Source organism: Clostridium sp. DL1XJH146, assembly GCF_054819755.1.
Genome location: NZ_JBTVVN010000015.1, coordinates 1 through 85,994, shown reverse-complemented (window position 1 = coordinate 85,994; position 85,994 = coordinate 1). Strand labels below are relative to the sequence as shown.

Here is an 85,994-nt window from a genome sequence, read left to right as displayed (position 1 = left end):
AGTTCAAAATGAGAACTAGAGAAAACTGAAGATATTTATATTTGTTCTTAGGACATATTCATGAGGACGTGAGTATGAGGAAGGGATAAATAGAAAGCTGAATCACAAGATGTTGCATAGATGAAAAACAGGACATACTTTTTATTGTATAAATGTAAGTTTTTGGTAGTTGGGTTTTCGAGGTGAGTATGGGGAAAGGATGAATACTCTTAGAAGCCAGTGATAGCAAGGGTTTCACAGGTTGGTGCAAAAGGGCTAATGTTACAGAATGGTTACACGTAGCACCATTCAATCAAGAGAGTGGTTTATGCAAGATGTAGTGTTAGAAATAGTGAGAGATACAAAATGTAGATATAGGAATTAAAGCTCATTATGAGCATTTACATAAAAGATTAGGAGACTTTTCAAAATGAATCTTTTGATAATCGGTGCTGGTGGTCATGGAAAAGTGGTTAAAGAAGCTGCTGAGGCACTTAAGATATATAACAGAATAGATTTTTTGGATGATAACTCAGAATTGGCGATAGGTAGAGTTGATGAGTATGAGAAATTTAGCAACGTCTATCAATATGCTTTTGTAGCGATAGGTAATGCAGAGATTAGGAATGAATTAGTACATAAATTATCAGTACTTTACAGCATACCATCAATTATACATCCCACAGCTTATGTATCTACATCAGTTCAATTAGGTACAGGCTGTTATGTAGGAACTAAATCAGTATTAAATACAAACTCTCACATTAAGGATGGCTGCATTATTGGTATAGGAGCTTTGATAGACCATGATTGTGTGGTTGGTGAGTATTCGTATGTTAATGCTGGAGCTATTGTTAAAGCAGGATGTAGAGTTGATAGATTTAGGAAGATAGATACTGGGGTTGTTTACTCTGACCAATAGACCAACTAAGAAAGGGGTGTAGTATGTGTATTTAAAAATCAAAAGATTAATCGATATCATACTTTCATTATTAGGGTTAATTGTGTTATCGCCATTATTTTTAGTATTAATTATAGCTATTAAATTAGATTCAAAGGGTCCAGTACTCTTCAAACAGAAGAGAGTTGGATTACATAAGAGTCATTTTAATATATTGAAGTTTAGAACCATGAGATGTGATACACCAAAAGATATGCCAACTCATATGCTAGAAAATCCAGCTTGCTTTATTACTAAAGTTGGTAGTTTTTTAAGAAAGACAAGTTTAGATGAATTACCTCAAATGATTAATATCCTAAAGGGTGAGATGAGTATCATTGGGCCAAGACCTGCGCTTTGGAATCAGTATCCACTTATTGCAGAGAGAGATAAGTACGGTGCTAACGATGTACCTGTTGGACTTACTGGATGGGCTCAAATTAATGGTAGAGATGAGTTGCCTATTGAAGTTAAGGCTAAGTTGGATGGGGAGTATGTTGAGAAGATAGGTTTTGGGATGGATGTTAAGTGTTTTTTTGGTTCCTTTAGTGTTGTGCTTAAAAAGAATGGTGTTGTTGAAGGTGGGACTGGAGTTATAGAGACTGGTGATGAGGAGACTATTTCAGGATGAAGAATGTACTTATTACAGGGGCTAATAGCTATATAGGAACAAGTGTTGAAAAGTGGTTATTAAAAGAACCAGATAAATATAAAGTAGATACTGTTGATATGAAAGATGGGGAATGGAAAGAGGAAGATTTTAGTCGATATGATGTTGTTTTTCATGTGGCGGGGATTGCGCATGCAGATGTAGGTAACGTATCAGAAGAAACGAAGGCTCTTTATTATAAAGTAAATAGAGACCTAACAATTCAAACTGCTGAGAAGGCCAAGGCAGAAGGGGTAAAGCAGTTTATTTTTATGAGTAGCATTATTGTCTATGGTGATAGTAGCAGTAGTAAGAGAGTTATTGATAGAAATACAGTTCCGACACCAAGTAATTTCTATGGAAATAGTAAGCTTCAGGCAGAGGAAGGTATTAGAGGACTTGAAAGTGATGAGTTTAAAATTGTTGTTGTAAGACCTCCTATGATTTATGGAAGAGGGTCTAGGGGGAATTATCCTAGACTTGCGAAGTTGGCTCAGAAGGTACCTATGTTTCCTGATATAGATAATGAACGTAGTATGCTTCATATTGATAATCTTTGTGAATTCATTAAGGTCATGATTGATAATGAAGAAACTGGATTGTTTTTTCCACAGAATGCTGAGTATGTCAAGACCAGTGAGTTGGTTAGATTGATTGGTGAAGTGCATGGGAAAAAGATTAAGTTGACTAAGGGTTTTAACTGGCTGATTAGATTCATGTATGGAAAAGTTGGAGTAGTTAGAAAGGTATTTGGCAATTTGGTTTATGAAGGAAGCATTTCTGAGTATAAAGTGGATTATAGAATTAGGGATTTGAGAGAATCGATTATAGCAACTGAAGTTGAAGGAATTACTCAGAAAGTGGGTGTTGAGGCATGAAAGTAGTTATTGTTAATTGCTTTGATACTTACGAAGATAGGATAGACTTACTTCATGATTATTTTAGAAATAGTGGTAATGATGTTACAATAGTTCAATCTGATTTCAGACACTTTAAAAAAGTTAAACGAACTGAAAGGAAACGGGATTTTATATTTGTTGAATCAAAACCATACTATAAAAATATGTCTGTGGCAAGAATGACATCACATTATGATTTTGCAAAGAGAGCATTCCAAGTTGTAGAGGACTTGCATCCAGACTTATTATATGTAATGGTGCCACCAAATTCATTAGCAAAATTTGCTGCTCAATATAAAAAAAAACATGATAATGTAAAGTTGATTTTTGATTTAATAGACCTTTGGCCTGAAACTATGCCGGTTGGAAAAGTTGAAGCTTTACCACCATTTTGTTTTTGGGGGGCAATGAGGAATAACGAGTTAAAATATGCTGATTGTGTTATAACAGAATGCGACTTATATCAGGAAGTACTTAAAAAACATTTAAAAGGTATTAAAGCTGAAACAGTATATTTAGCAAAAAGACAAGTGGAGATCCATAGTCGTCCTGTGTTAAATAAAGATGAAATTCACTTATGTTACCTAGGTTCAATAAACAACATAATTGATATTCCTAAAATAAAGAAACTTATAAATGAAATAAATAAAATTAAGCCTGTAACTTTTCATATCATTGGTGATGGGGAGAGCAAGGATATTTTAATTAATGAGGTAAAGAGCGCAGGTGCGATTTTAGAATATCATGGAAAAATATATGATTACAAAAAGAAACAGGATATATTTGATAAATGCCATTTTGGATTAAATATTATGAAAGATACAGTATGTGTTGGGCTTACTATGAAGTCAATTGATTATTTTCAAGCAGGGCTTCCTATTATAAATAGTATACAAGCAGATACTGCTAATATAGTGGACAAGTTTAAGATAGGTATTAATGTTACAAATGAGAACATAGAAGACGTAGCTACTAAAGTGGTTAGTTTTGATATAGGAGAGCTATTGTCTATGCAAGAAAATACAAAAAAGGTACTTAGTAGTTTATTTTCGGTTGAGGCATTTAATAAAAAATTAAAACATGTAATTAAGGAGCTGTAAGTGACTATGAAAAATGGATACGGCTTAGGTGAAATATTTAAGAATGCAATATCACTTGTTTATACGAGAATATTTTATAAAGGCGCACGTTTAATACGTAGACCGATATATGTTAGAGGTAAAAAGTTTTTGCTCTATGGTGAAGGCTTTACTACAGGATATAGTTGTAGGTTAGAAATGTTTGATACAGGGGTTGATGGATCGAAGAAACTCATAATAGGTAAAAACTGTAAAATTGGTGACTGCGTTCATATTGCAGCAGGTGAGAGAGTTACTATAGGAGACAATTGCTTAATGGCATCAAAAATATATATTAGTGATATTAATCATGGAGATTATTCAGGTGTTTTTGAATATTCATCTCCAGATGTTCCTCCTGATAAGAGACCATTATATACAAAGCCTGTTTCAATAGGAAACAATGTTTGGATTGGAGAAAATGTATGTATTTTATCTGGTGTTAATATCGGTAGCGGTTGTATTATTGGAGCGAATTGTGTGGTTAACAGAGATGTTCTTGATAATTGTATTGTTGCAGGAGTACCGGCTAAAGTAATGAAAAGATATAATGAAGAATTAAAAGAATGGGTGAAAATTTAAGTGAAGAGGTGAATACAATGATTGAAAAAGGAAGTGAAGTAGTTGTATCAGTAGTCATTCCAATGTTTAATAGTGAAAATACTATATTAAATACTCTAAACTCTATAAAGAATCAAACAGCTTTACGCCTAGTAAAAGAAATCATTGTTGTCGATGATGGGTCCACAGATAAATCTTTAAGTGTAGTTAAAGAGTATAAAATAGGTAATAGTGAATTACCTATCATTATAATAGATAAAGAAAACGAAGGGGTTTCTTCAGCTAGGAATGCTGGAATGAAAATTGCTAAAGGGGAATGGATTGCTTTATTAGATTCAGATGATAAATGGCTACCTAATAAAATTGAAACTCAAATTAGGATTATTGAAAAAAATCCTAGTATTGATTTTCTTGGTGGAAATTTGGAGGATAAAAATCTAAAGATATTGTGGAGAAAAACGGATACTCTTTTTAAGGCTAAGATTAAAGATATTTGTCTGAAAATGTTTCCACAGACGTCAACAGCGATTTTTAGAAAGACTATTTTTCAAGAAATTGGGGGGTATGATGAAAATCAAAATTATGCTGAAGATGGGAATTTCTTCATGAAGATTTGTTCAAATTATAATTATTATCATTTAAATAAACGGATGGTTTTCTTTGGTGACGGCAAGCCGGAATTTGGGTTTAGTGGTCTTTCGGCTAATTTGAATAACATGCATAAAGGTAATATAAAGAATATTAATGAATTAAAATCAAACTCAATTATTTCAAAAAAATTCTATCTGTTTTTAAGAGCGTTTTACTGGTTAAAATATGTAAGACGAATAATTGTAACTAAAATTCGTGTTTCTAAATCAAACACTAAATTTTTTTGATTTTTAATATTTATATTTAAATGATAAATAATTAATATTGGATTATAAAGGAGAATGTGATTATGGGAAAAACAAAGCTTTTGTTAATTAAAGGAGCACTTACCGCAGGAGGTATTGATAATTTAATTTTGAGTACACTTGATGAGCTAGACTTCAACAAATTTGAAGTTAGCATTTTGACTTATAATGAAGCTCAACATGATTGGGAAAATAAGTTTGAAAAATTTGATTGTACCTTTTATCGAATTCCAAGAGCAAGAAAAGGCTTGATTAGATTTGTATATAATCAATACAGAATTATGAAAAAGGGTAAATTTGATATTATACACGCTCATACATCGCCAACTGGATTTTTATCTGCAATTGCAGCAAATTTAGCAGGAGTAAAAGTGAGCATTTGTCATTCACACTTTGATAATTATCCTCAGTATAAATTTGCATTGCCTATGATGAGATTTATGTTTAATACGGTTTCTTGCAACTTAGCAGCTTGCTCAGATGGTGCAGGAAAAGCTTTGTATGGCAATAAAAATAAGGGATTTACATTTATAAAAAATGGTATTGATACAAAAAAGTATGCATATAACAAAGAAAAGCGGACTGAAGTTAGAAAAAAACTCAATATTGAGAATAAGTTTGTTGTAGGAAATGTAGCAAGGTTATCTTTGCAAAAAAATCATGTTTTTTTATTAGAAACATTTAAAAAGGTTTTAGAGATTAAACCAGATTCGATTTTAATGTTAGTTGGAGATGGAGAGTTAAGAGAAGAAGTAGAACAAAAGATTTTGGAGCTAAATATAAAAGACAGTGTAATGATGTTAGGAAGTAGGAATGATGTACCAGATTTGTTGCAGGCAATGGATATTTTTGTATTACCTACTTTATTTGAAGGATTGAGCTTAGCACTTCTCGAGGTTCAAAGTTCAGGTCTTTACTGCTTAACATCTGATGTAGTTCCAAAAGAAGTAAAAGTAACAGATAATTTTGAATTTGTTTCGCTTGAAAAAGGATATATGTATTGGGCAGATAGGATTGTGAATAAATCTATAGATACTAATAGAGTTGATAAGTCAGAAGTAGTCAGAAAGAGTGGATTTGGTAAAAAAGAGGCAACAAAAGCTCTAGAAGACTATTATTCTGGTTTATTAAAAAAATCAATCTAGTAATTACAGTTTTATAGATTTGTGAGGATAGTATTATTAGTTGACCCTATATGAAATTTCAATACGTAGGAAAGGATATTTTAGATGCAGACATTAAGAATTAGAAAGATATCATTAGTAATATTTCTATTTGTGATAATAACGAGTATTGTAACAGGCATTAGAGTAGCAATTGATGTTAATAAACCTGATTACTATGAAATTTTATCATTATTACCTATAGCTTTTGGATTAACAAGTTTACTGTTCTTTAATATATATAAAATAATACCGTTTAACTTAGGCGCTAGTTTATTAGTTGGGTTATATTTTATTAGAAATGTAGTTACGATATTAATTATGAGTTTTGGCAATTATTATAGTGTTTTTGTAGTTCAATTTGAAAAAAATATCATTTATTCAGTATTATTGATGATTTATGAAACGGTTATAGTATTTGTAGCTATTCAGTATTACTCAAAGAAATATTCCGATAGGAAAAGAGAAAATATAAAATCTGATAAGGATATAAATTTAAATAAAACAGGTAAAAAACATTTAAAAATTTTTGGTAGTACTATGTTATTTTCAATATTACTCATGGTAATTTCATACATGATTATTCCAGAAATAAAATTAACATTTACAAATATATTTGCTTCAGGTTCAATTATTAATAATATTGGAGAATCTGATTCAATTCTATTAGTAAATAGAGGTGGAGTTAGAAGAATTTTATTCACGATTTTTATTTTTTTATTCAATTTCTATAGAATATTTATACCTGCTATATCTATTTATTTTATAAAAGTTAAAGCTAAAAATAGTAGTTTTGCAATATTTTTGAGCTATTTAATAATAATGAGTCAAATTTTTTTTATCTTCGGACAAACTGTTTATGTTTTTATAGTTATGTCGGTTTTAACTATGTTAATGATGAAATTGTATCCAAGTAAGGTTAAATTAATTAGATTTTCATTAGTTTTATTTATGGTAGTTGGCATTATTGTTATTTTTATATCAAAAATGGAAATTGGTTTTAATTCTAGTTCTAAGGCTACATCTATAGCAATGATGATGCAAGCATATTTTCCGGGGATAGCAAATATAGCAGGTATATTTAACATTGATAATCCAAGTAAAATTTCAACTTTGTTTTATGATTTATATTATATGATTCCTTTTAGAAATTCGATTTTTGGTTTTCAAGGTGAAAGGTTAGTGGAGGTATATAATAATAGTAATAATGTCTATGCACAGATTATTCCTTGTATTGGACAAGCATATTATTATCTGGGTGTTTTTTCTCCAATTATTCCAATTTTATTTGTTAAGCTTACGATGAAATATAGTTGTAAGCTTAGAAAAGAAAATAATATACTAAAATATGTAACATATGCCTTATTATTATTATATTCAGCAACAACCCCGATAACATACAACATAACCATTTTTGGTAGTCAATATTTTAGTATAATTTTGCCTATGTTATTATTGTCTAATTATTCAGGTAGTGACTATAATTTTAGTAATGTAATTATAAATAATAAGAGGAGGCATAAATATGAATGTTTTGCTAGTGAAACTTAATAATTTCATAAAATCAACCAAAGGATTGCATTGGTTGCATAAAATTGGTAAAATAGTTTATTTTAGTGGCTATAAAAATTCTGTTTTTTGGACTATGTCTTATTTACGAAGAAGAGGGTTAGGTGAAAAAGAATATATCCAACTCAAAAAATTTAAAAATATCCATGAAGGACGTTGTTTCATAATTGCAACTGGACCAAGTTTAACTATCGAAGATTTAAATAAATTAAAAAATGAATATACATTTGGAATGAATTCTATATGCAAAGTTTTTCCAGAAACAGGATGGGAAACTACATATTATGGGATTCAAGATAGTCATGTTTACAAAAAGGTAAATAATGATATAGCTAAAATGACAAAGTCAATTATTTTTTATGGTAGTGAGCAGTTTTCTAATTTTGACGAAGTTAGATGTATTCATTATAAGTATCCACAGTATATGTTGAACCATGTTTATACTTTTAAGAGATTGACTGCGGGCTTTAGCACTGATATATTTAAGGCGGTTTATGATGGATATTCTATAACCTATTCTTTAATTCAAATTGCTGTATATATGGGTTTTAAGGAGATTTATTTAATTGGAGCAGATAATAATTACTCAGATAATAAGAAAAAACAACACTTTATTGAATCTGGACACTATGATCCTACATATAAAACTGCTGGTCAACGTATGACGTTTGCTTATAAAGCAGCCCAAAATTTTGTTGAATCATCTGATGTGAAAATATTAAATGCAACACGAGGAGGAATGTTAGAAGTATTTCCACGTGTCGATTTAGATGAAGTTCTAGGATTGAAGGATAACAAATGAGCTTACTAGGAAAACTTTTTGAAAATAAAAATACAAAAGCGGGTTCATTTTATTTAATCGGAAATTTGTTTAATAAAGCTATTGCTTTTTTGACAATACCAATATTTACAAGATTAATGTCAACAGCAGATTATGGAATAGTTAATACATACCTATCTTGGGTTTCTATTTTATCAGTAATAGTTGGACTTTCGTTAGGAAGTTCAATACGTAGTGCATATATAGAGTTTGAAGATGATTTAGACAAATATATTTCATCAATTTTCTTTTTATCAGTGATTAATTTTTTAATATCTTCAGTACTAATAGTATTAATTTCATTTTTATTTATTGAGGAACTTGATGTTACATTAGTTATTTTATGCTTAATTCAGTCGTTTATGACTTTTGTAATAAATAGTATTAGCATAATATATATGATGAGCGTAGATTATATTAAAAGAACACTATTGTTGGCTGTTCCAAATATAATTGTAGCAATTTTGTCAGTTGTTTTTTTGATGAATTTGAATAAGCATAAATATTTTGGACGAATTGTCCCTTATGTTATGGTTACATCAGTAGTTGGTATTTTTTATCTTGTGAAGTATTTTATTAAAGGAAAAGAATTTATCAATAAAAAGTATTGGAAATACGCAATTACTTTATCATTGCCACTTGTTTTTCATGGACTTTCAGTAAATATATTGGCAACATCAGATAGAACGATGATAACTGCATTTTTCAGTGCTTCAGAAACAGGCATATATAGTTTAGTATATAGCTTGAGTATGATAGCTACAGTTGTAACAACATCCATGGAAAGTGTTTGGATACCTTGGTTCACAAAAAAAATGCAAAATGAAGAGCGTAATATAATTAATAGAAATGTAAAATTATATATTGAGATTGTAATGATTTTAATGATTGGAATACTTATGATAGGTCCCGAAATTTTAGTTGTAATGGCGCCAGAGGAATATTGGAGTGGAAAAATTATAATTCCACCTGTGTTACTTGCATCATTTTTTATATTTTTGTATTCTATATCAGTCGACATGGAGTATTATTATAAGTCAACAAAAATTATTGCGACAAATACTATTATTGCAGCATCTATAAATCTAGGACTTAATTTTATATTTATACCACTATATGGAGCTATAGCAGCAGCTTTTACAACAGTAATAGCATATGCAGTTTCATTTGGAATACATTATAAAGCTGCAAGAAAATTGGATAATAAACTGTTTCCATTCAAAGTCTATGTTAGACCAATTTTGATAATGGTTATAGCTGTATCTATTTCTTATATATTAATGGAGTATGGACTTATTAGATGGATAATAGTTGTAGTTGGGTTTGGCTTGTATGCATTGATTTCACATAAAAATCATAGATTTTCGGTTTTATTAAAGTAGATTAGAAAGAGAGGTTCATTATGAAGAAGAAAGTTGTAGCGTTTGTACCAATAAAGCTTAATAGTCAAAGGTTACCTAAAAAAAACATTTTACCTGTTGATGACAAACCAATGTGTTGGCATATTGTGAATAGTCTTTTAAACGTAGATGGGATAGATGAAACTTATGTTTATTGTAGTGATGAAACTGTGAAGAAGTATGTACCAGAACAAACTGTTTTTCTTAAAAGAGATGCTAGATTAGATGGAGATTTAGTGAAAGGATTTGAAATCTATGAATCATTTATTAATAAAATAGAAGCTGATATCTATATATTAGCTCATACAACATCTCCTTTCATCAAAAGTGAAACTATTGATAATGCTTTAAATATAATGTTAACTGAAGGATATGATTCTGCTTTTTCAGCAGAAAAAATACAGACTTTTGCATGGTATCAAGGATCTCCTATTAACTATGATTTAAATGATGTGCCAAGAACTCAGGATATGGATCCTATTTATATAGAAACAAGTGCGTTTTTTATGTTTGAAAAAGAGATATTTACAAAGCATCGCAGAAGAATAGGATTTAATCCGTATATACAGGAAGTTGATAGTGTTGAAGCGGTAGATATAGATACAAAAGAGGATTATGATTTTGCGTTAAAATTAATTCAGAATAATAAATAATAATTAGGAAGGTGTAAATTATGTTTACTTTAATTGCAGGCCCTTGTGTAATAGAAAATGAAGAATTGGTTATGCAGGTAGCAAAAGAAATAAAGAATATAACAGATGAGTTAGGTATTGAATATTATTTTAAAGCGTCTTTTGATAAAGCGAATAGAACATCAATCCATTCATACAGAGGTCCAGGCCTTGAGGAAGGATTACGAATACTTAAAAAGGTTAAAGATACATATGGATTAAAAATAGTAACCGATATACACGAACCATATCAAGCTGATCCAGTATCAAAGGTTGCTGATATTATTCAAATTCCAGCTTTTCTTTGCCGTCAGACAGATTTACTTGTTGCAGCTGCTAAAACAGGCAAATTAATCAATGTGAAAAAAGCTCAATTTTTAGCACCTTGGGATATGAAAAACGTTGTTAATAAATTAGAAGAAAGCGGAAATAAAAATATAATGCTTTGTGAGAGGGGTACAACTTTCGGCTATAATACCTTAGTTGTTGACATGACTGCCTTAATAGAAATGAAGAAATTTGGTTATCCTGTAATATTTGATGCTACGCACAGTGTTCAAAAACCAGGAGGAAAAGGAAATACGACTGGTGGAAATAGAGAATATGTTGAATATTTAGCTAAAGCTGCTTTAGCTGTTGGTGCAGATGGTCTTTTTATGGAGGTTCATCCTGATCCTGATAATGCTAAATCTGATGGTCCTAATATGGTTCCACTAAGTGAATTGAAAAATATCTTAGAAAAATTGATTAAGGTTTATAACGCAGTGCAATAAAATGGAGGTGAATGTATTATGGATTATTTAAATGAAGCAAAACGCGTTTTTGATATAGAAATTGATGCTTTGATTAAAGTAAGAGATAATTTAGATGATAATTTTATTCAAATAATAAAAGCAACATCTGAATGTAAAGGAAAGGTCATTATCACTGGTATGGGTAAGCCTGGTCATATAGCTCGTAAAATGGCGGCTACTATGGCAAGTTTAGGAACACCAGCTTTCTTTCTCCATCCAGCAGAAGCTCTTCATGGTGATTTGGGCATGATAGGAAAAAATGATGTTGTGATTGCGATAAGTTTTAGTGGAGAAAGTGAAGAAATAACCCGAATGCTTAGTAATATAAAAGCTATAGGAGCAAAATTGATTGGTATTTCTGGAAATGTAGATTCTACATTAATAAAGCACAGTGATTACACACAGGTTTTCCCAGAGTTTAAAGAAGCATGTTATTTGGGGTTAGCACCTACATCAAGTACTACTGTAGCATTAGTTTATGGAGATGCTTTAGCGGTTGTAGCATCAAAAATTTATGGATTTAATGAAAATAATTATGGGCTATATCATCCTGCAGGTTCTTTAGGTAAAAAATTATTCATTAAAGTTAAGGATGTAATGGCAGCAGGAGAAAATAATGCCGTTATTGATTCAGGAGTAACCTTGAAAAATGCAATTATTGAGATGGGCAAAAAAGGATTAGGAATTATTAATATTATTAACAAAGATAATAGATTACTAGGAGTAGTAACCGATGGTGATTTACGACGTCAACTTGAAAATGGAGTCGATGTATATGGATTAATTGCTGATGAAATAATGACTAAAACCCCTACAATCATAAATGAGGAAAGTATGGCAATTGAAGCTTTACAAATCTTAAAAGAGAAAAATATTTCAAGTGCACCTGTTGTTGATAAAAATGAAAGAATCGTTGGGACAATTAGGTTACGTGATATTTTAAATAAAGGAATAGTTCTATGATGATAAAAATGGTTGTTTTAGATGTTGATGGAACTCTAACTGATGGTAAAATTTATATTGGTTCTCACGGTGAAATAATGAAAGCTTTTAATGTTAAAGACGGGCTAGGTATTAAAAAAATTCAAACTAAAGGAATAGTTCCAGTTATTATAACAGGACGCAATTCAAAGATAGTAACTGAGCGGGCGCAAGAGCTTGACATAAAAGAAGTTCATCAAGGTGTACATGATAAAGTAGAAAAATTGAAACAAATCATTGAGAAATACGGTTGTGAGTTTAATGAAATTGCTTACATTGGTGATGATGAAAATGATTTAGAATGTATGAAATTATGTGGTATCAAGGGGTGCCCAGCTGATGCCGAAGGTGTTGTGAAAAAAAATGCTGATTTTGTATGTAAAAAAGATGGCGGAAATGGAGCAGTTAGGGAGTTTATTGAGTATTTGCTGTTAGATATAACGAAGATAGAGGGTGAATAGAATGAAAGGAATAATATTAGCAGGTGGATCAGGTACACGTCTTTATCCATTAACAATGATAACAAGCAAGCAATTATTACCAGTTTATGATAAGCCAATGATATATTATCCGTTATCTACGCTTATGTTAGCAGGAATTCGAGATATTTTAATTATTTCAACACCACAAGATTTGCCGAATTTTGAAAAGTTATTAGGAGATGGTAATCAATATGGTATGAGATTATCATATAAAGAACAACCATCACCAGATGGACTTGCTCAGGCTTTTATTCTTGGTGAAGATTTTATAGAAGATGATTCGTGTGCAATGGTGTTGGGAGATAATATTTTCTACGGTAATGGTTTTACATCAATGCTAAGAGAAGCAACAGAGAATGCAAAAAACGGTAAAGCAAGTATTTTTGGATATTATGTAAATGATCCAGAAAGATTTGGAATAGTAGAGTTTGATGACAATGGTAAAGTAATATCTGTTGAAGAAAAACCGCAAAATCCAAAATCAAATTATTGCATTACTGGATTATATTTTTATGACAAGCGTGTTGTTGAGTATGCAAAGAAAGTTAAACCTTCAGAAAGAGGAGAACTTGAAATTACAGATTTAAATAGAATGTATCTTGAAGATGAAACTCTTAATGTACAGCTTTTAGGAAGAGGTTATGCTTGGTTAGATACAGGGACTATGGATAGCTTAGTTGAAGCGGCAGATTATGTTCAAATGATAGAGAAAAGACAAGGGATAAAAATTTCGGCTCCAGAAGAGATAGCTTTTATAAATAAATGGATTGATAAAGAAACTATTCTAAAATCAGCTGAACGATATGGAAAGTCTCCTTACGGAGAACACTTGAAAAGGGTTGCTGAAGGCAAAATCAGATATTAATGTTTAAGGAGTAGTGAATATTATGAAAGTTACTAAAACTAAGTTTAAAGGATTATTAGTTATTCAAACAGATGTTTATGGTGACCACAGAGGTTGGTTTACTGAAAGCTATACAAAAAAGAAGTTCGTAAAGAACGGAATAGATATTGATTTTATTCAAGATAATCAATCGTATTCAGCTCAAAAAGGTACATTAAGAGGAATTCACTTTCAGACTAATCCTAAGGCACAAACAAAAATGATTAGATGTACAAGAGGTGCGATTATTGATACGGTAGTAGATTTAAGAAAAGGGTCTGATACATATAAGCAGTGGTTTAGTATTGAGTTGTCAGCAGATAATAAAAAGCAATTATTTATTCCTAAAGGATTTGGACATGCTTTTCTAACAATAACTGATGACGTAGAAGTACAATATAAAGTTGATGAGTATTATTCTAAGGAAAATGATCGTAGTATTAGATTTGATGACCATGAAATTGGGGTTAAATGGCATATAGACAATCCTATTTTATCAGAGAAGGACTTAAATGCACCACTTTTAAAAGATAGTGATGTTGATTTCAGTATCAAAGTATTAGTAACAGGAGTAAAAGGTCAGCTTGGTTATGATGTAGTCAAAAGACTTAATGCGCTTGGTATTGAGAATCTAGGTGTAGACATAGATGATTTTGACATCACCAATAAGGAACAAACTGAAGATTTTATATCAAATTACAACCCTGATGTTGTAGTTCATTGTGCGGCATATACAGCAGTAGACAAAGCAGAAGATGATAAAGAAAAGTGTTATGCAATAAATGTAGATGGAACAAGAAATATTGCAGAAGCTTGTAAAAAGATAGATGCAAAGATGGTATACATAAGTACTGATTATGTTTTTGATGGAGAAGGTGTAGAAGCTCATCTTGAAGACAAGTCAACAAATCCAGTTAACTATTACGGTTATTCCAAAGAACTGGGTGAAAATGCTGTTAGAGAGATTTTAGAAAAACATTTTATTATTAGAACTTCATGGGTTTATGGCAAGAACGGTAATAATTTTGTTAAAACAATGTTAAAATTGGCGCAGACAAGAAATGAATTAAATATTATTGATGATCAGATAGGAGCTCCTACATACACACCAGATTTGGCATTATTAACATGTGATATGATTCAAACTACAAAGTATGGAACGTATCATGGAGTGAATGAGAATTATTGCAGTTGGTATGATTTTGCTATAGATATATTCAAAAAAGCAGGCATTGAGATGAAAGTAAATCCGATAGATACATCTGAGTATCCAACTAAAGCTAAAAGACCGTTGAATTCAAGACTATCAAAAGAGAGACTTGATAAAAATGGATTTAAAAGATTGCCAAAATGGGAAAATGCATTAAGTAGATATTTTATAGAATTACAAGATTAAATGAGAAAGGAAGAAAATATAATGAAAACTATTTTAGTTACAGGTGGTGCTGGATTTATAGGAAGTAACTTTGTTAAGTTAATGTTAGATAGTCACCCTGATTATAAAATTATAAATATTGATGCATTGACTTATGCAGGTAATTTAGAGAATTTAAAAGATATCGATAATAATGAAAATTATACATTTATTAAAGTAGATATTAGAGACAGAGAAAAGATAGAAGAAATATTTGATACATATAAAGTAGATACTGTTGTAAACTTTGCAGCAGAATCACATGTGGATAGAAGTATTGAAGAGCCGGAAGTATTTTTAACGACTAATGTTATAGGAACACAAACGTTACTTGATGTTGCTAAAAAATATTGGAAAGTTAATCCTGATGATAAGTACTGCAAGGAATATAAAGAAGGGGTTAAATTCTTACAAGTTTCTACTGATGAAGTATACGGTGCTTTAGGTGAAACAGGAATGTTTGTTGAAACAATGCCGTTAATGCCAAACAGCCCATATTCGGCTTCGAAAGCAAGTGCTGATATGGTTGTTAGATCATACCATGAAACTTTTGGGATGCCTGTAAATATTACTCGTTGTAGTAATAACTATGGACCATATCAATTCCCAGAAAAACTTATTCCACTTATAATAAATAACTGTTTAAAAGAAAAAGACTTACCTGTTTATGGTGATGGTATGCAGATTAGAGACTGGTTACATGTATCGGATCACTGTTCAGCAATTGATACAGTTCTTCATAAAGGTGAAGTTGGAGAAGTTTATAATATCGGTGGGAATAATGAAAAAGCTAATATTGAAATTGTTAAGTTGATTATTAGTACTTTAGGTAAATCAGAAGATTTAATTAAATATGTTAAAGACAGACCTGGCCATGATAGAAGATATGCTATTGATAATACAAAAATCACAAATCAATTAGGGTGGAAACCAGCCTATACTTTTGAACAAGGAATGAAAGAAACTATCCAGTGGTATTTAGATAATACTGATTGGATTGAAAATATCGTATCAGGTAATTATGCTAAATATTATGAAGAGATGTATTTCAGTTTAGGAGAACTTATAAAATAGGTTTAAATATTAAATAATGCTGATTAGAATAGAAATAGATGGATTTAATAGGAGGACAGAAAATGTCAAAAAAATATGATTACCTAATTGTTGGTGCAGGACTATTTGGAGCAATATTTGCATACGAAGCAACTCGACAAGGCAAAAAATGTTTAGTAGTTGATCGAAGAAATCATATCGGTGGAAATATTTATTGTGAAAGCATAGAGGGAATTAATGTGCATAAGTATGGCGCACATATTTTTCACACAAGTAATAAGAACGTCTGGGAGTACGTAAATCAATTTGCTGAATTTAACAGATATACTAATTCGCCAATTGTAAATTATAACGGTGAAATTTATAATTTACCTTTTAATATGAATACATTTAGTAAGTTGTGGGGAGTATTTACACCACAAGAAGCTAAAAGCAAAATTGAAGAGCAGAAAAAGGAAGCAGGAATTACAGAGTCTAAAAATTTAGAAGAGCAAGCAATATCTTTAGTAGGTACAGATATATATGAGAAATTAATAAAAGGCTATACTGAAAAACAATGGGGTAGAAAGGCAACTGAATTACCAGCTTTTATTATAAAAAGATTACCTGTTAGATTTACATATGACAACAATTATTTTAATGACCGTTACCAAGGTATACCTGAGGGTGGATACAATGAAATTACTGAAAAGATGTTAGATAGTATAGATGTTGAATTAAATACAGATTATTTTACAAATAAAGAAAGATTAGATGAGATTGCAGATAAAGTAGTATTTACAGGGATGATAGACGAATTTTATGATTATAGATTTGGTAAACTAGAATATCGTAGTTTAAAATTCGAAAACGAAGTCTTAGATATTGAAAATTATCAAGGGAATGCAGTAGTAAACTATACAGATGCTGCGACACCATTTACAAGAATTATTGAACATAAACATTTTGAATTTGGAACACAACCTAAGACGGTTATTACAAAGGAATATCCTGTAGAGTGGAAACCTGGAGATGAACCTTATTATCCTGTGAATAATAATAAAAACAATGAATTATTTATAAAGTATAAAGAGTTAGCAGATAAAGAAGAGAATGTTATTTTCGGTGGTAGATTAGCGAATTATAAGTATTATGATATGCATCATGTTATTTACCATGCGTTAGAGACGGTTGAAAGAGAATTTAAATAGAAGCAGTAATAGCAAATGTACTATCTATTAATCCAGATGCAGTAATGGTTATTAAATCAACTGTACCAGTAGGATATGTTGAGAAAGCAAAAGCTATGTTTGAAACAGATAATATTATCTTCTCACCAGAGTTTTTAAGAGAAGGTAAGGCTTTATATGATAATTTATATCCATCTAGAATTATTGTAGGAGAGCAATCAGAAAGGGCTAAGAAGTTTGCTGATTTATTAGTAGAAGGTGCTATCAAAGAAGATATCAATGTGTTATTTACAAATTCTACAGAAGCGGAAGCTGTAAAACTATTTTCAAATACATACCTTGCTATGAGAGTAGCATATTTTAATGAGCTTGATACTTATGCAGAAGTAAGAGGACTAGATACAAAGCAAATAGTAGAAGGTGTATGTTTAGATCCTAGAATAGGAAGTCATTATAACAATCCATCTTTTGGTTATGGAGGATACTGCTTACCTAAAGATACAAAACAATTACTTGCAAACTACTCAGACGTACCTCAAAACATTATGGCAGCTATAGTAGATGCCAATAGAACAAGAAAAGACCATGTAGCTGATATGATTATAGCTAGAGAACCTAAAATCGTAGGGGTATATAGATTAACAATGAAAATGGATTCAGATAACTTTAGACAATCATCTATTCGAGGTGTTATGAAGAGAATTAAGGCTAAAGGTATTGAAGTTGTAGTATTTGAGCCAGCGCTTAAAGAAGATGAGTTCTATAACTCAAGAATAATTAGAGATTTAAATGAATTTAAAGAGATTTGTGATGTTATTGTAGCTAATAGGATGGCTGATGATATTTTTGATGTAGAAGAGAAAGTTTATACTAGGGATTTGTTTAGTAGGGATTAATGAGATTATGGAGGGAAATAAGTGGAGATAGTTTTAGCAACTCTCGGTTCTTCAGTAATAGCAGCAGTGATTACATCTTTTTTTATGATAAAAGCTAAAGATAAGGACCACAGGGCCAAACATATAATTGAAGAAAGACAGAATTGGAGAAAAGATATTAGAGAAAAGTCAGTGAGATTTATAGATGAAACAGATAAAAAGAATAAGAAAAAAATAATGTACGAATTACAGTTAAGATTAAATCCACTTAGCTCAGATGATAATGGCATAATCGAATCTATGAAAAATATTCTTGAAAGTGAAGATCAAAATAATATTGATGAAGAAGAGGAAAAGTTTATTAAAAAAATTGCTTGTCTTTTAAAAGAAGATTGGGAAAGATCTAAGATAGAGGTAAAGACAGGTGTAGGGAATGTATATAAAATAATTTGTATTATCTATATATTGATTATTTACTATATCATCAGGAGAATAGAAATTAATTATTTTAATGATACAATTAATTTAATCATAATTGTGGCTTTATGCTCTCTTATGCTAATATACTTGGGTAGATTTATTACAAATAAGTTTTTGAGTTCTGAATTTGAAAATGAAAAATTAAGAAAATTAAAGGGTTTTATTGTTAATATAACTAATGAGAATTATTACCGAAAAGGGTGACATATTCTAAATTCAAACACTAGTGGAATGACCCCAATAAAGTGTACAACCTTAAATTTGGTATAATTTATTAAACTAAGCAAAATACGTCCCAACTGCTCTACTTCCCAGTTGTATCAAGAAATTAACCAGAAATGCTCCATGCCAATGTGAGGTAGCGGGAAGAAATATAAGAAAAGTACCTGTTAGGCTTAAATAAGCTTGGCAGGTTTACTTACGTTATATCCTTAGACAGCTTCTGCAGGTAATGGATGAGGAGGGATTTGGTTGTATGAGTAGAGATAATATTAAGACCATGTTTGGCAGTTTAGGGCTGCGAGGTATGGCCTTTTTTTTATTTTAAATGTAATTCTTCATAGATATCATTTTTTTGATTATGAAATTTTATAAAAAAAGTTCTGATAATTTTTGGGAAACTCATTAGCAACTACATATATATAAGTGGAGGTGTTAATGATGGATGAAAATTTAAAGAAAACAATAAGGTCAGTAAAGAAATTACAGAAGATGAATTTATTATTTATAGAGGATAGCATAGATTTGAAAGTAGAACCCAATTATCAATTACTGGCATTTATCATTGGAGAGCTTGACTTAATTATGAGTGAAGTAAAATATGATCGAATCAAGGACAATAGAAAACTTTTATTAGAAGAATTAGCTATTTCAAGTTTTGAAGAGAATGAACTAGTTAGTGAAATGGATATTGAATTTAGGAAACAAATTATAGATCGATTTACAGATATTAGAGAGCCTGTTTTAATTGATGACATTTATGTTTTTATTATTGAAGGTGATAGATTAATTAAAGTATATATGAAAGCATTAGAGCAAATAGAAAACGGAAGATTTAAAAACTATATATTCTAAGGTTCTATAATAAAAGAGTTTTGTATAGAAAATAAATTAAGAGCGGTGTAAAATATAGTTTAATTACTGATTGATTACGTTTTGAAGGTAATCTAATAAAGTTAATGACAGAAAGACCATGTTTGGCAGGTAAGCTAGCAAGCCAGGCATGGTCTTCTTTTTATATATAGTAATCGCATAATTTTTCTTCTTGGCTAATTTCACCGCTAGCTACATCAATTAGCATGACGTAAAGATTGCCACGAAGTGATTTTGGTGGTCTTTTTAAAAATAGTTCATAGGTACGTTTACTATTCACAGCAATTGTATATTTATCTTCAGGCCCTAATTCCTGAGTTACTAATTTACCATAAAAATGGTAAGGCATAAATGAACTTACATGTCTTTCGTCAAGATTAACTCTGAATTCTATATACCATTTAGAATATTTTTCGTTTTCATCTTCGATTGAAATAAGCATATCAGGTTTTCTAAATCTTTCTTCAGGCTTTTGTATGTTCCATTTAAAAGGAACTTCATAGAGATATGAAAGAACTATTTGAAAGAATTGTTTTTCTAAATTATCGATCTCTCTTCTATATTCTCTTGGTGATCTGCTCTCAATTGTAGATTTCTTTTCATGAATAGAAGTTGGTTTTGATTCACCATTTTCTAAATTATATAATTCAGCATCATGACCAATAGCAATATGACCGGCAGCAGCCATTAAATCCCTATAAGAAACATCATTATAGGCTTTTGATGAAAGTCTTGATATGGTTTCAGGGGTGGGAGCTGTGTCTATCATCTGCCTTAAAAATCTAGAAATATGTGCAGCACTTACAGCGGATTCTTCAGCGTATTTATTAATAGAACGATCTCCTTTAGCTCTATCTAGTAGTTCAGCAAATTTTTCTTTGTTAAATATATTATTTTTTTTATTCATAGTTTACACCTCCAGCTGCATTTTCTAGTGTAATTATATCATGTCCGTTTACTGTGGTCAATATAAGTATTGAATTAAATTTGATTTAGGTATTGTATTGAAAATAATTCCATGATATACTATTTACATAAAAGTTAGACAAAGTTTGAAATGTTACTACAAGAATTACAGTGCAAGTTGTTTATATTCTGTCGCTACACGGAAAAAGAAAACATAATTTGGTGAAAGGAGTAAATGAGGCTTAGTGGAGATTATTTATAGAATAAAGAGTGGGTAAAAATATTTTTTTTGTCATAAGCATTGATTACAGTAAACAGTATAAACACATTGTTGTCAATGAGATAACTGAATAGCATTTAACTAAAGATTGAAACTGTGGGATATAGGAAACTGGATTGAATCTATTTGTTTATGAAGTAAGTATATTAATGTTTAAGATAAAGGAGGAGGTCTTTATTCACAAAATAGAAAAAATTTTGAAAGATAAGATGGATTCAGAGATGAGTAGCTATGTGAAATCTGCTCAATACAATGAGGAACAAGACAAGATAATAGACTTGATTACAGAATTGAAAAGCGATTTACCAGATGATAAGATCAAAGTGTTAAACAATTTATTGGATGAAATCAATGTTAGTGATAGTGACTATTCTTACAAAGCCTTCCACTCAGGTATTATAAATGGTATGTTATTAATGGAATCTATAGTTAAGTAGGTAGGTGTGAGTATAGACCGTGTTTATAGTTTAGTATAGGGCGGTCTATACTTATACCTAAAATGGGCAATCTTCTTCATTATTTATTTCTATTGTGGCAGCTACTTGATTATTTGCATCTGTTTCAATAATTCCTAATTCAATCATTTCTTCGATTTCCTCTTTTTCATCTTCCCAAGTTTTTAAGAAACCCACCTTAAAAAAGTATGTAGGTTTACCACATGTTTCACAGAACCTAGCATCACCTGGATTGTTATGGTAAATAGTGTTATAAACATTACCATAGTTATCATATTCATCTTCACCTTCACAGTTATTGAATAATTTTGTACCGCAAAGTTTACAATATGTAGCATCTTCAGAAAAGACCTCATTAGAACACTTAGGGCAGCTAAGAACTCGCATATTTTCGTCTACAGGGTAATTTTGTTGATATTTCATTAATGCATCACTCCTCTTATTAAAACTATGGGTATTAACATTCCAATCATCTAAATAACCGTTGTTAAAGAAACTGGTTTTTGCGCCACATTTTTTACAGTAGCGAGCATTACCATCATTAAAGTGGTAATGATAATCGATAACATTATCATAGTAGTCCACTATTGCCTCACCTTCACAAAAGTTATAGAGAGATGTGCCACAAATCTTGCAGTAGTGCGCTTCTTTAGAAAAAACTTCATTTCCACATTTAGGGCATTTTATTACTCTTTTGTTATCATCAGTTTCAATTCCACCATAAAATATTCTGTTACAGGTTTTTTCAAAAGGTATAGACTCTTGTCCACAAATCTTACAGAAACCTTCTGTTGAAATTTCAGCATTCCCACAATTATCACAATAGTAACCATATAGGATAGTATAGTTATTAAAATAGGAATAATAGCTAGAAGTCATTCTATAACTGTCTGCAGAATACAGGTCTCGTCTAGTAGTAGCTGCTAAATATGAAATATCAAACGCTTCTGATAATTCTATAATAGATCTTTGATGACTAAGATTTGTTATTCTATCCACCAAAGGGATAGGTGATAGTACGTTACGAGCAAAACAATTAGCTTCTTTTTCATATTTATCATATTGGCTTTTGGAAATATTCTTTCGAAGAAGAATATCTGTATTTGCATTATGATGATGCTCTAAAAAAATATGGCCCAATTCATGGGCTATAGTAAAACGGTCTAAGTGGTGATTTTGTTTTGTATCATTGTAATATATAACATAATGTTCATCGTTTCTAGAGTAGGTACAAGCCCCTAAGTCACTTTCAAACATATCACATATCTCTTTAATGCTTAAACTAGTCTTGTTTGATAATAGTGAATAGGAGCACACTTTAACAGTTCTTTTTATGGATTTTAGAATAATGTTTAAATCTATAGGTACTTGATTTATTTCGTAAAGCTGTAAAATGTCAATGCTTTCTATTACAGCTCTATTGTAATTTGGTATCATTCAATATCATCGTCCTCTTTGAATAAATCATCAAATGTAAGCTTTAAGATATCGAGCATACGCTTTTTATCTTCTTCCTTCATTTTCTTTGCAGCTCTTTGAATAATTCTAATCTCTGGTTCATCATCGATAGATTTGTTTAATGCAAGTAAATAATTATAATCCAGGTCAAGCCTAGTTGCTAATGCTTTCAGCGTAGCATTATCTGGAGATATGCCGTCATCTTTCTCAATTCTAGAAATTGTGGAATGACTAATTTTGATGTCCTTTGCTAATTCACGCTGACTTAAATTTTCGTCTTTTCTTTTTTGTGCAATGTATTTTCCTAGAGTCATTTCGATTATATCAGGCATTTTAACACCTCCTTTTAAGGTTATTATACTATAAGTGTAACACCGATGCAACAATATTATACAACTTTGCTAAAGGGTGTTGATTTGATGGTACAAGCGTGATATTATATGTGTAACATCAAATCAACACATAATATCAAAAGGAGGACAAACATGAAACACAGCACTAATAAAGTATCAAGTACAATAAGGCTTAATATGAGTAACTTTTTAACACTACAGGGGGATATGACAGAAATTGAAATGGCCCAAAAGTTAACGCTTAGTCGTTCGCAATTATGGAGAATTAAGAAAAAAAGTAGTGCCGTAGGTCAGGAGTTTATTAGTAAATTTAAAATGGCCTATCCAAATGAACCATTTGAGAAATATTTTTTTGTGGAGAGTGTTGAATTAAATCAACATACTGAATAAGAAAAACATAAAAGAAAGGTGAATGAAATGATTATCAAAGTTGATGTGAATGTATCAGCACCAGAGTTAGCTGAATCAATTAGTCAATTAGCAGCAGTTTTCCCAAAGATCATAGTTGAAAATGAAGAACCTAAAAAACAGTGTCTTCCGAACCCAAAAAGGAAGACGAGCCTAAGAAGAAAACAACGAGAAGAGCTTCTTTTAAAAAAGCAGCAGAAAAAGAAGAAACAGCAAAAGAAATCACAGTAGATGAAGTAATGGCAAAATTTGAAGCATTATCTCAAGAAGGTAAACAAGCTCAAGTTAAAAAGCTTAGTACAGATTTAAGTAGTTATTATTCCAGGTGAAAGTGTCGGTAACATTTTTGCTACTGAAATGGAAGATCATGAAGTCAATAGTGAGGTGAAGGTTTAATGGATTTTGTTTTTATCTGTTCACCCTATGCTGGTGATATAGAACATAACACAAGAAGTGCACAGCGTTATTGCCGATTTGTCTACAGCGTTGGTAAAGTTCCTATAGCTCCCCATCTTCTTTATCCACAGTTTCTTGATGAAAATATTAAAGAAGAACGAGAAGCTGGTATCAAAATGGGAATGGAGATTTTAAAGAAGTCCAATGAACTTTGGTGTTTTGGAAATAAGTTGACTGATGGTATGAGAGCAGAGTTAAGATATGCAATTCAAAATGATGTTCCTATTAAGTACTTTACAGCGTTATGTAAAGAGATTAAAGAAGGGAAAATTGAACCCGGTCATTTTTGAGCAAGTTCAAATTTAGGTGGTGGATTCTCAAAAATGAGCAACCAAATCAATAAGAGATAACCAAACAAGAAGGGAGAAACAAAGTATGAGCAAAATTAAACTTGCATTAGACGTAGTTAATGATTTAAGAAGTCTTGCAGATAGTATTGAAACTTTAGCAGGTGTAAAGGACGGTACTGAACCTGAAGAATCTAAAACTGCAGTAACTAAACCAAAGAGAAAAACAAAGAAAACGGATGAACCAAAACAACCTGAGGTAAAACAACCAACATTAGAAGAAGTTAGAGCAGTTATGGCTGAAAAGAATAGAGATGGTTATAGAGAAAAAGTAAAGGCTATTATTGTTAATCATGGTGCCAATAAACTTACTGCTTTGGATCCTAAACAATACGCAGAGGTATTAAAAGAAGTGGGTGAAATTAAATGAGTGGTTCATATAATACACACTCAGATTTATCAGCTTCTGGGGCACATCGTTGGATGGCATGTAGCCCTTCAGCTATGTTAGAAAAGCAGTTTCAGAATGAGACCAGTGTTTTTGCGGAAGAAGGTACAGCAGCCCATGACCTAGCAGAGCATAAATTAAAGAAAGCTTTAAAAATGAGGTCAAGAAAGCCCACTAGCAAGTATCAGGATGACCAAATGGATGAAATGACAGACTTGTATATGGAGTATTGCTTAGGAATTATTGAGAAAGCAAAGGACAGCTGCAAAGATCTACAAATTCTTATTGAGCAGAAACTAGATTTTAGTGATTACGTACCTGGTGGGTTTGGTACGGGTGACCTTGTGATAGTAGGAAATGGAACACTCCATGTTATTGATTTGAAATATGGACGGGGCGTGATTGTATCGGCTGAACGTAATCCTCAAATGATGCTTTATGCATTAGGAGCATTATCACTGTTTGAAATGTTATATGACATTGAAAAAGTATCTATGAGTATTATCCAGCCGCGGGTAGACAAATTCTCAACCTACGAGATAAGTGTAGAGGAACTTCTTAAATGGGCAGAGGAAGAATTAAAGCCAAAGGCCATGCTTGCAAGTAATGGAGAAGGAGAGTTTTGTGCTGGAGAACATTGCCGCTTTTGCAGGGCAAAAAATCAATGCAGGGCCAGAGCATTAAAGAACTTAGAACTTATGAAATATGAATTCGCAGACCCAGCACTTTTAAGTGATGACGAGATAGCAGAAATTATAGGGCTTGCAGATGAACTTTCTAAATGGGCCAGTGATATTTACACATATGCTGCAGCTGTGGCTATTAATGAAGGTAGACAGTGGGATGGATTTAAATTAGTTGAAGGCAGGACTAGAAGGAAATACACAGATGAAGAGGCAGTAGCAGAAACAGCGAAGACAGCTGGCTACAGTGACATTTATAAGAAAAGCTTAATCCCTATTACTGAGATGGAGAAGCTCATGGGCAAGAAAAAGTTTAAAGATATTTTAGGTTCAATGGTTGTAAAGCCTAAGGGCAAACTCACCTTGGTATCTGAATTAGATAAAAGAAGAGCAGTAGATCCAATTGCTGCAGAGTTTCAAGTTGAAGAATAACACACAGCCATTAAGAGCTGAAATTAAAATAACAGGAGGATTTTATTATGAGTAAATTAGCAAAAGTCGTAGTGCAAGGAAGATTGAGTTATACAAACTTATTTGAACCTAAGAGTATTAACGGGAGTGATCCAAAGTATAGTGTTTCAGTAATTATACCTAAAAGTGATAAGAAAACTTTAAAGATGGTACAAAAAGCTGTTGAAGAAGCAAAGAAAGAAGGAATATCTAAATTCGGTGGTAAGATTCCAGGCAACTTAAAAACACCATTACGTGATGGTGATATTGATAGACCTGATGATCCTTCATATGAAAATAGCTATTTTATTAATACCAATTCAAAGGATGCACCCCATATCGTTGATGCAAGAATACAACCTATTCTTGACAGAAGTGAGGTATATAGCGGCTGCTATGGAAAAGTCAGCATCAATTTTTATGCATTCAATGTAAATGGAAATCGCGGAGTGGCTGCAGGACTTGGTAATGTTCAAAAGCTACGTGATGGAGAGCCTTTAGGTGGTCGCAGCAGAGCTGAAGATGATTTTGAGATTGAAGATGATGATGACTTTATGGCATAGAAATGTTGGTGTGTGGAGCCTTTATGGCTCCTTGCCTTTCTTAAAGGAGGTGGCAAGTTAGTGGATACATTAAAGAACAATTCAATAGAAGTAATGTCAATCGACATCGAAACATTTTCTGATATTAATCTTGGTAAATGCGGGGTGTACAGATACGCAGATAGTGAAAAATTTGATATTTTACTGTTTGCTTATAGCATAGATGCAGAAAACGTGGAACTTGTAGATTTAGCTAGTGGAGAAGAATTACCAGCACCTATTATTGATGAACTTCTTGATGATGATGTTATTAAAACAGCTTTTAATGCTCAATTTGAAAGAGTGTGTTTGATGAAATATCTATCAAGATTATTAAAGAAAAGAGTATATCTTAATCCATCTGCTTGGCGATGTTCTGAGGTGCAGGCAGCAAAGTTAGGATTACCTCTTAACTTAGCAGGCGTAGGTAAAGTGTTAAAGCTTGATGATCAGAAGATGGCTGAAGGTAAAGCACTTATACGATATTTCTGTATACCCTGCAAAGCTACTGCAGCTAATGGAGGAAGAACGAGGAATTTACCATCTGATGCACCTGAAAAATGGGAGATTTTCAGAAAATACAATATTAGAGATGTTGAGGTAGAGCTTGCTATTCGCAAGAAACTAGCTGATTACCCTATTCCTGATAGGGAGCAGGATTACTACGTGCTGGACCAGCAAATCAATGACCGAGGATTGTTGGTTGATATGAACCTAGTTGATGAAGCCATTTCATGTGATAGACAGTTTACCGTTGCAGCAACAGAAAGGGCTTATGAACTTACTGGACTTGAAAATCCAAACTCTGTAGCGCAGCTTAAATCTTGGCTAAAAGATCGTGGTGTTGAAGTAGAAAGCCTATCAAAAAAAGCTGTGACAGAGCTTGTAGAAGAAACTGAAGGTGAAGTGGAAGAAGCACTAAAGTTAAGGCTTTTGATGGCAAAGACCAGTGTTAAAAAATATGAAGCTATTGAGAGAGCTGTTTGCTCTGATGGAAGAGTTCATGGTTTGTTTCAATTTTATGGAGCCAATAGAACTGGTAGGTGGTGTCTTGCTGAAGGCACTTTAATAAGAGTAAAAACTCCAGAAGGAGAAATTGTTGATAAGCACATTGAAGAGGTGAAAATAGATGATTTGGTATTTGATGGAGATCAATGGGTGAGTCATGGAGGTGTTGTCTACAGCGGAGACAAAGAAGTTATTACTTGGGATGGAGTAACGGCAACACCTGAACATATAGTGTACATCTCAGATGATGAAAAAATGAGCATTGGTGAAGCAAAAGAAAGGAGGCTCCCGTTATGGAAAGGCAATATAAAATCTACAAAATAACTTGTGACAATGGATGTTATTACATTGGCTATACCATTCAAAGTTTAGAAGAACGATTGAGACAGCATATTATGAGAGCTCTAAATAGAGAAGCGATGGAGCATCCTTTTTATCAAGATATAAGAAAATTTGGGAAAGATGCTTTTAAAATTTCAGTATTAGATAAAACATCAAATAGGCAACAGGCGATGCTTCTGGAGAAAAAATATATTGCTTTAGAGAAAAGTTCAAAACTTTATAATATATCATCTGGTGGATTAGAAGATGCGAGTTGTGGAGGAAAAATATTTTGGCAACGTTTAAATGCTGATCCAGAAGCAAGAAAAGCATATATCAAAAAGCTTTCAGAAATTAAGAAGAGCAGAGACTGGACAAATTATGAACAATTAACACAAAAGGCTTTAGAATGGAGAAAAGAAAATCCTAAAATTGCTTATAAGATGACCTATAGAGCGATTAGGATTGCAAACAAACAAAGAGTGATAGAGCTTCAAAAAGATACAAGACCTAACAAAGAAAAATTAATGTGGAAATATAAAAGGTCAGAAATGACAAGAAAAAATGCCATTAGATTATGGCAATCAAGGTCTGAAGAAGAAAAGTTACAAGTTGGAAGAAAAATATCTATCGCTCAAAAAGAAAGAATGAGAAATATCGCTATTCTACCAGATTTTAAACAGAGCGAATGGCCTTATGCAAAAGCTACAGTTTTAAGGAAAATAAGAATTGGCATGAACCGTGAAGAAATTATTAAAGACGCTATAAAAAATGTAAAAAACAAGGGCTCCCATTGGCGTGAAGTGGAGGGTAAGCTTGAAGAAATGGGGGTGGTTGTATGAGAACCTATGACATTATTAATGCTGGGCCCAATAATCGATTCATGGCTGCGGGGAAAATAGTATCCAATTCAGGGCGCTTGGTACAATTTCAAAATCTTCCTCAAAACCATTTGAAAGATTTAAAACTTGCTAGAGATTTAATCAAAGAAGGTAGATTTGAAGATGTGGAGTTGTTGTTTGGAAACACACCTAGTGTACTGTCGGAGCTTATAAGAACCGCTTTTATTCCAAAAGAAGGTGACAGATTTATTGTAGCTGATTTTTCAGCTATAGAAGCTAGAGTTATTTCTTGGTTAGCAGGGGAAACGTGGAGACTTGAGGTGTTTGCATCTCACGGAAAGATATATGAAGCGTCTGCATCACAGATGTTTCATGTACCAATTGAGGAAATAACTAAAGGTAGCCCACTAAGACAGAAGGGCAAGATATCGGAATTAGCGTGTGGCTACGGTGGTGGTGTTGGTGCATTGAAATCTATGGGTGCTCTTGATATGGGTGTTGAAGAACATGAACTCCAAGGTCTTATTGATACCTGGCGAATGGCCAATCCTCATATCGTAAAGTTCTGGTGGGATGTTGATAAAATGGCCATTAAAGCAGTGAAGGAAAGAATCAGAACTCGTACTCATGGCATTATTTTTACCTATAAAAGTGGGATGCTCTTTGTCACCTTACCATCTAGAAGGAACCTTGTGTATGTCAAACCAAAGCTTATGTTGAACAAATTTGGAAGAGAAGGTTTGACCTATGAAGGGATTGGAGCAACGAAAAAATGGGAGAGATTAGAGACCTATGGACCTAAAATTGTTGAAAATATTGTGCAAGGTTTATCAAGAGATTTGCTAGCAGAATCTATGCTTCGTTTAGATAAAGCAGGATATAAGATTATATCCCATGTCCATGATGAGGCTATTTGTGAAGTGCCTATAGGTCAAGGTTCTGTAGAAGAAATGTGTACCATTATGGCCGAAGCACCTACGTGGGTAAAAGGACTACCTTTAAAAGCTGATGGCTATGAATGTGATTTTTATATGAAAGATTAGGAGAGGAGCAATAGAATTATGGATGACATTTTTGAATCAATTGATAAAACAGTTAAATGTCCAAATTGTAGCAAGGCGGCAAAAATTAATATGCATCTTGAGCAAGGAGAAATTGTTGATTATTTCTACGAATGTGAATGCGGAAAAATTATAGAACAGGAGGAATTACAGCATGAAAAATAATGAAATGAATAGTTTGCAAGTGATAGATAAAAGAGAAGTATTTGGGAAGGATTTTAAAATTTATGGAACACCAGAAGAGCCATTGTTTTTGGCAAAAGATGTAGCACAGTGGATTAATCATTCCAATCCAACAACAATGTTAAATACAGTTGATGCAGAAGAAAAATATGTTATTACCTTACCCACTAAGCATTGTTTAGAGGGTCTACAAGCTAATACTCAATACACATTTTTAACAGAAGATGGGTTATATGAAGTGTTGATGCAATCTAGAAAACCGATGGCAAAGAAATTTAAGAAGAAGGTTAAAGAGATATTAAAGGATATCAGAAAGCATGGCGTGTATGTAGCTGATCAATTATTAAATGATATTCTCACCAATCCAGATCTAGGTATTAAGATTTTCACAGAATATAAAGCAGCCAAGGATAAAGCAAAAAGACTAGAACTTGAAAATGCAAAGCATAAGCAAATCATCGGGGAATTGAAACCAAAGGCTAGTTATTATGATTTGGTACTGCAAAATAAATCAGTTGTACCTATTAGTGTGATTGCTAAAGATTATGGTATGTCAGGAAGGGCCATGAACAAGATGCTTCATGAGTTAGGGGTTCAATATAAAATGGGAAACACATGGCTTCTTTATCAAAATTATGCGGATATGGGCTATACCCAATCAAAGACTCATGCTATTGATGCAGATAGAAATGTTATGCATACCTATTGGACTCAAAAAGGTAGATTGTTTATTTATGATCTTTTGAAGAATGAAAAGAATTTACTTCCTATGATTGAAAGGAAAATGAGTGCTTAAGGAGGAGGTCACCATGAACTTTAAAATATCAACAGGCAATAGCCGCAAAGATAAATTTTGGAAGCAAAAATCAGTATCTTGGGATGAGTTTATAGAAAAGCTCTCCCATACTACTGTGACTAGTGAAACACAGACAGAGTACCTAAAGATGAAAAAATTCCAGCAAGATAATGTAAAAGATGTAGGTGGTTTTGTTGCAGGAGAACTTAAAAATAGTAGACGCAGAAAAGAAAATGTTTTATCTCGCTCTATGCTAACACTAGATATGGATTATGCAGATGATGCGGAAGCTATAGCTGCAAATATAGAAATGTTATATGACTATGGCTGCTGCATTTATTCCACTCATAAACATACCAAGGATAAGCCAAGGCTTAGAATTATTATTCCATTATCAAAACCTGTTACAGCAGATGAATATCAGGCTGTATCAAGAATGTTAGCTAAACAAATCGGTATTGAACTGTTTGATGATACCACTTATGAACCAAACAGACTTATGTACTGGCCCAGCACTTCATCTGATGGAGAGTATTTCTATCAAGTTATTGATGGACCATTATTAAAGCCAGAAGATGTTTTAGCTCTTTATAAGGATTGGAAGGATACATCTACTTGGCCGGTATCTTCAAGGCAAACAGCTATTATAGAAAAAACAATGAAAAAGCAAGAAGATCCTTTAAATAAGAACGGAATTATAGGAGCCTTTTGCAGGAGTTACAGCATAACGGAGGCTATAAAGACATTTCTAAAAGATATTTATGTACCCAGTGTGATGGAAGGAAGATATGACTACGTTCCAGCTGATTCTGCTGCTGGGGTGATTATTTATGATAATAAGTACGCCTATTCTCATCATGCTACGGATCCTGCTTGTAGTAAATTATTAAATGCTTTTGACCTTGTAAGAATTCATAAATTTGGTGAGCTAGATGAAGATGATAAAACATCTTATAAAAAAATGACAGAGTTTTGCACCAAAGATGAAAAGGTAAAAAAGCAACTGGCAGCAGAGCGGGAAAAAGATGTACAGGCGGAATTTAATCCTGTAGTAGATGATGCCAAGACAGATGAAGATTGGCAGTTATCCTTAGAGCTAAATAAGAATGGAACGGTAAAAGATACACCTACCAACATTCTTACCATTATGACACATGACCCAAGGCTTAAGGCTATTGCTTATAATCAGATGACCCATCTTATTGATGTGAAAGGGAAGTTATCGTGGAAGCAGGTTAAGCCGGGGTGGAATGATGCGGATCTTGCCCATCTTAAAATGTACTTTGATAGTCATTACGCCATTTGGTCACCGGTAAAGATTAAGGATGCATTACTGACAGCAGCATCTGAAAAAGCTTTTCATCCTATCAGAGATTATCTAGATTCACTACCAGTTTGGGACGGAACTGAGAGAGTAGATAAACTTCTTATCGACTATCTAGGTGCAGAAGATAACAGCTATACAAGAGCAGTTATGAGAAAAACTTTAGTATCGGCAGTTACTAGAATCTATGAGCCTGGGACAAAGTTTGATTACATCTTGGTGCTAAATGGCCCACAGGGAATTGGTAAATCAACCTTCTTTGCAAAGCTTGGAGGAAAGTGGTTTTCAGACAGTTTAACAGTATCAGATATGAGAGATAAAGCAGGAGCAGAAAAACTACAAGGTTACTGGATATTAGAGCTTGGTGAACTTGCAGGTCTTAGAAAGATTGATGTTGAAACTGTGAAATCTTTTATTACTAGAACAGATGATAAGTTCAGACAAAGCTACGGAGTTAATGTTGAGAACCATCCAAGACAGTGCATTGTTGTTGGTAGTACTAATAGTACGGGTGGGTTTTTAAGAGACGTAACAGGTAATCGTAGGTTCTGGCCGGTTAGAGTAAATGGAGGTAAAAAGAGTGTGTGGGACTTAACGGAAGTAGACCAGATATGGGCGGAAGCTCTCCATAAATATAGAGCTGGAGAAGCGCTTATTCTTTCTGGTGATGAAGAACATATGGCTTACGAAGAACAAAGAGATGCCATGGAAACAGATGATAGAGAAGGATTAGTTGAGCAGTACCTTGAAAAGATGCTTCCTGAAAATTGGAGCAAGATGGATATTTATGAGAGAAGGACTTATTTAGCTGGTGAAAGTGAATTTGGGCAGAGCATTCCTGAAGGAGCAATACGCAGAGAACGAGTTTGTCCACTTGAGATTTGGTGTGAGTGTTTTGGAAAAGAACGCAATAACATCAAAAGAAAAGATTCTTATGAAATAGAAGCAATTCTAATGAGAATTGGTGGTTGGAAAAGATATGAAGGAAACAAACGAGGAAATTTGAAATTTCCTATATATAATTCTCAGAGAACCTTTGTACGGATACCGGCAAATGAATAGTGTTGGTAAATAAATTTTGAACCTGGTTGTATAAGTTGTAGATAAAATCTTAAAAGTTTTGAGAAAATAGAAAATTCACATTCTATTAAATTAGGTTGTCGATAGCTCAATTTAGGTTGTCGAAGACGAAAATCGCTTGAGTTATTTGGTAGGAGATGGTTGTGGAAAAAGACATCTACAACCAGTATCTACAACCGTCTAAAGTCCTTTAAATAAGAGGGTTGCAAAGCTTTAGTTGTAGTAGTAGGAGATAAATATATTGATTAATTAATTTTATATATAAAAGAGTATATACAACCTACATACACGCGTAAGAGTTTTAACGCTATATACAACCACCATCGACAACCACCATAAATAACGATGAAATGCATCAATAAAAATATCATTAAAAATGGTATGCATAATTAAAAGCAAGATACATCAATGTAGTGGTATGAAAAAAACGAGGTGAAATGAAATGACAGAAAAAGAAGTAGAGCAGATGCTTGTGAAAAAAACCAAAGGGAGAGGTGGATGGGCTTTAAAGTTTATATCCCCAGGTATAAATGGAGTGCCTGATAGGTTGGTGCTTATGCCTACCGGCAAAATAGCATTTGTAGAATTAAAAGCACCGGGAAAGAAAATGAGACCTCTTCAGATAAAGAGAAAAAGTCAACTGGAAGCGTTAGGTTTTTTAGTTTATTGCATAGATAACCCAAAGCAGATTGGAGGTGTGCTAGATGAAATTGAAAACGGAGTACCAACCATATGATTATCAAACTTATTCAACGGATTTTATATTAAACCATAAAGAGGCTGGACTTTTTCTCGAGTGTGGACTTGGGAAGAGTGTTATTACGTTAACTGCTATAGTAGAACTTTTATATAACTTATTTGATGTATCAAAAGTTTTAGTTATTGCGCCACTTCGAGTGGCAGATAGTACTTGGCAAGATGAAATAGAAAAATGGAATCACTTAAAACATCTAAAACTTTCTAAGGTGCTAGGAAGTAAGAAAAATAGAACAATGGCTCTTTATAAAAAAGCTGATGTGTACACCATCAACAGAGAGAATGTTCCTTGGCTTGTGGAGTTTTATAAAAATGATTGGCCTTTTGATATGGTTATTATAGACGAGCTTTCAAGTTTTAAATCGCCATCGGCCAAAAGGTTTAGAGCACTTAAAAAGGTTAGACATAAAATCAAAAGAATTGTAGGTCTTACTGGAACACCAGCACCTAATGGACTGCTTAATATTTGGAGTCAGATTTATCTTTTAGATGGTGGAGAGAGACTTGGAAGAACTTTTACAGGTTATAGAGGTAGGTACTTTCATCCTCAAAAATATGTTAATGGTGGCATACCTACTGATTATGCAATCAATGAAGATGCAGAAGAAAAAATCTATAGCAAGATTTCAGATATCTGTATCAGTATGAAGGCTCTTGATTATTTGAAAATGCCAGAGTGTATTTACAATAAAGTTATAGTGGAACTGTCAGAAAAAGAGATGAAGTTATATAGGAAATTAGAAAGAGATTTATTATTACCCTTTGAAGATAGTGATGTAGATGCGGCTAATGCAGCAGTGCTTTCAAATAAACTTCTACAGATGTCAAGTGGTGCTGTTTATGATGAGTTTGGAGATGTGCAGCATATTCAAGATAAGAAACTAGATGCGTTGGAAGATTTAATAGAAGCAGCTAATGGGAAACCAGTGTTAGTATATTATGCTTTCAAACATGACAAAGACAGAATCAAGGAGCGTTTTGATGTAGGTGAGATTAATACTTCTGAGGATATTGCAAAGTGGAATGCAGGAGAAATACAAATAGCACTTTGTCATCCAGCTTCCACAGGACACGGACTAAATCTTCAAGAAGGTGGATGTACGATTATTTGGTTTGCTATGACCTGGAGCCTAGAACTTTATCAACAGGCAAATGCTAGGTTGTGGAGACAAGGGCAGAAAAACACAGTGGTAATTCATCACATAATAACTAAAGATACCGTGGATGAAAGAGTGATGAGAGCTTTAGAAGATAAAGATACAAGCCAAGCTGCGCTTATTGAAGCAGTTAAGGCACAAGTGAAAAAGTATAAGGAAGGTGACTAATTTGGGGGTAAATTTATATAACAAAGAAGGCTATGTTGATTCAACTGCTTACGAGGCTATTAAAAATATAGAAAATGAAAGAAAGAAATCTAAAAAAAATGGGGGTGTTAAAGATGATGGAAAAAGCAGCAAAGACCTGCTTTGCATACAGAAAAGGAAGATGTAATGCGCTTAAATCAATAGAGTGTGAAGGGTGTAGCTTTTTTAAAACAAGGGGTGAATACAGAGAAGGTAAAAAACAAACTTTGAAAAGAATTAGCACCTTAGATAAAGCCACTCAAATGAATATTATGGAAACATATTATGGCGGTAAAATGAATTTGCTTGAGGAGGTACTTTGATGATTGCATTAACTTATATTAATAAAAATTCAGCTACTATTGCTGCTATGAAAGATTACGAAAGTATGAAACAAATTATTGCAACGACGTCACAAGATGTTAAAGATGAATATGATGATATCATCAGTATTAATAGTCCTAGTTTTGATGATATGCCTAAGGCACATAATCCCAAAGCAGGAGAAAATAAATTGGTGAGTAAGTTGGATAAAATCAATATTATGAGAGAAAGGTATAAACAAGCTATAGAATATATGGCTTGGTTTGAACCAGCATGGCAGATGTTAAATGATAATGAAAAATTAATTCTACAAGAGTTCTATATGAATGGTAATCAGAGAAGTGGGGCTAATGCGAGAATTAGTGTTGAATTAGGATATAGTTCACGCCAAATTGAGAGATTTAGGCATAAGGGTATACAGTGTTTAATGTTAAATTTATACGGAAGATAAAAGATGGCTATTTGATGGCGGTTTGTTTGCTTCAAGATGTGTTATTATAGTATTATGAAAAACTGAAAAAATAACAGAGAAGCCTTTGCAGAAGTTACTGCAGGGGCTTTTTATATGGGAAAGGATAAATGATATGAATAGAAAACCAGCAATTAAGAATTTAAGAGATAGATTAAATCATTTGTATAAAATCAACAATGAATACGAAAAAGCTGTAAAAAAGACATTTGATTTATCAAAGGAACAGGTTGAAGATACTTTAAGTGGAGAGAACGTTGAAGAGCAAAAAGATTTAAAATTAATTCTTGAGGTGGTAGGTAAGCAAAGAGGACTTTTACTAAAGAATTATCTATATGAGCTAAAACGTCTTTATAGATATTTAGATAAAATTACAAATGATCAAGAGAAGTTGATATTGATTTTAAGACACGTTCATTTTTTATCATGGAGGCAGATTGCTGTGTGTGTAGGTGAAGGTTTAACAGCAAAGGATGTTAGAAAAATTTATGAGCAGTTTATAATTGAGAATGCTTAAGGATAGTGTATTGAAGCATATTATGTGAGTAGGAGATGATATTTTATGCCTTACCGTCCCAAATCTATATGTAGGTATCCTGGTTGTAATGAACTTTGTTATGACAGGTACTGTGATAAACATAAAAAGCAAGTAGCCAAAGAAAGAAACAGTATCAACTCTAAAATTTACAACAGCAGATGGAGGAGAGCCCGCAAGGTTTATCTAAAAGAACATCCTCTTTGTGTTCAGTGTGAAAAAGAAGGAAGACTAACACCGGCAACTGAGGTGGACCATAGAATTCCTCACCGTGGGAACATGAAACTTTTCTGGAATAAAAACAACTGGCAGGCCCTGTGCAAAAGTTGTCACTCGAAGAAGACTGCTAAAGAAGATAGTGGCTTTGGTAATGTACCTAAACCATAGAGGGTAGGGGGTATGAATCTTATAAAACCTCTCAAACCCGCAACGCGCTAGGGTTGTGTGTGATAATTCGCAAAAATCACAAGGGGGGTATCATTTAATGATTTGCGATACCTTAGATTTCAATTATTGGCTCTGAATCCTTATGAACACTAGCATTGAAGTTAAATTACAAGTTATTACAAATATAAATTCAAACTAAATATAACCTTGAAAACAAACCTATGTAAATAGGATATTCAAGGTGTTTTTTGTAGCTCGGAGACTTGGTTTTCGGGCTTTTGTTATACCCAAAATTATAATTTAGGAGTTGAGAAGATGAATCAAGATATGAATATTAGGAAAATTTTAGTTACAAATATTAATCCTGCTAAATACAATCCTAGAAAAGATTTAAAACCCGGTGACCCTGCTTATGAAAAGCTAAAAAAATCCATCCATGAGTTTGGATATGTTGAACCAATCATCTGGAATGAAGAAACGGGAAACATAGTAGGTGGTCATCAAAGATATAAAATTCTTATAGGTGAAGGTGCAACTGAAGTAGAATGTGTTGTAGTAAAATTATCGCCTGAAAGGGAAAAGGCTCTGAATGTGGCCCTTAATAAAGTAACTGGTGATTGGGAAATTGAAGCGTTAGCAGATTTATTAAAAGATCTAGATGAACAGGATTTTGATGTAACTCTTACAGGATTTGATGCTGCTGAGATTGATGATTTGTTTAGCCAAGTTCATGACAAAGATGTAGAAGAGGATGATTTTGATGTTGAAGAAGAATTAAAGGAACCGGCTATATCAAAACAAGGTGATGTGTGGCTACTTGGAAGACATAGACTTATTTGTGGAGATAGCACCGAAGCTAAAACTTATGAACGTTTAATGGACGGAAAGAAAGCTAACTTAGTGGTTACCGATCCTCCGTATTCAGTAAATTATTCTAGTAAAGCGGGTTCAATACAAAATGACAATTTAAGTAATGAAGATTTTTATAAATTCCTTTTGAAGTTTTATAAAAATACATTTGAAGTAATGGAAAAGGATGCTTCGATATACGTGTTCCATGCCGATACACAAGGACTGAATTTTAGAAGAGCTTTTCAAGAAGCAGGATTTTATTTGTCAGGTGTTTGCCAATGGGTTAAACAATCTTTAGTACTTGGAAGAAGCCCATACCAATGGAAGCACGAACCTATATTATTTGGTTGGAGAAAAGATGGAAAACACAAGTGGTATGCAGATAGACGACAAACATCAGTATGGAATTTCGATAGACCTACAAAATCAGAATTGCATCCAACAATGAAACCTTTAAATTTAATAGCTTATCCTATAAAAAATTCATCTATGACAAATTGCATAGTTCTTGACCCCTTTGGAGGTTCAGGAAGTACCTTGATTTCCTGTGAGCAGACAGATAGGATTTGCTATACTATTGAGTTAGATGAAAAATATGCGGATGTTATAGTAAAGAGATATATTGAGCAGGTTGGTACAGATAAAGAGGTGTATTTATCAAGAAATGGCGAGAAAATCAAATATGCAGATGTAGTTAAAGAACAGTAGCTGTTAATTCAGTTGACTGTTCTTTTTATTTGGGGTGGTGATAATGTGAAGTTTATAGATTTTTGTGCAGGTATAGGTGGTTTTAGATTAGGCCTTGAAATTGCAGGACATGAATGTATTGGATTTTGTGAAAAAAATAAATTTGCAGTTAAATCATATAGAGCAATGTATGATACGGATGGAGAGTGGTATAGAGATGACGTTACAGCAATCAAAGCAGATGAAATCCCCTACGCAGATATCTGGACATTTGGATTCCCTTGTCAAGACATCTCGGTTGCGGGAAAACAAAAAGGACTTAGAGGAAAAAGAAGTGGAATCTATTTCAGCATTATTGACCTCATCAAGGGCAAAGAAGAAAAAGATAAACCCACATACTTACTTATTGAGAACGTTAAGAACTTGTTATCAATTAATGGAGGATTTGATTTTGCCACAGTTCTCTCTGAGCTTTGCGAAGCAGGGTATGACGCAATGTGGCAGGTGCTTAACTCTAAAGATTTCGGAGTTCCCCAAAATAGAGAGCGTGTGTACATTATCGCAAATCTTAGAAGCAGAGGTAGAAGAGAAATATTACCTATCGGAAGAAAAAACACAGCTGCTCTTAAGCAAATTATAGGTGGTGCGCAAGGATACAGAGTGTATGACGTTGATGGGGTATCGTGTACACTGCAAAGTAGTGCAGGTGGTGTTGGTGCAAAGACTGGTCTTTATAAAATTGGTAATATTAATCCAAGTAATAAAGGAGCTAGTGGGAATGTGTATAATCCTGAAGGTATTTCACCTACATTAACTGCAAATGGTGGAGGTACTGGTGCGAAAACAGGTTTATATTTTATCGACCAATCTACTCAAAGAACCAAGATAACTGAAGAATCTAGATGTATAACATCAAGATATACGGCTGGTATCGTTAATAGAACGGCTATGAATAGTGAGGTTCTTGAAGCTTATTCTGTTATGACGCCAGACAGAAAAGAAAAAAGGCAAAATGTTAGAAGAATGAAAAATGCAGATGAGCCGATGTTCACGCTAAATTCTCAGGATAGACAAGGTGTAGCTATCAAAGAAGCTACAAAAAAAGGTTTTGCTGAGGCAGAAATCGGAGATAGTATTAATATTTCTTTTCCTAATAGTAAGACAAGGAGAGGAAGAGTTGGCAAGAAGGTGGCACAAACATTGGATACGTCGTGTATGCAAGGGACACTTTCAAATAATTATAGGATTAGAAGACTCATACCAAAAGAATGCTTTAGGCTACAAGGATTTTCAGATGAGTACTTTGAAAGAGCTAGAGCTGTTAATTCAGATGCCCAGCTTTATAAACAAGCTGGTAATGCAGTAACGGTAAATGTTGCTTTTGCTGTTGCGGTATCCCTTGTAGATTGTAAAGAAGCTATTGAATAGTAGATAAAGTTATGGCAATATGCTACTACCCAAAATAAATGGAGGTGGCGTAATGAATGAAAAACCAAAATGTAAATTACTTGGAGAGGATGGCAACATATTTTTGATCCTGGGTAGGGTTAGTAGAACATTAAAAGATAATGGTGAAGCTGATAAAGCAAAGGAATGTTCTGATAGGGTGATGGCTTCTGGTTCATATGATGAAGCCTTAAGTATCATCATGGAATACGTGGAAGTGGAATAAGATTTTCAATTAAAAGTTTACCTAAAAAACACTGTATTTATTTTAAAAATGACTTGCTATTAATTCCCTTTAGAGTGATATATGTACACAACAAAGAAACACATTAAAACTTGAAAGGGGAAAAAACATGGCAAACACAAATTTTTTAGAAAGCAGATTTGGAATTGAAGTAGAATTTTCAGGCATTACAAGAAACAAAGCAGCAAAGGTTGTCGCTAAACATTTAGGAGGTACCATTGAAAAGCTAGATGATTATTACGGAACTTATAAAATAATAGCACAGGATAATAGGGTTTGGAAATTAATGTATGACGGTAGCATTTACACCCAAAAGAAAGTAAATGGCAGAAAGGTTTCAGCCGGAAGAGAATACAGCGTTGAATTGGTTAGCCCAATCCTTACCTACAAAGAGGATATTGAAACCTTGCAAGAAATGATTAGAAAGCTTAGACAAGCCGGCGGATTCACGAATGCATCAGTAGGAATTCATATACATCTTGACGGGGCAGACCATACACCAAGAAGCATTCGAAACTTTGTGAACATCATTTATTCAAGAAACGACCTACTTTATGAAAGCCTGCAGATTGAACCGGAAAGAATGAGGTATTGCAAAAAGATGGATGAAGATTTGGTTAAAAGAATGAATAAGAAAAAACCAAAAACTATGAAGCAGATTGAAGATATTTGGTACCAAGGCTACAGCGAAAGAAGAGAAAGACATTACCACGAAAGCAGATATCATTTTTTAAACCTGCACAGCCTTTTTCATGGGGCAGGCACCGTAGAACTTAGGGGATTTAATGGAACCTTGCATGCTGGTGTGATTCGCTCAAACATTGTTTTAGCACTGGCCCTTAACAATCAAGCGCTTACTCAGAAATTTGCAACTATTAAAAAGCCACAAATTCAAAACCCTAAATTCTCAATGAGGACTTGGCTTAACCGAATCGGCTTTATCGGGGATGAATTTAAAAACTGCAGAGAGCATCTTTGTAAGCACCTAGCGGGTTCAAGCAGCTGGAGATTTCGAGGAGCCGCATAGATAAGAAAAACTAAAAAGGCGGCTACTTCAAACCATGGGCGGATAACCGCCCTTGAGGTGGTAGAAGGGTTAATGCTTAGGAAGCAGAAAACAAGCCCACAAAAGCCAAAGGGTGTGGTAATAAAGGCCTTTCTAGAAAGGATGAATGATATATGAAAGTAGAAAAAAGATTGAATATCGCTTATGGTTCTAATTTGAATCTAAAGCAAATGGCCTACAGATGTCCAACAGCTAAGGTGTATGGTAAAGGGATATTAAAAGGTTACCGCTTATTGTTTAAAGGGGCACCGGGTAATGCCTATGCAACCATTGAAAAAAGACGTGGGGGGAAGGTACCCGTACTAGTTTGGGAGCTTCAGCCAGATGATGAGTGGGCTCTTGATTTTTACGAAGGATATCCAAGGTTTTATGAAAAGGAAGAGGTAGACATAACCCTTGAGAGTGGAGAAACTGTAACCGCTATGGTATATATTATGACAGATAAGCTTATTGAAAGAATTCATATTAACTTGCCGAGTCATAGGTATTTAAAAATCGTTGAGGCTGGATATGAAATGGCTGGTTTTGATAAAAAAGTGATTGAAAAGGCCCTGGAAATCAGTGAAAAAGAGATTAAAAAGCATCCACCAAAGATATTATAATGGCTGGAATATTAGATGGAAATAACAATTAAAATGAAGGTGGATGCATATGAAAAAGGCATTGTTTGGCAGGAAAATTTATAACATGAAAGAACTAAAGGAGCTTACTCAAGAAGCCATAGAGACTGGCAAAACAGGTCAGACATATATCATTACAAGAGAAGTTATTCTTAATGAGATAGATTTCAAAAGATTTTCTGAGAATTTCTTAAGAGACCAGCCTTGGATAAGTAGTGAAGATGGTGGCATGAATGAGAAAGGTGAAATTCTGTGTATACGAGTAAAGCATATGGCTACTGGTGAAACAGTATTAGTAAATTCAGAAGGATATGATTATCCCCGATATACTGGGCTAGAACTTTAAACCCCAAAATTATAAAGGGTTCTAGTACTCTTTTTAAAGAAATGCACTTAAATACCCGCACTGCGAATTGAATGCGGATAATAAAGTGCATTTTTATTGAAAAATCTCTTGCATATATCTTCCTCTTGAGGGATGTATAGAGTACAAAAACTTTAGGAGGTAAAGCGAATGGATAGAAAAGCAATTGTTAAAGCACTTGGTGAGCATTTTGGTGTAAAATCTAAATACTTAAGTGTTCCAACATTTAACTATGAAGTCAGAACAGCCACAGAAACTTATACCATTGACCGATTCGGAAACATTACAACAAGAGAAGGACAACTCATGACCTTAGAGGATATCTTAAATGCACCTCAGGAAGAGGTAACAGAAGTAGCTGCACCTAATGAAACTGTCAATGCAGTAGCAAATGAAGAGGGAACAGAAGCAACTGAAAATAATGAGCTAGAAGAAACAGTTGAAGGGGCGCCTGAAGCTATTCAAGAGGTAACTGGTCTAGAAATAAAACTTCCTCTAGAGGGACATACAGCTACTGGCATCATAAATATCATCAACATGCTTTATAGCAAACAAAAACTGATTATGCTTTCATTTAAAAGTAATGTTTCTTTTATGGATGCGACTTTTGCTAAAGATTTAAGTAAAGAATCAGTAGAAACTTTAGAAGAATTAAATGGGGTTATCAAAAAACTTGGAGAAGCTAGATGTCCTGGATTAGCATTTAACCTTGAAGAAGAAACGCTAACTTTTAAATTAGATGGTATACAAATGGATGATGAAAAACTGAATGCTTTTAAAGACTTGTGTGTGCTTATAAGTGACACTGCTAAGAAATTAAAAAGAGCTTCCTTTAAGCAGGCCCAGGATGATAATCCAAAGTATGCTTTTAGAACCTGGCTCATTCGCATTGGTATGAAAGGTAATGAGTATAAAGCAACAAGAAAGACACTTCTTAAAAATTTAGAAGGGAGTGGTGCTTTCAGAACGGTAGGTGAAGAGAATCATGGATAAATTCTTTACCCAAAAGACTTGTGATAGATGTGGTGGCAGTTTAGAAAGTGGACGTATCATGTCCATGTTTAATGAGGAATGTTTGTGCATATCATGTAAAGAGAAGGAAATGAATGATCCTGATTATAATAAGGCTGTAAAGGGAGAGCATGAAGCAATTAGAAAAGGAAATTATAATTTTAAAGGAATAAGAAACAAATAACATTAAAACTGATATTGAAAATTACGAGTGAAAGAGTCTTTGAATAGGGCTCTTTTTCTCGTTTAGATAGATTAAAAACAACAAGGAAATGGAGGTGAAAGCGATGGCAGGCAGAGGAAGACCACCAAAACCAACAGCAATAAAAGAATTAGAAGGCAATCCAGGGAAGAGACCACTGAATAAAAATGAGCCAAAACCAAAGAAGGTAGCGCCTAAATGTCCTTCATGGTTATTACCAGATGCTAAAAAAGAATGGAGACGTTTAGCTAAAGAACTAGAAGCTATGGGTTTACTGACCAGAGTAGATATGGCTGCCTTCGCTGGATACTGCCAAGCTTATGCAAGATGGAAAGAAGCAGAAGAGTTCATTACAAAACACGGTTCGATTCTAAAAACGAATTCAGGATATATTCAGCAAATTCCTCAAGTATCTATTGCTCAGCAGAATTTAAAACAAATGAGAAACTTTGCCTCTGAATTAGGACTAACACCATCGGCCAGAAGCAGACTCAATATTACCAATAATAAAGACACTGTTGAAGGTGATGAGATGGAAGCACTCCTTGCTGGAGTTCCTACAGGTGAAGATATCATGAAAGAAAAATAAGGAAGGAGGGAAATTTCATGCCCTACAGTGAAGCACATGCAGATCATGCTATTAATTTTATACAGCAATTAAAACTCACAAAAGGAAAATGGGCAGGGAAGCCCTTTATTCTTTTATCCTGGGAGAAGGAGTTGATTCAAAAGACCTTCGGTACATTGAGGGAAGATGGTACAAGGCAGTATCGAACGGTTTATGTAGAAATAGGAAAGAAAAATGGTAAGTCGGAAATCGGCGCAGCTATTGCATTATATATGTTATGTGCTGATGGAGAAAACAATGCAGAAGTGTATGTTGCAGCTTGTGATAGACAGCAAGCCAGCATTATTTTTAATACCAGTATGAATTTTGTTGAAGGAAATAGAACATTATCAAAGGTTACTAATACAGTAAAATCAACAAAGAGAATAGTGTATTCAAGAACTGGAAGTTTTTATCAGGTTCTAAGTTCTGATGTTAAATCCAAATCAGGACTGAATGCTTCTTGTGTCATACTTGATGAGATATGGACTTATCCTAATCCAGACCTTGCTAAAATGTTAACGACAGGTTCTGGAGATGCAAGAGAACAACCTTTGTTTATTTATCTTACAACTGCGGGGAATAAATTATCGGGTTATGGATTTGAGATGCATCAAAAGGCTAAAGATATTTTAGATGGAAGAAAAGCAGATTCTACATTTTTACCTATAATTTATGGATTAGAAGATGATGCAGACATTGAAGATGAAAAAAACTGGTATAAGGCTAACCCTAGTCTTGGACATACCATTTCTATAGATAGAGTAAGAGAACATTATAATGGGGTAAAAGATGATCCGGCAGACCTTGCAATGTTTAAACAACTAAGATTGAATATGTGGCTTAAACAACAAATCAAGTGGATGCCAATGGAGAAATGGGATTTATGTAACTTCAATGTAGACCCAGAAGAGTTAAAAGGTAGAGTTTGTTACGGTGGGCTAGATTTATCATCGACCTGTGATATTACTGCCTTTGTCTTAGTATTTCCTCCGGAAGATGAAGAAGATAAATATCAGGTACTCCCTTTCTTTTGGCTCCCAGAAGAAACCTTACCCCAAAGGGTGAAAAGAGACTCAGTTCCTTATGATATTTGGAACAGGCAAGGGTTACTTAATCTAACAGAAGGAAATGTGGTCCATTACGGTTTTATTGAGAAATTTATCGAGAAATTAGGAGAGCAATATAACATTAGAGAAATTGTATATGACAGATGGGGAGCTACACAAATGAGTCAAAACCTAGAAGCTATGGGCTTTTCAGTTGTGCCATTTGGCCAGGGATTTAAAGATATGTCCCCACCTACTAAAGAGTTGATGCGACTTATATTAAGTAAACAAATAGCTCATGGTGGACATCCGGTACTACGTTGGATGGCAGACAACCTTGTGGTCCGAACAGATCCTGCTGGAAACATAAAGGTAGATAAAGAAAAATCATCAGAAAAAATAGATGGTATTGTGGCCCTTATTATGGGACTTGCAAGAGCATCAGTTAATCCCACTGATGAAGAAGGTTCCATTTATGACAGAAGAGATATGATTATATTGGGATAGAGAGGAGTGATTAAATTCTATGGCTAACTTTTTACAAAGATTTTTTAAGGCAAGAGATAAACCCAAAGATAGTGTAAGTTCTGCACCATCTTTTCTAATGGGACAAAGTGTATCAGGGAAGATTGTAAATGAGAGAAGTTCCATGCAGACCACTGCAGTATTTGCTTGTGTAAGAATTATTGCAGAAACTGTAGCATCACTTCCACTTCATACTTACAAATATGTAGGTGATGGGAAGGAAAAGGTCTATGATCATCCATTGTATAAATTGCTTCATGATGAGCCAAACCTTGAGATGACTTCCTTTACCCTAAGAGAAACTATGATGACCCATTTGCTTCTTTGGGGGAATGCTTACTGCCAAATTATAAAAAATGGTAAAGGTGAAGTATTAGAACTGTATCCACTCCTTCCCGATAAGATGACGGTGGATAGAGATAAAAATGGGGAGTTATATTATGCTTACTTAAAAGAAGGGCGAACCTATTATCTTAGTACGGATGAAGTTCTTCATATACCGGGACTTGGCTTTGATGGCATTATGGGCTATTCGCCGATTGCACTAGCTAAAAATGCCATTGGCCTTAACATTGCAGCTGAAGAATATGGTGGTAGGTTCTTTGCCAATAATGCTACACCAAGTGGCATATTATCAACCCAGGGAACCATTAAGGATCCTACAAAAGTAAAAGATGCTTGGCAGGCTACCTATGGTGGAACGGGTAACAGTCATAAGGTGGCAGTATTAGAAGATGGTCTTACTTACCAGCAAATTAGTATGCCAAACTCTGATGCCCAGTTTTTAGAAACAAGAAAGTTTCAGATTGAAGAAATCTGTCGTATCTTTCAAGTACCACCCCATATGGTAGCAGATTTGAGTAAAAGTTCATTTAGCAATATTGAAAATCAATCCATTAGCTTTGTGGTTCATACCATAAGACCGTGGTTAGTTCGAATTGAACAGGCAATGGATAGAAGGCTATTTAAGGATAGTGAAAAAGGTCAATACTTTGTATCCTTTAACACATCAGCCTTAATGAGAGGTGACTATAAATCTCGTATGGATGGTTATGCTATTGGCATTCAGAATGGTTTCTTCTCAGTTAATGATGTAAGACGTATGGAAAATATGGACCCAATATCAGCCGAAGATGGAGGAGATTTATATCTCACCAACGGTAACATGTTACCTCTTAATATGGCAGGAGCTTATGCAAAGAAAGCTCTTGAAGAGATTGTGACAGATAGTAAATAAACAAGTTAATAAAAGAAGTTGTTATAAAAAAGTGTATAGATTGTGGATAAGTGTCCACGAGAACCAAGCATCTCTTAATAAGCAGAGGTGTTTTTTTAATGTCAGAAAAGGAGGTCAAATAAATGAACAAGTTTTGGCGTTGGGTGAAGAATGAAGCCGGGGAAAATCCAATAAGAACCCTTTATTTAGAAGGATATATTGCAGAAGATTCTTGGTTTGATGATGAAATCACCCCTAAACAATTTAAAACAGATTTATATGGTGATGGCAGCACATTAGATGATGTTGTTGTGAAAATTCACTCACCGGGAGGAGACTGTTTTGCAGCAGCCCAGATTTACAACATGCTTAAAGAATATCCGGGAAAGGTCAGTGTTCATGTAGATGGGCTTGCAGCAAGTGCCGCATCTGTAATTGCTATGGCAGGAGATGAGGTGTGTGTATCTCCACTTTCTGTGATCATGATTCATAATCCTGCCATGTTAGTAGCTGGTGAAGTATCAGATTTAGAGGCAGGTATTAATCTACTAAGTGAAGTGAAGGAAAGTATTATTAATGCCTATCAGACAAAAAGTGGTTTATCCAGAGCAAAAATTGCTCGCATGATGGATGCAGAAACATGGATGAGTGCTCATAAGGCCATTGATCTTAATTTTGCAGACACAATTCTTTATGAAGAGAAATCGGCTGAAAAAGAACCAGCTGGTTTTATTTTTGACAAGCTCACAGTAACCAATGCTTTGATTAATAAATTGCCGGGAGTGAAGGCAAGTAAGTCAAGAAAGGTTACAGCAAAATTAGGTGAAAAGGAAGAAGAAACACAGGAAATAAAAGAGATAGAAAACCAAATACCAGTGAATCAGCTTCAAAAAAGGCTGGAACTAATTAAAAATTGGAGGTAGAAAGATGAGTAAAATTCAAGAATTAAGAGAAAAAAGAGCAACAGTATGGGAACAAGCTAAGAAGTTTTTAGATGAACATCGTGGTGAAAATGGACTGATTTCACCAGAGGATAATGGAACTTATGAAAAGATGGAAAAAGAAGTTGTTGATCTTGGAAAAGAAGTAGAAAGATTAGAGCGTCAAGAAATGCTTGACAGAGAATTATCAGCAGCAGTATCAACACCTCTTTCTACAAGACCAGAAAAAATGAAAGAGCAAAGAAAAGGAAGAGCATCTGATGATTATAAAGTTGCCTTTTGGGGAGCGATGAGAAACAAAGTAAATCCTTCTGTTCAAAATGCACTTCAGATTGGTACAGATTCAGAAGGTGGTTTCCTTGTACCGGATGAGTATGAAAATCAACTGCTTAAAGCTCTTCAAGAAGCCAATGTTATGAGAAATCTTTGTCATGTCATTACAACTAGTTACGGAGATAGAAAAATTCCTGTTGTAGCTAGTCATGGAAGTGCTGCTTGGATGGATGAAGAATCTGCATTTAGTGAAAGTGATGATACTTTTGGTCAAGTGACACTTTCAGCTTACAAAGTAGGAACGATGCTTAAGGTATCAGATGAACTTTTAAATGATAGTTTCTTTGATTTAGAGAGTTATATAGCTACAGAGTTTGCAAGAAGAATTGGTGCGGCTGAAGAAGAAGCATTCTTAATTGGAAACGGAAGCAGTAAACCAACAGGGCTTTTAAATTCAACAGGTGGTGCAGAAGTTGGTATTACTGCTGCAAGTGCTACAGCTCTTACTTTTGATGAAATAATTGATTTGTACCATAGCTTAAAAGCACCTTACAGAAAGAATGCATCCTTTGTTATTAACGATGATACCATCAAAAAAATTAGAAAGCTAAAAGATGGTCAGGGTCAGTACTTATGGAATCCATCGGTAAAAGCAGGAACACCAGATACAATTCTTAATCGTCCTGTAACTACTTCACAGTATATGCCAACAGCTGCAGCAGGAACAAAAAGTATTCTTTTTGGAGACTTCAATTATTACTGGATTGCAGACCGACAAGGCAGAACATTTAAGAGACTTAATGAGCTTTATGCAGCAAATGGCCAAGTTGGTTTCTTAGCGTCACAAAGACTTGATGGAAAGTTAATTCTTTCAGAAGCCATCAAGGTACTTCAACAAAAGGCTTAATGACATTAGTATTTTTGATTCAACTTTAAGGTGGGTAGTCTTTTTGGTTACCTGCCTATTTTAAATGAAAGGAGCAAAATCGATGAGTTATAATACAAAAAATTATACCGAGCAAGGTGGAGATAAAACTGTTATTGGTGGAGAACTATCTATTGAAGGAGATGGAAAACTTACATTTAATGGAGCAGAACTTAAGCCTGCAGCTATACAAGCAGACAGTGTTGCTGCTGATACAGCTACTCTTGTTGCAGATTTCAATGCCCTAATTACCAAACTAAAGACTGCTGGCCTTATGGAAAGTGAGTGATAAATAATGGCATCACTTGATAAGGTAAAAGCCAATCTAATTATTGAAACAGATGTGGATGATGGGTTAATTGAAGGGTTCATTTCAGCGGCTACAAGTTATGCGGAGAGTTTTCAGCATTTAGGATTTAATTATTACACAGAAAATACAATGTCACCAGCTACCGAGCAAGGTATCATTATGCTGGCATCTCATTTTTATGAGAGTAGAGATGGTTCCACTGGTGGCTTTTTTAATGACAATGTAAAAGCTTCAGAGCAAGTATGGAATACAGTTCATCTTCTTTTAAGGATGGGAAAGGAGTGGCAGGTGTGATAGAAGCAAAGAATAGAAAGCAAAGTAAAGGAAAAAGAAAATATAAGAAGAGACAAAAGTGCTGTTACAAAAAAGGAAGGAAAAAGAATAGACACCCAGAGATTGAAAAAGAGCAATTTAAAGATTATGAGAATAAAACAGGTGATCATATATGAGCTTTGGTAAAATGAACACTCTTATAGATATTATAGAAAGAATAAACACCAAAGATAGTGAAGGATTTAAATCGGAGACAGATAATATTATTGCAAGTGTAAGAGCATACAAAGAAGAAAAACACGGTTCAAGAAAATGGGCCAACATGGCGGCATTTACAAAAGCTGATGCCATTTTCAAGTTTAGAAAAATCTCTGGAATTCAGATTAAAAGTGGCATGATCCTGGTTTGTGATACAGGAAGATACACCATTGAGAGTGCAGAAGTTTTAAACAAGATGTATGTTGAAGCTATAGCTGTGAAGGTAGACCCATCAAAAGGATAGGTGATTGATATGGCAAGAGCATCTTTTAAAATGCCAGAAGAGTTTCTTTTAAAAGTTTCCAAGTTGGAAGATAAAACAGATGAAATTATTCCTAAGATATTAAAAGAGGGTGGGGAAGTAGTCAAAGATAAGGTGAAATCAAACCTTCAGGCAGTGGTTGGGAATAACACTAAATATGATTCTCGTTCTACAGGAGAACTTATAGAAGCTTTAGGTGTATCTCCAGCTGGTATAGACAAAAAAGGGAATTATAATGTAAAGGTAGGATTTGATGAACCAAGAAGTGATGGTGAGTCTAATGCTAAGCTTGCTAATATTATTGAATATGGTAAATCAGGTCAACCTGCAAAACCTTTTTTAAAGCCGGCAAAGAGTGCAAGCAGAAAAGCGTGTATTGAAACAATGAAAAGGAAACTAGATGAAGAAATAGAAAAATTATAGATTGGAAGGGGGCAGATGATGAGTGAGTATAACAGTATTTTAAGGGATTTAAAAGAGACACTTGCTGAAATAGATATTCCTATAGAAACAGGTGTTTTTAGTGAAGAAGCACAGGTTGAATATTTAGTTATTACACCTATGAATGATCTCTTTGATTTTTATGCAGATAATCTGCCTCAAAAAGAAATACAAGAAGCGAGAATTTCCCTATTTGCAAAATGTAATTATATGATAAGAAAAAATGAGATGGTTAATCTTCTTATAGAAGGTGGCTTCACAATAACCGGGAGGCTTTATATCGGTTATGAAGAAGATACAGGTTTTTTTCATTATGCAATAGATGTCCTAAAGGAATATGATTTTTAAAAATATCCTATTTGTGGGTAAAAGAAAGGAGCGATGCGATTATGGCAACCATAGGATTAGATAGTTTGTATTATGCAACAATCACAGAGAATGAAAATGGAGAAGAGACATATGGAGCACCAAAGGTTCTAGCAAAAGCAATGACAGCAGAGCTGAGTGTAGAATTGATTGAAGCCATTCTTTATGCTGATGATGGAGCTTCAGAAGTTGTGAAGGAGTTTAAAAGTGGGGCATTAACTCTAGGTATTGATGATATAGGATCACTTGTGGCCCAGGATTTAACGGGATGCAAAATTGATAGTAACAATGTAGTGGTATCAAGAAGTGAAGATGGAGGAAACCCTGTGGCCATTGGTTTTCGTGCTAAGAAGGCAAATGGAAAGTACAGATATTTTTGGCTATATAGAGTTATCTTTAGTGTTCCTGCTACAAGTCTTGCAACCAAAGGGGATTCTATTACATTTAGTAGTCCTACTATAGAAGGAACAGTATTTAGAAGAAATAAGTTAGATGCAGAAAGTAAGCATCCTTGGAAGGCAGAAGTTACAGAAGGAGATACCGGTGTAGCAGCTGAAACAATCACAGGTTGGTTTGGAACTATTTATGAGCCTGACTTTACACCAGTAACACCCTTAATTACAGTTACAACCCAGCCGATAGCTTTAACTGAAGTAACAGCAGGTAGCATTACTGGAAGTCTTTCTGTTGTTGCAAGCAGCAATACAAGTAATCCAGTAACTTATCAATGGTATGAAAATACAACAGAAAGTAATACAGGTGGAACGATTATTAATGGAGAAACATCTGCAAGCTTTGATATTCCTACGGAGCTCACTGCTGCAAGCTATTACTACTATTGTGTATTAAGTTTAGTTGGTGCAGATGACGTAACAACAGAAGTTGCTACTGTAACTGTATCTTAATGTGTAGCAACCTAATTATAAGAAAGGGTGATGAGTAATGGCAAATGAAAATATAGATAATGAATCAATAGATGTAGATATTGCAGCTGATGAAAGAAGTACATCTATAAATATTGGTGGTGAGGTATACAAACTTATTCTTACCACCAGAGCTACAAAGGAAATAGCAAAAAGATATGGTGGACTTGAAAATCTAGGGAATAAGCTAATGAACACAAAGGATTTTGAGATGGCACTAGATGAAGTAATATGGTTGATTACATTGCTTGCCAACCAATCTATTCTGATTCACAACATCAGAAATAAGACAAATAAGAAGGAACTTTTAAAAGAAGAAGATGTAGAACTACTCACAACACCTTTTGAACTAGCAGAGTATAAAAATGCCATTATGGCCAGTATGCTTAAAGGTACAAAGCGCCATGTGGAGAGTGAAGCATCAAAAAACGAGGAAGTCGGATAAGTGATGAAGAGTTATTTATCCGACTGATTTATTATGGAATAGCACAGCTAAATAAAAGAGAAGAATCAGTGTGGCTGATGCCTATTGGTTATCTGATGGACCTTTGGGAATGTCACAAGCAGTTTATTGGTATCTCAAAACCGAGAAAGGAATATTTTATTGATGATGTGATTCCGGTTGGGATTTAGATGTTTATTTTTTAGCTTATTTTTTTATAAACAATAAAATTTCTATTGAAAAAAGTTATCGTATATGATAACATTTAAGTAAGCTAATGCATATACTTTACTAAGGAGGGAACCGATTGTCTTACGATTTAGAATTTTATCAAAAAGAAAATGGAGATATACCGGTGCAAGATTTTTTATTATCGTTACCTCCTAAATTGAGAGCAAAAACTTTTCGTGAAATTGAATTGCTGAAAAAACATGGGTCTGAGCTTAGAGAACCACATACAAAACCAATTAAGGGAAAGAATAATAAAGGAATATATGAGTTAAGAGTTAAGTTTTCTAGTGATATATCTAGAATATTCTATTTCACTTATACTGGAAACATCTTTGTCCTTTTAAATGGTTTTGTGAAGAAGACTAATAAAACTCCTGAGCGCGAGATTGAAAGAGCAAGAAAATATAAAGAAGATTATGAAAGAAGGTGTAGAGATGAGTAAAGCTGGTGTTAAATTTGATGAAGTCAAAGCTAACTTGGTGAAAGATGAAGAGTTTAAGGAAGAATATGACAAACTTCAACCTAGATATGAAGTGATTTCACAAATTATTACTGCAAGAAAGAAAATGCATATTACTCAAGAAGAATTAGCTTTAAGAGCTGGAACCCAAAAATCTAATATATCTAGGCTGGAAAGCGGTTCTTACAATCCGACATTAGATTTTCTTATAAAAATTGCTAAAAGTTTAGGGAAAAATGTTCATATAGAAATACGCTAAAAGTTATGGGGATTTAACGATTAAGAATGGTTAATTTTTAAGACTATAAACAAAAAAATAAATAATATTTTCATTAGACACTTCAGACGAGGTGTCTTTTTTAATGCCCTAAAAGAGAGGAGGTGGAAGGGTGCCTGATAATTTTGGACTTCATATTGGAGTAGAAGGTGAGAAAGAATTTAAAAATGCCTTAAGGGATATCAACAGAAATTTTAAGGTCTTAGGCAGTGAAATGAAACTCGTTACATCCCAGTTTGACAAGCAAGATAAATCGGTTGAGGCAATGACTGCTAGAAATGAAGTGCTAAATAAAGAAATTGATACACAAAAAAATAAAATTGGCACGCTAGAGCAAGCACTTAAAAATGCATCTGATTCTTTTGGAGAAAATGATAGAAGAACACAAGCTTGGCAGGTTCAACTTAATAATGCAAAGGCGGCTCTAAATGGGATGGAAGGAGAGCTTAAAGATAATAACAAAGCTCTTGAAACTGCAAGTGAAGGCTTTGATGAAGCAAGACGTGAAGCAGATGATTTTGGTGATGAAATCAAAGATACAGCAAAAGTTACAGATGATGCTGGAAATAAGTTTGAGAAGCTAGGCGGAATTGTTAAAGGTGTAGCTGTAGGTATTGGAGCTGCTATGGCTGCAGTAGGAACAGCAGCAGTGACAGCAGGAAAAAAACTTTACGATATGGCAAATGATGCTGCAGCTGCTGGAGATGAAATTGACAAGGCAAGTCAGAGAATAGGTCTATCTAGAGAAGGCTATCAAGAATGGGAGTATGTGTTATCTCAAAATGGCGCTAGTATTGAAAATTTAGAAAATGGAATGAAAAAGCTAAATAATACTGTTGATGATGCCATTAATGGAAGTTCATCGGCTACTGAAAAATTTCAGCGACTTGGCATATCTATGGAAGACCTCCAGGGTAAATCTAGAGGAGAGGTTTTTGATATGACCATAAGTGGTCTTCAAGGAATAGCTGATGAAGGTGAAAAAGCTGCCATTGCAAATGATCTCCTTGGTACTTCTTCAGTAGAACTTGCAGCTTTATTAAATCAAACAGCAGAAGGAACAAATGGACTTAAGCAAAAGGCTCATGACCTTGGAATGGTAATGAGTGATGAAGCAGTAAATGCAGCAGTTAATTATACAGATGCCATGGATAATCTTACTCGTTCTTTTACAGGTGTAAAAAATAATATAACATCAGAGCTTCTACCTGGATTCACAATGATACTTGATGGGCTAACTGGTTTAATCACTGGACAAGAAGGAGCGGCAGAAACTTTGATGGAAGGAGCAAAAGAAACAGTAGGACAGATTACACAGATACTTCCAAGGGTCCTTGATGTAGTTACGGGTTTAATTTCTGCCATAGCAGCTGTAGCACCAGATTTGATTTTAGCTTTAGTAGATGGAATTATAGAAAACCTACCCACTTTAATAGATGCAGCAACTAATATAATAATGACATTAGTAAATGGCTTAATTGAAGCTCTTCCTCAGATAACAGAGGGAGCATTGCAACTGGTTCTAGCTTTAGTAAATGGAATACTAGAAAATTTGCCGGCGATTGTTGAAGCGGCACTTGTGATGATTGTAACTCTTGCGACAGGTATTGGTGAAGCACTTCCAGAGCTTATTCCAGCTATTGTAGATACAGTTATTTTAATTGTAGAAACCATCATAAACAATTTGGACTTAGTTCTTGATGCAGCTTTTCAGATCATAGAAGGACTTGCAGTAGGAATATTAAACGCATTGCCAAGACTTATAGAAGCACTACCTCAAATTATATCAAGTATTATTAATTTTATTACAAATAATCTACCAACTATCATTGAGATGGGGATTCAACTAACGGTTCAGTTAGCAGCAGGACTTATTAGAGCTATTCCTCAATTAGTGGCCCAGTTACCACAAATTGTATCAGCCATTATTAACGGTATAGGACAGGCTACTTATTCTATTGGTAGTATAGGAGTCAATATTGTTCGTGGGCTTTGGGATGGGATTGCATCCATGATTAGTTGGATTAAAAGAAAAGTTAGTAATTTTGTCGGTGGTATTGTCAGCAGTGTAAAAGGTGTCCTTGGTATTCACTCTCCATCGAAAGTCTTTGCGGGTATTGGTGAGAATATGGGGGCCGGTATTGGTGTTGGTTTTACAGATGCTATGGGGGATGTAGAAAAAGACATGGAAGGCGCCATTCCTACAGACTTTGACCTAGATTTAAACAGTCAGGTGACAGCAAGTGCAAAAGGAAGTGAAGGAGCTGTCTTTGATGTGACTATTCCGCTGAGCATTGATGGTACTGTTTTAACGAGAGTGATTGCTCAATTACAGTGGAATCAAAATACAGTAACGGTTAGAAATTTAGGAGTAGCTGGATCATAAAAACACAGAGGAGGGAGAGGCTATGATTGAAATTTATGCAGGCGCAACCTTAATTCAAAGCATCAAAAAAGTCATGAGCGCAAATGTAAGAGAAACTCTTGAAGGCGAATATACGCTATCATTTACAGTTCTTGCAAAATCTGCACTAGCACTGAAAGTTAAACAAATAGCAAAATTAGATAATCAATATTTTGAACTCGTCCAAATAAGTAAATCTCTGCAGGGTAGTCTTCCTATCTGCTCTGTGATGTGTGAGCATGTATCCTATGTATTAAACCATGAGATGTATAATATCGGCGAGTTTGATTTTATAGGAGATCCAGCAGTAGGACTCGCAGAAGTTCTTAGTGGAACACCTTTTACAGCAGGAGAAGTTGATTTCACAGAAAGCGTTACTATGAAAATCAATCAGAATGTTTCAAGACGTGCAGCTCTTATGCAGTATATTGCTATCTTGGGCGCTGAGATAGAATACGATGGGTATAACATTAATATAAGGAGTCATCGAGGAAGCAATACCTATAAACAGGTGATGGATAACAAAAATGTCACCAATGTGGCAGTATCACACGATTCTAGGGAGAATGCATCTTCTTATGATATTTCTTTCTTTAAATTATTGAATCTTGCTGTTGGTGATAATGTACAGATTGTGTTCACGCCTCTTGGCATTAATGTAAAAACCAGAATTATATCGCTTGAGTTTAATCCCTTCTACCGCTATGATATTCGGGTCGAAGTTGGAAATTATAGGCCTAGTATTTCAGATACATTTTATCGTCTGGAAAACTCCATCTCAAGTGTAGGAAGCTCTGTAAGTGATATTCAAACCCAGGTAAATGATTTAGGGGTGTCCTATACCATTGTTTCTAATATTGTGGTAAATGAAAGTACAATTGATGTAACTTATGCTATAGAAAATGGAGCGGCTGAGCAGTATCATGCCAATTATTCGTTTGCAGTAGATGGTAGCGGCAGAATTACAAGTATTACATTGGATAATATTTTTTCAGAACTTCTATTAAAAGAAGTCTCTCAACTAACAGTCAACAGTACAAATTTTGAAATTGTTTATGCAGATTACACCACAGAAACCTATAACTATACAGTGGATGGTAGTGGTAGAATTACTAGCGTCATCAAGGCATAGAAGGAGGCTTTGGTATGAGTTATGATAAAAATTTTAATAATGCTTTAGCCATCTGGGTAGCTCTTGGTGGTAGAGGTAAAGTAGTCTTTGGTATTCCAACTCTTTCATGGTCCAAGATGTATTATAGTGATTTTGGCTATACCCAATATGTCGATGAAACAAGGATTGATATTTATGATAATGGAAATGCTCAAATAGCGGTATATCAAGCAAAAACACCTTATATGTCATATTATAATAACTCCACTAAACAATGGACCGTTATCGATAGTCCATATTGGGGCTACGGTGCACCAGTTATTTTATGGGCTGGAGATGGTGTGTTTATTGCCAAAATAACAGGTATGGCTAATATTATCGCTTCTTTTGATGGAATCACTTGGCATAATGCAGGCTACTGTGCCAGTGCCCATAATGCTATGACCTGTGGCGCTTATGATATATCAAGAAGCAGTGGCGTGGTTAGTTGGTGGTATTATCAATCGCCGGTTTACTACAGTTTTGATTCTTTAACTGAAAGAACAGCCTGGACTTTGGTAGGCGCTGACGGAGTATCTGTTCCAATCTTTAAGTATTTAACCACCCATAAAGGGTTATTTATTGGTGTTGTAGGAAGCGATACAGAAATAGCTACTGCCAGTACAGCAAATCCTAGTATATGGACAACAACAATTCCAGAAGATACGAATGAGACAAGCTACATGTATATTCGTTCTGTTCACGATGTATTATTTGTTATGAAATATACCTATATTAACGTAGGTGGCGATTACGCCTACTATGTGAAGCTATGTGTTTTAAATGATACCGCAACAGAAGTGACAGAAACTAATCTTAACAGAGTTGGAGACCTTGCAGATAATGATAATCCAAATCCTCAAAACATTATTTGGATGGAAGATTGGGGCAAGTTTGCGCTCTTTACAGAAGGGATGCTTTGTGTGTCTGATGACGGACTTACTTGGGAAGGTGCAGAGCAACCAGGATTTACGGTTAGTGAGTATGATACTTTTGGTGGAGCTATTTATGTTCCAGGAGATGGATTTTATGTGAAAGCCAGCGGTTATGTGTATTATGCACCTTATTAAATAGAAGGAAATTTAAAGACGGTTATGACTAAACATCATAGTCGTCTTTTTTATATAGATCAATAAGTAAAGAAAGAGAGGTAGAAAAATGACGATAAAAACGATTTGGAATTATGTTCAGATGTTTTTGACAGCAATAGGTGGATGGCTGGGGTGGTTTCTTGGAGGGAATGATGGTTTCTTATATGCACTTATTGCCTTTGTGGTAGTAGATTATTTGACAGGTATTATGTGTGGAATTTTAGAAAAAAAGCTTTCAAGTGAGGTTGGTTCTAGAGGAATTTTCAAAAAGGTACTTACTTTTACACTGGTAGGTGTGGCCCATATTATAGATAGCCAGATTATTGGTGATGGCAGTGCTATTCGTACAGCGGTCATCTTCTTTTATATTTCTAATGAAGGTATTAGTATTATTGAAAATGCCAGTAAGATTGGACTACCTGTGCCAGAAAAATTAAAAGATGTATTAGCACAATTAAGTCAACAAGATAAGGGGGAAAAGTAGATGAAACTTATATCAAAATATATGACAAGAAATGATTGTTATACAGTAGGAAAAAAGATTAATCCTAAAGGCATTATGGTACATTCCACCGCAACACCGGGTGTGATGGCAGCAGATTGGTTTAGCAGGTGGAATAAGTCTTATAAAAAAAGAGAGATTAACCGTCAGGCCTGTGTACATGCCTTTTTAGATGATAAAGAAGTTGTTCAGTATCTGCCTTGGAACCACAGAGGATGGCATGCAGGAGGAAAAGCTAACGATACCCACATCGGTTTTGAAATTTGTGAACCAGGTGGGTTTTCTTATTCTGGTGGGTCAACACTGGCGGGGTATGATGTTCAAAAGAATGAAGCTTATTTCAGAGCAGTATGGCAAAATGCTGTAGAGCTTTGTGTGTTTCTTTGTAAGAAATATGATCTTACAGAACAAGATATCATCTGTCACAGTGAAGGCCATAGACTTGGAATTGCAAGTAACCATGCAGATGTGATGCACTGGTTTCCAAAGCATGGAGAGTCTATGGATACTTTTAGAGCTGCGGTAAAGGTTGCATTAGAAATACCAGAAGCGCAAAAGAAATATTATAGAGTGCAGGTGGGCGCCTATTCAGTAAAAGAAAACGCGGAAGCAATGATAAAAAAACTAAAAACAGATGGCTATGATGCCATCATCAAACACTATTGAAAATCGGAAATAGGGCTGATGTGAACTTAAGCATTGGCTCTTTTTTTATCCCTTTTATCCAATAATCCTCTTGCTATTTATGTTCTTTAGAGTGATATATGTAATAACCTGAAATGCTCTAAAGGCTTTAGAACAGGGCGTTTTGGGAAAATTTTTTTATATTTAGGATTGGATTATTGCTAACCATGATACAGAAAAGAGAATAAAAATGAAAGGAGCAAATTAAAGTTGAGCTATAGGAATGTTTATGATTTTAGAGAACTTACCCAAAGTGATGCACCAATTCAGCTTATGAGTGTTGCAACAAAACTTGCATTAAATACTGAAGAAAAGGTAAAAAAACTAAGGGTAGCTTCTTATTGTCGAGTAAGCACAGAAGAAGAAATGCAGCAAGGTTCATTAGAAAATCAAATTATTCATTACACTAATCTTATTCGTTCTAATCCTGAATGGCGATATGCAGGGGTTTTTTCGGATTTAGGGAAAAGCGGAACTAGAATAGAACACCGTATAGGTTTTAATAAGATGATTCGAAGCGCTATCAATGGTGAAATTGATCTGATTATTTGTAAATCACTATCCCGTTTTGCAAGAAACGTAGCAGATACTTTAAGTGTTATTAAAGAATTAGATAAGGTTGGGGTTAGAGTTCTATTTGAAAAAGAAAACATTGGAACGGGAACGAGCTCTGGAACTTTTCTAATAAATGTTCTTGCTGCACTAGCTGAGGAAGAAAGTAGAAATATTTCTGAGAATATAAACTGGGCTTATCAAAGGCGATTTGAAATGGGAGAGGTTGCATATAGGCGATTACTTGGTTACAAAATGAATAAGAATAAAGAATGGGAAATTGTAGATAGAGAAGCTGCAACTGTAAAACTAGTATTTAAACAATTTCTTGAAGGAAAAAAACTCTCAGAAATCGCGAATTATTTAATTAGAAATAGCTATCAGAAAAAGAATGGAAGAAGTGATTGGTCAGGGGTTGCAGTTAAAGCACTTCTTACTAATGAATGGTATTGTGGGGATGCACTTAGTAGAAAAACGTATACTGTAAATCATTTGTCTCATAAGATAAAGATAAATAATGGAGAGAGACCACAATACTATATTGAGAATCATCATCAGGCAGTTATTGATAAAGAAATCTTTAAAAAAGTGCAGAAACTGTTAACAAAGAATAAGACAACAAAAAATCGAGGGAAAAGGATAGAATACCCACTTACAAGCAGATTGGTTTGTTCCACCTGTGGTGGAAATTTCCATAGATTCAAGAAAAAAGATGATACCATTATATGGCGTTGCAGTAATCGAACAAAAAGTCGAAGACTTTGTAACGCAGAACCTTTAAAAGAGGAGTTGATTGATAGGTTACTAAAATATGCATTTATAAAGCGTTACAATATACAATTTAAATCCGATAATACTACAATTGTGAATCGGTTAAAACGTGAATTAGAAAATGCAAATTCTGCTCGAGAAAGTGCTCAGGCGTTGTTAAGAGTAGAACTCGAAAAAATATTAATAACAGAAAATAATGCCATTCTTAATGAATTACCACTTGATAGCATTAAGGAAAGAAGGATTGCAATAGAGAATAAAATTAATAAAGAAACGCCGATTTGGGAGTCTTTTGATAAAGATGAAGCTTATAGGAGATCATCTTTAAAGAAGCTGAAATCATTAGGAAAAGATGTATACGTATTTAAAGATATATTAAATATTGAATTAATTAGAGCATGGGTGATTCGTATTGAAGTCGAGTCACCTTTTATATTTACTATCATTTGGATTGATGGAACAGAAGAAAGATTTAGATATAGTCAAGAGGAGGAATTTAATGAATACAAATAATATATCAGTTATGAACCCAAGGGTAAGGGTTATTCCAGCTAAAACGAGAACTAGTAGGAATGAAGAAAACCCAGATGGGCAGAAGAAAAGAGTTGCTGCATATGCAAGGGTTTCAACTTTAGAAGAAGAGCAACAATCAAGTTATGAACTTCAAGTTTCGTATTATAAAGAACTTATTGAAAATAACCCGGCGTGGGAATTTGTGAAAGTATACGCAGATGAAGGTATAAGTGGAACTACCGTTGAACATCGAGCCGGATTTGTTGAGATGATTAAACATGCAAAAGAGGGTAAATTCGATTATATCATTACAAAGTCAATTAGTAGATTCAGTAGAAATGTTTTAGATTGTTTGCAGACATTACGGGAATTAAAGGAATTACCAAATCCGGTTGGGGTGTTCTTCGAGAAAGAAAACATCGATACGCTTGATTCAAAGAGCGAGCTTGTACTTGTTTTACTAGCATCTATTGCGCAAGAAGAGGCCCAGTCAATTTCACAAAACGTTAAATGGAGTATTCAAAAGAAGTTTTCACGAGGTGAGGTGCATATGCCTACGGTTTATTTTTTAGGATACAAGACAGATGAAAATGGAAAGATTCAAATTGACGAAGAACAGGCAGAAATTGTAAGACGTATTTTTCGAGAGTTTTTAAATGGTAAGGGGACACCCACCATTGCGAAAGAGTTAATGAGAGATGGCGTGTTAACAGCAAGAGGTAATAAAACATGGACTTCAAATAGTGTATATCGGATTCTAACAAATGAAAAAATGATGGGACACTGTCTTACATCTAAAAGCTATACAACGAGCTACTTGACACATATTAGGAAGCGTAACGACGGGTCTTTTCCACAGTATTATGTGAGAAATACACATCCTGCAATTATTTCTGAAGATGATTGGCATGCAGTTCAAGAGGAATTAAAAAGAAGAAACAAGATGCTTAGAGACCCAGATGGAAAGTACCGAATGACATACAGTGGTAAATCACCATTATCTAATACACTTTTTTGTGGAAATTGTGGCCGACCACTTATTAGAAGAAGACTGTCGTCAACAAGAAAAGGGAAGAAGTATCATTATACTGTCTATCATTGCAGAGTTGCTTCTCAAAGGGATCCTGAATTTAAAGATTGTAATGCAAAATATTTATGGGAAGAAGCAATAGAAAAATCATTCATGAATGCCTTGTTCCAATTGAAAAAGTATCCCGAGAAAGTAAAAGAGGAATCGAAAATGTTTATTGCATCTTATCAGATTTCAGAGGAAGAGAAAAGAAAGCTAGAAGAGCTAGAGAAAAAAATTGATGTGATTTCAGCAAGAGTTACTGAATTAGTATCTATGGAATCTGTATCCAACGATCCCGTCTATGATGTAACGCTTAGAAGTCTAATCTACGAGCAAGAAATTCTCGAGATGGAGTATGAGCGGATTAAAAAGAATAAACAAGAAAGTCTTTATTATGAGAATAAACTTAAAGAGATTTTAAAATATTTAGAAACTTTAGATGAAACAGAAGATAAATTCAGACCTGATATTTATTTGAAGGTTATAGAAAGTGGGATAGTTTATGAAAATCATGAGATACTTTTTAAGTTCAACTGTGGGATAAAAAGAAAAGTGTACGCTCATAAGGATATTTTAAATAATAAATAACTAATATGTTTGCTAGTATTGGTATAAGTATCTAAATAAAAATAAAAACTCTTTTCAAATTGAAAATAGTGCTTGCATTATTTCAGAATTCGAGTGATAGATAACATAACTATGGGTAGAGCCTATAGTAAATACTCGAAAGAAGGGAGTTTTTTATTTGGATAATAACGATAAACGTTTATGGGTACAGACCCTTTGGGCACCGTTAGAAGAAAACTTTAAGAGTCCTATTTTATCTTGCAAAGATGGGATACGTGTGGCAGCATATGCAAGAGTTAGTCCTGGTGTTAAAGAGGATAGTCATTCATTAGAGAATCAAGTTCATTATTTTACTTTGATGATAAAGAAAAATCCAAACTGGAAGTTTACAGGCATATATTTGGACAATCAAGTGTCAGGGATGTCATATCATAAACGACGTGGATTGAAACGATTGATAAGACATGCAGAAGAGGGAAATATTGATCTCATTCTGACAAAGAGTGTTTCTCGATTTTCAAGAAACGTTAAGGAAACTTTGGAGTTAATTCAAAAATTAAAAGAACTTGATGTAACGATTTATTTTGAAAAAGAGCGCATAGATACTTCACAAGAAAACTCTTCGCTTGCTATAAAGGTTTACGCAGCACTTGCACAAGAAGAAAGTATAGCTATTTCTAATGCAGGCAAATGGGCATATCAAAAAAAATTTATGAGAGGAGAGCCAAAGTATGGGCAAATCTTTGGATACAATCTAGTTAAAGTAAACGGTAAGGATGGTTTAGTTATTAATGAAGTTGAAGCAAAAGTTATTAGAGCTATTTATAAAATGTATTTAAACGGGGTAAAACAGGTTGAGATTGCAAGACAGTTAATAGCAAGAGGTATAAAAACCTCTTCTGGAAAAGATATATGGACTAATGTTGAAGTTAAAAATGTTTTAACTAATATCACTTATTGTGGCTGTAAGCTGACAAGAATTAGAATGAGAGACATTGTAATTAATCATGAAAGCAAATATCAACGTGACCAGTATCTGATTGAAGATTGCCATCCTGCAATTGTAAGTAAAGAAGAATATAAAAAAGTTCAACAGCTCTTAGAATCGAAAAGAAGACATAAAAAGCCCTTTAAGAAAAAAGAAGTTAGGGCGTTATCTGGTAGAGCGTATTGTGGAAGATGTGGTGCAAGGCTAAATACAAGAAAATACGCTTATGAGTATAGGTGGAATTGTAAAGCTGGAATGCTTAAATTATGTGATTTTAAATCAATTTCAGAAAGCAAGCTAAAAGAAATGATGTTAATTGCATATGATATCAGATATGATATCTACTCCGATGATTTCATATATGTTATTCAAAAGACTGTTCGAGAAATAAATGAAAATGATTACTTTGAGTTCCACAGGCTGAAGTACCTGACGGATATAGAACTTGCCAGAAAAATAAATACTCAAAGTACAGAAAATGAAACGAATCTTAAGAACTTGTTATTAGAATATAGCGAATTTGAAGAAAAAATTATAAAAATAGAGGATGATAGAAAATATCGTAATTTGGCATTAGAGTTTTTAGGTCATATAAAGATGAATAAAGAGTTTGTTGAAAAGGTAGAAATTGAACATATGAGAGCTTTGATATCAGAGATTACGATTTATTCTGAAGAAGATTATCTTGTGCATTGGTTTGATGATAAAATAACAGCTATTGGTAATTGTACTAAGTATGGTAAAGAAAAGTTGATAACTGAAAAAATTGAACTCTATCCAATTGAAGAAGTAGCCTTTGAAATGAAACCTTTTTTAATTGAGGGAGATAAAAACAAAGGAGAAAACCAAAGGGACGAAGCTGGAAATAATCATTCAGGTGTAGATAAATCTTATATGAAAGTGGGAAAGGAGGAAAGAATTTTGAAAGTTAACCCTAAATTAGAGGTTATACCTATTGAGCCCGGACAGGCAGCTGTTACAATGAAAAATATCCATAAAGGGTTAAAGTATTATAAAAGTTTTAAGATGCCTACAGTTGAAGGCAAAGAAAAAACAAAAATTCGGGTAGCTGCTTACTGTAGGGTTTCGACGGAATATGAAGAACAGCAAACTAGTCTAAAGACACAAATAGCGTATTATACTTATCTGATTTTTAAAAATCCAGATTATGATTACGTAGGAATTTATGCGGATGAAGGGCTATCTGGCAAACAGATGGATAATAGGAAAGAGCTTCAAAGATTATTAGACGATTGCAGGAGTGGAAAAGTAGATTTGATTCTTACTAAATCAATGTCACGATTTAGTAGAAATGTAGTTGATATGTTGGAAGTTGTACAGGAACTGAATAGCCTTCCAAATCCTACATATATTTACTTCGAGAAAGAAAATATAAATACAGAAAAGTCGGATAGTGATCTGTTAATTTCACTGTATTCTAGTATTGCAGAAGAAGAAATAAAATCAACGAGTGAAGCAGTGGCATGGGGTAAAAGGCGCCTCGCTGAACGTGGAATAGTACCTATTCATCATAACTATGGGTATATAAAAGAAGCAGATGGTATATGGCGGATAAATGAAGAAGAAGCAAAAGTTATTAGACGAATTTATCAAGAAGTGTTATGTGGAAAACCAAGAGTTGCAATTGCAAAAGATTTAGGCAAAGATGGTATTAAAAGTCCAACAGGGAAAGATTACTGGGTTTATAAATCAGTGGATTCAATGTTGAAGAATGTCATCTATAAGGGTTCATATTTATACCAGAAGACATATGTTAAAAATTGTTTAACCGGTCATATTATTAAAAATAAGGGTGATATGCCACAATACTATATTAAAAATCACCATCCTGCAATTATTGAACTAAATATATGGGATCAGGTTCAGGATATATTAGATAATCAAAAAAACTATGCTACCCTCAAACATAATGATGAGCATTTAGATACTGAAAAGAAAAATGAAACCTTTGAAAATATGTATATTTGTGGAGAATGTGGTTCTAAGATAGGACATAGAAGAGTTGCTGAAAGAAGATATGGGGAAGGAGCAAAGTATTCGCATTTATGGAAGTGCCTTTCAAAGCAAAATCATTATAAGATTGAAAGGTGTAATCTCATTACTGTAAGGCAACAATATTTGGAATGGCATCTGATGAAAACTCTTCTAGATATTAAGCAAAATCCAGAATGTAAAAACACATTTCAAAGGAGTCTAACTAGGCTTAGATTGAGTGATAAAGAAGTTAAACATGAATTGTGTATGCAACAAGAATTAAATACATTGAATGAAAGATTATATAAAGCAGTAGATACAGAGCTTAATATAAAAGGCCAGGATACTACTCTTATTAATGAATTGATGGATCAGATTGTTAAATTAAAAAATCAGTTAAGAGAATATGAAAATAGAAAGGAAAAAATCATTCGATATCAATCTGCGTGGAAGCATTTGCAAAAAGACGTTGAAATTCTTAGTGAAACAAGGTATAAGAAGTTTGAGAAGAAAAAAGACGACAGAGTATTAGACTTTTTAGAAAAAATTAGTGAGAGGTATATCCTTAAAGGAAAGATATTTCATGGTGGAAAAATTGAGTACGAATTAGATATAGGGATTTCATGGACCATTAGTATGACATATGATTATTTCGTTAAAATGAAAAAAGACGAAACAGTAAGGAATCAAGAAAAGAAATTTGAAGATATTTTAAATACAGAAGATGTGGATAAACTCATTGAATTTTGCGAAACACCTAGAAAATTTATGGAAATCTACAGTTTTATGATAGCTATGAATACCATGTCGGAATCGCGTTTTAGAGTTCGATATTTTAACCCTTTAATTGAAAAGGGATTGCTTGAGAAAAAATTAAAGGATAAGAGTAGTAGCAAAAATCAAAGATATTATGCTGTAATGAATAATAAAAATTAACTTGTGATTGTTATAAAAATATATTCAACTAAATAAAAGCCATTAAAAAACCCACTGAGTAGACAGATAGAAATTATCCATCCACTTAGTGGGTTTCTTAATATTAGAATAAAAGGTGAATATAAAAACCACTATATTTATATAGTGGCTAAGATGAAATATTTTATTTATCCTCAAGCTTTTTTATGAGGTCTTCTTGGATTTGTGATACATCAGGGAAAATTAGCTTGATGCCTTTTTTATGTAGAGCTAATACTTTTTTAGCTTTTGTTACGAGGTCTTTCTCAAAAACACCATCTATCTTTACAGGAGTATTAGCTAGAGAATCAATATATTCATTCTTTATGTAGTAAGGTATGCTTGGACACATATTTTGAATCAAAAATGCTTTTTCATGGCCTAAGACTTCACCAAAAGCAATAGTATCACATTTACCATATTTACGAATTTTTTTCTGATATATACTTTTGAATTTATCAACTTTAGAGGAAAAAGGAATCATCCAATATAAAGAAGTAGAATCATCATAAAAAGCATAAAAACAAGGACGGTCATGAGTTACACCTTTTACTGATTCTTTATTTTTCATCAGTTTATCATCAGGGAAATCAATAAAATAATCATCTTTTAAAAAATAAAAATTTCCTATATCCATATATATCTCCTTACAAAATAAAAACTCCATCCTATTAAAAGGATAGAGTTTTAAAAACATTTGAACTCGATCTCTTGTTAGTCGCATATCGAGTAGCGACAAGTATTTGAACTCGACCTCTTGTTAGTCGCATATCGAGTAGCGACAAATATTTGAGATAACTCTCTATCTGTAATAAAATTATATAGTATTTTTGACAGAATGTCAAACTCGGTATAATTTTTTTTATTTAGAGATACTATAGCATTTTAATTACAATATTATTATATGCAATAAATCCAAAAATGATTATGTTAAATTTTAGAAAAAAATTAATTAAATAAAAGCAAAAATTAAGATTAAATAGAATCTACAGCTTTTAACTAATACTTTAATATCGAATTATATCACTTAGCATTATCCTATTAAATAGGATTCTATTATTTATAAAAATGAAAAACTTCTTAATGCATAACTATAGAAAACTTTGCTTAACAGCTGTTTTAAAGTGGATAAAAATAAATGACTATTTAATAGGAAGAAACTCGTTCGAAAATTAAATATTAAAGCAGATTTCAGAGCTTATCACTTAGCCGTGGTTGGCTCTTTTTTTTAGGTTTATTTTTCTTATTATCCTTTCCATATACTCATGTTCAAAGATAAAAAAATACAATATATAGAAATTGTAAATACATAAACTACTACATATTGTGTTTTTTTATCTTTCTAGCATCACGGCGAGGTGAGTATGGGGAAAGGATGAAGACCTCATGAAGCTAGTAATAGCAAGGGCTTTAGGATTTAAATAATGTTTCTTAATCAGCAATCACAGTTATAACAGGTACAAGCAACACATAAATTAAGGAATTAAGGTACTTACAAAAGGTATTTATACATATATAGATAAATTTTAAAAGGAAAGGAAGTCATATAAATGGCAGAGAAAATTTGGCTTGCTTCACCACACATGAGTGATGAAGGGTATGAAATGGAATATGTAAAACAAGCTTTTGATACAAATTGGATTGCGCCGTTAGGGCCTAATGTAAATGGGTTTGAGAAAGAGTTGGCGGCTAAAGTAGGTGTAGGGCATGCAGCTGCATTATCTGCAGGAACGGCTGCTATTCATTTAGCACTTAAGGCTGCAGGAGTAGAGCAGGGAGATATAGTGTTTTGCCCAACCCTTACATTCTCAGCTACTGCTAATCCAATTATATATCAAAATGCAAAGCCAGTATTCATAGATAGTGATTACGAAACATGGAATATGAGTCCAGATGCATTAGAAAAGGCCTTTGAGAAGTATTCAGAAGTAAAAGCGGTATTGATTGCTCATCTTTATGGGTTATCTGCGGATATGGATAAGATAGTTGAAATATGTAAAAAGCATAATGTACCTCTTATAGAAGACGCGGCTGAGTCTTTAGGTACATATTATAAAGGCAAACATACTGGTACTTTTGGTGATTTTGGAATATTTAGTTTTAATGGAAATAAGATTATCACTACTTCTGGTGGTGGAATGCTTGTATCTAATGATGAAGAAAAGATTAATAAAGCTAGATTTTGGGCTACTCAAGCCAGAGACAAAGCAAGGCATTATCAGCATTCAGAGTTAGGGTTCAACTACCGAATGAGCAATATAGTTGCTGGGATTGGGAGAGGACAATTAAAAGTATTAGACCAAAGAGTAGATAAGAAAAAGTACATATTTGAGTTTTATAAAAGAGAATTAGGTGGACTTGATGGTATTGAAATGATGCCAGTTAATGAATGGGATGAACCTAATTATTGGTTATCATGTATTACTTTAAATGGGAAGGTTAGACCTTTAGATATTATGGAAGCACTTGAGAAAGAAAATATTGAATCAAGACCTATCTGGAAGCCGATGCATATGCAGCCATTCTTTGCTGAGTATGATTTTGTTGGTGGAGATGTGTCAGAGAAGATATTTGAAAATGGTGTGTGTTTACCAAGTGATACTAAGATGAGTGATAAGGATTTGGTAAGGATAGTAGAGATAATTAAGGGGCTATGGGAACAAGAAGCCTATAAGGAAGTTGCTAGTACAAAGTAGGTGGTGAGCATAGATGCAGACTGAGATTAAAACGAATATAGAGATTAAGCCTGATAGAGGTGGAATTTATAGGAATTATATAAAGAGGGTAATGGATTTTATATTATCTTTAATTGCAATTATAGTTTTATCACCTGTTTTTGTTGTTGTAGGTATATTAGTTAGATTTAAGATTGGTAGTCCGGTGATGTTTAAACAGAAAAGACCTGGACTTAAGGAAAAGATTTTTACTATGTATAAGTTTAGAACGATGACGGATGAGAGAGATGAGAAGGGTGAGTTGTTTCCAGACTCAGTTAGGCTTACTAAGTTTGGGAAAATGTTAAGAGCTACAAGCTTGGATGAACTTCCGGAGCTCTTCAATATTCTTAAAGGTGATATGAGTATTGTTGGGCCGAGACCTTTACTTGTACAGTATCTTGAACTTTATAATGAGCACCAAAAGAGAAGACATGATGTAAGACCTGGTTTGTCAGGATTAGCACAGATTAGCGGTAGAAATGCTATTAGTTGGGAAGATAAGTTTGATTTAGATGTTGAGTATGTAGAGAATGTTAGCTTTATTGGTGATTGGAAGATTATTTTTCTTACTATAAAGAAGGTTTTTGTTAGGGAAGGGATTAGCCAGGAAGGTGAAGCTACTATGGAGCCGTTTAGGGGTGATATAGAAATATGAAAAACAAACTTCTTATAATTGGAGCTAGTGGTCATGGCAGAGTAATTGCGGATATAGCTCTGAAAATGAATAAATGGCAAGAAATTGCTTTCTTGGATGATGATGAAGATATAAAAGAATCAATGGGAATTGAAGTTATTGGTAAATCAAGAGATGGTTCTAGATATATTGATGAATATGATATTTTTGTTGCAATAGGCAGTAACAGTACTAGAGAAAAAATACAAAGTCAGCTTATAGCTGAAGGCGCAAGTGTTCCAACATTAATTCATCCAAATGCAGTTATTGGAGAACAGGTTGAGTTAGGAGAAGGAACAGTTGTTATGGCAGGAGTAGTTGTAAATTGCTGTACTTGTATAGGGCAAGGCTGCATTATTAATACTGGAGCTACTGTTGATCATGACAATGTTATTGAGAATTATGTTCATATTTCTCCTGGGGCACATTTGGCTGGAACGGTGATAGTTGGTAAAGGAACATGGTTAGGGATTGGTAGTGTGGTTAGTAATAATGTGAACATTACAGGTGGTTGCATAGTTGGGGCAGGTGGTGTGGTGGTTAAGGATATAAATGAGGTTGGGACATATGTTGGGGTTCCGGCGAGGAGAGTATAGAGGATGTCAAAGATTTTAATTTTAGCTAATTACGATCTTGGTTTATATAAATTTAGAAAAGAGTTGATACAAGAGCTTTTAAACCAGGAGAATGAAGCTTATATATCATTGCCATATGGAGAGTTGATAAAACCTTTAATAGACATGGGATGTGAATTTATTGATACACCCATTGATAGAAGAGGAATTAATCCATTAACTGATTTTAAGCTTTTAGCTCGTTATTTAAAGATATTGAAGAAAGTCAAACCGGATATGGTTATTACCTATACAGTTAAGCCTAATGTTTATGGTGGAATTGTGTGTAGAATTAAAAAAGTGCCATATGCCATGAATATTACTGGTTTGGGAACTGCATTCCAAAGTGATGGATTTCTTAAGAAATTAATTGTATTGTTGTATAAGGTATCTTGCAGAAAAGCTAAGGTAGTATTTTTTGAGAATGAAGAAAACCAACAAATCTTTATTGAGAATAAAATAGTAAAAGAAAGAAATACATGCAAATTAAATGGTGCAGGAGTTAATTTAGAGGAATATAAGTTTTGTGAGTATCCCCAGGATAATGGGCAAATAAGGTTTTTGTTTGTTGGTAGGGTAATGAAAGAAAAGGGTGTAGATGAGCTATTTGAAGTAGCAAAACGTATCAGAAAAGAAAACAAGAGTGTCTTTTTCCATATTGTTGGACCTTTTGAGGATGACTACAAAGAAGACATTAAAGAATTAGAAAAACAAGAAATTATCATATACCATGGTTATCAACAAGACGTAAAACCTTTTATTGAGAAATCACACTGCTTTGTATTGCCGTCTTATCATGAAGGAATGGCAAATACTTTACTTGAATGTGGAGCGATGGGACGACCGTTGATTACTAGCGATATTCATGGATGCAAGGAAGCGGTGATTGATAAAAAGAATGGTTACCTTGTGAATGTAAAAGATAGTGAAGATTTGTTTTTAAAGATAAAGAAATTTATTGATCTATCTTATGTAGAAAAGATGAATATGGGCAGAAACTCTAGAGAACATATTGAGAATGTATTTGATAAAAAGAAAGTTGTTAAGAAGACTATTATAAATTTTAAAAGATAAAATAAGAGAATTAAATATATATATTATTTTAAAAAGTAAGGTGAATCTATGAAAACTAAAATATTACATATTTTGAATACTTCTTCATTTTCGGGAGCAGAAAATGTAGCTATAACGATTATTAATAATATGAATAGTGATTATGAATGTGCTTATGCTTCATATGATGGGTCGATAAGAGAAGAATTAGATAAGAATAATATACAATTCTTCTCTTTAAATAGTATGTCCATATTTGAAATTCGTCGTATTTGCAGATTGTTTAAACCAGATGTCATTCATGCTCATGATTACACAGCAAGTATTATCTCAGCATTGTCAGGTGTAAAGGTATCAATTATCTCACATTTGCATAATAATTCTCCTTGGATAAAAACTTATCATCCATATTCTTTTGTATATTTATTGTCAGCATTAAGATATAAAAAAATATTAGGAGTATCGGACTCAATTTTTAAAGAGTATGTTTTCGGTAAAAATATTGTAAAAAAGTCAGTGGTAATTTCTAATCCGATAAATATTCAAACGATTTTAGAAAAAGCAAAGCAAGCTAAGAATGTTAATGCTAAATATGATGTGGTTTTTCTAGGAAGATTAGCAACCCAAAAAAATCCTTTGAGATTTATTGAGTTAATTAAAAAAATATCTGTTGAGTATCCAAGGATACGAGTTGCAATGATTGGTGATGGGAATTTGAAAGAGGATTGTATCAATAAAATAAGTAACTTGGATTTATCATATACTGTTGATATTTTAGGTTTTTTAAGTAATCCGTATGGAATATTAGCTAATTCTAAAATTCTTTGCATGACATCAAATTGGGAAGGGTTTGGTTTGGTTGCTGTTGAGGCGTTGTCACTAGGTATACCAGTAGTTGCAACACCTGTTGGTGGGTTGCCTGGAATAGTTGATCAGAATTGTGGAGTTCTAACAAATGATGATCATCTGTATATTAGTGAAGTAATTAAACTTCTTGAGAATAGAGATTATCGAACTCAAAAATCAAAAATGGGGATAAAAAAAGCAGAAATGCTTAATAACATAAAAAGTTACATAGAAAATCTATGTAAAATATATTATGAGTAGAATACTAAAATTAGCGTTTGCACTTGCTTATAATGATAGGCAGTGAAAGTACATTTTATAGGGAAGTTAACCTAAATATATAGAATAATATTATTAGCAAAAATTTAGATAAATGTGAGGTGTAGGTAGTTGTGGTTTTATATGTTTTTGTATGTTTACTGCATTTTTGCACTTGTTATTAATAACAAAATAAGACAAAATCAAAGAAATTTTTTTGAAATTAGTACATTGATTATGCTATGTATAGTATCAGGCACGCGTTATTATTTAGGTGGAACAGATTATCATGTATATAAAATTGTATTTGATGGGTTACCTACAATAAAAGAGTTTTTGATGAATTATTTTCATCTTCATGAGTATTATATTACTTTAGGATTTGAACCAGGATATCTTTTTTTGAACAGCATTGTAAAAACATTAGGATTTAATTTTTTCGGGTTCACTCTAGTGAATTCAATTGTTTTCTATACATGTTTATATTTAGGGTTAAAAAAGTATACTTATAATTTCAATATATTAATTATAGTATTTTTGTATAAATTGTTTTTTTATAATACTTTTATAAGTATGCGTCAATCAATTACTGTAGGGATCTTTTTCTTGGCTATGACTTACATAGAAAAGAAAAAACCTTTTAAATATTTTACTCTTAGTTTAATTGCGATTTCTTTTCATAATGGAGCTTTAATACTATTTCCAATTTATTTTATAAGTAGGTTCAAGATCTCGAAGAATAAGTTGATTTTACTTAATGTTATTTTTATTCCGACTATATTGGCTAGTTTTTTCAATTTACCTGTAATGAGATTATTTGATTTTGTTATTGGGTTCTTTAAAAATCCTGTTGCTATAGATAAAGCAAATAACCTTATTAATGGAGTTGCTTTTTCGTCAATAGGCATATTTCATACATTAGAATATTTTCTGATTATGTTTTTACTAGTCATTTACTTTGATAAGATTATTGAAGTGAATGAACATTCAGAATTCATACTGAAATTATTTATTATATTATTGCCAGTTTTTACATTATTTCGGGGTTATGAAATATTGACAAGAATTAAGGATTATTTTACTTTGACTTATGGAATTATATTAGGATATTTGTGCTTAATTAATAATGGCAAGTATCGGGATATAGTACAAATTGGAACGATAATTGTTTGTGCATATGGTTTTTTTAGATTTATTATCTTATTTGATGGTGGAGCTTTAATGCCCTATGAAACCTATATTTTAAAAGAAGTAAGTATTTTTAGAAAATAATAAGCAGGGACGGAACGATATACTTTGACTTTTCTGATATTGTGTCATTATGTATCATGATATAAATTAATTATGAAATTTTAGATTAGTTCTATATGAATTGAAAGGAGTAACTAATGAAACAAATCACAATATTTACACCTACCTATAGTAGGGCATATATTCTTCCACGATTATATAATTCTTTGAAAAATCAAACGTGTCAGGATTTTATATGGTTAATTGTAGATGATGGTTCTACAGATAATACATATAATTTAATAAAGGAATGGATTAGTGAAAATAAGATACAAATAGAGTATCATAAACAAGAAAATCAAGGGAAGTCTATGGCGCATAATAAAGGTGTTGAATTAACGAAAACAGAGTTATTTACTTGTGTAGATTCAGATGATTTTTTATCCAGTAGAGCTGTGGAGGATATATTAAAGTCTTGGAACAGTAAAAACAATGATAAGTTAGCTGGTATATTAGCATATAAAGGACTTCCTAATGGTAAATCATTGACAATATTTAAAAACACAAGTATTAAATCAACAACATTAAAAGATGGATATTCATTATATGGATTAAGAGGAGATACTATGCTCATATTTAGAACTGATATTATATCAATGTTTAAATTTCCTCAATTCGAAGGAGAAAAATTTGTACCGGAAGCATATTTATATGATTTAATTGACCAACAAGGTAAGTTATTTATATTAAGAGAAGTATTATATTACTGTGAATATTTAAATGATGGATATACAAACAATATATCCAAACTATTAGCTGAAAATCCATACGGATATTTAGCATATATAAAACAAAGGTTATTAATTGATATAAGAATGATAGATAAAGTTGCCGACACAATAAGATATACAGCAATGTGTATCTCATCTGGTGAGAAGAATTTTATTTTGAATTCTATATATCCTATATTAACAATTTTAACATATCCATTAGGGGTTGCACTTTATATTAAGAAGTATCGGAGTTATAACTAATTACTTGATATATACTAATAAAAAAGGAGAAATATACATGAAAATAATTGCTTTTTATCTTCCACAATTTCATGAAATACCTGAAAACAATGAATGGTGGGGAGAGGGATTTACAGAATGGACTAATGTAAGAGAGGCAAAACCAACATTTAAAGGTCAATACCAACCACGTATACCGTTAAATAATGAATATTATAATTTGACTGATGTAGGTGCATTAGAATGGCAAGCAAAAATAGCAAAGAAGCATGGAGTTTATGGTTTTTGTTATTATCATTATTGGTTTGAAGGTGAAATGCTGCTACATAAACCTGCTGAAATAATGTTAAAAAATAAATCTGTAGATATTCCATTTTGTTTTAGTTGGGCAAATCATACATGGAGAAGAAATTGGGCAAATAAGGAAAATGTCATTTTAAAGAAACAAACTTATGGGGATGAAAAGGACTGGAGAAAACACTTTTTTTATTTGTTAGATTTCTTTAAAGATGACAGATATATAAAAATTGATGGTAAACCGATGATGGTATTATACAATCCACAAGGAGTAAAAGAATTTCCCGATATGATGAAACTATGGCAGCAACTAGCTAGAGAAAATGGATTGCCTGGGATTGCTTTTCTTCATCAGCAGAATGAATTTGATCACAACAAAGAGCCTGGTGGAGAATTATATGATTATGGAATTGAATTTCAAATGAATCAAGCAGTGCTTAAGTATATTAATAATAGTTTTTCGTTTTCAGTGAAGAGAGTTTTAAACAGAATAGCTGATATTTTTCCATTTATGCAAAATAAGCTTACTACCATGCATTATAGTTATGATGATATTTGGAATATTATATTAAAAACTAATCCAAGAGATAATAAGTGGATTCCAGGAGCATTTGTTGATTGGGATAATACCCCAAGAAGAAAAAATAGAGGTCAACTATGTACAGATGTAACTCCAGAAAAATTCAAGAAATATTTATCGTTGCAAATTAAAAGGACTCGAGAGATATATAATAAAGACTATTTGTTTATGTTTGCATGGAACGAATGGGGAGAATCAGGATACCTTGAACCTGATGAAAGGTATGGATATAAAATGTTAGAGTCTGTAAGAGAAGCTCTAATCGAAAATGATGAATTTCCACAATATCCAGATGTGAGGTAGTAAATGATTGGGATAGTTATATTGAATTATAATACGTGGGAAATAACATTAGAATGTGTTTTATCAATTAGAAAAACACTCAATATAGAATATAATATATATATTGTAGATAATAATTCTTTAAATGATTCTTTTGATTATTTAATGCAGAATTATTCTGAGTGTAATAACATTAAGGTAATAAAAAACTTAGATAATGGAGGTTTTGCAAAAGGAAATAATATTGGGATTAGAGCTGCAATAAAAGATAAATGTAAATATATCTTAGTTACGAATAATGATGTTATTTTTAAAGAAAATTGTATAGAAGAACTGTATAATTTTATTCAGAATAATAGTAATACTGTTATTGTTGGACCAAGAATTTTAACACCTGAAGGAGATATACAGGTATCTATTACCTATGAGAATAAATCTTTATTAGAATTTATGGGTATTTCTGGTATTGTATCTTTAGAAAAGTATAAAAAGATTCATGAAGAATATACAAGTCAAATAACACAAAAGGTATATTCTGTTTCTGGCTGCTGCTTAATGATTAATGCTACGAAGTTTATTAAAATGGGAGCTTTTGATGAGGGGACTTTTTTATATAATGAAGAAAGCATTTTTAGTTTTCAAGCTAATAAATTAAAATATGATATTTTTTATTTACCAAAAGCTGAAGTAATACACAATCATGGAACAACTATAGGTAAAATGAATTTATTTATCTGCGCTGAATTTCTTAAAAGCAGTATGTACTATTGGAAAAAATATTATCATATAAGAGTTATCACACTATATCTAATGTGGTTGTATTTTACGTTTAAATATCTTATTAAATCTGTATATACAAATGAACTAAGGAAAGGTTGGTCAAAATATTTTAAAAGCACACTTATGTATTTAATGGAGGTGAAAAAAAATGTTTAGATTTTTACTGAGACCTGTAGTTCGTCATATAAAGTTAACGATTCTAAATTCAAAGTGGAGAAAGTTAAATAGTCACAACTATACTCGTGCTAACTCATTGTTTACTTTGGAAAAGGTTCATATTGGTAAAGAAACTTATGGCCTCTTAAATATTGTGGATTACGAAAATTTAAATGAAAAACTGACAATTGGATGTTTTTGTTCTATAGCAGATAATGTAACATTTATGTTAGGTGGTGAGCATCATCCACAATATATATCAAATTATCCATTTAAAATGCATATTAGAGATTTTGATGCTGAAGATGATCGAACAACAAAGGGGCCGATTACTATTGGTGATGATGTGTGGATTGGATATAATTGTGTTATATTGTCTGGTGTGACGATTGGTCAAGGAGCAGTAATAGCAGCAGGTAGTATTGTATGTAAAGATGTTCCACCCTATGCCATATATACAACCAATAGAGTTATTAAATATCGATTTTCAGATGAAATAATTAAAAAATTATTACTTTTCAACTATAAAGATTTAGAATATCCATTTGTAAAGGATAATATTTTTTTATTTTACAATACATGCACGGAACATTTAGTTAATGAGTTAATTAAAATATAAACTGAATAGGAGGCGTAATAAATGAAACAAAAGATTACAGTTGGATTATTATTTCATTCTTTTTGTTGTAATAATTTAGGGGTAGGCGCACTAGCACTCTCTCAATGTGAAATATTGAAAAATATTACAGAAAAGTTAGGGGTAGAATTAAAAGTTGTTTGTTTTGAATCAGAAATAAATGATTTATATTCTAATGCTACAGACGTAAATGTAGTATTGGAAAAAACATCATTTACATTTAATATGATTAAAAAATTTAGAGAGTGTGATATTATTATTGATGCAACTGGTGGAGATAGTTTTTCAGATATATATGGAATGAAAAACTTTATTGGAATATTTATTATTAAGTTTTATTCATTGCTATCTGCTAGGACGGTTATTTTATCTCCACAAACTATAGGTCCATATAAACATAAAGTTAGTAGGATAATTGCTAATACGTATTTATCATTTGTAAAACACATTTTTATACGGGATGAGTTATCTAAAAAAGATATTCCAAAACGACTGAATAAAAAATTAACCATTTCTAGTGATATGGCTTTTAAACTTCCTTATAAAAAAAGAATTCAAAAGGAGAAAATAAAAGCTAAAACTGTAGGTTTTAATATATCTGGTCTTTTGTATAGTAATGGTTATGATTTACAAAACACAGCTGAATTTTCTTATAAAGAAATGTGTGATAGGATAATTGAAAATCTTTTACAGAAAGGATATGAAGTATATCTTGTTTCGCATGTTATAGGTAAAAATGAAGATTCATTTGATAATGATTTTAATGTTTGTGAGAAAATATGTATAGCAAATGATAAACTAAAGTTAGCTCCTATTTTTAATAATCCCATAGAAGCAAAAAATTTCATATCTGGCTTGGATTTCTTTATCGGTTCACGTATGCATGCTACTATTGCGGCGATATCTTCTGGAGTACCAACTGTTCCAATTGCATATAGCAGAAAATTCAGAGGAGTATTTGAACCATTAGGCTATTCTGATATTCTAGATGCAACAAAGTTGAGTACACAAGAAATTATTGATAGATTAGATTGTTACGTCAATAAAATTGAAGAGTTAGGCAAAAATGCAAAAATATCAGCCCAAATTGCAGCTGAAAAATTAGAAAAATATGAGGAGTATATAACATTACTTCTAGAAAATAAGTTTAAAAATTGAGGGGTATAAGTTGATAAAGAATGTCTTTAGAGTATTATTTTCAAATTTTATAGTAGTTATAGTGGGTTTAATAAATGGACTAGTATTCCCTAAATTATTAACGATTGAAGAGTATGCAATTTATCAAACATTCTTGCTGTATGCATCATATATAGGAATTATGCATTTAGGTTTTCCATCAGGATTATTTGTGAAATATGGTGGGAAAGATTACTTAAAAAAAGATAACGCACAATATAAAAGTGAGATATATTTTTTGATTATAACTCAACTATTTTTTGCAATAGTATTTGGAGTGATATCTGTATTTTTAAAAAATGAGATAATGTTTTATGTGTCTATGTGTATAATACCGATGAATGTAGTAATTACATATAAATCTTTATATCAAGCATGGAACCAGTTTAAAAAATTCTCGGTAATTAATTCTATTACTTCAATAAGTATTTGTCTACTTATGATAGTATTAAGTCTTATGGCTGTAAAATCAGATGCTAGATTTGCAATTTTTCCATATATTATAGTTAACATGTTATGTTCTATTTATATGATATTCGTCTTTATCAAAGATACAAAAGGAATTAAGACAAAGAAAATATGTTCTGATGAAAACTTAAATACATTAAAAACTGGTTTTTTTTTAATGTTGGGTGGAGCTGTAAGTTTGCTTTTTTATTCAATAGATAGGTTTTTTATAAAAGCACTTTTTAATTCATATGAATTTGCAATGTATTCTTTTGCTTTATCTATGCAATCTATAATGAATGTTTTTATTTCGGCAATAGCTAAGCCGTTATATCCTAAAATGGTAGCTGATAAAGCATATTGTAATAATGAGTTTTCCAAAATTAAAGAAGTTTTGATTTTATTTGGTTCACTATCAGGATGTGCATACTTTGCATGTTCGATTATTGTAAAGTCATTTATACCGCAATATATTGAATCGTTAAAGGTAATATCAATATTCTTTGCCATTTTTCCAGTATTGACGGTTATTAATTGTTTGTATATTAATCTATATAAGGCAACCCGTCAGATTAAAAAATATTTGATAACTCTTATTATTATGATCATTATCTCAATTATTTTGAATGTTATAGGTGTTTTAATTTATAAAAATTACATATCAATTTCGATTGCAACAACAATTTGCTATTATATTTGGTTTTGGTATTCATCACGACATTTTAATAGCTTAAAATTGTCTAAATTTGATTATATTTATTTAATAGGATTCCTAATACTATTTTTTGTAAGTACAAGAGTATTTGAGGATATTTTTGGCTTAATAATATTTTTAATATTGATATTATTTTGGGGTGCTAGTATTTATAGTAATTCTTTTAAAGAGATAATTTCAAATATAAGGAAGATAATAATGAAATGGGTTTAAAGAAATTATATGTATATATTCGGTTTATTATATGAGGGAGAGAAGATAAATGATTGAGGTAGTAAATCATAAAGAGTGTTGTGGCTGTGGTGCATGTGCTCAAGTTTGCCCAAAAGAATGTATTGAATTAGTTGCTAATGAAACTGGATTTAAATATCCTAAAATAGATATTAATCGATGTACAGATTGTAAACTATGTATAAAAACATGTCCGATAGCCACTAAAAAAGAAAATAATAATGATATTGTTCCGTTATGTTATGCAGGGGTACATCGCATTGAAGATGTATTGATGAATAGTTCTTCAGGAGGAGCTTTTACCGCTATTGTAGAAGCTTTTCATAATAATAATAATAATTATAAAATATTTGGAGCTGCATATGATGATAATTTAATAGTTGAGCATAGATTTGTAGATAATATATCAGATATTACTATTTTTAGAAAATCAAAATATGTACAAAGTGATACTAAAAATACATTTCGACAGGTTAAAGAGTTTCTTGAACAGGGTGAAATGGTTATGTATACTGGGACACCTTGCCAGATTGCTGGATTAAAATCATTTTTAAAATTTGATTATGAAAATTTGCTATGCATAGATTTAATTTGTACAGGTATAGCAAGTCCACTTTTCTTTGGTAAGAACATACAATTTTTAGAAAACAGAGAGAATAAAAAGATTCTAAACTGTGATATGAGGAACAAAATAAAAAGAGATAATAGTTGGATTGTAATGAATACTAAAATAGAATTTGATGATCAAACAATTTTATCTGATAAATATTCTAATATGTATAAAGCATGTTATGGGCAAAGACTAGGATTTAGAGAATGTTGCTATTCTTGTAATTATGCTAAACTTCCTAGAGTGTCAGACATAACTATTGCAGATTGGTGGGGAGGAGCAAAGACTTTACCAGATATGGAAGAGGATAGAGGGATATCATTAATTATGTTTAATAATCCAAAATGGTATGAATTATTTGAAGAAATTAATAGTAGAATGAATTTAATAAAAGTTGATATTGATGAGGCAATAAAGCAAAATCCTACTCTTTCAAAACCTAATAGTAAAAAAAATAGAAATGATAAATTTTGGGTTGATTTTAAGCGGAGGCCAGTTGAAAAAGTTTTGAAAAAATATTCTAAGCCGCCAGTTAAGATTAGAATCGTTATTTTAACATCTAAACTTTTTCCGAAATATTTACGTAGAAGAGTGAAGAAGTTAATATTTAAATATAGGATTATTTAATTTATAACTACAATTTGTTATTAGGTATCAAGAATTATCGGTATATATAATACTATTTAAGATATCTAATATAAAAAGTTTATACTTATTTAAATAAGATTGTGATCTTGTTTTTAAATATAAAAAAATTTTTAGTATATATTATGTTTATTTTTGAATTAAATTATGTATAAAAGATGATTGACAGGTATTCGTTTGTTAGTATTGTTGTTGAGTGAATTTAAGATTAGAGTAAATCCAATTTAAGTGATAAGAGGAGTGATTAAATGAAAGGTATAATATTAGCAGGTGGATCTGGAACCCGTCTATATCCGATAACAAAATCAGTATCAAAACAAATACTACCTATTTATGATAAACCAATGGTCTATTACCCAATGTCAGTTCTAATGCTTGCAGGGATAAAAGAAATTTTAATTATTTCTACACCAAGGGATATAAAGTTCTTCAAAGATTTATTTCAAGACGGAAGCGAATTAGGTCTTGAATTATCTTATGCAATTCAAGAAGAACCAAGAGGACTCGCGGATGCATTTATAGTTGGAGAAAAATTTATTGGTGATGATAGTGTTGCTTTAGTTTTAGGTGATAATATATTCCATGGTTATGGTTTCACTGAAAGACTTGAAAGAGCAGTTTCAAGAAAAGATGGAGCTACTATATTTGGATATCATGTAAGTGACCCAACATCCTTTGGGGTAGTAGAATTTGATGAACAACATAATGTAGTATCTATAGAAGAAAAGCCACAAAAACCAAAATCAAATTATGCAGTTCCTGGTTTATATTTTTATGATAATACTGTAGTTGAAATAGCAAAAAATGTTAAGCCTTCTGCAAGAGGAGAAATAGAAATAACAGCAGTAAATAATGAATATTTAAGAAGAGGCAATCTTAAAGTTGAGTTATTTGGTAGAGGTATGGCGTGGCTAGATACTGGAACTCATAGAGGCCTATTGGAAGCTTCAAACTTTGTAGAAGCAATACAAACTAGACAAGGGCTTTATGTTGCTTGTTTAGAAGAAATTGCTTACAGAAAAGGCTTTATTAATAGAGCGCAACTTTTAAAACTAGCTGAACCTTTAATGAAAATAGAATATGGTAAATATTTAACTCAGATTGCTGATGAGTATAATAACGCTAATTTAGAAGCAGCAGCTGCAATGGAGTAATTAATGGAGGTACATATGGGAAACTTTAATTTTATAGAAACTAAGATTCCAGATTTATATATAATTGAGCCAAAAGTTTTTGGTGATAATAGAGGATATTTTATGGAAACTTATAGTAAGAGAGATTTCTTTGAAGCTGGACTTACAATGGAATTTGTTCAAGATAATGAATCAAAGTCAAGAAAAGGTGTTTTAAGAGGTTTACACTTTCAAACAAAGCATACTCAAGGGAAATTGGTTAGGGCTACTCAAGGTGAAGTATTTGATGTAGCAGTGGACCTTAGAAAAGGCTCACCTACCTTTGGTCAATGGGAAGGGGTTTTACTTTCTGCTGAAAATAAAAGACAGTTTTATGTTCCAGAAGGTTTTGCTCATGGTTTCTTAGTTGTTTCAGAAGAGGCTGTATTTAACTATAAGTGTACTGATTTTTATGCACCAGAATATGATGCAGGAGTGCTATGGAATGATTCTGAAATAGGTGTACAGTGGCCACTAGAAGGAATAGATGAGATTCTTTTATCTGAAAAGGATAAGGCTCAGAAGAAACTATCAGAACTTGAAGTACTTTTTGTATATATACCTTAAATAGCGAGGAGAATGGTTATGAAAACTTATTTAGTTACCGGTGGAGCTGGATTTATTGGTTCAAATTTTGTACTTTATATGCTTAAGAAATATGAAGAGATTAAAATAATAAATTTAGATAAATTAACTTATGCAGGAAACTTAGAAAATCTAAAAGCTATAGAAATTGATGAAAGACATATATTTGTTCAAGGTGATATATGTGATAAGGAATTAGTTTCTAGTTTATTTGAAAAGTATGATATTGATTATGTTGCACATTTTGCTGCTGAGTCCCACGTGGATAGAAGTATAAAGATGCCAGAAATTTTTGCTCAAACTAATGTACTTGGTACAGTTAACTTACTTAATTGTGCAAAAAATGATTGGGAGACAGCAGATGGTTTTAAAGAAGGAGTTAAGTTCCTTCATGTTTCTACAGATGAAGTTTATGGAAGTTTAGGTGAAACAGGTTTCTTTATGGAAACTACACCATTAGATCCACATAGTCCATATTCAGCAAGTAAGACTGGTTCAGATTTAATGGTTAAAGCGTATGCAGATACATATAAAATGCCTGTTAATATTACAAGATGTTCTAATAACTACGGTCCATATCAATTCCCAGAAAAGTTAATACCACTTTTAATAAACAATTGCTTAAGTCATAAAGATTTACCCGTTTATGGTAATGGAATGAATGTAAGAGATTGGTTATTCGTTGAAGATCATTGCAAAGCTATAGATATGGTTATAAATGGTGGAAGACTCGGTGAAGTTTACAATGTAGGTGGACACAATGAAAGAACAAATATTACTATAGTAAAAACTGTTATTGATTATATAAATGAAAATGTAGATAAAGAAGTTACAGAAAATCTAATCAAATATGTAGAAGACAGAAAAGGCCATGATTTAAGATATGGAATAGACCCAACTAAGATAAAAGAAGAGCTTGGCTGGTATCCAGAAACAACCTTTGAAGTTGGAATAGTTAAAACTATACAATGGTATTTAGATAATGAAGCTTGGATGAAAAACGTAACTTCAGGAGATTATCAAAAATACTATAATAAAATGTACGAAAATAAATAAAATTTAAACTCTTGGGGTAAACTCTAAGAGTTTTTTTATAAAATTCGAATAAGAGGTGTAAAATATGAAAGTTTTAATAACAGGAGCTAATGGTCAATTAGGTAGAGAACTAACAAAACAATACAAAGAAAAAAATAATATAGAATTAATACTTACGGATGTAGCTGATTTAGATATAACAGATGTGAAAACTGTATATGAATTTGTAAATGAGCATAAACCAGAAGTAATCATAAACTGTGCTGCCCATACAGCTGTTGATAAATGTGAAACAGATGTGGACATGGCATATAAAATCAACGCAATAGGCCCTAAAAATTTAGCTTCAGCTGCAAATGCTATAGGAGCTGAAATAGTTCAAGTATCCACTGATTATGTTTTTGATGGAGAAGTGGATAAAGAACTAATAGAATTCGATGAAGTAAGTCCTCAAACTGTATATGGCAAAACTAAATTAGAAGGCGAAAAAGTTGTAATGAACCTTAATTCTAAGCACTACATAGTTAGAACAGCATGGCTTTATGGTGATGGAAATAACTTTGTAAAAACTATGATTAAACTAAGTGAAACCAATAAATTATTAAAAGTAGTAAATGACCAAAAAGGAAGCCCAACAAGTACAGTAGACTTAGCTAGAGTTATAATCAGCTTGGTAGAAAATAAAAACTATGGCCTATTCCATTGTACTTGCAAAGGACAATGCACTTGGTATGATTTAACTAAAGAAATCTTTAGACTAAAAGGTATAGATACAGAAGTTATTCCATGTACAACAGATGAATTTCCAAGACCAGCTAAAAGACCTGAGTTTTCTGTGCTTAGAAACTATATGTTGGAGTTAACTACTGGGGATATAACTAGGAGTTGGGAAGAGGCTTTGGAGGGGTATTTGGAGAATATATAAAGTAGTATTAAAAGAAACAATAAAGTATGGAATGACCCCGAAAAAGTAGACACCCTTAATTTCAATTAAATTTACTCACTAGGGTAACTGTGACTTGTAAAATGCTGGTTATAAAAAAATACCCAGAACCCCTCCATGCCAATGAGACAGCGCGAAGAAATATAAGAAAAGTGCCTGTTAGGCTTAAATAAGCTTGGCAGGTTTACTTACGTTATATCCTTAGACAGCTTCTGCAGGTAATGGATGAGGAGGGATTTGGTTGTATGAGTAGAGATAATATTAAGACCATGTTTGGCAGTTTAGGGCTGCGAGGTATGGCCTTTTTTTTATTTTAAATGTAATTCTTCATAGATATCATTTTTTTGATTATGAAATTTTATAAAAAAAGTTCTGATAATTTTTGGGAAACTCATTAGCAACTACATATATATAAGTGGAGGTGTTAATGATGGATGAAAATTTAAAGAAAACAATAAGGTCAGTAAAGAAATTACAGAAGTTGAATTTATTATTTATAGAGGATAGCATAAATCTAAAAGTAGAACCAAATTATCAGTTGCTGGCATTTATCATTGGGGAGCTTGACTTAATTATAAGCAACCAAGAAATGAATTCCTGACGTCATCCATTTCTTGGAAGTACCCCATAGCCATCAACCTAACAGAACCAATTTATGTAAAATAACAAATCTAGATGTTACCTATTAGATTACAATAAAAAA

The 85,994-nt window shown here is 32.8% G+C and carries 93 protein-coding genes and 3 pseudogenes; 92 read left to right on the top strand and 4 right to left on the bottom strand.

The annotated features are described in order from the left end of the window. Positions 1-409: 409 nt before the first annotated feature. The 22 genes and pseudogenes from ACVHXK_RS09400 (at position 410) to ACVHXK_RS09295 (ending at position 19,870) form a co-directional block, all read left to right on the top strand. Entirely contained in the window at positions 410-901 is a 492-nt protein-coding gene (locus ACVHXK_RS09400; RefSeq protein ID WP_461206127.1) for a PglD-related sugar-binding protein, read from the top strand. Between the two features lie 25 nt (positions 902-926). Further along, a complete protein-coding gene (locus ACVHXK_RS09395; RefSeq protein WP_461206126.1) occupies positions 927-1,550 on the top strand; it encodes a sugar transferase in 624 nt (207 codons plus the stop codon). Beyond that, positions 1,547-2,446: an NAD-dependent epimerase/dehydratase family protein gene (locus ACVHXK_RS09390; protein ID WP_461206125.1), complete on the top strand. Its 900-nt coding sequence runs from the start codon at positions 1,547-1,549 to the stop codon at positions 2,444-2,446. Before ACVHXK_RS09395 ends, ACVHXK_RS09390 begins: the two co-directional genes overlap by 4 nt. Further along, the gene (locus ACVHXK_RS09385; protein ID WP_461206124.1) at positions 2,443-3,567 is read left to right on the top strand and encodes a glycosyltransferase; all 1,125 of its coding nucleotides are present in this window, start codon (positions 2,443-2,445) and stop codon (positions 3,565-3,567) included. Before ACVHXK_RS09390 ends, ACVHXK_RS09385 begins: the two co-directional genes overlap by 4 nt. 6 nt (positions 3,568-3,573) lie before the next feature. After that, the gene (locus ACVHXK_RS09380) at positions 3,574-4,167 is read left to right on the top strand and encodes a DapH/DapD/GlmU-related protein (protein WP_461206123.1); all 594 of its coding nucleotides are present in this window, start codon (positions 3,574-3,576) and stop codon (positions 4,165-4,167) included. Positions 4,168-4,184: 17 nt separating this feature from the next. After that, a complete protein-coding gene (locus ACVHXK_RS09375) occupies positions 4,185-5,024 on the top strand; it encodes a glycosyltransferase family 2 protein (RefSeq protein WP_461206122.1) in 840 nt (279 codons plus the stop codon). A 62-nt stretch (positions 5,025-5,086) separates the two neighbouring features. Beyond that, positions 5,087-6,187 (top strand): glycosyltransferase family 1 protein, encoded by a 1,101-nt coding sequence (locus tag ACVHXK_RS09370; RefSeq protein WP_461206121.1) that lies wholly within the window; start codon positions 5,087-5,089, stop codon positions 6,185-6,187. 84 nt (positions 6,188-6,271) lie between these two features. Next, the gene (locus ACVHXK_RS09365) at positions 6,272-7,756 is read left to right on the top strand and encodes an O-antigen polymerase (RefSeq protein ID WP_461206120.1); all 1,485 of its coding nucleotides are present in this window, start codon (positions 6,272-6,274) and stop codon (positions 7,754-7,756) included. After that, a complete protein-coding gene (locus tag ACVHXK_RS09360) occupies positions 7,731-8,576 on the top strand; it encodes a 6-hydroxymethylpterin diphosphokinase MptE-like protein (RefSeq protein WP_461206119.1) in 846 nt (281 codons plus the stop codon). Before ACVHXK_RS09365 ends, ACVHXK_RS09360 begins: the two co-directional genes overlap by 26 nt. Continuing rightward, positions 8,573-9,976, top strand: a complete 1,404-nt coding sequence (locus ACVHXK_RS09355; protein WP_461206118.1) for a lipopolysaccharide biosynthesis protein — start codon at positions 8,573-8,575, stop codon at positions 9,974-9,976. The genes ACVHXK_RS09360 and ACVHXK_RS09355 overlap by 4 nt, the downstream gene beginning before the upstream one ends. A gap of 20 nt (positions 9,977-9,996) precedes the next feature. Beyond that, positions 9,997-10,647 carry an acylneuraminate cytidylyltransferase family protein gene (locus tag ACVHXK_RS09350; RefSeq protein WP_461206117.1) on the top strand — a complete coding sequence of 217 codons (651 nt, stop codon included), beginning with the start codon at positions 9,997-9,999 and terminating at the stop codon, positions 10,645-10,647. 20 nt (positions 10,648-10,667) lie between these two features. After that, a complete protein-coding gene (kdsA, locus tag ACVHXK_RS09345) occupies positions 10,668-11,438 on the top strand; it encodes a 3-deoxy-8-phosphooctulonate synthase (RefSeq protein ID WP_461206116.1) in 771 nt (256 codons plus the stop codon). Between the two features lie 18 nt (positions 11,439-11,456). Then, positions 11,457-12,422 carry a KpsF/GutQ family sugar-phosphate isomerase gene (locus ACVHXK_RS09340; RefSeq protein ID WP_461206115.1) on the top strand — a complete coding sequence of 322 codons (966 nt, stop codon included), beginning with the start codon at positions 11,457-11,459 and terminating at the stop codon, positions 12,420-12,422. Next, positions 12,419-12,901, top strand: coding sequence for a KdsC family phosphatase (locus ACVHXK_RS09335; protein WP_461206114.1), 483 nt, complete (start codon positions 12,419-12,421; stop codon positions 12,899-12,901). The genes ACVHXK_RS09340 and ACVHXK_RS09335 overlap by 4 nt, the downstream gene beginning before the upstream one ends. Before the next feature lies 1 nt (position 12,902). Then, positions 12,903-13,787 (top strand): glucose-1-phosphate thymidylyltransferase RfbA, encoded by an 885-nt coding sequence (gene rfbA, locus ACVHXK_RS09330; RefSeq protein ID WP_461206113.1) that lies wholly within the window; start codon positions 12,903-12,905, stop codon positions 13,785-13,787. A 22-nt stretch (positions 13,788-13,809) separates the two neighbouring features. Further along, a pseudogene (rfbC, locus tag ACVHXK_RS09325) lies at positions 13,810-14,352 on the top strand (dTDP-4-dehydrorhamnose 3,5-epimerase); the annotation flags it as partial. Between the two features lie 3 nt (positions 14,353-14,355). Continuing rightward, entirely contained in the window at positions 14,356-15,201 is an 846-nt protein-coding gene (gene rfbD, locus ACVHXK_RS09320; RefSeq protein ID WP_461206130.1) for a dTDP-4-dehydrorhamnose reductase, read from the top strand. A 21-nt stretch (positions 15,202-15,222) separates the two neighbouring features. Next, complete coding sequence (gene rfbB, locus ACVHXK_RS09315) at positions 15,223-16,293, top strand: dTDP-glucose 4,6-dehydratase (RefSeq protein ID WP_461206112.1); 1,071 nt, start codon at positions 15,223-15,225, stop codon at positions 16,291-16,293. 62 nt (positions 16,294-16,355) lie between these two features. Then, complete coding sequence (gene glf, locus ACVHXK_RS09310; protein ID WP_461206111.1) at positions 16,356-17,462, top strand: UDP-galactopyranose mutase; 1,107 nt, start codon at positions 16,356-16,358, stop codon at positions 17,460-17,462. Then, positions 17,459-18,337: pseudogene (locus ACVHXK_RS09305) on the top strand (nucleotide sugar dehydrogenase); the annotation flags it as partial. The gene glf and the pseudogene ACVHXK_RS09305, both read left to right, overlap by 4 nt. 21 nt (positions 18,338-18,358) lie before the next feature. Further along, on the top strand, positions 18,359-19,000 hold the full coding sequence (locus ACVHXK_RS09300; RefSeq protein ID WP_461206110.1) for a hypothetical protein: 642 nt from the start codon (positions 18,359-18,361) through the stop codon (positions 18,998-19,000). 453 nt (positions 19,001-19,453) lie between these two features. Beyond that, on the top strand, positions 19,454-19,870 hold the full coding sequence (locus tag ACVHXK_RS09295) for a hypothetical protein (RefSeq protein ID WP_461206109.1): 417 nt from the start codon (positions 19,454-19,456) through the stop codon (positions 19,868-19,870). Positions 19,871-20,030: 160 nt separating this feature from the next. Here ACVHXK_RS09295 and ACVHXK_RS09290 read toward each other — a convergent pair whose 3' ends face one another. Continuing rightward, positions 20,031-20,795 carry a hypothetical protein gene (locus ACVHXK_RS09290; protein ID WP_461206108.1) on the bottom strand — a complete coding sequence of 255 codons (765 nt, stop codon included), beginning with the start codon at positions 20,793-20,795 and terminating at the stop codon, positions 20,031-20,033. Between the two features lie 428 nt (positions 20,796-21,223). Between ACVHXK_RS09290 and ACVHXK_RS09285 the strand changes: the two genes are divergently transcribed. After that, entirely contained in the window at positions 21,224-21,511 is a 288-nt protein-coding gene (locus tag ACVHXK_RS09285; protein WP_461206107.1) for a DUF6809 family protein, read from the top strand. 57 nt (positions 21,512-21,568) lie between these two features. Here ACVHXK_RS09285 and ACVHXK_RS09280 read toward each other — a convergent pair whose 3' ends face one another. Continuing rightward, entirely contained in the window at positions 21,569-22,966 is a 1,398-nt protein-coding gene (locus tag ACVHXK_RS09280) for an ImmA/IrrE family metallo-endopeptidase (protein ID WP_461206106.1), read from the bottom strand. Beyond that, positions 22,963-23,319: a helix-turn-helix domain-containing protein gene (locus ACVHXK_RS09275; RefSeq protein ID WP_461206105.1), complete on the bottom strand. Its 357-nt coding sequence runs from the start codon at positions 23,317-23,319 to the stop codon at positions 22,963-22,965. The genes ACVHXK_RS09280 and ACVHXK_RS09275 overlap by 4 nt, the downstream gene beginning before the upstream one ends. Positions 23,320-23,472: 153 nt before the next feature. Here ACVHXK_RS09275 and ACVHXK_RS09270 point away from each other — a divergent pair, with 153 nt between their 5' ends. The 51 genes and pseudogenes from ACVHXK_RS09270 (at position 23,473) to ACVHXK_RS09020 (ending at position 66,578) form a co-directional block, all read left to right on the top strand. After that, positions 23,473-23,730: a hypothetical protein gene (locus ACVHXK_RS09270; protein ID WP_461206104.1), complete on the top strand. Its 258-nt coding sequence runs from the start codon at positions 23,473-23,475 to the stop codon at positions 23,728-23,730. A 140-nt stretch (positions 23,731-23,870) separates the two neighbouring features. Next, positions 23,871-24,077, top strand: a complete 207-nt coding sequence (locus ACVHXK_RS09265; protein ID WP_461206103.1) for a hypothetical protein — start codon at positions 23,871-23,873, stop codon at positions 24,075-24,077. Between the two features lie 66 nt (positions 24,078-24,143). Beyond that, the gene (locus ACVHXK_RS09260; protein WP_461206102.1) at positions 24,144-24,494 is read left to right on the top strand and encodes a DUF7768 domain-containing protein; all 351 of its coding nucleotides are present in this window, start codon (positions 24,144-24,146) and stop codon (positions 24,492-24,494) included. Between the two features lie 85 nt (positions 24,495-24,579). Then, positions 24,580-24,921, top strand: a complete 342-nt coding sequence (locus ACVHXK_RS09255; protein ID WP_461206101.1) for an rRNA biogenesis protein rrp5 — start codon at positions 24,580-24,582, stop codon at positions 24,919-24,921. Beyond that, positions 24,918-26,054, top strand: coding sequence for a DUF2800 domain-containing protein (locus tag ACVHXK_RS09250; RefSeq protein ID WP_461206100.1), 1,137 nt, complete (start codon positions 24,918-24,920; stop codon positions 26,052-26,054). The genes ACVHXK_RS09255 and ACVHXK_RS09250 overlap by 4 nt, the downstream gene beginning before the upstream one ends. Before the next feature lie 47 nt (positions 26,055-26,101). Further along, complete coding sequence (locus tag ACVHXK_RS09245; protein WP_461206099.1) at positions 26,102-26,635, top strand: DUF2815 family protein; 534 nt, start codon at positions 26,102-26,104, stop codon at positions 26,633-26,635. A 60-nt stretch (positions 26,636-26,695) separates the two neighbouring features. Beyond that, the gene (locus ACVHXK_RS09240; RefSeq protein ID WP_461206098.1) at positions 26,696-27,985 is read left to right on the top strand and encodes a DNA polymerase; all 1,290 of its coding nucleotides are present in this window, start codon (positions 26,696-26,698) and stop codon (positions 27,983-27,985) included. After that, complete coding sequence (locus tag ACVHXK_RS09235; protein WP_461206097.1) at positions 27,955-28,824, top strand: GIY-YIG nuclease family protein; 870 nt, start codon at positions 27,955-27,957, stop codon at positions 28,822-28,824. Before ACVHXK_RS09240 ends, ACVHXK_RS09235 begins: the two co-directional genes overlap by 31 nt. Beyond that, positions 28,821-29,867, top strand: coding sequence for a DNA polymerase (locus ACVHXK_RS09230; RefSeq protein ID WP_461206096.1), 1,047 nt, complete (start codon positions 28,821-28,823; stop codon positions 29,865-29,867). The genes ACVHXK_RS09235 and ACVHXK_RS09230 overlap by 4 nt, the downstream gene beginning before the upstream one ends. 18 nt (positions 29,868-29,885) lie before the next feature. After that, positions 29,886-30,050 (top strand): hypothetical protein, encoded by a 165-nt coding sequence (locus tag ACVHXK_RS09225; RefSeq protein ID WP_461206095.1) that lies wholly within the window; start codon positions 29,886-29,888, stop codon positions 30,048-30,050. Then, positions 30,040-30,864, top strand: coding sequence for a phage antirepressor (locus ACVHXK_RS09220; RefSeq protein ID WP_461206094.1), 825 nt, complete (start codon positions 30,040-30,042; stop codon positions 30,862-30,864). The genes ACVHXK_RS09225 and ACVHXK_RS09220 overlap by 11 nt, the downstream gene beginning before the upstream one ends. Positions 30,865-30,877: 13 nt before the next feature. Further along, positions 30,878-33,250 (top strand): virulence-associated E family protein, encoded by a 2,373-nt coding sequence (locus ACVHXK_RS09215; RefSeq protein WP_461206093.1) that lies wholly within the window; start codon positions 30,878-30,880, stop codon positions 33,248-33,250. A 460-nt stretch (positions 33,251-33,710) separates the two neighbouring features. Then, positions 33,711-34,004 (top strand): VRR-NUC domain-containing protein, encoded by a 294-nt coding sequence (locus ACVHXK_RS09210; protein WP_461206092.1) that lies wholly within the window; start codon positions 33,711-33,713, stop codon positions 34,002-34,004. Then, the gene (locus ACVHXK_RS09205; RefSeq protein WP_461206091.1) at positions 33,973-35,349 is read left to right on the top strand and encodes an SNF2-related protein; all 1,377 of its coding nucleotides are present in this window, start codon (positions 33,973-33,975) and stop codon (positions 35,347-35,349) included. Before ACVHXK_RS09210 ends, ACVHXK_RS09205 begins: the two co-directional genes overlap by 32 nt. Before the next feature lies 1 nt (position 35,350). Beyond that, a complete protein-coding gene (locus tag ACVHXK_RS09200) occupies positions 35,351-35,515 on the top strand; it encodes a hypothetical protein (protein WP_461206090.1) in 165 nt (54 codons plus the stop codon). Further along, positions 35,463-35,690 carry a hypothetical protein gene (locus ACVHXK_RS09195; protein WP_461206089.1) on the top strand — a complete coding sequence of 76 codons (228 nt, stop codon included), beginning with the start codon at positions 35,463-35,465 and terminating at the stop codon, positions 35,688-35,690. Before ACVHXK_RS09200 ends, ACVHXK_RS09195 begins: the two co-directional genes overlap by 53 nt. Continuing rightward, the gene (locus ACVHXK_RS09190; protein WP_461206088.1) at positions 35,690-36,142 is read left to right on the top strand and encodes an ArpU family phage packaging/lysis transcriptional regulator; all 453 of its coding nucleotides are present in this window, start codon (positions 35,690-35,692) and stop codon (positions 36,140-36,142) included. The genes ACVHXK_RS09195 and ACVHXK_RS09190 overlap by 1 nt, the downstream gene beginning before the upstream one ends. A gap of 133 nt (positions 36,143-36,275) precedes the next feature. Beyond that, positions 36,276-36,677 carry a hypothetical protein gene (locus tag ACVHXK_RS09185; protein WP_461206087.1) on the top strand — a complete coding sequence of 134 codons (402 nt, stop codon included), beginning with the start codon at positions 36,276-36,278 and terminating at the stop codon, positions 36,675-36,677. 45 nt (positions 36,678-36,722) lie between these two features. Beyond that, positions 36,723-37,082, top strand: coding sequence for an HNH endonuclease signature motif containing protein (locus ACVHXK_RS09180; protein ID WP_461206086.1), 360 nt, complete (start codon positions 36,723-36,725; stop codon positions 37,080-37,082). A 327-nt stretch (positions 37,083-37,409) separates the two neighbouring features. After that, positions 37,410-38,642 (top strand): site-specific DNA-methyltransferase, encoded by a 1,233-nt coding sequence (locus tag ACVHXK_RS09175; RefSeq protein WP_461206129.1) that lies wholly within the window; start codon positions 37,410-37,412, stop codon positions 38,640-38,642. A gap of 45 nt (positions 38,643-38,687) precedes the next feature. Further along, entirely contained in the window at positions 38,688-40,049 is a 1,362-nt protein-coding gene (dcm, locus tag ACVHXK_RS09170; protein ID WP_461206085.1) for a DNA (cytosine-5-)-methyltransferase, read from the top strand. A gap of 52 nt (positions 40,050-40,101) precedes the next feature. After that, positions 40,102-40,293, top strand: coding sequence for a hypothetical protein (locus tag ACVHXK_RS09165; protein ID WP_461206084.1), 192 nt, complete (start codon positions 40,102-40,104; stop codon positions 40,291-40,293). A gap of 127 nt (positions 40,294-40,420) precedes the next feature. After that, a complete protein-coding gene (locus ACVHXK_RS09160) occupies positions 40,421-41,338 on the top strand; it encodes an amidoligase family protein (protein WP_461206083.1) in 918 nt (305 codons plus the stop codon). A gap of 152 nt (positions 41,339-41,490) precedes the next feature. Next, positions 41,491-41,979, top strand: coding sequence for a gamma-glutamylcyclotransferase family protein (locus tag ACVHXK_RS09155; protein ID WP_461206082.1), 489 nt, complete (start codon positions 41,491-41,493; stop codon positions 41,977-41,979). 49 nt (positions 41,980-42,028) lie between these two features. Beyond that, positions 42,029-42,343 (top strand): DUF6329 domain-containing protein, encoded by a 315-nt coding sequence (locus ACVHXK_RS09150; RefSeq protein ID WP_461206081.1) that lies wholly within the window; start codon positions 42,029-42,031, stop codon positions 42,341-42,343. 168 nt (positions 42,344-42,511) lie between these two features. After that, on the top strand, positions 42,512-43,354 hold the full coding sequence (locus ACVHXK_RS09145; RefSeq protein ID WP_461206080.1) for a hypothetical protein: 843 nt from the start codon (positions 42,512-42,514) through the stop codon (positions 43,352-43,354). Then, positions 43,347-43,556, top strand: a complete 210-nt coding sequence (locus tag ACVHXK_RS09140; RefSeq protein WP_461206079.1) for a gamma-glutamylcyclotransferase — start codon at positions 43,347-43,349, stop codon at positions 43,554-43,556. Before ACVHXK_RS09145 ends, ACVHXK_RS09140 begins: the two co-directional genes overlap by 8 nt. A 103-nt stretch (positions 43,557-43,659) precedes the next feature. After that, positions 43,660-44,163 carry a phage terminase small subunit P27 family gene (locus ACVHXK_RS09135; RefSeq protein WP_461206078.1) on the top strand — a complete coding sequence of 168 codons (504 nt, stop codon included), beginning with the start codon at positions 43,660-43,662 and terminating at the stop codon, positions 44,161-44,163. 17 nt (positions 44,164-44,180) lie between these two features. Continuing rightward, positions 44,181-45,737: a terminase large subunit gene (locus ACVHXK_RS09130; RefSeq protein ID WP_461206077.1), complete on the top strand. Its 1,557-nt coding sequence runs from the start codon at positions 44,181-44,183 to the stop codon at positions 45,735-45,737. A gap of 19 nt (positions 45,738-45,756) precedes the next feature. Then, the gene (locus ACVHXK_RS09125) at positions 45,757-46,992 is read left to right on the top strand and encodes a phage portal protein (RefSeq protein ID WP_461206076.1); all 1,236 of its coding nucleotides are present in this window, start codon (positions 45,757-45,759) and stop codon (positions 46,990-46,992) included. Between the two features lie 122 nt (positions 46,993-47,114). Then, positions 47,115-47,894: a head maturation protease, ClpP-related gene (locus ACVHXK_RS09120; protein WP_461206075.1), complete on the top strand. Its 780-nt coding sequence runs from the start codon at positions 47,115-47,117 to the stop codon at positions 47,892-47,894. A 4-nt stretch (positions 47,895-47,898) separates the two neighbouring features. After that, positions 47,899-49,092 carry a phage major capsid protein gene (locus tag ACVHXK_RS09115; protein WP_461206074.1) on the top strand — a complete coding sequence of 398 codons (1,194 nt, stop codon included), beginning with the start codon at positions 47,899-47,901 and terminating at the stop codon, positions 49,090-49,092. 82 nt (positions 49,093-49,174) lie between these two features. Then, on the top strand, positions 49,175-49,399 hold the full coding sequence (locus ACVHXK_RS09110; RefSeq protein WP_461206073.1) for a head fiber protein: 225 nt from the start codon (positions 49,175-49,177) through the stop codon (positions 49,397-49,399). A 6-nt stretch (positions 49,400-49,405) separates the two neighbouring features. Beyond that, positions 49,406-49,714, top strand: coding sequence for a head-tail connector protein (locus ACVHXK_RS09105; protein ID WP_461206072.1), 309 nt, complete (start codon positions 49,406-49,408; stop codon positions 49,712-49,714). Next, positions 49,711-49,869 (top strand): hypothetical protein, encoded by a 159-nt coding sequence (locus ACVHXK_RS09100; protein ID WP_461206071.1) that lies wholly within the window; start codon positions 49,711-49,713, stop codon positions 49,867-49,869. The genes ACVHXK_RS09105 and ACVHXK_RS09100 overlap by 4 nt, the downstream gene beginning before the upstream one ends. Further along, positions 49,866-50,195: a phage head completion protein gene (locus ACVHXK_RS09095; RefSeq protein WP_461206070.1), complete on the top strand. Its 330-nt coding sequence runs from the start codon at positions 49,866-49,868 to the stop codon at positions 50,193-50,195. The genes ACVHXK_RS09100 and ACVHXK_RS09095 overlap by 4 nt, the downstream gene beginning before the upstream one ends. Before the next feature lie 9 nt (positions 50,196-50,204). Beyond that, positions 50,205-50,636, top strand: a complete 432-nt coding sequence (locus ACVHXK_RS09090) for an HK97-gp10 family putative phage morphogenesis protein (RefSeq protein WP_461206069.1) — start codon at positions 50,205-50,207, stop codon at positions 50,634-50,636. Positions 50,637-50,654: 18 nt separating this feature from the next. Beyond that, the gene (locus tag ACVHXK_RS09085) at positions 50,655-51,002 is read left to right on the top strand and encodes a hypothetical protein (RefSeq protein ID WP_461206068.1); all 348 of its coding nucleotides are present in this window, start codon (positions 50,655-50,657) and stop codon (positions 51,000-51,002) included. A 41-nt stretch (positions 51,003-51,043) separates the two neighbouring features. Next, positions 51,044-51,619, top strand: a pseudogene (locus ACVHXK_RS09080) (major tail protein); the annotation flags it as partial. 343 nt (positions 51,620-51,962) lie between these two features. Then, positions 51,963-52,388 carry a hypothetical protein gene (locus ACVHXK_RS09075; protein WP_461206067.1) on the top strand — a complete coding sequence of 142 codons (426 nt, stop codon included), beginning with the start codon at positions 51,963-51,965 and terminating at the stop codon, positions 52,386-52,388. Further along, on the top strand, positions 52,385-52,576 hold the full coding sequence (locus ACVHXK_RS09070; RefSeq protein ID WP_461206128.1) for a hypothetical protein: 192 nt from the start codon (positions 52,385-52,387) through the stop codon (positions 52,574-52,576). Before ACVHXK_RS09075 ends, ACVHXK_RS09070 begins: the two co-directional genes overlap by 4 nt. Positions 52,577-52,692: 116 nt before the next feature. After that, positions 52,693-53,058: a type II toxin-antitoxin system RelE/ParE family toxin gene (locus ACVHXK_RS09065; protein ID WP_461206066.1), complete on the top strand. Its 366-nt coding sequence runs from the start codon at positions 52,693-52,695 to the stop codon at positions 53,056-53,058. Further along, positions 53,051-53,335 (top strand): helix-turn-helix domain-containing protein, encoded by a 285-nt coding sequence (locus tag ACVHXK_RS09060; RefSeq protein WP_461206065.1) that lies wholly within the window; start codon positions 53,051-53,053, stop codon positions 53,333-53,335. Before ACVHXK_RS09065 ends, ACVHXK_RS09060 begins: the two co-directional genes overlap by 8 nt. A gap of 130 nt (positions 53,336-53,465) precedes the next feature. Continuing rightward, the gene (locus ACVHXK_RS09055; RefSeq protein WP_461206064.1) at positions 53,466-55,739 is read left to right on the top strand and encodes a phage tail protein; all 2,274 of its coding nucleotides are present in this window, start codon (positions 53,466-53,468) and stop codon (positions 55,737-55,739) included. A gap of 22 nt (positions 55,740-55,761) precedes the next feature. Continuing rightward, complete coding sequence (locus ACVHXK_RS09050) at positions 55,762-56,889, top strand: hypothetical protein (RefSeq protein WP_461206063.1); 1,128 nt, start codon at positions 55,762-55,764, stop codon at positions 56,887-56,889. Between the two features lie 14 nt (positions 56,890-56,903). Continuing rightward, positions 56,904-57,977, top strand: coding sequence for a hypothetical protein (locus tag ACVHXK_RS09045; RefSeq protein ID WP_461206062.1), 1,074 nt, complete (start codon positions 56,904-56,906; stop codon positions 57,975-57,977). An 88-nt stretch (positions 57,978-58,065) separates the two neighbouring features. Next, complete coding sequence (locus ACVHXK_RS09040) at positions 58,066-58,482, top strand: phage holin family protein (RefSeq protein ID WP_461206061.1); 417 nt, start codon at positions 58,066-58,068, stop codon at positions 58,480-58,482. Next, positions 58,483-59,166, top strand: a complete 684-nt coding sequence (locus ACVHXK_RS09035; RefSeq protein ID WP_461206060.1) for an N-acetylmuramoyl-L-alanine amidase — start codon at positions 58,483-58,485, stop codon at positions 59,164-59,166. Between the two features lie 228 nt (positions 59,167-59,394). Further along, positions 59,395-61,020 carry a recombinase family protein gene (locus ACVHXK_RS09030; RefSeq protein WP_461206059.1) on the top strand — a complete coding sequence of 542 codons (1,626 nt, stop codon included), beginning with the start codon at positions 59,395-59,397 and terminating at the stop codon, positions 61,018-61,020. Then, a complete protein-coding gene (locus tag ACVHXK_RS09025; protein ID WP_461206058.1) occupies positions 61,007-62,680 on the top strand; it encodes a recombinase family protein in 1,674 nt (557 codons plus the stop codon). The genes ACVHXK_RS09030 and ACVHXK_RS09025 overlap by 14 nt, the downstream gene beginning before the upstream one ends. A gap of 157 nt (positions 62,681-62,837) precedes the next feature. Next, entirely contained in the window at positions 62,838-66,578 is a 3,741-nt protein-coding gene (locus ACVHXK_RS09020; RefSeq protein ID WP_461206057.1) for a recombinase family protein, read from the top strand. 163 nt (positions 66,579-66,741) lie between these two features. Here ACVHXK_RS09020 and cptIN read toward each other — a convergent pair whose 3' ends face one another. Further along, a complete protein-coding gene (gene cptIN / locus ACVHXK_RS09015) occupies positions 66,742-67,233 on the bottom strand; it encodes a type III toxin-antitoxin system CptIN family toxin (RefSeq protein WP_461206056.1) in 492 nt (163 codons plus the stop codon). Positions 67,234-68,146: 913 nt separating this feature from the next. Between cptIN and ACVHXK_RS09010 the strand changes: the two genes are divergently transcribed. From ACVHXK_RS09010 to ACVHXK_RS08925, 18 genes are all read left to right on the top strand, one after another. Next, complete coding sequence (locus ACVHXK_RS09010; RefSeq protein ID WP_461206055.1) at positions 68,147-69,292, top strand: DegT/DnrJ/EryC1/StrS family aminotransferase; 1,146 nt, start codon at positions 68,147-68,149, stop codon at positions 69,290-69,292. A gap of 13 nt (positions 69,293-69,305) precedes the next feature. Continuing rightward, the gene (locus ACVHXK_RS09005) at positions 69,306-69,968 is read left to right on the top strand and encodes a sugar transferase (protein WP_461206054.1); all 663 of its coding nucleotides are present in this window, start codon (positions 69,306-69,308) and stop codon (positions 69,966-69,968) included. Then, positions 69,965-70,582: an acetyltransferase gene (locus tag ACVHXK_RS09000; protein ID WP_461206053.1), complete on the top strand. Its 618-nt coding sequence runs from the start codon at positions 69,965-69,967 to the stop codon at positions 70,580-70,582. Before ACVHXK_RS09005 ends, ACVHXK_RS09000 begins: the two co-directional genes overlap by 4 nt. Before the next feature lie 3 nt (positions 70,583-70,585). Then, entirely contained in the window at positions 70,586-71,674 is a 1,089-nt protein-coding gene (locus ACVHXK_RS08995; RefSeq protein WP_461206052.1) for a glycosyltransferase family 4 protein, read from the top strand. 48 nt (positions 71,675-71,722) lie between these two features. Beyond that, positions 71,723-72,760, top strand: coding sequence for a glycosyltransferase (locus ACVHXK_RS08990; protein ID WP_461206051.1), 1,038 nt, complete (start codon positions 71,723-71,725; stop codon positions 72,758-72,760). A gap of 141 nt (positions 72,761-72,901) precedes the next feature. Next, the gene (locus ACVHXK_RS08985; RefSeq protein ID WP_461206050.1) at positions 72,902-74,029 is read left to right on the top strand and encodes an EpsG family protein; all 1,128 of its coding nucleotides are present in this window, start codon (positions 72,902-72,904) and stop codon (positions 74,027-74,029) included. A gap of 116 nt (positions 74,030-74,145) precedes the next feature. After that, a complete protein-coding gene (locus ACVHXK_RS08980) occupies positions 74,146-75,021 on the top strand; it encodes a glycosyltransferase family 2 protein (protein ID WP_461206049.1) in 876 nt (291 codons plus the stop codon). A gap of 37 nt (positions 75,022-75,058) precedes the next feature. Beyond that, the gene (locus tag ACVHXK_RS08975) at positions 75,059-76,180 is read left to right on the top strand and encodes a glycosyltransferase WbsX family protein (protein ID WP_461206048.1); all 1,122 of its coding nucleotides are present in this window, start codon (positions 75,059-75,061) and stop codon (positions 76,178-76,180) included. Between the two features lie 3 nt (positions 76,181-76,183). Continuing rightward, positions 76,184-77,095, top strand: a complete 912-nt coding sequence (locus ACVHXK_RS08970) for a glycosyltransferase family 2 protein (protein WP_461206047.1) — start codon at positions 76,184-76,186, stop codon at positions 77,093-77,095. After that, entirely contained in the window at positions 77,088-77,714 is a 627-nt protein-coding gene (locus tag ACVHXK_RS08965; RefSeq protein WP_461206046.1) for a CatB-related O-acetyltransferase, read from the top strand. The genes ACVHXK_RS08970 and ACVHXK_RS08965 overlap by 8 nt, the downstream gene beginning before the upstream one ends. Before the next feature lie 21 nt (positions 77,715-77,735). Then, a complete protein-coding gene (locus tag ACVHXK_RS08960) occupies positions 77,736-78,890 on the top strand; it encodes a polysaccharide pyruvyl transferase family protein (protein WP_461206045.1) in 1,155 nt (384 codons plus the stop codon). 10 nt (positions 78,891-78,900) lie between these two features. Continuing rightward, on the top strand, positions 78,901-80,283 hold the full coding sequence (locus ACVHXK_RS08955; RefSeq protein WP_461206044.1) for an oligosaccharide flippase family protein: 1,383 nt from the start codon (positions 78,901-78,903) through the stop codon (positions 80,281-80,283). Positions 80,284-80,332: 49 nt separating this feature from the next. After that, entirely contained in the window at positions 80,333-81,538 is a 1,206-nt protein-coding gene (locus ACVHXK_RS08950; protein ID WP_461206043.1) for a Coenzyme F420 hydrogenase/dehydrogenase, beta subunit C-terminal domain, read from the top strand. 266 nt (positions 81,539-81,804) lie between these two features. Beyond that, positions 81,805-82,710, top strand: a complete 906-nt coding sequence (gene rfbA / locus ACVHXK_RS08945) for a glucose-1-phosphate thymidylyltransferase RfbA (RefSeq protein ID WP_461206042.1) — start codon at positions 81,805-81,807, stop codon at positions 82,708-82,710. 15 nt (positions 82,711-82,725) lie between these two features. Further along, the gene (rfbC, locus tag ACVHXK_RS08940) at positions 82,726-83,295 is read left to right on the top strand and encodes a dTDP-4-dehydrorhamnose 3,5-epimerase (protein ID WP_461206041.1); all 570 of its coding nucleotides are present in this window, start codon (positions 82,726-82,728) and stop codon (positions 83,293-83,295) included. Between the two features lie 18 nt (positions 83,296-83,313). After that, positions 83,314-84,369, top strand: coding sequence for a dTDP-glucose 4,6-dehydratase (gene rfbB / locus ACVHXK_RS08935; RefSeq protein WP_461206040.1), 1,056 nt, complete (start codon positions 83,314-83,316; stop codon positions 84,367-84,369). Positions 84,370-84,433: 64 nt separating this feature from the next. Then, positions 84,434-85,273, top strand: a complete 840-nt coding sequence (gene rfbD / locus ACVHXK_RS08930; protein WP_461206039.1) for a dTDP-4-dehydrorhamnose reductase — start codon at positions 84,434-84,436, stop codon at positions 85,271-85,273. A gap of 445 nt (positions 85,274-85,718) precedes the next feature. Continuing rightward, complete coding sequence (locus ACVHXK_RS08925) at positions 85,719-85,892, top strand: hypothetical protein (protein WP_461206038.1); 174 nt, start codon at positions 85,719-85,721, stop codon at positions 85,890-85,892. The last annotated feature ends 102 nt before the right edge of the window (positions 85,893-85,994 follow it).

Coding starts and splice junctions, on each gene's coding strand:
- ACVHXK_RS09085 (WP_461206068.1), top strand. CDS start 50,655: ATGAGTGAGTATAACAGTATTTTAAGGGATTTAAAAGAGACACTTGCT.
- ACVHXK_RS09175 (WP_461206129.1), top strand. CDS start 37,410: ATGAATATTAGGAAAATTTTAGTTACAAATATTAATCCTGCTAAATAC.
- kdsA (WP_461206116.1), top strand. CDS start 10,668: ATGTTTACTTTAATTGCAGGCCCTTGTGTAATAGAAAATGAAGAATTG.
- ACVHXK_RS09225 (WP_461206095.1), top strand. CDS start 29,886: ATGGATGACATTTTTGAATCAATTGATAAAACAGTTAAATGTCCAAAT.
- ACVHXK_RS09090 (WP_461206069.1), top strand. CDS start 50,205: ATGGCAAGAGCATCTTTTAAAATGCCAGAAGAGTTTCTTTTAAAAGTT.
- ACVHXK_RS08980 (WP_461206049.1), top strand. CDS start 74,146: ATGAAACAAATCACAATATTTACACCTACCTATAGTAGGGCATATATT.
- glf (WP_461206111.1), top strand. CDS start 16,356: ATGTCAAAAAAATATGATTACCTAATTGTTGGTGCAGGACTATTTGGA.
- ACVHXK_RS09095 (WP_461206070.1), top strand. CDS start 49,866: ATGAGCTTTGGTAAAATGAACACTCTTATAGATATTATAGAAAGAATA.
- ACVHXK_RS09060 (WP_461206065.1), top strand. CDS start 53,051: ATGAGTAAAGCTGGTGTTAAATTTGATGAAGTCAAAGCTAACTTGGTG.
- ACVHXK_RS09355 (WP_461206118.1), top strand. CDS start 8,573: ATGAGCTTACTAGGAAAACTTTTTGAAAATAAAAATACAAAAGCGGGT.
- ACVHXK_RS09370 (WP_461206121.1), top strand. CDS start 5,087: ATGGGAAAAACAAAGCTTTTGTTAATTAAAGGAGCACTTACCGCAGGA.
- ACVHXK_RS09110 (WP_461206073.1), top strand. CDS start 49,175: ATGAGTTATAATACAAAAAATTATACCGAGCAAGGTGGAGATAAAACT.
- ACVHXK_RS09375 (WP_461206122.1), top strand. CDS start 4,185: ATGATTGAAAAAGGAAGTGAAGTAGTTGTATCAGTAGTCATTCCAATG.
- ACVHXK_RS09040 (WP_461206061.1), top strand. CDS start 58,066: ATGACGATAAAAACGATTTGGAATTATGTTCAGATGTTTTTGACAGCA.
- ACVHXK_RS09400 (WP_461206127.1), top strand. CDS start 410: ATGAATCTTTTGATAATCGGTGCTGGTGGTCATGGAAAAGTGGTTAAA.
- rfbD (WP_461206039.1), top strand. CDS start 84,434: ATGAAAGTTTTAATAACAGGAGCTAATGGTCAATTAGGTAGAGAACTA.
- ACVHXK_RS09050 (WP_461206063.1), top strand. CDS start 55,762: ATGATTGAAATTTATGCAGGCGCAACCTTAATTCAAAGCATCAAAAAA.
- ACVHXK_RS09045 (WP_461206062.1), top strand. CDS start 56,904: ATGAGTTATGATAAAAATTTTAATAATGCTTTAGCCATCTGGGTAGCT.
- ACVHXK_RS09270 (WP_461206104.1), top strand. CDS start 23,473: ATGAAACACAGCACTAATAAAGTATCAAGTACAATAAGGCTTAATATG.
- ACVHXK_RS09220 (WP_461206094.1), top strand. CDS start 30,040: ATGAAAAATAATGAAATGAATAGTTTGCAAGTGATAGATAAAAGAGAA.
- ACVHXK_RS09275 (WP_461206105.1), bottom strand. CDS start 23,319: ATGCCTGATATAATCGAAATGACTCTAGGAAAATACATTGCACAAAAA.
- ACVHXK_RS09120 (WP_461206075.1), top strand. CDS start 47,115: ATGAACAAGTTTTGGCGTTGGGTGAAGAATGAAGCCGGGGAAAATCCA.
- ACVHXK_RS09295 (WP_461206109.1), top strand. CDS start 19,454: ATGATGGATGAAAATTTAAAGAAAACAATAAGGTCAGTAAAGAAATTA.
- ACVHXK_RS09105 (WP_461206072.1), top strand. CDS start 49,406: ATGGCATCACTTGATAAGGTAAAAGCCAATCTAATTATTGAAACAGAT.
- rfbA (WP_461206042.1), top strand. CDS start 81,805: ATGAAAGGTATAATATTAGCAGGTGGATCTGGAACCCGTCTATATCCG.
- ACVHXK_RS09185 (WP_461206087.1), top strand. CDS start 36,276: ATGAATAGAAAACCAGCAATTAAGAATTTAAGAGATAGATTAAATCAT.
- ACVHXK_RS08965 (WP_461206046.1), top strand. CDS start 77,088: ATGTTTAGATTTTTACTGAGACCTGTAGTTCGTCATATAAAGTTAACG.
- ACVHXK_RS09285 (WP_461206107.1), top strand. CDS start 21,224: ATGTTTAAGATAAAGGAGGAGGTCTTTATTCACAAAATAGAAAAAATT.
- ACVHXK_RS09360 (WP_461206119.1), top strand. CDS start 7,731: ATGAATGTTTTGCTAGTGAAACTTAATAATTTCATAAAATCAACCAAA.
- ACVHXK_RS09035 (WP_461206060.1), top strand. CDS start 58,483: ATGAAACTTATATCAAAATATATGACAAGAAATGATTGTTATACAGTA.
- ACVHXK_RS09215 (WP_461206093.1), top strand. CDS start 30,878: ATGAACTTTAAAATATCAACAGGCAATAGCCGCAAAGATAAATTTTGG.
- ACVHXK_RS09205 (WP_461206091.1), top strand. CDS start 33,973: ATGAAATTGAAAACGGAGTACCAACCATATGATTATCAAACTTATTCA.
- ACVHXK_RS08995 (WP_461206052.1), top strand. CDS start 70,586: ATGTCAAAGATTTTAATTTTAGCTAATTACGATCTTGGTTTATATAAA.
- ACVHXK_RS09075 (WP_461206067.1), top strand. CDS start 51,963: ATGGCAAATGAAAATATAGATAATGAATCAATAGATGTAGATATTGCA.
- ACVHXK_RS08985 (WP_461206050.1), top strand. CDS start 72,902: ATGTTTTTGTATGTTTACTGCATTTTTGCACTTGTTATTAATAACAAA.
- ACVHXK_RS09010 (WP_461206055.1), top strand. CDS start 68,147: ATGGCAGAGAAAATTTGGCTTGCTTCACCACACATGAGTGATGAAGGG.
- ACVHXK_RS09255 (WP_461206101.1), top strand. CDS start 24,580: ATGAGCAAAATTAAACTTGCATTAGACGTAGTTAATGATTTAAGAAGT.
- ACVHXK_RS09350 (WP_461206117.1), top strand. CDS start 9,997: ATGAAGAAGAAAGTTGTAGCGTTTGTACCAATAAAGCTTAATAGTCAA.
- ACVHXK_RS09260 (WP_461206102.1), top strand. CDS start 24,144: ATGGATTTTGTTTTTATCTGTTCACCCTATGCTGGTGATATAGAACAT.
- ACVHXK_RS09145 (WP_461206080.1), top strand. CDS start 42,512: ATGGATAGAAAAGCAATTGTTAAAGCACTTGGTGAGCATTTTGGTGTA.
- ACVHXK_RS09190 (WP_461206088.1), top strand. CDS start 35,690: ATGATTGCATTAACTTATATTAATAAAAATTCAGCTACTATTGCTGCT.
- ACVHXK_RS09135 (WP_461206078.1), top strand. CDS start 43,660: ATGGCAGGCAGAGGAAGACCACCAAAACCAACAGCAATAAAAGAATTA.
- ACVHXK_RS09180 (WP_461206086.1), top strand. CDS start 36,723: ATGCCTTACCGTCCCAAATCTATATGTAGGTATCCTGGTTGTAATGAA.
- ACVHXK_RS08975 (WP_461206048.1), top strand. CDS start 75,059: ATGAAAATAATTGCTTTTTATCTTCCACAATTTCATGAAATACCTGAA.
- ACVHXK_RS09165 (WP_461206084.1), top strand. CDS start 40,102: ATGAATGAAAAACCAAAATGTAAATTACTTGGAGAGGATGGCAACATA.
- ACVHXK_RS09250 (WP_461206100.1), top strand. CDS start 24,918: ATGAGTGGTTCATATAATACACACTCAGATTTATCAGCTTCTGGGGCA.
- ACVHXK_RS09235 (WP_461206097.1), top strand. CDS start 27,955: ATGGAAAGGCAATATAAAATCTACAAAATAACTTGTGACAATGGATGT.
- rfbC (WP_461206041.1), top strand. CDS start 82,726: ATGGGAAACTTTAATTTTATAGAAACTAAGATTCCAGATTTATATATA.
- ACVHXK_RS09365 (WP_461206120.1), top strand. CDS start 6,272: ATGCAGACATTAAGAATTAGAAAGATATCATTAGTAATATTTCTATTT.
- ACVHXK_RS09000 (WP_461206053.1), top strand. CDS start 69,965: ATGAAAAACAAACTTCTTATAATTGGAGCTAGTGGTCATGGCAGAGTA.
- rfbA (WP_461206113.1), top strand. CDS start 12,903: ATGAAAGGAATAATATTAGCAGGTGGATCAGGTACACGTCTTTATCCA.
- ACVHXK_RS09115 (WP_461206074.1), top strand. CDS start 47,899: ATGAGTAAAATTCAAGAATTAAGAGAAAAAAGAGCAACAGTATGGGAA.
- ACVHXK_RS09210 (WP_461206092.1), top strand. CDS start 33,711: ATGACAGAAAAAGAAGTAGAGCAGATGCTTGTGAAAAAAACCAAAGGG.
- ACVHXK_RS09155 (WP_461206082.1), top strand. CDS start 41,491: ATGAAAGTAGAAAAAAGATTGAATATCGCTTATGGTTCTAATTTGAAT.
- ACVHXK_RS09380 (WP_461206123.1), top strand. CDS start 3,574: ATGAAAAATGGATACGGCTTAGGTGAAATATTTAAGAATGCAATATCA.
- ACVHXK_RS08960 (WP_461206045.1), top strand. CDS start 77,736: ATGAAACAAAAGATTACAGTTGGATTATTATTTCATTCTTTTTGTTGT.
- rfbB (WP_461206112.1), top strand. CDS start 15,223: ATGAAAACTATTTTAGTTACAGGTGGTGCTGGATTTATAGGAAGTAAC.
- ACVHXK_RS09390 (WP_461206125.1), top strand. CDS start 1,547: ATGAAGAATGTACTTATTACAGGGGCTAATAGCTATATAGGAACAAGT.
- cptIN (WP_461206056.1), bottom strand. CDS start 67,233: ATGGATATAGGAAATTTTTATTTTTTAAAAGATGATTATTTTATTGAT.
- ACVHXK_RS09280 (WP_461206106.1), bottom strand. CDS start 22,966: ATGATACCAAATTACAATAGAGCTGTAATAGAAAGCATTGACATTTTA.
- ACVHXK_RS09140 (WP_461206079.1), top strand. CDS start 43,347: ATGGATAAATTCTTTACCCAAAAGACTTGTGATAGATGTGGTGGCAGT.
- rfbB (WP_461206040.1), top strand. CDS start 83,314: ATGAAAACTTATTTAGTTACCGGTGGAGCTGGATTTATTGGTTCAAAT.
- ACVHXK_RS09125 (WP_461206076.1), top strand. CDS start 45,757: ATGGCTAACTTTTTACAAAGATTTTTTAAGGCAAGAGATAAACCCAAA.
- ACVHXK_RS09160 (WP_461206083.1), top strand. CDS start 40,421: ATGGCAAACACAAATTTTTTAGAAAGCAGATTTGGAATTGAAGTAGAA.
- ACVHXK_RS09025 (WP_461206058.1), top strand. CDS start 61,007: ATGAATACAAATAATATATCAGTTATGAACCCAAGGGTAAGGGTTATT.
- ACVHXK_RS08970 (WP_461206047.1), top strand. CDS start 76,184: ATGATTGGGATAGTTATATTGAATTATAATACGTGGGAAATAACATTA.
- ACVHXK_RS09335 (WP_461206114.1), top strand. CDS start 12,419: ATGATGATAAAAATGGTTGTTTTAGATGTTGATGGAACTCTAACTGAT.
- ACVHXK_RS08990 (WP_461206051.1), top strand. CDS start 71,723: ATGAAAACTAAAATATTACATATTTTGAATACTTCTTCATTTTCGGGA.
- ACVHXK_RS09130 (WP_461206077.1), top strand. CDS start 44,181: ATGCCCTACAGTGAAGCACATGCAGATCATGCTATTAATTTTATACAG.
- ACVHXK_RS09385 (WP_461206124.1), top strand. CDS start 2,443: ATGAAAGTAGTTATTGTTAATTGCTTTGATACTTACGAAGATAGGATA.
- ACVHXK_RS09245 (WP_461206099.1), top strand. CDS start 26,102: ATGAGTAAATTAGCAAAAGTCGTAGTGCAAGGAAGATTGAGTTATACA.
- ACVHXK_RS09195 (WP_461206089.1), top strand. CDS start 35,463: ATGATGGAAAAAGCAGCAAAGACCTGCTTTGCATACAGAAAAGGAAGA.
- ACVHXK_RS09290 (WP_461206108.1), bottom strand. CDS start 20,795: ATGAATAAAAAAAATAATATATTTAACAAAGAAAAATTTGCTGAACTA.
- ACVHXK_RS09340 (WP_461206115.1), top strand. CDS start 11,457: ATGGATTATTTAAATGAAGCAAAACGCGTTTTTGATATAGAAATTGAT.
- ACVHXK_RS09005 (WP_461206054.1), top strand. CDS start 69,306: ATGCAGACTGAGATTAAAACGAATATAGAGATTAAGCCTGATAGAGGT.
- ACVHXK_RS08925 (WP_461206038.1), top strand. CDS start 85,719: ATGATGGATGAAAATTTAAAGAAAACAATAAGGTCAGTAAAGAAATTA.
- ACVHXK_RS08950 (WP_461206043.1), top strand. CDS start 80,333: ATGATTGAGGTAGTAAATCATAAAGAGTGTTGTGGCTGTGGTGCATGT.
- ACVHXK_RS09230 (WP_461206096.1), top strand. CDS start 28,821: ATGAGAACCTATGACATTATTAATGCTGGGCCCAATAATCGATTCATG.
- ACVHXK_RS09150 (WP_461206081.1), top strand. CDS start 42,029: ATGAAAAAGGCATTGTTTGGCAGGAAAATTTATAACATGAAAGAACTA.